This window comes from Flavobacterium franklandianum, from assembly GCF_007097365.1.
In the GTDB taxonomy this organism is placed as follows: domain Bacteria; phylum Bacteroidota; class Bacteroidia; order Flavobacteriales; family Flavobacteriaceae; genus Flavobacterium; species Flavobacterium franklandianum.
Map to the genome: position 1 here is coordinate 57,672 of NZ_VJZR01000008.1, position 103,701 is coordinate 161,372.

The following is a 103,701-nucleotide window of genomic DNA, read 5'->3' on the forward strand; positions in this document are numbered from 1 at the left end:
GTTCCCGTTATTGCCGATGGTGGAATTCGATACACAGGAGATATTCCAAAAGCAATTGCTGCAGGAGCTGATTGTGTGATGTTAGGGTCGCTTCTTGCTGGAACGATGGAATCTCCAGGAGAAACCATTATTTTCGAGGGTAGAAAATTCAAATCGTATCGTGGAATGGGTTCTGTTGAAGCCATGGAAGGTGGATCGAAAGACCGTTATTTCCAAGATGTGGAAGATGATGTGAAGAAATTAGTTCCCGAAGGAATTGTGGGTCGTGTGCCTTACAAAGGCGAATTGGAAGAAAGTATGCAACAATTCATCGGCGGACTTCGTGCCGGAATGGGCTATTGTGGTGCCAAAGATGTTCCAACATTGCAAGAAACAGGTCGTTTTGTTCGCATTACTTCTAGCGGAATTACCGAAAGTCATCCTCATAATGTGACGATTACCAAAGAAGCTCCGAATTATTCGAGATAAAATAAGACGAAAGTCTAAAATAAAAAAGGTGTAAGATTCAGTTCTTGCACCTTTTTTTTAGAAATATGATTATGAGCTATTTTGTCTCCCTCTCTTTCGTAGAGAGTCAGTGGGAGAATTAATCGTGAACCAAATCAGCCAATAATTTTTTATCACCTACAATCCAAAGGATATCGTCTTTTTCTAAAATAACATCCGATTCTGGGTTTAAGGTTCGGTTTCCTCTTTTTTCGATTCCCACAATCAGTCCTTTAGTGTTTTCACGTAGCCTCGATTCCTTAATGCTTTTTCCTATGAAAGTGTGGTTTTTCAATTCGATCTGGTTTAAGACAATATCAGGTTCTTTGATTTCTGGTGAAACATCGGTCTCATGTTGGTCTAAATATTTTTTAAATTCTTGTACTTGTATATCGGTTCCAATCACACAGACTTCGTCTCCAGGAAAAATTCGTTCGTTTCTTTGAGGAATATGAATCGTGATTTCACCTCTTTTGATGGATACAATATTAATACCTAAGAGCTCTCTAAGTTGTAAGTTCTTTAAAGATTCGCCTGCAATATTCGATTCGGTTACAATATCAAAAACCGCCATATGTCCATCCCAAGGGGTTAAATCGCTTCGGCTTCTTTTGGCTTTTGCAATTTCTCTTCCGTTTAAATTGGCCAGAAAATGATTTTCAATTTTATGGTACCGAATGTGGAGTTTCTTTTGGAAAATTAAATAAATGATGATGGCAATTATTAATGCAATCAAGGCAATTACTGGCGAAAAGAATATATTTAATAATAATCCAATGAAGAAAATAGACAATAGAATACGTACAAAAAATAACATAGTCAGCGGACCACGTGATTTTCGGTCGTGCATTAATTGTTCTACTTCAGCAATAGCAACTCTTCTAAAAGCGAGTGCCCACAAAAATGGAGCTATTATACTCAATGTAATCAAAGCACCAAGCGCATTTCCTAATTGATAATCATTAACCAAAGGCAATATATATCTTGAGGAAAGCAGAATTATGGCCAGAATTATTGCCACAAGTGCAATTACTTGAATTAAAAAAGCATTGATGACGGTTTGCCATAAACTGACAGTTCTTATAGCTTGCGTGCTGGCAGAATACCGTTCGATACGTTTGGTCCATTTCCGAGGTAATTTATGCGCTAAATATTCAGAAAAAGGGAGTGAATATTTAATCATAAACGGAGTTGTGAAAACTGTTACAGCCGATACCGCCACGACAATTGGATACAAGAAAGAACTTGTGGCGTTCAAAGTGACACCTAAAGTGGCTATGATAAATGAAAATTCCCCAATTTGAGACAAACTCATTCCAGTTCTGATGGAATCTTTCAAAGGTTGCCCCGACAGCAAAGCACCAAAAGTAGAACTGATGGATTGTCCAAAAATGGTAATAAACGAAAGTATTATGACTGGAATAGCATGTTCATACAAAGCAGCTGGGTCGATTAGCATCCCTACCGATACGAAAAAAACAGCACCAAATAAATCTTTTACAGGTTTTACCAAATGCTCAATGTGTTCCGCTTGAGTGGTTTCGGCAATGATAGAACCCATAATAAAAGCACCCAAAGCTGGTGAAAATCCCACATTGGCAGCAAGCCCAACCATTGTCAAACACAAGGCTAAGGAAATGATCAGCAACATTTCGTCAGTCAATAAATGTTTGGTTTTTTTGAGTACTGTTGGAATGATAAAAATACCGCCCAAAAACCAAATCACCAGAAAAAATAAAAGTTTCAAAACCGACATTAACAAATCCATTCCAGAAAACTGATTGCTCACTGCAATGGTTGATAATAAAACCATCATCAAAATGGCTAATATGTCCTGAACGATTAGCGAGCCAATTACAATTCCTGCAAATTTTTGTGTTTTTACGCCTAATTCATCAAAGGTTTTTAGAATTATTGTGGTCGATGAAATCGAAAGAATAACGCCTAAAAAAATACTATCTATTTTTCCCCAATCCATCCATTGACCTACAGAATAACCCAAAAGGCACATCACGACAATTTGTGTGCCTGCTGTGATAGAAGCGGTTCCGCCCACTTTCATCAATTTTTTGAAACTAAATTCTAAACCAAGGCTAAACAATAAAAAGATGACTCCAATCTCTGCCCAAACTTCTACGCTTTTAATTTCTTTTACCGAAGGAAAAAAATCGAAGTGGTTTCCAGCCAAAAAACCCGCAATCAAATAGCCTAAAACTAGTGGCTGTTTTAATTTTCGAAATATCAAAACGGCAATTCCAGCAGTCATCAAAATCAGTCCTAAATCGCTGATTAAGGGCTCTAAGTTATGAGAGGCTTCGGCTACTTTTTCTGCTGTACTCATAGGTCTTGTTTGTGTTTTATTCTGTTTTTGGTAAGATACAAAATATCTTTATTTGAAAAGTTAAACATTGTTGAAAAGCCTAATTATTGTCAGTTTTAAATAAATAATTACTTTTGAAACAGGTTTATTTATTCTATTTCAGGAGAAATCGATAATGGTTTGAAGATGTTTTTTATTTAAAATTATCCAAATTTGAGACAGTGTAAAACTTCATTTTGTTGTTTTTGATGTATTTACAAACATATTCTAATGTTTTATTTTCAGTTTGATAATCTCCAGTCACATTTTTTACGGTTTTATGACTATTCAGAATCAAAATTTTATTGTGCTTTTTGGCAAAATCCAATAATTTCAAAAGATGGGGGATATTAAAGTCATTGTGGGTATCATCGATACTAAAGCTGAAAATCAAATTAGAATGGCTAAAATAACAGCCTTGTTTATCAGCAATTTCTTCACGAAATGCTCTACCTCTGATTATTTTAAATTTTTTCAAAAGAGCAGCATCCAGTTTTTTTGTTCTTCCGCCATAGGGATAGGCAAAAGAACTTACTTTTAGTCCATAAAAATCCATCAAATACAACATCGGATTGATTTCCCGGTTCATGTACTCATTGATGGTATGAACACGGGTATAATCTGCGGCGTTTAGGTGATTTAAACCGTGACCAGCTATCTCGTGTCCTTCCTTTTGTAATTCAAGAAGTTTCTGGATCTGGTGATGTTTTAAGGTGTTTATTCTGCAAACAAAGAAAGTCCCTTTCCAACCGTATTTTTTTAATTCCTGATTCGTAGCAAACCATTCGTTTACATAAGCATCATCAAAAGACAAAATCACACCAGCTTTGTAGGCTTTTTTTATGGGTTTAGGGTTTTCCTTTTCACAAGAAAATAAGAGAAACAGAGTACAAAATAATGTGATTTTTAGAATGCAATTCTTCATTATTACTTTGTACTTTAAGAATGGTTTTTATTAAATCCCCAAGAAATTACTTGGCGTGATTTGCATCAATTCGGCTTTAATTTCAGGTGAAACATCTAAAGTTGCGATGAAATTATGAATGGCTTTTTTGTCAATAGCTTCATTGGTTCTTGTCAATCCTTTCAATGCTTCATACGGATTTGGATAGGCTTCACGACGCAAGATTGTTTGAATCGCTTCGGCAACAACTGCCCAGTTTTTCTCTAAATCTTCGTGGAATTTTGGTTCGTTCAACAATAGTTTGTTCAAGCCTTTCAACGTAGCTTCAAAAGCGATTAATGTGTGTCCTATTGGTACGCCAATATTTCTCAAAACCGTACTATCGGTCAAGTCGCGTTGCAATCTTGATAGTGGTAATTTAGCTGAAAGATGTTCGAAAATAGCATTGGCCATTCCTAAATTTCCTTCCGAATTTTCAAAATCTATCGGGTTTACTTTGTGTGGCATTGCCGATGATCCAATTTCTCCCGCTTTGATTTTTTGTTTGAAATATTCCATCGAAACGTAAGTCCAAATGTCTCTGTCTAAATCAATAATGATGGTGTTGATTCTTTTCAACGCATCGAAAAAAGCAGCAAAATGATCGTAATGTTCGATTTGTGTAGTCGGGAAGGAGTGGTGTAATCCAAGAATTTCTTCCACGAAAGTACCACCAAATTTTCTCCAATCAATTTGTGGATAAGCCACGTGATGGGCATTGTAATTTCCGGTTGCGCCACCAAATTTTGCTGCAAAAGGAATGTTAAACAACAAACGCATTTGCTCTTCTAGACGTTCTACAAAAACACCAATTTCTTTACCCAAACGTGTTGGCGAAGCCGGTTGTCCGTGAGTTCTGGCTAGCATTGGAATGTCACGCCATTCGATACTCAAATCTTTTAATTTTGAGGTCAAAGTGATTAGTGATGGCATATATACTTTCTCGAAAGCGTCTTTTGTCGAAAGTGGAATCGCTGTATTATTGATGTCTTGCGATGTTAATCCAAAGTGGATAAACTCTTTGTATTGTGATAAGCCTAATTTTTCGAAAGCATCTTTGATGAAATATTCTACCGCTTTTACATCGTGGTTGGTTACTTTTTCGGTTTCTTTTATCCAAAGTGCGTCTTCGGTAGAGAAGTTTTTATAGATGTTGCGTAAACTTTCGAATAGATTTGGGTTTACGGCTGCAAGTTGAGGTAAAGGAATTTCGCAAAGCGCAATAAAGTATTCAATTTCAACCAATACACGGTATTTGATTAAAGCTTCTTCTGAGAAAAATTTTGAAAGTGAACTTGTTTTGCTTCTGTATCTCCCGTCGATTGGCGATACGGCGTTTAATTCGTTTAGTGTAGTCATTGTTGTTGGTTTTTTAGAAAGCGCAAAAATAAGGAATAGTGTTCAGTATTCAGTGTTTAGTGTTCAGTTTTTTAATTTAAATTGATTTTGAAATTGCTATTGCCATTGAAATCGTTATTTCATTTTTTTAAGATCTTTTTGAATAATTTTCATTCCTTTTGAGCCTGTTGTAGCAATGATTTTGATGTCATTTGGCAAGTCATAAATGGGTACTGGTTTTGGGTCAATGTAAAACACTGGAATGCTTGGTTTGGCAAAATTCATTAAGCCTGCCGCGGGATAAACTTGTAGTGAAGTCCCAATAATAATAAGAATATCGGCTTTTTCGACAATAGTTACAGCTTCTTCCAAAGCGGGAACTTCCTCGCCAAACCAAACGATATGTGGGCGCAATTGGTTTCCTTTATCATCAATATCGCCTGAATTTAAATCGGTTTCCCAGTCTAGAATATAGTTTTGGTTTGCTGTACTTCTTACTTTTAACAGTTCACCGTGAAGATGCAGCACATTCGAACTTCCTGCTTTCGTGTGTAAATTATCTACGTTTTGGGTAATGATTGAAACTTCGAAATCCTTTTCTAATTCTGCTAAGATTTGATGTCCAAGATTGGGTTGAACCTCGTGTAATTGTTTGCGTCTTTGATTGTAAAAGTCAAGCACCAATTCAGGATTTTTTTGCCAACCCTCGGGCGTTGCCACATCCATCACATTATGACCTTCCCAAAGTCCGTCGGCATCACGAAATGTTTTGATTCCACTTTCGGCACTGATTCCTGCTCCAGTTAAAACGACTAGTTTCTTTTTCATGTTTTTTTTTTACCGCAGATGCGCAGATTTTTGGAATTATTTTTTAATAATCTGCGAACCGAACCATAGCGAATAGGCGAAGCAATCTGCGGTTATTTTTTTTCTTTTCTTTCAATTTTAAATTGGAAATAAAACTACTCTTTTTTAGTATTTTTACCAAAAATAATTATGCAATATGATTGACCTTGATTACCTTAATTTTCTCGAAAACATCCTGACCGAAAATAGAAAATCCAAGTTTTTGAAAGTATTAGAAAACAGAACCAAACATTTCACAATTGTAGTTGAAGATGTTTTCCAAATGCACAATTCCAGTGCGGTAATGCGCAGTTGCGAGGTTTTTGGCATTCAGGAATTGAACGTTATTGAAGAGCGTTACGGAAAAAGTATCGACAAGGAAATTGCGATGGGTGCGCAAAAATGGGTGGATATTAACAAATTTGACAATGTGACTCATTGTGTAGATGCTTTAAAAAACCAAGGCTATCAAATTATTGCCACAACACCACATGAAAATGATTGTTTGTTGGAAGATTTTGACATTTCGAAACCTAGTGCTTTGTTTTTTGGAACAGAACGCGATGGATTGTCAAATGAGGTTTTGCAAAAAGCTGATGGATTTCTTAAAATTCCGATGGCGGGTTTTACCGAAAGTTTGAATGTTTCTGTTTCGGCTGCGATAATTATTCAAAACTTGACCAACAGATTACGACAGTCAGAAATTGATTGGCATTTATCCCAAGAAGAAATTTTGGAAAAGCGTTTGGCTTGGGCCAAGAGCTCGATAAAAGACATTAAGCGAATTGAGTCAAGGTATTTTTCAGAATTATAAAAGTTGCTGTTATTTGGTCTATTTTTTATCGATAATCTACACGCTACTTGTAAATTAAAGAGTTTTTTGTCCTTTAAACGATTTTAATATTTTTAGTTAGCAATAGTTTATACGTTTGTAAAGAAATCATAAAAGAAATCATTTCATGAATACTAAAAATATTTTTACCATGTCTTATCGACAAGATTATTTTGATGGTTATTCAAATGGTCAAAATCCTTTTTTGCAGATAGATTGTAAAAAAAGCAGTGTTGCTTATATTTCTGGATTTAATTCGGGAAGAATGGATTATGAGGAAATGAATGAGCAAATTTCTAAGGGAATTCCTCAACGCATTGTTACGATCAAAGTTTTGGAAGAATTTCTTCTAGCGGGTCTTCTAGGATTAAGTATCGAGGATGCTGATAATTATTCACTCTTCCAACTCAATATTATTGCAAAATGGTATCAGAGTGGCATTGAGAAATACGATCCGAGCCATAGTACTTATCTTTTTGATTTTCTTGAGGATAACGGAATCCATGTTGATTAGTTTTTTAAATCAATAAATTCATTAATTACTTTTTCTGACTAAATTGTTAGAATTTATTTCCTTTTCAATATTTTATATTCTTCATAGCAAGAGCTAATAGCATCTAGTATTTGAAGGTCGTTAGCTGTTTTTACAAATGATTCGGAATAATTACAACGTTCAAGAATTTCGGCAATTTCTTTTTTGTCCACGCCCAAAAGTGCTGCAATTGTTTCTCGATCATATTTAGTTTCCAAAAGATTTCGAACGGTATCGTCTTTCTTCATTTCTTTCAGCCTTTTGAGTTCATAAGGTTTTTTGCCAAAGAAATTATAAAGGGCATCAGCAGGATTAAAGATGGAACCCATCACTTTTCCGAAAGCATTTGGCGAATATTCTCCGGCTTCATACCCTTCGGTCAGCCCTGAAATACTATAACGATAATTTTCTTTTACAGGAATCAATTTTGAATCCACTTCGATATAGCCTGTTAAGTTGTAACGCCCAACGATTACTTCCTCTAGCGCATAAGCTTTTTCGGTCAGTTGGATTTTGGTGGTTTTGGTTTTTACCCAGTCGTTGGTCACTTTAATTCTCAAGGATTGGAATCCTATTATAGTAATGTGAAGTGTATCATTTACGGAAACGGCTAGTTCAAAGTTGCCTTTTTCATCTGTAGTAGTTCCTCTTACTTTATTAATGTTGATGATATTTACATTGGGTAAAGGGAATTTAGTGTTGTCATTGATAATGGTCCCAGTAACGGTTTGGGCTGGTTCAATAACTTGTGCGAAAGTTGTTGAGGAGAGTATTAAAAAAAAGAAAACTACAAAATATTTCATAAACTGATTTAAAACTTTAAAAGTAATAAAACGGGATTAAATATTTTGTAGTTTCAGTATAATTATAAGAAAATTAACAAAATGAGTTAATTTTCAATTCCCAAATTCCCCTCTCCTTTGGAGAGGGGCTAGGGGTGAGGATTTAACTTCTTCTTGGTCTTTTTTCTCTTGGAGCATCACCAAAACTTTCAGAACGTCTTGCTGGTCTTTCTGAGGAACCGCCTTCACGTCTAGGAGCTTCTGAGGATCTAGGTGCTCTTTCAGAGTAGCCGCTAGTTCTTGGAGCTGCAGTACTTCTTGGTCCAAAACCACCTTCACGTGGAGCTGAACTTTTGTCGCTTCTAAATCCGCCACCAGAACCTTCACGTCTTGGAGCAAAACTTCCTTCTCTTCTTGGAGCTGAACTTCTTTCTCCACCTGAACGACTTCCGCCAAAACCACCTGAACTTCTTCCGTTGTGATCGCGTCTTCCGCCACCGTCGTTTTTAGAAATTTCAACATTGATACGACGACCTTCTAATTGTACGTTGTTCAATATTTCCATTACTTTATCTGTGTGTTCTGGGTCGGTGTTAAAGAAAGAGAAACCTTCTTTTACATCTACTTTGAAAACGTCATCACGACCTAAGTCTAATGTTTCTTTCAAGTAATCTTTCAATGACATCCAATCGAAATTATCTCTTGAACCAATGTTCACGAAATATCTTGTAGCTCCGCCATTGTTGTTTTCTCTTTGAGCTCCGTCTCTATCATCACGCTCACGTCTTTCTGAACCTGAAGCTTGATTTGAAATGTCCCTGTTTTTCTTGTAGTAAGCAATAAAACGGTTGAATTCTACCGATACCATTTTCTTGATTAGTTCTTCTTTCGACAATCCTTCAAGAACGCTGTTTATAGCTGGAAGGTAGTTGTCAATTTCGTGATCTACTTCGGTATCCTTAATTTTGTTGGCAAGGTGCAACAATTGGATTTCGCAGATTTCGATTCCAGAAGGAATTGTTTTTTCTTCGAATTTCTGTTTGATGATTCTTTCGATAGAAGAAATCTTGCGGATTTCACTTTTGGTTACAATAACGATAGAAGTTCCTAATTTCCCTGCACGACCGGTACGGCCGGAACGGTGATTGTAAGTTTCTATTTCGTCAGGTAATTGGTAGTTTACTACGTGAGTGATATTGTCAACGTCAATTCCACGAGCTGCAACGTCAGTAGCAACAAGCATTTGGATTTGGCGACCTCTAAAAGATTTCATTACACCGTCACGTTGTGCTTGAGATAAATCTCCGTGCAAAGCGGCAGCGCTATACCCATCTTCAATTAATTTTTCGGCAACAGCTTGTGTGTCACGTTTCGTTCTACAAAAAACTACCGAGAAAATGTCTGGATTGGCATCGGCCAATCTTTTCAAAGCTTCATAACGGTCACGGGCATTTACCAAGTAAAATTCGTGAGAAACCGTCGCTGAACCTGAGTTTTTCGCTCCTACAGTAATTTCTACTGGTTCACGCATAAATTGTTTTGCAATTCGTGCTACTTCTTGCGGCATTGTTGCCGAGAATAACCATGTGTTTTTTTCGTCAGGTGTTGTTGAAAGGATGTTTACGATATCTTCGTAGAAACCCATGTTCAACATTTCATCTGCTTCGTCAAGAATACAGTAATTAATCTGGGAAATGTTTACCAATCCCCTGTTAATCATGTCTTGCATTCTACCTGGAGTAGCCACAATAATTTGTGCGCCTCTTTTGATGTCCCTAGCTTGGTCAGTAATACTTGCACCACCGTAAACTGCAACTACATTGATACCTTTTTCGTATTTGGAGTAGTTTTTAATCTCGTTTGTAATCTGCAAACATAGTTCGCGGGTAGGTGATAAAATCAACGCCTGTGTATTTCTGTTGTTGGCATCAATTTTTTGGATGACTGGAAAACCGAAAGCTGCCGTTTTCCCTGTCCCTGTCTGAGCCAACGCAACTAAATCAATGTCTTGTTCCAATAATAGGGGAATCGCTTTCTCCTGTACTTCGGTCGGATTCTCAAATCCTAGATCGATAATCGCACGTTGTAGCGATTCACTCAATCCTAATTGTTCAAATTTGTTCATATGTATTTTTAAAATTTGCTGCAAAAGTACTGCTAATAAATGAGAAAATCTAATGCAAATTCCAGATTTAATATTTTATTGTTATTTGAAAATCAATTAGTTAGTTTTTTAGGAACGCTATAAGTTGCTCTGTTGCCTTGCCACGATGGCTGATTGTACCTTTTTCTTCGAGCGAAAGTTGTGCAAAAGTCATCTTATAACCTTCGGGTTTGAAGATGGGATCATAGCCAAAACCCTGATTTCCTGTTTTTTCTAAAGTAATTTCGCCTTTGGAAATTCCTGTAAAAAGATGCTGTTTCCCATTTAAATTCAATGCAATTACTGTTTTAAACTGAGCTTTTCTATTGTTTTCATTGGATAAAGATTCTAATAATTTATTCATATTGTCCTCAGAATTACGTTGTTCTCCTGCGTAGCGAGCTGAGAAAACGCCAGGTTCACCGTTTAACGCTTCGACTTCTAGTCCTGTGTCATCTGCAAAGCAATCGTAGCCGTATTTTTGGGTTACATAATCAGCTTTCATAATTGCGTTTTCTTCTATAGTATCAGCCGTTTCTGGAATTTCTTCAAAACAACCAATGCTTTCTAGACTTATAATTTCGATAGTTGAAGGAAGCATTTGTTGGACTTCAACTATTTTATTTTTGTTGTTTGTTGCAAATACGAGTTTCATATTTTTAGTTTTGATTCGATATAATGCAAAGATACACCGTTTTGAAAATGGTAATTTCATTTTTTGATTTTCATTTTTAGACTAGATATTACTTTCATCTCTATATCATAAGATTAAACTTATGATCTGTTGGTATTTTGGGTAGATAAACAGACTTGCTTTTAGGTTTTATATTTTTTGATTATTTTTGTACACTAACCAATATAATTATGTGATGAAAAAATTAAATATTTTATTTGCTTCGGTATTAATTCTTGCAACAGTATTCACCTCTTGCACCAAAGATATTAGTGGACCTGTAGATATGGATTATCTAGTAGGAAAATGGAATTTCAATAAATCAACTGCGTCATCTAGCGGTTTTACCATCCCTTACACAACTGATTATTTAAAAAATGAAGATGGATGTACTAAAGATTATGTCGAATTTATTGCTGGAGGTATTGTGAAATTTGGTGATTATAAACCAAATTGTGTATTTGAAGAAAAAATAGGGACTTGGTCTCAAAATGGAAATAGTATTATAATAAATGTGGTAGGTTCTAGTTTTAATGGCACTTTTGATGTTGCGAGCCTATCATCAATCGAGTTAATATTAAAAATTGACGGCAATTACAACGGAAAATCGGGTACTTTAAACTTATATTTTACGAAGTAATACTTTAGAAATTATCTGCTTCATAATATAATGTTAAAGTAATGAAAAGCAGTGTTTTGAATTAATTTTATTTGTACATTTGAGTGTAGTTTTGATTAATTACTTGAGCATATAATATCATAAATATTCTATATTAGAAAAAGTATCTCAATAGTCAGCTATACTGTTTACAGCATAAGTTAGATAATGATAAATCAAAACTTACAAATTGGAGGGCTATAAAAAGCCCTCCTTTTTTGTCCAAAATTTTCATGGAAAGAGTAGGTTTATTTATATTCTAATTTCAATTGTATCTGTTTTATTACAGTTTGAATTATTTCTAAAGCAGGCGAGTTAAATTGAAGTTAAAATATTGATTTTTATATTATTGTAAAAATTAAAATGTAAATTTGATTATGGTTTTGATTAATTACTTGTTTGCTTAATCACCGAAATATGGAAGATTATTTATTAATCAACTAAAGGGTAATTCGAAGTAAATAATTGTAAATCAAAATCAAAAAAAGGAGGACTGTAAAAGGCCTCCTTTTTTGTGTTATATAAACAGATCATTAACTATAACGTAACCTCACAAAAACGTGCTTGATTCCTTTTTTGTCTGATTCTCTTTCGTCAATTTCTAGAATGTCGGTTAAGGATTTAAGCATAGGAGTCAGTTTTGAAAAACCGTAATTTCTAGGGTCGAATTCTGGTTTTTTCTTCACAATGAGATTTCCCACATCACCAAGGAAGGCCCAGCCATCTTCATCGCCAATAGCATCTAGGGTATCTTCAATAAGTTCTATAGTTTGGCTGTCGATTTTGTTGGGTGTCGTCTCTTTTTCTGCAGGTTTTTTAGACTCTGCAACAGGAGCAGCAGTTTGTTTTGGAGACTTGCTTCGTCCGTTTGCTATTACTCGGGTCTTTTTGATGGCTCCGTCTAAAACTTCTATATAGATGAATCTATCGCAAGCAACAATAAACGAATTGGGCGTTTTCTTTTCGCCAATGCCAATGACTTTCATTCCAGATTCTCTTAATCGAATGGCCAGTCGCGTGAAATCGCTGTCGCTGGAAACGATACAAAAACCATCCACTTTATCAGAGTACAACAAATCCATTGCATCGATAATCATCGCCGAATCCGAAGAGTTTTTCCCAACGGTATAACTGTATTGTTGAATAGGAGTGATGGCGTGTTCCAATAAAACCGTTTTCCAACCGTTTGCATTTGGTTTTGTCCAATCGGCATAAATACGTTTTGTGGTTGGCGTTCCGTATTTGGCTATTTCTTCCATCATTCCTTTTACATTGCTGTAAGGAACATTGTCGGCATCAATAAGGACTGCGAGTTTTAATTCTTTGGTATCTTGTGACATATAAAAATAGTGTTCAGAACTCAGTAGTGAGTATTCAATTAATCAAATATACAAAGTTTATTGTAAAATCGAATGCCTAGCCCAGATAGAAATGGAAATCCTTTTTTTGAGAAAAGCTATTTTTTCCTGGTGTTGCAGAACGACTCCCGACGCTTCGGGAGAAGTTCCTGCAAGGCCTTGGAAAAAAGATTTTATTAAAAAAGATTGTAATGAACAGCTGGAAATTGCTCCAGATTTTTCCTATCGCCAAAATGACAATTATGATTTTTTTAAATATATTTATATTATGATAAGAAAGATTAAATAATTAATTTTGCAACTTCAAAAAAATATAATACTTCACTATATTATGGTAAAAGATTTATTCGAAAGAATTCAAAACAATAAAGGACCATTGGGAAAATGGGCTTCACAAGCAGAAGGTTATTTTGTGTTTCCAAAATTAGAAGGAGATTTAGGACCAAGAATGAAATTTCAAGGAAAAGAGGTTTTAAACTGGAGTTTGAACGATTATTTAGGTCTAGCCAATCATCCCGAAGTGCGAAAAGCCGATGCTGATGCAGCTATCGAGTTTGGTGCAGCTGCTCCAATGGGAGCGAGAATGATGTCAGGTCACACCAAATATCACGAACAATTAGAGCAAGAATTGGCTGCTTTTGTCATGAAAGAATCGGCTTATTTGTTGAATTTTGGGTACCAAGGAATGGTGTCTATTATTGATGCTTTGGTAACCAGAAACGATGTGATTGTTTACGATGTAGATGCTCACGCTTGTATTATTGACGGCGTTCGTTTGCATAGCGGAAAACGTTTTACGTACAAGCACAACGACATTGAAAGTATGGAGAAAAACCTGCAACGTGCTACTAAATTGGCAACGGAACAAGGAGGAGGAATTCTTTTTATTACCGAAGGTGTTTTCGGAATGCGAGGACAACAAGGAAAGTTGAAAGAGATTGTAGCGATGAAAGAAAAATACAATTTCCGTCTTTTGGTCGATGATGCACACGGTTTTGGAACCCTTGGGAAAACAGGTGCTGGAGCAGGTGAGGAGCAAGGTGTTCAGGATGAAATTGATGTTTACTTTTCTACTTTTGCCAAATCGATGGCGAATATTGGTGCTTTTGTGGCTGCCGACAAGGAAATTATTGATTATTTGAAATACAATTTGCGTTCACAAATGTTTGCCAAAGCGTTGCCGATGATTCAAACCATTGGTTCTTTGAAACGTTTGGAATTATTGCGTAATTCGTCTGAATTGAAAGATAAACTTTGGGAGAATGTAAATGCGTTGCAAGGTGGATTGAGAAGTAAAGGATTTAATATTGGAGATACCAATACTTGTGTAACACCAGTTTATCTTGAAGGAAGTGTCCCAGAAGCGATGGTAATGGTGAATGATTTAAGAGAAAACTATGGTATTTTCTTGTCAATCGTAATTTATCCTGTTATTCCAAAAGGAATGATTTTATTGCGTGTTATTCCTACTGCACCACACACATTAGACGATATTGACCAAACACTAACCGCTTTTGAAGCGATTCGTGAGAAATTAGTAAACGGTACTTATAAAGAAATTGCCAGCAGAACTAAAGTCGATTTGGACGCTTAGTTTCAGATTTCAGATTAAGAATGTTAAATATCTGTATACAAACGAAAACGCCTTGATTTCTCAAGGCGTTTTCATTTTTTTGTTAACTTCCATCTTCCATCTTCCATCTTCCAACTCTTCTCAAAGATTTTTAATAAACGTTTTTCTCTTACAGTGAATTCTTGGGTCGAAATTTTTCCATAAATTATGAATAGCATGATTCTCTTCTAATTCAGGAGTTCTAATGCAATTGACAATTCCTTTTTCAGTAAAAGTTCTAAAATATTCGTCAAAAAGAATAGCTGTAACACCTTTGTTTTGGTATTCAGGATGAACGCCTATCAAGTAGAAAACAACATCTTTGCTGTGTTTTCTGGCTTTGAGTAAATGATAAAATCCAAAAGGGAAAAGTTTGCCTTTGGCTTTCTGCAACGCTTCTGAAAAACTAGGCATTACGATGCTGAAAGCTACAATATCATTATTTTTATCCATCACAAATTTGATGTATTCTGGATTGATGAAACTGATGTATTTCTTCTTAAAATATTCTTTTTGAGCGTCGGTGATGGCCACAAACGAAGATAAATCAGCATATGAACTATTGAACAAATCAAACATTTTGTCGACTAATGGCATAATATCTTTTGTTTTGGTAAAGGTCAAACTCGTTAGTTCATATCGTTTTTTGATTAAGGCTTGTGCTTTTACAAAAAATTCCGGTTTCACATTCGAAAACGGAAAAATACTTTCGATATATTCTTTCTCTTTTACAAATCCGAGTTGCTCTAAATGTGTTGAAAAATAAGGGTGATTGTACCAAGTAATCATTGTTCCCATTTCGTCGAAACCTTCGGTGAGAACACCCACTTTGTCCAAGTTGGAGAAACCCATTGGGCCTTCGACGTGTTCCAAATTGTTTTTTCTTCCTAATTCATATGCTTTTTCCAATAACGCTTTGGTGACTTCAATATCGTCAATTACGTCGAACCAACCAAAACGCACTTTCTTTTTGTGTTGGTTATTGACTTCGCCCCAGTTGATAATAGCGGCTATTCTGCCTACAATTTGATTGTTTTTATAAGCCAAATAAAAATAGGCTTCGGCACTTTCGAAAGCAGGATTTTTGGTTCGGTCAAAACTTTCCAATTCATCGGCAATTATGGGTGGAACCCAATATTTGTTGTCTTTGTATAAGGAGAAAGGAAATTTGACGAACTCGGTCATTTCCTTTTTTGTAACGGCTTCTTTGATGGTAATCATTAGTAATTATTAGGTGTTGTAAATTTATCCTTTTTTAGTTTTTTTAGCTTTTCTTTTGGCTTTTTTATCTGAATCTCCGGTGTCCACTTTCATTCGTATTTCTTTGTAACCGGCATCATAACGCCAAGAAAATCCAATTCCACCATAAAGTATTGAAGGTGTATCTTTCAAACTGGTACTTATCGAAGCATCAATTTGCAAATCATCGTGAATCAGATATGCGGCTCCACCACGAACAATCGCGTCACTATAAAAATCACTCATATAACCTTGATTTTCGATAAAACCAGACCATTTTCGATTGAAACCTTTGGTTAGGGTAATGCCGTAACCATAACTCGGATAATCTGTTCCAATGTAATCGGCAATAATATTGGTCACAAAAACCCAAGTTCCGTCACCAAAATGATTTTGGGTTATCAATGCTATTTTTGGAGAAATGGCCGCATCTGGCGAAAAATAATAAGGATTGTCAGCGAGAGTAATATTCGCCCCAGCAAAAACTGAAACCGCAGGAATAAATTGATGCCAATTAAAGGAATGATTGGCTTTCCAACTGAACACATTGATGTTTTTTTCGTAGTTTTTGAATGGGTCGTAAATCAAATATTTTGCACCCAAAACGGTTTGTTTGAAAGCTGATTTCTCTGGATAAGCTATGGCTGGATTTAAATATTCATATTGGTATTGCAAATCGGCAATCAATTCTAGTTTTTCCATGAGCAATCCCCATCTTAGTGTCATATCAATACCAAATCCATTGGCATCATAATTCAGAATGCTATGATTTTCTTTGATGCCATAAATCCCAGATTCTACTTGAATAACCGATTTTCCAACGGCATAAGCCGACATGGTTTCGCCAGGCCTATTCGAATTGATTTGGTCAGTGTGTTGTCCATAATGAATCAAAGGGAACAAAAAAAATGTTGCAACGACAAGGTTTTTGATTTTGTACATATTATGTTATTTGGTTAAAAAGGGATAACGCATTTCAAATGTACTATATTTTATTATTTATTTAAGAATGATATTTTAATTTTGAACCATGGAATTGTTAATTTTGCCAAAAATTATTTAATTATGCAAGAAGCATCATTTTCAGGATTTATAAGGACTTTAATTTATATCATTGCTATTTACTATATTATAAAGTTTTTAGCTAGAATTTTTTTGCCAGTATTAGTTAAAAAAGTAGTTCAAAAAGCGGGAGAAAATTTCCAAAAACAGCAGCAACAAGCACAAGGAAATTCTTGGCAAAAAACCGCAAATAAGGATGAAATTATTATTGATACTGCCAATGCTAAAAAACCTCGCGAAACCAAAAAAGTAGGGGAATATGTTGATTACGAAGAAATAGATTAAATTTACCCAAAAGCATTAGACCAAACCATAAACCGATTCGATGAAGCAACTTCAAAAGTTATATCCGCACGCCCTTGTCCTACTTGGATTCGTATTAATTTCTCTTATTTATTTTTATCCAGTTTTACAAGGCAAACAAATTCTGCAATCGGATATTGCCCAATACACCGGAATGGCAAAGGAGCAAAACGACTTTAGAGCTTCAGATCATCAAGAACCTTTTTGGACCAATTCGGCTTTTGGAGGAATGCCAACCTATCAATTGGGAGCCAAATATCCGCACGATTATATTGGAATGCTAGATGATGCCATTCGGTTTTTGCCTCGTCCTGCCGATTATTTATTCTTGTATTTTCTTGGTTTTTACGGCTTGCTTTTGGTTTTGAAAGTAGATCCGCTCAAAGCATTTTTTGGGGCGCTAGCCTTTGGGTTTTCTACTTATTTGATAATAATTTTAGGTGTTGGTCATAATGCCAAAGCACACGCCATTGGGTATATGCCATTGGTTATTGCTGGTTTTATACTGGTTTTTCAAAAGAAATACATTTGGGGAGGATTGCTGACGATGTTTGCCGTTGCTTTGGAAATCAACGCCAATCACTTTCAAATGACCTATTATTTGTTGATTTTTTTGTTGGTACTTTCGGGGTATTTTATTTATTTGGCAATAAAAGAAAAAGAATTTAAACCTCTTTTTACTTCCTTCGGAGTTTTGGCAATAGCTGGAATTTTTGCCATTGGAGCCAATGCTACGAATTTATTGGCCACAGCCGAATATGCAAAATTTAGTACTCGTGGAAAAAGTGAATTGACTTTAAATCCAGATGGCTCAAAAATAACAGGAAACAGTGCTCTGTCACGTGAATACATCACCGAATACAGTTACGGAATTGCCGAAAGTTTCAATTTGATTGCGCCACGACTTTTTGGAGGTGGAAACAGCGAAAAATTGAATACAGATTCGAGTGTTTATAAATTTATGACGCAATATGGAGCATCTCCAGAAGAGGCTCAACAATTTACAGAAAACTATGGTTTTACTTATTGGGGGCAGCAACCTATAGTGGCAGCGCCGGCTTATATTGGAATTGTTGTTTTCTTTTTAGGTATTTTGGGATTGTATCATGACAACCGAAAAATTAAGTATGTTTTTCTTGCTGGAGCATTATTTTCCTTGGTGTTGTCTTGGGGTAAAAATTTATCTTCGGTTACCGATTTCTTTATAGATTTTGTTCCAATGTATGATAAGTTTAGAGCGGTTTCGTCCATACAAGTGATTTTGGAACTTTGTTTTCCAGTGCTGGCTATTATGGGTTTCCAATCATTTTTCACCCAAGACAAAGAAAAACAATGGCCAAGTTTATGGAAGGCATCAGCTACTGTATTTGGACTAATAATAGGATTATTTCTTCTCAGAAGTACTTTTGATTTTGTGGGTCAAATGGATTCTCAATTGTTGCAAATGTTCAGTCAAGGACAAGACAAAGCTTTTGGAACAGGATTTATAGACGCTTTAAAAGAAGACAGAAAAAGTTTGTATGCGGCAGATTTATTGCGTTCAGGATTCTTTATTTTGATTGCGGCTGGTGTTTTATGGTTGTTTCTCAAAAATAAATTAGCACAAAATACAACCATAATTCTTGTGGGATTAGTAATGGTTTTCGATTTGGTTCTAGTAGATAAAAATTATGTTGATGCCGATGGTTTTGTTAGCAAAAGAGAAGTAGAAGTTCCTTTTCAGGAAACGCCAGCCGATGTTCAGATTTTACAAGACAAGTCCCATTACAGAGTTTTTGAGGTGGATGGAAATCTTTCCAGCGCCAGATCCTCTTATTTTCATAAATCGATTGGGGGTTATAGTGCCGTAAAACCTCGAAGAATGCAACAATTATTTGATTATCAAATTGCCAAAAACAATATTGAGGTTTTGAATATGTTGAATGTAAAATACATTATTCAAACCGATTCAACGGGTGCTGCGTTTCCAGTTCAAAACCCGAATGCCAATGGAAATGCATGGTTTGTCAAAGAATTGAAAGCTGTTAATTCTGCTGATGCTGAGATTACCGCATTGGACAAGTTGGATTCTAAAAATGTGGCTGTATATAGCCCAGATGATACAGGACTGCTTATTTTAAAACGAATGCTTCTTAAAAATAAAAGCTTTGTAAAAGATTCTCTAGCATCAATTAAATTGGATTTTTATAAACCAAATCATTTAAATTATACATCAAATAATACTAATAATGGATTAGCAGTTTTTTCTGAGATGTATTATAGAAATGGTTGGAAAGTTACAATTGACGGTAAAACTGCTGGTATTTTTAGAGTAAATTACGTTTTGAGAGGAATGCAAATTCCAGCAGGAAAACATACTATAGAGTTCAAATTTGAACCTCAAGTTGTACAAACAGGAAGTATGATTACGCTTTTTAGTTTTATTGGAATGATGTTGTTATTAGTTGGAGGGATTTATGTTGAAAAGAAGAAAAGTTTAAACTTTAAATTTTAAACTTGAAACCAGAAAAACTCCTCATCATAACTTATTATTGGCCTCCAGCTGGTGGGCCAGGCGTTCAGCGTTGGTTAAAATTCGTGAAATATTTACCCGATTTTGGTGTTCAGCCCATTGTTTATATTCCGGAGAATCCTACGTATCCTATTGTGGATGAAAACTTGATAAAAGAAGTTTCAGACAAGGCTATTATTTTAAAACATAAAATCTTCGAACCCTATCAACTGGCTTCGTTTCTTTCGAAGAATAAAACCAAAAAAATGAATTCGGGGATTATTCCAAATCAAAGAAAACAATCTTTTTTAGATAAATTATTGCTGTGGATTCGGGGCAATTTATTTATTCCTGATGCCCGTGTTTTTTGGGTAAAACCTTCGGTGAAATTTCTCGAAAAATACATTGTCGATAATAATATAGACACCATTGTCACTTCGGGACCACCACACAGTTTGCATCTTATTGGACTGGAATTAAAGCAGAAATTGAATGTCAAATGGTTTGCTGATTTCCGTGATCCTTGGACAACTATTGGCTATCATAAATCCTTGAGATTGTCTAGTTTTGCTGCCAAGAAACACAAATCATTGGAACATCAAGTTCTAAATTCTGCTGACACAATTATTGTAACCAGCAACACTACAAAAACCGAGTTTCAAGCCATTACAACCAAACCAATTGCCGTAATCACGAATGGTTATGACACGGAAAATATTGCTAAAGAAGCTTTGGATACTAAATTTTCTTTGGCACACATTGGTTCTTTTCTTTCCGAAAGAAACCCAAAATTGCTCTGGGAAGTTTTAGTGGAATTGCTCCACGAAATTCCTGATTTTAAAATCCATTTAGAAATAAAATTAATAGGAGCAGTTAGTCAAGAGGTTTTAGAAACCATTTCTCAATTTGAATTGAATCCCTATTTGAATAATTTGGGATATGTTTCACATTCCGAGGCGATTGCGCATCAAAGGAAATCACAAGTTTTATTACTTATCGAAATTAATTCAGATGATACAAAAAGTATTATTCCAGGTAAATTGTTTGAATATATGGTTTCAGGAAGGCCCATTATTGCAATTGGACCAAATGGATCCGACTTTGCCGAAATTATTACCAATACAAACACAGGCGTATTCTTTGATTATTCCGAGAAAATGAAACTAAAAAGTGTACTTTTGGGCCATTATAATCAATTTTTGGAAGGAAAACTACAATCGAATGGAGTTGGTTTACAACAATATTCAAGAAAAAGTTTGACCGAAAAATTAGTAAAACTTCTAACTTCCAGCTTCTAACTTCTAATTTTTAAAATGGGAATAGTATTAAATCAGTCTTTTAAAAACACAATAATAACGTACATAGGTTTTGCGATTGGGGGGATTAACACCATTTATTTGTATCCCGTTTTACTTGGGGCAACTTATTATGGACTTTCAAATTTTATACTTTCATTTGCCAATGTAATCATGCCTATTTTTGCCATTGGAATGCAAAATACTTTGGTAAAATTCTATTCTCAGTGTAAAACTAGCGAGGAGCGTTCCCGTTTTTTATCGTTTACTGTCTTATTTCCTTTTGTAATAATAATACCATTTTTGTTACTTGGGTTGTTCTATTATGATGAAATTCTATTTTTCTTGTCCAAAAAAAATAAAATTGTAAAAAATTATATTTGGCTAATCCCTTTAATAGGTTTGTGCATGGCTTATTTTGAGATTTTTTATGCTTGGTTGAGAGTTCATATGCATTCGGTTTTTGGAAATTTTATTAAAGAAGTGGGTTTGCGTTCGGCCTCACTACTATTATTAATTTGTGTTTATTTTGGTTGGTTGAGTGTAGCTGGGTTTATTTATGCCACAGCAGTTGTGTATTTAATTGCTCTGATTGTAACTATGTTTTATGCTTTCAGTATTCAAAAACCAGTATTTCAGTTTACGATTCCAGGTAATGTAAAGGATGTATTGACTTATACTTTTTATATTATTTTGTCAGGAAGTGTGGCTAATTTATTGTTAGATGGGGATAAAATTATTCTCAATCAATATATGAATATTGAAAATATCGCTTTTTATTCGGTGGCTACATACATTGCTTTGGTAATTTCTGTTCCAAGTCGTGCAATGCATCAAATTGTGTATCCCATTACTGCAAAATTGATGCACGAAAATAAACATGATGAAATGGATAATCTGTACAAAAAAACATCAATTAATTTACAAGTGGTAGGGGGTTATGTAATGCTTGGGATTTTTGTGAATATTAATATGTTGTATGAAATAATTATTCAGGGAATCAAAGATCCCGCGGAAAAAGAATTATATCTTGGCAGTATAATGGTAGTTTTTATGATAGGATTGTCAAAATATTTTGACTTGATTTTAGGGAATAATAACGCCATAATTTTTAATACCAAATATTACCGAACCGTCTTGTTGTTAGGAGTTCTTTTGGTGATTATGACCATTGGATTGAATATGATTTTTATTCCAATTTATGGTATAATTGGCTCAGCATTTGCCACTTTATTATCAATAACTTTATATAGTTTGGCCAAATTGCTTTTTGTGGTAAAAAAGTTAGATTTGTATCCTTTTACCAAACAAACCTTGTATTCAATGGCTTTAACGCTTGTTTTGTTTGTTGCATTTTACTTTTGGGAGTTTCCTTTTAATCCTATTATTTCGATTGTACTAAAATCCGTGTTGTTGACAATCGCTTATGTTTATCTCAATTATCGTTTTGTTATTTCTATTGAAATCAACGAGGTAATGGATAAGTATTTGAAGAAGCTTAAAATTATGAAGTAGTTTGATTTCAATATAATAGGTTCTTTTTTATAAAGTAAAAAAAATAAACCATTAAGAAAATTAAGGTTCATTAATCATATAAATCTTAATTTTATTAATGGTTTAAAATATTATTCAAGAACTATTTTCTAATACAAAACTGGAAATTTTGAGGGGTTTACTTCATTCATCATAGCGTATATTTTTTCAAAAATATCTTCAATAGAGGGTTTCGAAAAATAATCACCATCCGTTCCGTAAGCAGGTCGATGTGCTTTGGCTGTCAAGGTTTGCGGCTTGCTATCCAAATAGTTATAGCCGTCTTGGTTTTCTATAATTTGTTGTAAAATATAGGCCGAAGCTCCGCCAGGAACATCTTCATCGATTATCAACAATCGATTTGTTTTGGCTATACTTTTCACAATATCGTGATTGACATCAAAAGGAAGCAAAGATTGGATATCAATTATTTCGCAATCGATACCAATTCCCATTAGTTCTTTTACGGCTGCTTCTACTAATCTCAAAGTAGAACCATAAGAAACCAAAGTAATATCAGCTCCTTCTTTTATAGTCTCAACCACACCAATTGGTGTTTTGAATTCACCATAATTCAACGGCATTTTTTCTTTCAATCGGTAACCATTGAGGCATTCTACCACAAGTGCTGGCTCGTCACATTGTAATAAAGTGTTATAAAATCCAGCGGCTTTGGTCATGTTTCTTGGGACTAATATATGAATTCCTCTTAGTGCATTTATCAGCATTCCCATTGGGGATCCTGAATGCCAAATTCCTTCTAATCGATGGCCACGAGTTCTAATGATAAGTGGTGCTTTTTGTTTGCCATTAGTTCGATATTGTAAAGTAGCCAAATCATCGCTCAAAATTTGAACACCATACAATAAATAATCTAAATATTGAATTTCTGCAATCGGACGAAGGCCTCGCAAAGCCATGCCAATTCCTTGACCGATTATCGAAGCTTCTCTGATGCCAACATCGGCAACACGGGTTTCTCCAAATTTTTCTTGTAATCCGACTAATCCTTGATTTACATCGCCAATGCTTCCTGCATCTTCACCAAAAATTAAAACTTCTGGGTGTTTTGAAAAAAGCACATTAAAATTATCACGCAAAATCATTCGGCCATCAGTATCTTCTTTGACGTTATCTTCGTATTCTGGTAAAACTTCTTTTACTGAAAACACATTCAAATTAGATTCTGAAAATAAATTCTTGCTGAATTTTGGTTGGTTTAAATCGAAGTAATTAGTAATCCAATTGGATAACTCAGGTTTTCCATTTTCATTGATTACTAATCGTAATGCTTTTCGAGCGGTGCTAAGAATTTCCTTTTTTAAGGGAGCTTTTATGTTGCTTAAATTCGTTTTAAGTTTAAGAATTTTATCGCTATTTTTGCTTGTAGGGGCGATTTTTTCTAACAATTGAACAAGCCTTTTTTGTTCCTCGATTATTGGATTAAGAAATGCATTCCAAGCTAGTTTTTTGGCTTCAAATACTTCTTTTTTAGTGATTAAGTCAATTTCTTCAATTTCTTCTGAGGAAGCAATATTAATGGCAATCATCCATAGTTTCATTTGTCGAATGCAGTCAAAATCTCTTTCCCATTGCAATCTGTTGGCATCTTTGTATCTTTCGTGCGAACCTGAACTAGAGTGGCCTTGTGGTTGTGTGAGTTGGGTTACGTGAATTAAAACTGGAACGTGATGTTCACGAGCTAAATCGGATGCTTTTTCATAGGTTTCAATCAAACTTGGATAATCCCAACCTTGTACTTTTAATATTTCGAAACCATTATGGTTTTCATCTCTTTGATATCCTTTCAAAATTTCCGAGATACTTTCTTTTGTGGTTTGGTGTTTTGCGTGAACAGAAATTCCGTATTCGTCATCCCAAACACTCAAAATAAGAGGTACTTGTAAAACTCCAGCGGCATTTATAGTTTCAAAAAATAAACCTTCTGATGTACTCGCATTTCCAATAGTTCCCCAAGAAATTTCATTTCCGCCTAACGAAAAATTTGATTTATCTGCAAGTTCTGGGATACTTCTGTAAATATTTGATGCTTGGGCAAGTCCGAGCATTCTTGGCATTTGCGAAGCTGTAGGAGAAATATCAGCACTAGAATTTTTTTGTTTTGTCAAATCTTTCCAGCTACCATCTTCATTGAGGCTGTGTGTTACAAAATGACCGCCCATTTGCCTTCCTGCTGACATAGGTTCTTGAGAAATATCAGTATGACCATAAAGTCCTGCAAAAAACTGTTGTGGAGTGAATTCGCCAATAGCCATCATAAAAGTTTGATCACGATAGTATCCTGAACGAAAATCACCGTCTTTAAAAAACTTTGCCATCGCTAGCTGAGGAACTTCTTTTCCGTCACCAAAAATGCCGAATTTAGCTTTGCCTGTTAATACTTCCTTACGTCCTAATAGGCTACATTCTCTGCTTGTTATGGCAATTTTGTAGTCTTTTAAAACTTCAGTTTTGAAGTCTTCAAAGGTTAGGGCAGAATTTATTTTCTCTTTTATCATAATGCAAGAAGTATAACTTTGGTGCAAATTTACTCAAAAACTAATTATTTTCATCATTCATTATAAGAAATAGAATTAAATTTTTTCTAAATAAAATTTGATAATAGTCGTTTTTGTTGTAAAATGTATATTTTTAATTAAATATCATTGATAATAATATAATTTTTAATTAATTTTTTTTAGTATTTTTATTCCACTAAAACCATTTTCTTGTAAATAGTTGGATAAATTTATCGGGATTCAGTGTTATGACAAATCGTATCTTTTCATTGTAATTGGGTTGCGAAATTTCCCATCCTTTATTGGAATAGATTGGAAAAAATAACTCGAAATAATCGGTCAAAAGATTTAATCGGATACCACTATCGAAGAGGAATTTTTCTTTTTGATTCGTATTTTTTACAACTCCAATATCGCCATACGCTTCTATCCAATTCCAAATAGAATAACTTCCGTTCAGAGTTGCAATCCATTGATTGGCATAAGAGGGCGTCAACTTCGATTTAAAACCACCTTCGGCTAATATAAACTCCTGACTTACAATGCCAGTTTCAGAAGATCTCCCTAGGTAAGCATAATCAAAAAGATAATCAGTTGGTCGGTCTAATGCAAAACTATAAAAATCCGAATTACTAGTGTTGTACGTAAAAGCTCCTGCGTACATTCGCAGATTAAGTTGGCGATTGTCTTCGAATAGTTTTCGATATTGTAATTCGGTAGAAATTTTACCAAATTCGCGTGAAAACTGAACGTCTCCTACAAAGCTGATATGATTTGTTAGCTCCGTTCTTGAGTTGATATATTTTGCATCAAAAACCGAATAATCCTGAAGTGAACTATCAATAACTATCTCACTTTTTTCTCGATTTATGATTACTTGTCGAAAAAGCAGTAGTTGTTTTCTATTGTCTCTATAATCATCATTTCGAAATTGCATCAAAACCATTGGGTTTATTTTTAAGTAGGTTGCATCTGGAGCATAATGAAAATAGTTGCCACTTATAGAATATCTTACGCTAAACAAACTATTGTCACGATAATCTTTATTCAACATGAAGATAGCTGAACCCGTTATCATGTTCGATTTTGTCGCAAAAGTAGGATTGATGTCATACACAAAAGGCCTGTTCAAAATAGCTCTGTTGTGGAATCGCATTCCCGGCGAAAGCCCGTCATATAAATTATAAGTGAGTATCGGAGCATAAATAATTTGATTGTAATAGGGATCTTCTAAATCCTTTATAAAAGTAAATTTAAAAGGTCGACTATTAGGAAAAAAACCTTCTAATTTTTTCCAATTATTTCTTAAATTGAATTCAGGAACTTCATTTTTATAATTGATAATGATCTTGTTGGCCTGATTTCTTTCTAAGGTGTAAATGCTGTCATTTTTTTGGGGTTCTAACCATTTTTTGAAAACAATTGTATCGTTTTTTATACCATAAATTGATATTGGTACAAAAGTATTCGTCTTGTTCTTCAACGAAAATGAAACACTATCTTTGGTTTTTGTCACATTAGAAAACTTGTAATCAATAATTTCTCTAGAATTAATAATAGTTTTAAAAAACCAATTAATATCTTTATTAGTACTCGATTTTATAATTGTTTCGAAATCATTTGCCCCACAAATCTTTTTAGTATTTAGGGCATTAAATTGCTGAATACTATTTGATACAGAACTGTTTCCAATAAAATTATCAAGATAGATTAAACTCAAACCAGCTCTATATTTACTGGCAATTTGCTCATTAAATTTTATCAAAGTATTTTTTGGCGAGCTTAGTGGTTGGTCTAAATTTTTTCGAGCCATAAGCAAATAAAAATAACTGTATTGCTCGTTGAAATCAATATTTAAAAGATGGAACCCTTTGAATAATTTAAAAGTAGATATGCGTCCAGTCATTTTTAATTCAGGGTAGTATTCGTCAATATATCGCATCATTGTATATACCTGAATGCCATCATAAATCCAGTTGTCTTTTCTGGGGTCTAACTTTAAATTATTTTTCAGATAATTGTTCAAATACGTTTTCAAAAATTTAATTTCAAAGAGAAATTCATCCTGAAACGGAACCAAAAAAGCAGGCATCTGATTTAGTCCATAGAAAGGATTTCGGTCGTAATCAGCTTGGGCAACGATAATTTTTTCGTAATGGGTTTTTCCAACTAAATTGTGAGTAAAATTGACCACTTTATCGATCGCAATAGCTTTTTGAATCTCATCAGCCTTATGCCCTCTGATATTAGTTAGAACCTCGACGGAGCTATTTTTGAAGTTGCGAAAACTAGATTTTGGTTCTAAAAAAATACTAAAATCGGTTCTGTTTTTTCCTTTCAATTTGTAAAAAGAAAAGCTTTCAAAAAGAGTAGTTTTCTCCTCATCCAAATCTGTAGTTAGCTCGAAATTTTTTGTAATTCTCAGAATAATATCAAAATCACAAACTGCATTTGCAATATCATCTAAATTTAAATTATTGTATTCAACAAAAGCATGATTTTCAAATCGCGCAGGGGTAAGAAACCAGTTTCTAAGATACATTCCACTTCTTTCTGTGTAACCATAATGAGTAAAATCATCAATAGGTACTTTTACAATGTAGTTAAGGTGTAAAACAATTTTTTGATTAGGAGCCAATTTTTTATCCAATTTAACTGTAACTAAATCTGGATTTTTTTCGGTTCTTTCCCAAGAAAGTTTTGATTTATTGGCTGTCGAAATATTTAAATTATTCGTACTACCGCGCTCTTTTTCAGCTGCCAAATGAAAACCTCTATAAAATTCGTCCGAAAATCGTTTTGCCAAAGGAGTTGTTTTAGAAGAATACGCATGGTTCCAATCATTCAAAACAATACTTGTCAAAGTATCTTCAGATTGATTAAAAAACTCGATTTCCTGTAAAACGGTCAACGTTTTTTGTTCCATATTCACCTCAACATCTATTCGTGAATGATGCTGACCATATTGTTTTGCCGAAGCAAAAAAGAAAAGGATAAAAAATATAATTTTATGAAATGATTTCAAAGTTTAGTTTTAAATTGAGATTTGGGTTTTTAAAATAATGCTTAGAAATTTGGCGATAAATCGTATTTTTTGTAGAATTTATCCAGTACTTCGACCACTTCATCTTCGTTATCCACAATTTTGAATAAATCCAAATCCGTAACATTAATGGTTTTTTCTTTTTCGACCATAACGGTTTTTATCCATTCTATTAAGCCAGACCAAAATTCAGAACCAACCAATATTATGGGGAATTTTCCAATTTTCTTTGTTTGGATTAACGTCATCGCTTCGAACATTTCGTCAAGAGTGCCAAAACCGCCCGGCATTACCACAAATCCTTGCGAATATTTCACGAACATTACTTTTCTAACAAAGAAATAATCGAAATTCAAGTTTTTGTCGTGATCAATGTAGGGATTAAAATGTTGCTCGAATGGCAATTCGATATTCAATCCCACCGAAATCCCGCCACCCAAATGCGCACCTTTGTTCCCCGCTTCCATAATGCCGGGACCACCACCAGTGATTACTCCATATCCTGCTTTGCTAATTTTATAAGCTATTTTTTCGGCCAATAAATAATATTTATCCTCTGGTTTGATTCGTGCCGATCCAAAAATAGTGACACAAGGACCTATCCGACCCATCGATTCATATCCGTTTACAAACTCAGACATAATCTTGAAAATCCCCCAACTATCATTGGTTCGAATCTCGTTCCAAGTTTTTCTTTTTAGTTTATCCTGAATAACTTTATCCTCATCGTTGTCAAAATCTTCTAGTCTCATTTTTGTGTTTTTTTGACTTTTATTATAGTTCCTTTTTCAAAGTCTAAAAATGGAGTTAATTATCTAAAGAAACCAGCATTTCAGACTTCTGTGCTAAAGTAATTCTTTTTTCAAAAAATGTGAAGCATTACTTTTTTATTTCTATCATTTCTTTTCTTTATAGGTTGTATTGTTTATTGGTTTAGTAACAGTGAAAAATGCAAGAAGACTGAAGGTGTTTGAACCTTAAATCTGGGAAATATTTTTGAGTTTACTACCTGAGATTTTTCAAGAGTATATTCAAAGCAAAATTTCAATTTTAACACCAAACAAACAAGAGATTGACCGCAGTTCCCAAAAAGCTTCTTGCTATTATTGAATTGTTATTAATTTTTGTTTTAAAAAAGCATTTTTTAAATATAATACTAATTATTAACAAAAATAGATATATTAATTCAAGTAATTATGTTGATATTGATTGTTTGTTTTCCTGAAATAGACATTGAAATGAATAAAGAATAAAAATACATTTTAAGCAGAATTATTTCTTATTTTTCTTGGATTGATGTTGTAATTAATTGTAAATTTGATAAAAAATTGACAATATTTACTTTTTGTTTTGCGACATATTCAAAATAATTGCTTTTTAGTGTTTATTTAATAAATTTAAGAGTGATTTAATTTTTGCATAAATGCTGATATTGAACATGATTTATATATATTATCAATAAATAAAAAATAACAATTTAAAAACAATACCCATGAAAAAAACAATCATTTATTTAGGAATTACTTTAATGGTTTTTTCTAGTTTGTCTTTTGCTTCCAATACTAATTTTATTGGTAATCAAAAAACACAAAATAACTTTAATGTATCTCCTGCTCCTTTAGTAGTAGCAATTAGTAAAGGGGAAATCGAAACAGTCAAAAAGTTTATTGAGGATGGCACAGATGTTGATAAAAAATTTAATGGAATGACTCCTCTAATGTATGCAGCTCGCTATAATAAAGTCGAAATTATAAAATATTTATTGCTAAAAGGAGCTGATCGTAACATTAAAGATAGTCAAGGATTTACTGCATTAAAACATGCTGAGCTATCTAATGCTTATGAAGCTATTACTTTTTTGAAATCATTATCAATTAAGGAACAAGTGAAAATTTCGTTTATTGATGACTCTGTTTTTTTGTATCCTGAACCAGTTTTATTTGTAAAATCTAGTAAAACAATCGATAGAATTATTGCTGAAAACGATAAAATAATTGAAAGTACAGATTCCGATGAAATACAGACTTTAAATTTCACTGAAATTAATAAAAAACCTGTTTTATAAAATAAGAGTAATTCTTAAGATGTCGTAGCATTATTTTAATTCGATTGTACTTATTATAAAATAGCGAATGGGCTTAGGGGAAGCCTCAATTTATCAATAAAAAAGCACCATTATGGGTTATATAATGATGCTTTTTTTATGTTATTTTTTTTCAATATTTAAACCAATTCCTTCTTCAAAAATTGTGCCGTATAGCTTTTCTTATTTTTGGCAACTTCTTCGGGAGTTCCTTTGGCAACGACTTCGCCACCGCCTTTTCCGCCTTCGGGACCAATGTCTATGATGTAATCGGCTAGTTTGATCACATCCATATTGTGTTCGATAATCAAAATCGTATTGCCTTTATCGACCAGTTTTTTTATCACCTCCATCAATACCCGAATGTCTTCGAAATGCAAGCCAGTGGTAGGTTCGTCCAATATATAAAACGTATTTCCAGTATCTTTTTTAGCTAATTCTCCAGCCAGTTTGATACGTTGTGCTTCACCACCAGAAAGTGTTGTACTTTGTTGTCCCAAGGTTATATAACCCAAACCAACATCTTGCAGGGTTTTGACCTTTCGATAAATCTTCGGAATCATTTCAAAGAAGGGAACAGCCTCGTCAATAGTCATATTCAAAATATCCGAAATGGATTTTCCTTTGTAACGAATCTCCAAAGTTTCTCTGTTGAAACGTTTCCCTTGACAGGTTTCACATTCTACATAAACATCGGGTAAGAAGTTCATTTCGATGGTTCGTACACCAGAACCTTCGCAGGTTTCACATCGTCCACCTTTTACGTTAAAACTAAAACGCCCTGCTTTATACCCCCGAATCATACTTTCAGAAGTCATCGTGAACAGGTTTCTAATTTCGGTAAAAACCTCGGTGTATGTGGCAGGATTCGAACGTGGTGTTCTTCCAATCGGGCTTTGGTCAATATCAATCACTTTGTCAATGAATTCCAAACCCTCAATTTTCTTATACGGTTTTGGTTTTTTGACACCATTAAAATAAAAGGCATTCAAAATAGGGTAGAGGGTTTCATTGATCAAAGTTGATTTCCCGCTTCCCGAAACTCCGGTTACACAAATCATTTTGCCCAAAGGCAATTCTATCGAAACATTTTTCAAATTGTTTCCTGTTGCACCCGTTAGTTTTAGGAAATTTCCGTTGCCTTCACGACGTTTTTTTGGAACTTCAATTTCCATTTCACCGTTCAAATAAGAAGCCGTCAAAGTATGGTCTTTCAAAATTTCGGCAGGAGTTCCTTTGCTGATGATTTCGCCACCGTGTTTTCCTGCTTTTGGACCAATATCAATCACATAATCGGCACGCAGAATCATATCTTTATCGTGTTCGACAACAATAACCGAGTTGCCTATATCACGCAATTGTTCCAAGGAATGAATCAATTTATCGTTGTCTCTTTGGTGCAAACCAATGCTTGGTTCATCCAGAATATACAGAACACCAACCAACTGCGAGCCAATTTGTGTCGCCAATCGAATGCGTTGTGCTTCTCCTCCAGAAAGTGATTTCGAGCTTCGGCTTAAAGCCAAATAATCCAAGCCAACGTTCATCAAGAAAGCCAATCGATCCTTGATTTCCTTAATAACTTCCGTTGCGATCGTCTTTTGTTTATTGGATAAATGGTTGTCCAAATCCAGAAACCAAGCCGTCACATCCGAAATATCCATATTGCACAATTCGGCAATATTCTTCTCATTGATTTTGAAAAACAAAGCTTCTTTTTTCAATCTGGAACCTTCGCAAACCGGACATTTGACTTCATCCATAAATTCCTTTGCCCAACGTTTTATTGTGGTCGAACCGCTTTCGTCGTGTTGGTTTTTGATGAAATGCGAAATCCCTTCAAACTCAATTTTGTAGTCTTTGGTTACGCCCAAAACTTTCGATTCGACCGAGAATTTTTCTTTTCCACCATTCAAAATCATTTCCATAGCTTCCTCGGATATTTTTTCAATAGCATCGGTCAATTTGAAATCAAATTTCTCACCAATGATTTCCAATTGCTTGAACATCCAGCTGCTTTTATATTCGCCCAAAGGAGCAAAACCACCTTTGTTTATTGATAATTTTGGATTTGGGATAATTTTCTTTATGTTGATTTCATTTACCGTTCCCAAACCTTTACAATGATCGCAAGCTCCTTTGGGTGAGTTGAACGAGAATAAATTAGGTTCCGGATTTTGATAGGAAATTCCGGTTGTCGGACACATTAAATTCCGACTGAAAAACCGAATTTCATCGGTATCTTGGTCTAAAATCATCAACACATTTTCGCCGTGATACATCGCTGTTTTGATGCTTTCGGTCAGGCGTTTTTCGTTATCTGGTGTGTTTTCGATAACCATTCTGTCTATCACGATTTCGATGTCGTGGGTTTTGTAACGGTCGAGTTTCATTCCTGTAGTGATGTCTTTGATATCGCCATTAATACGGACTTTTAGGAAACCTTGTTTGGCAATTTGCTGGAATAATTCGGCATAATGTCCTTTCCTAGCACGAATAACGGGAGCCAAAATATTGATACGTTTACCTGCAAAATCTTGGGTAATTAACTCTTTGATTTGCTCGTCATCATAGGAAACCATTTTTTCACCCGTATTGTAGCTATAAGCATCTGCGGCACGCGCAAAAAGCAAGCGTAGGAAGTCATAAATTTCGGTAATGGTTCCAACGGTCGAGCGTGGACTCTTGCTGGTCGTTTTCTGCTCGATGGCAATAACGGGCGAAAGCCCATCAATTTTATCCACATCAGGTCGTTCCAAACCACCCAAAAATTGTCTGGCATAAGCCGAAAAAGTTTCTACATAACGGCGTTGTCCTTCGGCATAAATCGTGTCGAAAGCCAAGGATGATTTTCCTGAACCCGAAAGTCCGGTAATCACGACCAGTTTCTCTCTTGGGATTTTTACATCTATATTTTTTAGATTGTGTACTCGCGCACCCAATACTTCAATGTTGTTATCGTTTTCTAGCATAAATTTTGGCAAAACGCAAAGTTACCATTTTGATTTATTCTTTCATTACAACAGCACGGAAGTTTATATTAAAATTACATATAAAATTGGACGCAGATACAGCCGATTAGCTATCGCGAAAACGCGGATAAAAACTGATGTATTTGTTTAACCAAGTTATGTTTTGAATATAAACTAATTGTAATCTTTGAATTAGATAAAATTTTTATATTTGAATAAAAAATAGAAAGATGAATATTTTAGGAATTGGCTCACGCATAAAACACCCAGAATTGGGACTTGGAGTTGTTACGAATGTAACTTCAAAGCATTATTGGGTTACTTTTATTGAAAGCGGATTGGAAACTATCGAAATTGATAGTGAATTTGACATTATTGAAGCTGTTGAGGGAGAAGTTGATTCGGTTAGTTTTCACGATGTAGAAAAATCTTTAAAAAATCTACTACAAAAATGGAGCGATGTTTCCCAAATAGTTCCCATCGCCGACAAATGGAAAGGTGGCAAAATCATTTTAGAACCAGGAACTGCCACGCAAAACAAGGAAGTTCTGATTGACACTTTTTTTCATAAAATCACGATGGTTCGCGATAGAATACGAGTGATGGAACAAAAGATTAATGCGAGCAATCTTGACGAAGCCGAGAAAATTGATTTGCAGCAATACATCACCAGAATTTACGGCAGTTTGACCACATTTAATGTGTTGTTCAAAAATTCGAATGATTATTTTGTAGGGGAAAAAACTAAATGATAAACACGCATCTTATTGATTATTCAGTTTAACGGTGTTTTTTTTATTATATTCCGCTTCGATTTCGTTTATTTCTTTAACAAGTCCTTTGTTTATCAATTGTTTCACACCACCTCTAGGAAAATAATCATAGGGAGCTGGATAAATTTCGTAAAATAGGGTATGTTGATTTTGTTCGTGAAATAGAATAACAGCATATCCTATAAACTTTTTAGATTTATTCATTTTTGTAAATTGATAAGCAATTACTTTATCATCATTCAAATACTTACCCTCTTTTAGTTTTTTTAAATACTTTTTACTTACTTCATCAATTATTAGTAATCGGTGTAATTTGTTTAGTTCCGGCGCATTTTGCCAAGCCTCTTTTGAAGAATTAACAGAATTTTCTATATCAGTAATGACATTGTAATAATTAGATTCTTGGATTAAATCAACACGTTTAACCTCAAGATTGTCTTTTGATATTTTACTGATTACTTCCTTTTTATCAATAGATTTGGAACACGACGCAATAATCAGTGTGACTAGTATGTAAAGATATTTTTTTATCATATTATAATTTTCAGGTTGAAAGATATAAATAAATTTTGATTGTAAGTTCGTGATGATTTTTTTAAAATGGTTTGCTTCAAGAAGCAAAACAATCTCGTATGCAACAAAACAGTCAATGGCAAGACCAAAATAGTTGAGATAACCACAAAAAAAACGCTAACTCAAAGCTAGCGTTTTCTTTGTCTATTTTCGATATAATTGGCAACAGCTTCTTTGGTAGTGTACCAATTCCGACCTTCTTTGTAAGCATCAATTTTTCCTGTTCGAGCCAATAAACTTACGTATTCTTGACCGTAAGGGCTGCTTGGCTCACTGACAATATCTGAAATTTTTTGAAAATCATTATCGTTGTCAGGCATCGCATTCAAATAAATATTTAAGCTGCGTTCCAAGGCTTGACACATCAAAAGCATTAGTTTTTGATAATTGCCATTATTGGCTTGATTGAGTGCTTCATAGTATTTTTTTCTATCATTTTTGAGAATAATAGCGGGTGGAAAACCACAACGCATCAACAATAAATTCATTGCCAGTCGAACTGTTCTACCATTACCATCAAAGAAAGGATGAATCCAAACCATTTTATGATGGAAAACCGCAGCCAATTCTATATCGTTCATTCCTAAAGGATTGGTATTAATAAAATCAATCAATTCATCCAGTAAATCCGAAACTTTATTGGCGTTAGGCGGAACAAAATTAGCGCCAGAAATACGAACACCACCATTGCGTAAACGTCCTGCAAAATCCTCTTCGATGGAACGTAAAACTAGGCTATGTAAAGAAAGAATGTCAATACTTCGCAAAACATAATCATCATTAATTATCGAAAATAAATAATCTATGGCTTTGTCGTGATTGTACGTTTCAAAATGTTCTCGCAAAGATTTTCCTTTTACTGTAATCCCTTCTTGAAGCACCATTTGAGTTTCTCGTAACGTTAAAGAATTCCCTTCGATACTATTCGAATTATAAGTCCATTCTATAGATAAACTTTCTCTAATTTTGTTCAAAGCGATGTTGGGCAAAGGTCTGCTGGCTTGCAAATCTTGCTTTTTTTTGTACAATCTCTCGAAGGTTGATTGAAACTCTGTTCTATATCCTAAATCTATTTTCCACATAACCCAACAAAATTACAATTAATATCGGATAAATACAATTTTTTTACTATCCGATATTAAAATTTTATTCTTTAAATCAATTTTTTTCAGAGTTTGTAATAAATTGTTTATATATTTGGAAGAGAATAAAATTGGAATATGAAATTTCAAAAGTTTGTAAATTTCAATTATTTTTTAGGTATCATTTTTTAAATTCTAATATAAAAAATAATAAAATGGCTCTATATAAAATTGAAAAAGATCTAACATATATTAAAGAGAATCCTTTTAAGTTAGAGAAAGAAATTCAAGAATTAACGGAACGTAATTTAAAAACTATATTGGGTTTGGATTTTGTAAAATCTGAGTTTTCTCTAAATAATTTTAGGATTGATACTTTAGCTTTTGATAAAGAAGCAAATGCTTTTGTAATTATTGAGTATAAAAGAGATAAAAATTTCAGTGTAATTGACCAAGGATATGCATATTTGTCTTTAATGTTAAATAATAAAGCTGATTTTATTTTAGAATTCAATGAAAATCTTGATAAAACCTTAAAAAGGAACGACGTTGATTGGTCACAATCAAGAGTTTTATTCATATCACCATCTTTTACAAATTATCAAAGAGAAGCTATAAATTTCAAAGATTTGCCAATTGAATTATGGGAAATTAAAAGATTTGAAAACAATACAGTTTCATTTGAGCACATCCAAAAAGCAGGTGCTCAAGAAAGTATTAAAACTATTTCTAAAACCGACATTACAATAGATAATGTTGCTAAAGAAATTAAAGTTTATACAGAGCAAGAACATTTAGACAATGTTTCTGAGGAGATTAAAGAACTTTATGATAAGTTAAAAAATGGAATATTAAATCTTGATAATCTAGAAGTAAAACCAAAGAAAAAATATATAGCTTTTGTCTCTGGTAGAAACGTGATTGATATTCATCCGCAAAAAAAAGCTTTGAAAATGTGGATTAATATGAACAAAGGAGAACTTGAAGACACAAAAGGTTTAACAAGAGATGTTTCAGCTACAGGGCATTGGGGAAATGGAGAGTATGAATTACAAATTGATTCAGATGATAATTTAGAATATATTCTAAGTCTAGTGAAACAGTCTATTAAAAAGAATAAAAAATAAGTTGAAAGGGTTAAATTTCGTGATAAAAGATGTCGGGTTTGTTAAGATAATTTAGTTCTTCAAAATGATTTTACCACAACTTCTCCCTCAAATATTTCCCATAACTCACATTCAAACCACCCTAAAACGGATACCCAATCGCAATATTGAATATCAGGTTTTCTTTTCTCCAAGAGCCATTTCCAAAATCAATGTCATCAATCACCCATCTTTGTCCCTCTGTCAAATAAGGCTTTCTTAGCGGAAATGCCAAATCGGTTCTCAAGATTAAAAAAGAAAAATCGAAACGCAATCCAGCACCAGCTCCAACGGCTATTTCCTTCATAAAATCTTTCGAAATTTCTGCTCCAGCTTTGTCTGGATCGGCATTCAAGAGCCAAATGTTTCCGGCATCTACAAATAAAGCACCTTTCATTAAACCATAAATTTTCGCTCGGTATTCGGTGTTGAATTCTAATTTTAAATCAGCCGATTGATCTGGCAAAAAGGAGTTAGAAGTTAGTGGTGCTTGGTAACTTCCAGGTCCGAGTGATCTTGCTCTAAAGGCACGAATACTATTGGTTCCACCCACGACAAATTGCTTGGTTGTAGGCAATGTAATCGAATTTCCATAGGCAAAACCGGCACCAAGAATGATTCGGCTTGCCAATTCACCTTCTTTTCCTAGTTTTAAATAATGCCTAAAATCTGCTTTTATTTTTACATATTGGCTAAACGGAACATCAAATATTTTTATGGTATCGCCTTGTTTTGCATTTGCTCCCTTCAATAAACCAGTGATATTTCCAGCCAAATCCACTTCTGTATTAAAATAGAAAGTATTTTTTTTACGTTTTTGCATCGTATTCGTGAAAGTATAGGAATAGGTTGGGCCAAAAATCAATTGTTTTTCGATTACTTTTCCCAAAGCAGCATCGGCATCAATATCCGCTTGATATTCTGCTGTAACATTATTCGGACTCACATAAGTAATATCGACAACATTCAATTGATGTTCTTTTCGGATATTGCTTTTCCAGATGTATCCAAACGATGTTTTAAAGGAATTCAAAGCGTAAAGTTGTGTCCTGTTTTGGTATTCATAGCGCACAGTAGCTTTGGTTCTTGGGACAAATTCTTGGTCACTTTCGATAGTAAAAGGTGTAATCAATCTTGGCCAAGTCAAACTCGTTTCTGTTCCCAGTTTATAAATATTTTGCCCTTTATTTTCGCCCGAAAGTTGAAAATCGGCTCCGCCAAATACGGAAACAGTCAGCAATTCTGCACCACGAAATACGTTTCGGTTGTTCCAGTTTACATTAATTTCAGAACCTGTAAATCCTGCTGAATTGGTTTTTCCTAACACTTCGACACGGATAAACTTTTTAGGCAAAAGCGTCAAATAATAATAAGCATCCAAAGTATTTTTCAAACTATCCGAAACCTTGAATTCATTTTTCACGAAGTTGAATGTGCCTAGATTTACAAAACGGTTCAAGGAAAGATTGTGATTTTTTCGGTTGTATAAATCCCCTTTTTTAAAATACAAAGCGCGGTCAAAAACTCTGGGTTTAAAAGTATTCGCTGAATCAATAATTGTGAAATCTTTATACTGAACAATATCCTCTTTTTTATAAGTAACGCTATCTTTTGAAATCGAAAAATTGGGATAGACTACAATCTTGTTTATTTTATAAGCAATGGCGGCTTTTTCGGGCGTTTCGTCTTTTATTTTTAATTTGATATTAACCTCATAATCTCCTTTGGTACTATCCACTTGAGCCAAAATATAATCGGGATTAAAATAATAATACCCTTTTTCCTTGAGTCTAGCATCGATGCGTTCTCGCTCGAGTTTTATCACTTCCAAATTATACGGTTCGCCTTCTTTGAGTAGAGTTAGGCGATTGGTTTGGGCTATTGCTTTTCCTAAATCAGAAGAATCTGCTGGAAATTGCACATTTTTTATTTTGTATTGTCTTTTGGGCCAAATGGTATATTCTGCCGTTGCTTTTTTGTTTTTGGCAGTCGAATCGGCGCTAACACGAGTTTTGAAATACCCTTTATTTTCCGTAAAATTTCTCAAAACAGCCACGTTATAATCTAAATCGACTTTGCTGAATAATACTGGCGCTTCACCCACTTTAGTCCTTAACCAATGGCGAATTCCTTTTTCTTTTTTTGGTTCGCCAGCCAAATTATAAATCAATAGTTTAGGACGTAATCCAAATATTTTTTTATTGGGTTTTGGTCGCAGTAAAGTTTCCAATTCGTTCTCTAATGCTTTCTTTTCTTTCTTTTTTAGGACTGAATCTTTGACGGTTACGGAACTTCCTGTAAACAATAAATCGCCATCGGGCAAATATTTAGTGTTGCTGCATCCAAAAGCAAAAAACAAGGATAATGCTATAAAATATTTTATATATTTAGTTTTCATAGTTTGTTATCTTTTTCTTGTTTTTTGAGCTTTACTTTTTCCTTGAGAACTTTTTCTTTCTCGATCATCGCTTTATCTGTCTCACTTCGATGATACAATTCTCGGAATTTATTGTAACTCATCGTAAGAATAAAGGCAACTCCAGTCTCGACAACCTGTCCGGCGATGGCCACCTGATATTCGTTTTTTCGATAGGCGCGAATCCTATAGCGACCGTCTTTTGTGAGTTGATAATCTAGCGCAACATCGCCTGCAATATTGGAAACATCTTCGTTCGCACGTTCTTGACCTTCCACACCAAAATTGCTTCCAACGGTTACTTTTATTCGATCATCAAATAGTTTTTTAGAAATGCCAACATTCAAATCGGTTCTATTTTGCAGCGTTCCAGAAGTATAATCTTCGGTTGATTCTAAATCAAATTCAAACTGGACTCCAGCAATTAAATCTCCAGCAAGATCATTCAATTGTTGCGAAAGAATTTTGCTCACACTTTGTCTAGCCAAGGATTCGGCATTGGTTCCGCCGCTTTCGCTGGCAAAAGGATTTTCGCCAATAAAACGATTCAACAATAAAAGGGCAAAAACTTGCTTGTTCAATTCGGCCGGTTCTTGTCGCAATTGTTCCAACTTGGTTTGAGAAGCCGAAACAATATCTGACGAAACTCCATAATTTCCATCAGGAAGAATAATGTCAAAGGTAATTTCGGGTTTCATTAATTCGCCATCCATTTTTAAAATAGCTTGAAACGGAATTTTCTGTTTGTAGGTGTTTTTAACGGTTGGACTTACAGTTCCTAACTGATTTCCAAGCAAATCAATTGGCGCAGTGTTCACTTTATAAATCGCCTTGATGTTCAAATTCGCCATTGTGGGTTCGCCATTCCAAACAATATAACTTCCTTTTTGAATGTCGAATTTTCGTCGAATCATATTGAAATTCATCTCATAAGCACCTTCCGAAAATTCATATTTACCGGTCAAAGTCGTTTTTCCGGATGGATCAATGCCTCCTGTAAGTTGGGCCTCGCCTTTAAGGTTCAGGTAATCTCCATTTCCTTTGTCGATAACCAAAGTAAGTTCGGCTTCATTATCAATCGAAATGGCAACACTAACATCCATACCGATTAAGGCGGATTGATTGAGTTTTTTCTCCATCGAAGCCGTTTGTTTCAGATACAAATCATCCTCATTTACAAACTCGACAATTCCTTCCCTGTCGGCGATGGAAGGATCGGATTGTGGTAAGACAATGGTGAATTTGGTTTCCTCTTTTATTTTAATAGTTCCTCCAACAATGGGATTATCAATAGTTCCTTGGATGTTTAATTTAGAGTCTAAAATTAAATCGCCATAAAACAAATCATTGTCGGTAGCTTTTGAGTGAATCGCTCTAAAGTCATTGGCAACAAGGGTTAGCCCGAAGTCAAAATTCCTGAAATCAGCTGATTTGATGGTTCCGCTTACGGTCAATTCATTGTTGTTTTCGTCGTATAAAGTAAATTTATCAAAGGCAATTATTTCATTCTCAAACTTGATTTTTTCATCCGTGATTTTAAAATAAGAGTTGAGTTCTGTGGTTCTGAAACCAGCATCATTAAAGTTTAATTCGCCATTTAATTTTGGTGCATCGGTATTTCCAGTAATCTTGAAATTCCCCGACAAATAGCCAGTTCCTTCCGTAATATGATCCATACTGAACCCTTGGATGCTTTTGATATTTAACTTTTTTAAATCTAAATTAAGGTCGAAAGAACCGTCGTTAATTTTATAGGCTCCAAAGAGATTTACGTCATTTCCTTCTCCGCTAAGCACAACATCGGCAGCCAATACATTAGTAGTTTTGTTGTCTACTTTTATAGCAATGTCGCCAACAGGTTCTCCTTTGAAAGTAAATTTATCTATTTTTAAATCCGAGGTAAATGTTGGGTTTGTCATCGCGTTTTCCACCAATGCGGAGCCGTTTATCAAACCTTGCATCAACAATTTGTCTTTTTTGACCATATTCAAAATCGTCTCAATTTTGAAGTTTACAAAATCAACCTTCAATGGCGCATTATTTTGATTGCCTAACGATTGAATTTTTAGTTCATTTCCAGAATGTTCCAAATAAAATTTATTGATGTAAAGCCTTTTATCGCTAAATTCAATTGCATTTTCGGTATTGATATTCCATTTGTCGTAATTGAGGACAAAATTTTTAGCATCAATTTTTAGTGTGTTTTTCGACTTGTCACGTAGCCATTCGCCGGCAATAAAATACTGTTGTTTCTTGCCTGTATCATTTACTTCAAGTGCATAAGTCACAATATTATTCTCAACTTTTCCGGATAAACTCGTAAATGGAATTTTAATTTCTCCGCTTTCGATAGTGGCGACGGAAACTTGATATTCCAAAGTGTTTCCTTTGGATTCTATATTTATTTTTCCATCGGAAATGGTGTTGTTGTCATACACAATTCTCGGAATCGTTCCTTTTACTTCCAATGAATCGGCAACATTATTATATTTTCCTGTAATGTGAATAGGTTCCAAACCTGTTAGTTTTGGAATCAATTTAAAAAGAATCGGATCGTTATCAACAGACAAATTAAAAGTTAATCTTTGTTCGTCTTGCGCTACATTGTTTTTTGGTTTTCCTAAATCTATATATTTCGACAATGACTTTTTGACGGCTGCTGCCAAAGTGGTCAGCTTGAATTTTCCATCAACTTCGGCTTTCAGAAATTGCGAATTTATCTTAATGTTATTTTTTTTAGTGTTGGCGAAAGCCACAATTTTGATGGAATCCAAAACTATCGGATCAGTTTCCTGCAAAATTTGGATATTCGAAAGGAAAACTTCGCCGTTTAAAAAATCAGGGTTACTATTGGCAATATCTGCATCGATATTTCCTCGCAATTTCATTGGACCGGCGTGAAGATTCAGTTTTTGAAGATCGGCAATATCCAGATTTAATTTTAATTTGACCGATGGATATTTGTCTTTCGCATTTCCGTTGGCAACCAAATCAAAGCTCAAATTCGGGTCTTTCATTGCAGATTTTAAATCAAATAATCCGTTTTTGATATTTCCTTTTAAGGCTAAATCGTGATACGTATATTTATTGAAAACTGCTTTTTGAACAATTCCATCCAATTCCGCCTGAGCCGTTTTTGGGTCTAATCCTTTGCCTTTTACTTTTGTTTTAATCGTAATTTTTCCTAATGAATCATTTTTTATGAAGCGGCCTAAATCAAAATCTAGCAAATACACTGTTGCTTCGTATTTCTCTTGATTTTTAATACGTTGATCAAACGAACCATCGATTTTGGCATTTCCAAAGTTGCTGTTTAAAGCCAAATTGGTCTTGAAATTCTGAACCGAACCTTTAAATTTCCCGCTCATATTAAACTGCGAAGGCAATTGAATAGTCTTTGGAATTGTTCCTGCCGGCACAAACGAAAGTGCGTCTTTGGCGGTGCTCGAAAATTTCTTTATGTCCAAATCGTAATACGCTTTTTGCACATCTGGAAGTCCTGTAATTTTTCCAGACATCGAAACTTGTGTGTTTCCAATGCCACTCATTTCAAAAAGCGGAATATTCAGGTTTTTTATTTTTCCGTTCAAACGGGTATTCAAATACAAAACCGCATTGGGATTGTTTTTAAACAGTTCTTCTTTTTGCAAATAGGGAGCAAACAGCAAAACATCCTTAAACCCAACTTTTGATTGATTTAAATTGGCGTTCAAACTAAGATTTTCAATGTTTTTTTGAATGGCAGCTATCGATGGATAAGCTACTTTAATATTATTTTGCAGCAGTGTTTGTGGTGTTTTTAAATACAAATTATTCAAATATGCATTTTTTGGACCATAGAAAAAATCCGTTTTGAAGGACTGAATTTGCAAACCACTTTTTTCAATTCCAGTAAGCGATTTTATGTTTCCAGAAATGGTATCATTCGAATAATATATTTTTTCAGCTTTAACATTAAATTTATCCAAATCGAGGTGACTGTAATCAATTCCTTTTGCGATGGGTTTTGATTGCATATCATCATACTTGAAAGCTATATTTTGCAAATCGACAGCGTTCAATTTTACTTTCCATCCAGTTTGTTTGATTGTTGTCGAATCTAAATTGGGTGTTATAAGTTGTTTGTCATTTACACCCAATCGTAAATTTCCTTTTAGATTTTTCAATTCAAAAGTATCAAAATCCAATAATTGTTTGTTCAAATCAATTTCGTTGACGGATAACTCCAAATTTCCTAAATTGATTCCCGAACCTAATTTGGAATCCTTGTTATCATAAGAAACATCTATTTTCGAAAAACTGATTTTGCCTAGCTTTAAACTGAAATCTTTTCTCTTCGAAATCGTATCCAAGGTTTTTATGGTCACTTCGGCAATTTTTTCAACAATATCCTGATTCAAAACTAATTTTAAACCATCCAAATTGATATTAGGGACATCAAAATCCATTTTGTCTAAATCAAACTTCTTGAATTTGGTGTCAAAGTGGACTAGTTGTACGCGAAGATCATTTTTGGAAAAATCATCCTTGAAACTAAAATTGACGTTTTCGAGATTGATATTTTCGACAGATACTTTAAAAGGCTTACTATTTGGATCTACTGGTTCTTTGGATTCAAAGGCCTTGATAATATAATCGAAATTGAAAACGCCGTCCTTGTTTCTGTAGATATTTGCTAAAGTATTTTGGAGAGAAACCGAATTAATTTCCAATTCACTGCTTAGGAGTTTAAATAAATCAATATCAGCTTCTAATCGTTTGCCAATTAATAAAGTATCTTTTTTTTGATCTTCAAAATAAAACCCTTCCAAAACAATTTCCTTTGGAAAATTAACGGCAATTCGGTCTAAAGAAACCCTGGTTTTGATTTTGTTTTGCAAATAAGAAACGGCTTTGTCTTTAGCATAATTTTGAACAGCGGGAATCTGAATTAAAACAACAAGAAGTAGTAAAAGCGCTATTATCCAAGCGACGCACCAAAGTAGCACTCGCAGTGTTTTTTTTAGAAGATGAATTAGTTTTAGATTCATACGCAAATAAAACACTTTTAGATTCCATCGGCAGTAATAGAATCGGAGGTCTTGTTCAACTTACAAAGTTGAAAAAAATACTACTTAATATTTTACATAATTACGCTTATTTATTGTAAAATTCAATGTTGTAACTGTGTTTTTCTTACTTTAAATGAATTGCAAAAAAAAAGACTTCAAATTCTTATAATTTCTCTTTTAAATATTTTGCTGTAACCGATTTTTTCATTTTTACGATATCTTCAGGAGTTCCTTCGGCGAGTAATTGGCCACCATTTTCGCCACCTTCGGGACCTAAATCGATAATCCAGTCGGCACATTTTATTAAATCCAAATTATGTTCAATCACCAATATCGAATGTCCTTTGTCAATCAGTGCCTCAAACGAAGCCAAGAGTTTTTTGATGTCGTGAAAATGCAATCCGGTTGTAGGTTCGTCAAAGACAAAAAGTGCTTTTTCTTTGGTAGCTCCTTTAACCAGGAACGAAGCCAGTTTGATACGTTGGGCTTCGCCGCCAGAAAGGGTAGAAGAAGATTGTCCCAATTGTACATAACCCAAACCAACATCTTGTAGCGGTTGCAATTTTTGGATGATTTTAGTCTGTTTGTTGGCGGTAAAAAAAGCAATAGAATCATCAACAGTCATCGTCAGAATATCGTGAATGTTCTTTCCGTCGAATGTGACTTCCAAAACTTCTTTTTTGAATCGTTTGCCGTTGCAGGTTTCACAATGCAATTGTACATCGGCCATAAAAACCATTTCGACATTGATTGTTCCTTCGCCTTTGCAGGTTTCGCAACGACCACCATCTACGTTAAACGAAAAATGTTTGGCTTGATATCCTCGAATTTTCGACAGCTTTTCTTTGGCAAACAATTCCCGAATATCATCATAGGCTTTGATATAAGTCACAGGATTCGAACGCGAACTTCTTCCAATCGGGTTTTGATCGACGTATTCGATATGCTGAATTTTGTGGTAATAGCCACGCATTTCGGTAAATTGTCCCGCTTTTTCGCCTACGCCATCCAACTTTTTCTGCATCGCGGGAAATAGGATTTTTTTGACCAAAGTACTTTTTCCGCTTCCTGAAACTCCGGTAATCACAGTCAAACATTCCAAAGGAAATTTGACGTCTATATTTTGTAAATTATTTTCTCTTGCGCCTAAAATTTCAATGTAATTGCTCCATTTTCGTCTAATTCGAGGTGTTTTTATTTCTAATTCTCCGTTGAGGTATTTTGCTGTTAAAGAAGTTGATTTCAAGATTTCGTCGAAAGTGCCTTGAGCGACCAATTCGCCACCAAAAGTTCCTGCTTCGGGACCAATATCTATAATCATATCGGCAGCTTTCATAATGTCTTCGTCGTGTTCGACCACGATAACGGTGTTTCCTAAATCACGCAAAGATTGCAAAACTTTGATTAAACGTTCGGTGTCTTTTGGGTGCAAACCAATACTTGGCTCATCTAAAATATACATCGAACCAACCAAACTACTTCCTAATGAAGTCGCCAAATTGATACGCTGTGATTCGCCGCCGGAAAGGGTTGCCGAGTTTCTATTTAAAGTCAAATAATCCAAACCAACTTCGGTCAAAAACGACAAGCGGTTGTTGATTTCCAATAATAATCGTTTGGCAATTTGTTTTTCATAAACATCCAAATCGATTTTTTCGAAAAAAGTGACCAAGTGTTTAATCGGTAAATCAACCAAATCTGAAACGGTTTTGGAATTGATTTTTACATAAGAAGCTTCAATTCGCAAGCGTTTTCCTTTGCAGGAATGACATTTGGTTTTTCCACGATAACGCGAAAGCATCACTCGATTTTGGATTTTATAATTTTTTTCTTCTAGTTCTTTGAAGAAGGCATTCAATCCTTGAAAATAGCTATTTCCTGTCCAAATTAAATCTTTTTGTGCATCGGAAAGTTCGAAAAAAGGTTTGTGGATAGGAAAATCAAACTTGTAAGCGTTGTTTACCAATTCGTCCCGAAACCAGCCCATACTTTCGCCACGCCAAGGATAAATGGCATTTTCAAAAACAGACAAAGAAGTATTTGGGATAACCAATTCTTCGTCAATCCCAATAATATTTCCGTAGCCTTCGCAAACCGGACAAGCACCATACGGATTGTTGAAACTGAACAAATGAACATTGGGTTCCAGAAAAGTAATGCCGTCCAATTCAAAATTATTACTGTACGAAAAACGTTTGTGTGTGTTTAATTCCTGTAAATGACAAATTCCTTTTCCTTCATAAAAAGCAGTTTGCACCGCATCGGCAAGGCGGTTGTAAAATTCCTCTTCGTCTTTTACAACAATTCTATCAATGATAAGTAAAATGTCTTTATTGTCTAAAATATGACCATCAATTTCATCTAGACGAACGGTTTCATTATTGACCAATATTCTCGAAAATCCCTGATTGAGCAAGGCTTTCAATTTGTCTTCCAAAGCTCGACCGTGTTCCAAATGAATAGGAGCGAGGAGCAACCATTTGCTGTCAATTCCTATGTTTTTCACGTCGGTAATGACATCCGAAACGGTATTTTTTTTAACTTCTTGTCCAGAAATGGGTGAAAAAGTTCGACCAACTCTGGCGAATAATAATTTGATATAATCGTAAATTTCGGTCGAAGTCCCAACGGTAGAGCGGGCATTGGTCGTATTGACTTTTTGCTCGATGGCAATGGCAGGTGCAATTCCTTTGATGTATTCTACCTTTGGTTTGTCTAATCTTCCAAGAAACTGTCTTGCATAAGAAGACAAACTTTCTACATAACGGCGTTGTCCTTCGGCATACAAAGTGTCGAAAGCTAAACTTGATTTTCCAGAGCCCGAAAGCCCGGTTATTACCACTAATTTGTTTCTAGGAATCGACACATCCACATTTTTTAGGTTGTGAACTTGTGCTCCTTTAATGATTATATTTTTCTTTGGATCTAATGTAGAAAGGTCAATTGACATACAAAAATGGAATTTTCACAAAAGTAATCATTTTTAAAATGAGAATTGGTATGGAAATAATCTCAAATTTTAAATTCTGAGGTTGTTTTTTAAAATTGAAATTGGATTAAAATTTCTGATTTTGGGGTTAATAAAACGGTTTTATCGATGAAAAAGTATGCGGTTGTTGAATTGATTTTTCTGTTTTCTGTTAATTTTATTATTTTTACTTGTGTTTTAATATAATTATTAGTTAAATTTGACCAATATTTATAACCACAAAAAACATTAGCCTATTTTATAGAATTACTTTTTAGAGAAAATTGCTCCAATTTTATTAAACTAAAATGTATTACTATGGCTGATATTCAACTTCCAGACGCTTTATTGGTAAAGAAATACGTTGATGGCGATGAAAATGCCTTGACCGTATTAATCAATAGACATCAATCCAAAATTTTTGGTTTTATTTATTCAAAAATATCTGATAGAGATATTTCGAATGATATTTTTCAAGACACATTTATTAAAGTTATTCGAACTTTAAAGTCAAAATCCTACAACGAAGAAGGTAAATTCCTACCTTGGGTAATGCGAATTGCTCACAATCTAATAATTGACCATTTTCGCAGAAACAAAAAAATGCCAATGTTCAGAGAAACAGAGGAATTTTCCATTTTTTCGATTATGTCTGATAATTCGCTTACCATAGAAAACAAGATAATTCAAGACCAAGTAGAAATTGACTTGCGAAAACTAATCGAGGAACTTCCAGCTGATCAAAAAGAAGTTTTGATTATGCGTATGTATCAAGATATGAGTTTCAAGGAAATCTCAGAATTGACAGGTGTTAGCATCAATACTGCTTTGGGAAGAATGCGTTACGCTTTGATGAATATGAGAAAAGTTATTGACAAACATCAAATAATTTTAACGAATTAATACTAAATTGTAAATTCTTGCGTTGTAATATTAAACAAATACTTTATTACAATATGGCAAAAATTTACTCTAAAAAATCATTAGTTACCAATTCAATGAAACCCAAAAAAGAGACTATTTCTTTTTTATTAAATTACTCAAAAGCGCTAAGCGTTCTAAATGTAAATAATAAATGTTTCGAAATTATAGCTAATTAATCAAACGTCCCGAAATTATCGGGACGTTTTTTTGTGGTATTCTGATAAAACTGATTTTTTTCCAACAGTTCGGGTAATGATATCTTTCTCTAAATCCCAACCTCTTGCTGGTGAATATTCCCGTCCGTACCAAATCATTTGAAGGTGTAAATCATTCCAAATTTCCTCTGGAAAAAGCCGTTTTGCATCTTTTTCAGTTTGCACGACATTTTTTCCGTTGGATAAATTCCATCGGTACATCAATCGATGAATGTGTGTATCCACTGGAAAAGCAGGAACGCCAAAGGCTTGCGACATTACCACACTAGCTGTTTTGTGACCTACAGCTGGTAATTCTTCTAAATATTCAAAACTTTGTGGCACTTCGCCACCGTGTTTATCAATCAAAATATGTGATAAACCGTGAATTCCTTTAGATTTCATTGGCGACAAGCCACAAGGACGAATGATTTCCTTGATTTCCTCAACACTCATTTTTATCATATCATACGGATTGTCAGCCTTCGCAAAAAGCAAAGGAGTGATTTGGTTCACCCGAACATCCGTGCATTGTGCCGAAAGCAAAACCGCTATCAACAGCGTGTAAGGATCCTTATGATTCAAAGGAATTGGAATCTCTGGATACAATTCTTTTAACGTATTTATAACAAATGTTACACGTTCTTGTTTGGTCATTTTTTGTTAAATTTGAATTGTAAAATTACTATAATTTTTATAATGTGCCTAATCCAGCTTTCCGTTTCAACTCCTCATTTTTGCAGCTTTTTTTCTAAGCAATAGCAAGAGCTTCCTTTGGTCGCTTTGCTATTTCAAGAAAAAATTAGCCACAAAAACTCCGGGGTTTCCACTGCAATCTGGGGCAAAAAGAACAATATCAATAACGATGGCAATATCAAATTCAACAACAATTTAAAACTTCTAACCTCTAACTTCTAATCTCTAACTTCAAATGACAACATTAAAAAAAGGCGACAAAGCTCCCAGTTTTTCAGGAATTGACCAAGACGGCCACGCTCACAAATTAGCCGATTATAAAGGAAAAAAATTAGTGGTTTTCTTTTATCCAAAAGCAAACACACCAGGTTGTACCGCCGAAGCTTGTGACTTGAGAGACAATTTCGAACGTTTTCAAGCCAATAATTATGCGCTTCTGGGAGTGAGTGCCGATGCTGCCAAAGCTCAAGCCAAGTTCAAAGAAAAATATGATTTTCCGTTTCCCTTATTGGCAGACGAAGATAAATCAGTTATTGAAGCTTTTGGAGTTTGGGGTCCCAAAAAGTTTATGGGACGTGAATACGATGGCATCCACAGAACCACCTTTGTCATTGACGAAAATGGAAACTTGGAAGACGTGATTTTAGATGTAAAAACGAAAGCTCATGCTGCACAGATTTTGAAGTAACACTAGTTCATAGGATATAAAAACACCAAGAAAATGTATTTTTCTTGGTGTTTTTGTTGTTTGTTCGTCAGATTGTGAAAAAACCTCTACAATCCTCCCAACAAATATACTAAAATACTTGTAAGAAAAATAAAGATTTTGTACATTTATAGGGGCAACACATCCAAGGAATATCTCACAATCAACTTTAGCTTAGCAGTCTAGAAGAAACCATCAGCCAAGACAATCCGGTTCGATTTATCGATGGATTTGTCAACAGTATCGATTTAGAAAAAATAGGATTTACTCCAAGAGTAGTAAAAGCTGAAGGTCGTCCGAGTTTTGATACCAAAGTTTTTCTAAAAATCTATCTATATGGCTATTTAAACGGCATTTGCAGTTCTCGAAAACTAGAAAAAGAAGCCTTTTTTACCCAAATTTCCGTGTTGTAAAATAGGTAATTTACACCGGATAGTGGTTTTTGATCACCGCGGTCCGCCAGCTTGGTATCTTGGCGATAGCCAAAGTTCCAATTTCTGTAAAAGCTAATTTAAGGGTAAGTTATTTTATGCCCAAAAGTGAAGGAAAACACCTAAAAACCAAGTTGACATTACTCCAAAAAAAAGAGGGCACTAAATCCTCTTACTATTCTCTCTCAAAACTTTAGGATAACTCCATAGTGTTGACGGCAGGTACTCCGGTTTCGTTCAACACGGGTTTCATTGTTCGTGCAGCGCACGCAACGAAACCCTAGCTGTTATCGGACGGTTATTTTTTTTTTAGTTCTAAATATCAATGATTATCTACTTAATAATGTTTTTAAATATATAGTGAAAATTAATGAGACTATTAACACTGAAACTCGAATTACATTTTTTATTATTATGTTTTGAAATTGCAATGAAGGAAAGATTGTGTCAGATGAATACAAAAATTGTTTTAGTTTTTTGTAATCAGATAAAATTAGAAATAAAAGTCCAAAAGTTAATATAACCGACTGTAACAAAGCTCCCAAATTCATTTTGTAAAATATATTTATCAATGTTAAATTAAGCATTAGTGAAAATAGTGTTAGTGAACCTACTAATACGGTTTTTCTATACAGAAGTAAAATTGATCCAAAAATTTGTATACTTGCGATTATTACACCAAACGTGTCTGAGTAACCAAAGTAAAACCAAGTTAGCCATTCTCCAGATTGCTGATTCATTGGAAGTATTGCAATTTCTGATGGAACTAAAAACTGAAGGCCAAATATTTTTTTCCATCCAAAACTTATCAAATTAATTGCAATCACAAATCTAACTAACGAATAAAGCAACCCAAATGTCTTATTGCTATCAATTTTTTGTTTATTTTCAAGTTTTTGCCAAATAATTGGAAATACTAACGATGTTAATAGTATTAATGCTACTAGTGGAAAAACTACTACTGGCGGAAACCAAATAATATTTCCACCATTACCGATTACTAAAATAAGCGCAGAAATTGTTAAACCAGAAATTAACGTGGTAACAATTTTTCTTGCAAATAAATTCTTTTTGTCAAAAACTAAATTTGTCATAAATCTTACATTTTAAATTATTAAAGTGCAAAATTGGAAATTTAAAAATTAGTAATGTTCCAAAGTGTAATTTGGAACATAATTTATTTAATATTTTGATTATTTAATTTTAAAAAATCCGTTGGCGAAATTCCAGCAATTTTTTTGAACGTCGTATTAAAAGTTGTCTTTGAATTAAATCCAGATTGATATGCAATTCCTACAATATTTAAATTTAAGTATTCGTCTGAAAGCAGTAATTTTTTTGCTTCGATGATTCTAAATTTATTTACATAATTATTGAAGTTTTGCTTATGTAATTCATTTATTACAAAAGAAATTTCATTTGGCGTTGTATCTAATTTATTTGCTAATTTAACTAAATTCAAATCATTTTCGAGATAAAATTTTTCGGTTTCCATTAGTATAATCAATTTATTATTCAAAACTGAGGTTTGCTCTTCTGATAACCTTTTTTGTCTATTTGGCTCGTTACTAGAAGTTACAATTTCATCCAATTTTTTAATTTCGTTTTCACCGTATTTGTAAACTTTATTTTGCCGCAATGCGAAATAGCCAACAAAAAAAATACTAAATAAGTATAGTAATGGTGTGTATGTTTTCAATAATGTTATATCAAAAAATATTAAGTTAAACCATATTACAATGATCAATAAGATTATAAGCAAAAAATAATTTAACCACTTAAGATTGATTTTTTCTGTTGATGATTCTACTTTACCAATATTCTCCGTATGTAATCGTAGGCGTAGAAAAGAAAGTGTCCAATAGAGAATTGCTTGTATTGGAAGAAGAAGTTGCAGAATTAAAAAAACAATTTTTTCAATTATTGGTTCAAATTCTAAATTTTTTCCAGTTAAAAAGTATGGTATTCTAAAAATTAAAATAATTAAAAAAGGCAGAAAAGAGTAGAGATGTAAACGATTAAATCTTTGTTCAAGCGAAGTAAAGCAAAAAATTGATATATACAGCAAAGGTGCAACCAAATATCTACTGATACCAATTAATTCAAAATAATACGGAAAGTGTACGTTAAAATTTTCGTAAACCAACGAAATTTCTAATATTGATAAACTTAAAAAAAATATAAATATACTAAGCCATCTATTTGCGTTTTTATTAATGTTTAAAGGATGATTATATAATAGAAAGCTTAAAAAGAAACCGCTACCAGCCGTTAAACTTGTTAGAATATTTATTTTCTCCATTTATGATATTTTATGTTCGGAATATGTGATTAACTGTCCGCTAACGTCAGATTGTGAAAAAACCTCTACAATCCTCCCAACAAATATACTAAAATACTTGTAAGAAAAATAAAGATTTTGTACATTTATAGGGGCAACACATCCAAGGAATATCTCACAATCAACTTTAGCTTAGCAGTCTAGAAGAAACCATCAGCCAAGACAATCCGGTTCGATTTATCGATGGATTTGTCAACAGTATCGATTTAGAAAAAATAGGATTTACTCCAAGAGTAGTAAAAGCTGAAGGTCGTCCGAGTTTTGATACCAAAGTTTTTCTAAAAATCTATCTATATGGCTATTTAAACGGCATTTGCAGTTCTCGAAAACTAGAAAAAGAAGCCTTTTTTACCCAAATTCCCGTGTTGTAAAATAGGTAATTTACACCGGATAGTGGTTTTTGATCACCGCGGTCCGCGAGCTTGGTATCTTGGCGATAGCCTAAGTTCCAATTTCTGTAAAAGCTAATTTAAGGGTAAGTTATTTTATGCCCAAAAGTGAAGGAAAACACCTAAAAACCAAGTTGACATTACTCCAAAAAAAAAGAGGACACTAAATCCTCTTACTATTCTCTCTCAAAACTTTAGGATAACTCCATAGTGTTGACGGCAGGCACTCCGGTTCCGTTCAACCAGAGTTTCATTGTTCGTGCTGCGCAAGCGACGAAACTCAAACTGTTGTACGCTGCTTTTTCTCTATTTGTTCGATGTGAATTTGTGTAAAACATATTCTGACTGGTCTGGCGAACCATTTGTTAGCTGCACGGTCGGATTTTTTCCTAAAGTATAAATAACAGAGCAAAAAGTGAACAGGTCTTTGTCACTTTGATAAGCGATACAAACAGGATATTTTTCACTGTCTTTGGAACTCAATGTTTCTTTTATCGTGTTGTCTGAAAAATCTTTATTGCTGATGTCAAGCCTATTTTTTATTGCTGTAAAACGAGTAACACTACCATAGCCATCAGTTTCTCCGGATAATATTTTTCTATTAAATTCTTTATACCAAGGCTTTATATCATCATTACTCATGGTGTGATTGGTATGATAAACAACCGACGGATTATTTGCAAGGGGTATAAAACGAACCACTTTATTTGCGGAAGCTTCAAAGTCATACACATTGTCGCCAGCGCCAATGATATAATTTTGTCCAGAGGCATGCTTCACTTTTTGTAAAAAATCTAGGGCACTTTTCTTGTCCTTTTTTAATAGTATTCCTCTAACCACGCAGGCAACTGGTAAACCGTCTGTACTTGCATTCAATTCCATTAGCGTATTAACAGTCACTCCAATTCCATTTGAATTCATCCCATTCATACCCACACAGCCTGCTGAGCTTAAGACATACTGCTCTGGCTCATTTTTGTAGGCTTTAATGTGCAGTAAAACCTGGCTTCCATTCATAAAAGACTCGGCATCTAAATTTTGAGCAATGTAAGTGGGGTTTGAACCCTTAGCGGCAACACCTAAGCCACTGCAATGGTTTGCTTCCTTGTTTTCGATTTTATCAAGATAAACCCAAAATTCGTCGGCCATTTGAAAGCAATAAACATCTTTAAAAGTTTGACCAGAACTTTCAGCAATTCCCTTTATTTCATCATATATTTCTGGTGTCCATTTTTTGATAGCGGGTTCAAAATTGGTACTATGGAAAAAATTGTCAATTAGGGTGTCGGCATTTTGCTTTGTGTTAGTTTCAATGTCTTTTTTCCACTTTTTGAATAGCTCAGCAATTTCAGTTTTCATTAATTTGCCGTGTTGTAAGCCTCGTTGATAACCGTTTCCTTGTAATTCAATAACAGGTACATTTTTGGGAGTGCCGATTTTGACTGCGGGTTGTTGTGAATATGAATTACACCATACTGTTAGCAGGAAAGCGGCAAAAAAATATCTTTTTAAATGTTTCATAATAGTTTTTATTTTATTTAAAGTTTAAGGTCGTTCGTAAAGTAGCATACAACGTCAGATTGTGAAAAAATTTCTACAATCCTTACAACAAATATACTAAAATACTTGTAAGAAAAATAAAGATTTTGTGTATTTAGTGATGCAACACATCCAAGGAATATCTCGCAATCAACTTTAGCTTAGCAGTCTAGAAGACACCATCAGCCAGGACAATCCGGTTCGATTTATCGATGCATTTGTTAACAGTATAGATTTAAAAAAAACAGGATTTACTCCAAGAGTAGTAAAAGCTGAAGGTCGTCTGAGTATTTATACCAAAGTTTTTCTAAAAATCTATCTATATGACTATTTAAAGGGCATTCGCAGTTCTCGAAGAATAGAAAAAGAAGCCTTTCTTACCCAAATGCACGTGTTATAAAACAGGTAATTTGCACCGGATAGCGGTTTTTGATCAGCGCGGTTCGCCAGCTTGGTATCTTGGCGATAGCCAAAGTTCCAATTTCTGTAAAAGCTAATTTAAGGGTAAGTTATTTTATGCCCAAAAGTGAAAGAAAACACTACAAAACGACTTTGGAATCACTCCAAAAAAAAAGAGGTTCGCTTACCTCTTGTATCTCTCTCTTAAATCTTTACGATAAGTGCATAGTGTTGACGGCAGGTACTCCGGTTCCGTTCAACAGGAGTTTCATTGTTCGTGCTGCGCACGCAACGAATCTCCAGCTGTTGGCGGCTGTTTTATTTTATTTTAATAAGTTTTGCACCATAAATAGTCATCGCATCTTCATATTTTTCATATACTTTTCTCGTGCGAAAATAAATTGTATCAAAAAGTTTATAAGTTTCTCCGTCCATTTCCACTTCTAATTCCAAACCATTATCTTTTATTATATATAGTTTACCGAATTTTAGTTTTGCTCTTCTATTTTGTCTTTTCTCTTTGGCCCATTACTAAGTTTTTTTTTATATAACTTGTCTTTTATTTTAATTACGCAATTTTCTGAAGTATATTGAGCTTCATATTCCATTCTGTATTTGCCTTCAAGTTTTATCTCTTGAGGTTTCTTCTGGGCGTTTACAAATGTTGAAAACAGTAATATAAAAAGCAGATGTTTCATTTTTATAGGGGTTTTAAAATTGCTGGTAACTTATATATATGTATGACAAAACCATACAAAGCCACCAAATTTTGGTAGATATGTATGACCTGCATCATATTTATTTTTCATATCAAATATATAAATAATAATTTTATTACAAATCATCAAATGGACTTTTGATGTAGAATTTATTTACGGCAAAATTGCGGTGTTTGTTTTGTTTTTTCACCGCAAAGGAGCAAGATGTTTTTTTGCGTAAGCTTGCCCAAAAAAAACTACCGCTTATCCTGAATAATTTCGGCCAATAATTTCTTGGCGCGAAGTAGTTTTATTTTGACGTTGCTTAGGGGTTCGTCAATTTTGTTAGCAATTTCCTGATAACTCATTTCCTGAAAATAACGCAGCTGTATTACTTCCTGATAATGTGGTTTGAGTTCTTTGATGAATTGCAGTAACTGCGAAAGATTTTGCTCGGTAATCAATTCATCTTCCGCCGATGGAGTAGTGTCGGCAATGTTGTAAGCTTGCTGGTCTTCGTCATCGGTGATTTCGATAAAAAGACTCGTTTTCTTTTTGCGTAATAAATCAATGTGGACATTTTTGGCAATAGCAATCAGCCAAGTATTGAACTGAAATTCAGGATTGTAAAGCGCAATTTTATCAAAAGCTTTAGAGAAAGTTTCAATGGTAATATCTTCGGCGTTGGTTTCGTTTTCGGTGCGTTTGAGCATAAAACCATAGACCTCATTCCAGTAATAATCCAATAGAAAAGTGAAGGCTACTTGATCGCCCTTTTTCGCTTTTTCTATCTGTAGATTTATTTCCAATGTACTGGTTTTGAAAAAAGATTGGTAATGAAGATATTCAATTGTGTGAAGATAAGAACTATTTCAATAATTGGAAACCAATACATCACATCTTTTTCTTTTAATTTTCCTGCCGAAAATCCTAAGGTGATCCAAGTGAATAAATAACGGAACCCTACCAAGCTTAAAACGATAATCCATTGGTACTGGAACGCCAATAAAACCAAGGATAAAATCAAAAATAACAACTGCGAAACATAAAAAAGTCCTAATTGAATTTTGTCAAAAGGTTTGTACAATTGTGCAGTAGAAACGTGCCTTCTTTTTTGTGTAAACCAATCTTTGAATTTTATTTTTGGCTCAGAAAAAGTGAAACTGTCTGGTGAATAGCAAATCGCTGTATTTTTTTTTGTTGCTACTTGGTTGATGAATAAATCATCATCTCCTGAACGAACCTGAATGTGACTAATAAAACCGTTTACATTGAAAAACTCGTCTTTTTTATAGGCCAAATTGCGACCAATTCCCATATATGGTTTTCCTATTTTTGCCCAAGAAAAGTATTGAACTGCGGTTAATAGTGTTTCAAAACGAATGATTTTGTTCAAGAAAGAATTGGCCACTTTTTCATACCCTCCGTACCCCAAAACGATTGTTTTTTGCATCGTAAATTGCGAACTCATAGTGGTAATCCAATCTTTTGAAGCAGGATAACAATCGGCATCCGTGAAAAGCAAATAGTCTTTTTTAGAAGCTTTTATGCCTAGGGTCAGCGCATATTTTTTGTTTCCCCAAAAGGCTTCGTTGTTTTTTACTTTTACCAATCTCACATTGGAATATTGTTTTTCGAATTCTTCAAAAATATCCAAAGTATTGTCACTCGAAGCATCATCAATCAAGATGATTTCATAATCGGGATACTCCTGTTCGGCAAGTAATGGTATATATTTCGCCACATTTTCGCCCTCATTTTTGGCGCAAACAATAACAGAAATAGAGATTCTTTTTGGATTTGATTTCTGAAGTTTGGCGAAAGCAAATTTTCCAAAAACAATCAGATAATAAGCAAGTTGAACGGCAATAACAACAATAAATAAGTATAAAGTAATGAGTAACATATAGGCTTGGCTTCTTTTAGAATGGGTACAAAGGTAATTATCAATTATCAATAAACCATCGATACACGGCAATTAGTTTCCGGATTATTTATTCAAAAGGTTATAAAGGTATTTGTGTAAGAGACAAAACATTTAAACCATTAAGAAAATTAAGATTTGCAGTGTTCTTAACCTCCTTAATTTCCTTAATAGTTTAAAAAAAATGTTCAAAACATTTACAGTAGAACTATTCAAAAATCTAAAATTTTGACCTTAAATTACGTTCACTTCAGCTTCTATATGAATTCCGAAAGTCTTATAAATTGTGTTTTGAATAGTTTTTGAAAGATCCAGAATTTCCTGCCCCGTTGCGTTACCATAATTTACTAATACTAAGGCTTGGTTCTTGTGAATTCCTGCATCACCAAAACGTTTTCCCTTGAAACCAGCTTGCTCTATGAGCCAACCCGCGGGAACTTTGACTTCGGTTTCAGAAATTTCATAGTATTTCATTTCTGGAAATTGCTGATGAATTTTCTCGAAATCAGATTTTAAAAGGATTGGGTTTTTAAAGAAACTGCCGCTATTTCCCAATTCTTTTGGGTCGGGTAATTTGCTTTGTCGAATGGCAATCACAGCATTGCTCACTTCTTTTAAAGTTGGATTTGTGATGTTGTTATTGGACAATTCACCACTAATGTCACCATACGAAATGTTGATTTTATGGTTGCGTTTCGTCAGTTTGAAAACCACCGAAGTAATAATGTATTGGTCTTTTGCTTCGTTTTTGAAAACACTTTCTCTGTAATCAAAATGACATTCTGCTTTGGTAAAGGTTCTCATTTCTAGATTTTCGATTGTCATTGCTTCGCAAGAATCGAAAGTGTCTTTGATTTCTGTGCCATAAGCACCAATGTTTTGTACTGGAGTCGTGCCCACATTCCCCGGAATTAAGGACATATTTTCCAATCCACCCAAGTTTTGATCGATGGTCCAAAGCACAAATTTGTGCCAGTTTTCGCCGGCTTGACTTTGGACCCAAACAAAATCGTCGTTTTTCTTGATGATTTTTTTGCCTTTCAAATCAACGTGAATCACCAATGCGTCAAGGTCTTGGGTCAAAAGCATATTGCTTCCTCCACCCAAAACAAACTTTTTTTTGGATTTGTTTTGTTCTAAAATGGTTCTTAATTCTGTGGTATTGTGAACAGCAACGAATTGTTTTGCTTTGGCTTCAATGCCAAAAGTATTGTAATTTTTTAAAGAAAAATTAGTTTGTATTTCCATAAAGGGAATGCGTTTTTGTTTGTTTATACAATAGTTCAATCAAATTTGATTTGCTCCCATTGTATAAATCAAAAAAGTCATCAATATTGTTTGAAATTTTTTTAACTTTTTCTAAATGTTCGTGATTTAGTCGATACACTTTTTCATTTTTATCAACAGCTATGTAATTTCCATTTTCCATATTCAAAATCGTATAGTAGAAATTATCATTACATTCAATTTCTATAGCATCTTCTATTTCTAATTGATTTAATTTGTCTTTTGATACGTTTTTCAGAATATCCCGAGCAATTTTTGTGTCTAGATTTTCAAAAGAAATTGGTTTTGTTTTAAGTTCACCAATTTGCATTTTAGTGTAATCATAGGTTTTGTGAAATTTTTCAGGTTTTTCTATTTCAATAAGCGACAGTAAGTTATCTCTAAAAAATAAAGTTATATCTTCATATTCTTTACGTTTTTTATTGAATACTTTCAGTCCATACAAATCGAAATTGTTTTTTTGCGATCGAAGAATTTCCTCATTAAAAGCACGTGACAAACATATTCCGCTAGGTTTTTTAGAAAATTGTATAGAATAAATTTTTGATGATAATTCTAACGCTTCCCTAATTTCTGGGAAATCAATCTTTAAAATTTCTGCAACATGGTGTTCAAAAATTTCAATTTGACTTTTTGTGGGTTTAAAATTGAATACACTCATTCGATTTTTTGTTAAATTAGGCAAACTTGGGTTAACAAAAATACGAATTAAAATTTATTAGTGTATGTTTTTTGCCAAATATACATCATAAATAGAGGCATAATGTAAGGAATCATCTTGGTTTCCCCTTTTTGTAAATTTTGTACGAGCTTTTTGACGTCAATATTTTCGAAATACGGCATCTTGAACAAATCACTTTTCGAAAAGGATTCCAGTTCTTCGATGAATCCGGGACTTTTGATTAAGTAATCTCCCCAAGGAACGCTCAATCCTACTTTTTTGAAATTCAGAATTTCTTCAGGCAAACGAGATGCCATCGCCGATTTCAAAATAAATTTCCATTTCTTGCCCGTAAAAAGCCATTTGTCTTCTAATGAACCTAATCCCGCAATGAGTCTTTGGTCTAAAAATGGTTCCCTACATTCGATAGAAGCTCCCATTGTGCAACGGTCATTTCGGTCGAGTAGCGAGCATAAATAAGTGTGCTGGTCGAAAAAAAGTGCTTGTCTTCTCAGATTATTGGGATACAATGATTTTGCGTCTGCTAAAATTTGATTTCTGTACTCATTTTTCGGAGGATTAGTAATCCCAAAAGTCATAGCAATGTCATTAGGATAAATATTGCAACTGTTATAAAGTACTAAATCATCCGGCTTATTTATTTGCGAATACCGAGCCAGTTTTTCGTATCGAGGTCTGGTTGTGAAATAATCCATATGACCAATTGTTGCAATTGTACTGAGCAATGAAGGGTATTTTAATGCTTTGTATCGCACGTAACCGCCCATCAATTCATCGGCACCTTCGCCGGAAAGCAACACTTTTACCGATGGTTTTGCCATTTGCGAAAGCGCCAAAATATGTGGTTCGCTCAAGTGCATAATAGGTTCGTCTTGAAAATAAGTGGAACTGACTAGCTTTTCGAAAAGAGCATTGTCTTCTAATTGCATCGTGTGAAATCCATAACCAAATTTATCCGACATCATTTTGGCCAAGTGTGATTCATTATGCTCTTTTTCTTTAAAACCAATGTTGAATGTTTGTATATCCTTGAAATTTTGGTGGTTTAGCGAAGCCAAAATCGAGGAGGAATCAAGTCCGCCACTCAATAAAACGCCCACAGGAACATCGCTCACCATTCGTAGTTTTATAGAATCGTCAAAAGTTTCTCGAAACCATTCTACTGGATTTTGTATTTTGGGTTGATTTTGGATTTCAGCTTTCAAATCCCACCATTTTTCATTGGTTGTTTTTCCGCTTTCGTGAATTGTCAAAATGTGTCCGGGAAGAATTTTTTTAATATTCTCATACAACGTATTTTCTCCAGCTACAAACCGGTTGAAAATATATTCTTCCATTCCGTCTTTCGCTATTTTTAGTGGAACTCCAGCTGTAAAAAGCGCTTTTTGTTCAGAAGCAAAATAGAAGGTTTCGTTGTAAAATGAATAATACAAAGGTTTCACACCCATTCTGTCACGAACAGCTATTAGTTTTCGTTCTTTTTTATCCCAAATCACAAAGGCAAACATTCCGTTGAGGCGATTTAGCATTTTCAAACCATGAAGTTGGAATAACTGTATTAAAACTTCCGTATCGGAACTGGTTTTGGGGTCAAATCCGTTGTTTTTCAGTTCGGGATAAAAGTCTTTGAAATTGTATATTTCGCCATTATAAACCATCACGTAACGACCGTCATCCGAAAAAAACGGTTGGTGTCCAGCCGCAGAAACATCTAAAATAGAAAGTCTTCGGTGGCCTAAACCAATATTTTTTTCGATAAATAACCCTTTGTCGTCGGGTCCGCGATGTTCGAGTGAATCACGCATTTTTTTCAAAAGGTGCTCGTCTATCTTTTTTTGTGTTTGCAAATGCAATATTCCATTAATTCCACACATAATTAATTGTTTTTTAATGTGTTAATTAATTCGTGATACTTGGTTGCAATAATTTTCATATTGGTTATGTAATTTGCATTATCTTCCACAAATTTTCTGTTTTTTAAAACGGCAGCGATTTGATAGTCCTTATTTTCGAATGCCCAAAGAAGTTCATTGGCTAGCATTTCAGTATCATCAATGGGTATCAATTGACCATTTTCGCGGTGTTTGATCCAACTTTGATTTCCTGGAATGTCGGTCACAACGGGGTAACAATTAGAAGCCATAGCTTCAAATAAAGACGCAGAAACGCCTTCAGTTATGGGCATACTGATATAAAAATTAGCTTGCTGTAACAGCTCTGGTATTTTTGTATTTGGAATTTGACCCGTAAAATTCACCTTGTTTTCTATATTCATTTTCGTTGCTAATTCTCTTAACTGCGGTAGCAATTTTCCATCTCCAACAATAGTCAATTCAAAATCAATTCCTCTTTGGTTTAAAATCCAAAAGGCTTTTAGAATTACATCGTGGCGGTATTCCGGCATTAGCGAACGAGTTACAATAGCCCTTAATTTTTCAGAGGAAGTGTTTTTAGTGTTTTTAAATTGCTTCAAATCAATTCCTTTTGGCAAAACCAACACCTTTTTCATATCGACATTGGCAACTCGCATCGAAACGGTCATTACAGGTCCCCAAGCGTGAATCAAGTCGGCTTTTTCGAAAGCGTAATTTTGGATAATTTTTTTGAGTGGCAACAAAAAGGATTTTTCGGGCCACAAATCGGTTCTGCCTTGTTGTGCAATCGCCACAGGTTTTACGCCCGATAATGCAGCAAGAAAACCGTAACTTGTGGTTCTTTCGGCAATGACCATATCGGGTTGCTGCAATTTTATCAGTTTCTTAATTTGGAAAAGTCCTGTACAATACTCTAAAATTCTAAAAGAACGGTTGAAAAAACTATGGTTTGGTGTTTTTAATTCCCAAGTGACAATTTCAAAATCGCCAAATTCTTTCAGACCATTCATCCACGTTATAGCGTCAGCTCTGTAAGTTTCTCCGAGAAAAAGTATTTTTTTTCTTTTTGCCATGTATTGTATTATTCTTCTGAGGTTAAGGCTCGATTGATAAAATCGTTCAGAGGTTTCAAGACAATTAATTTTTTGGTCATTTTGGATACAAAATCTTCATCGGTAACTTCATTAATGTCGAATTTCTGAGAAGTTTCGAAACTTTTTAATTTAAGGAATTCTATGGCAGGATGGTCTTTTTCGTATCCTCTGGGCGGATTTTTTAATAAGTTTTTTTCGTTTCTATCAAAATCAGTATACTCTTTTTTGAAACTTTTATTTTTGATAATTTCCTCTAAATCTTCGTAGAAATAAGCAATTTCTTTGCGCACTTTTTTCAAATCATCGGCTTCGGGACAGTAGAATCCTCCGGCAATGAAACTACCTGCTCGGGCAATGTGAACATAATAACCAGAACGGTTTTTTCCTTTCGCACCACTCGATAACCAAACGCCAATATGGTCTTTGTAAGGTGATTTGTCTTTCGAAAATCGGATGTCACGATTGATTCTAAAAGTACAATTTTTTATTTCAAGCATTTCAAGCGAAGGGTCGAGTGGTTTCATCGCATCCAGAAAATCACCAACTAATTGTTGATAGTCTTTTTTGAAAACTTCATAACGTTTTTTATTATCCAAAAACCAATCTCGATTGTTATTGGCTTTTAAATCATCAAGAAACTGTAAACTGTCTTTTGAAAGCATTTTTTAGATTATTGCAGTTGTTTTTTTAAATTTTCTTCACTAATAAAACCAGAATTTTTCCATTTCAATTCCTTGTTTTCATATAAAAGGAGGGCAGGTAGTTCCTCGATTTTCATTTCTTTTATCAAAGTTTTATTTTCATCTGCATCTAAACGGATGATAACCACTTTGTCTGCCATCTCTTTTTGCATTTTCAGGAGATAAGGAGCCATTTTTTTGCAAGGAGCACACCATTTGGCATAAAAATCAACTAATACTTTTTTATCTGTGTTTAATAATTCTGCATATTCATGTCTGGAAATTCCAATGATTTGATCGCTTGGTTTTGATAAACCAGTTGCATTCCATTTCATCATTCCGCCTTCTAGGTTGTAGATTTTTTTGAATCCTAATTCTTCTAATTTTGCTGCGGCTTTGGCGCTTCTTCCACCGCTTTTGCAATAGAGGAAAACGGGTTTTGATTTGTCTATTTTTTTAATATTTGTGGCAAAATCATTGCTAAGCCAATTTATGTTTATGGCATTGTCAATATGTTCCGAATCAAATTCTTCGGGAGTTCTTACGTCTAAAATCTGAGGTTTTGGAGTCTCCTTTATTTTTTTGGCGAAAGTCTCAGCGGCAATAGTTTCGATATTTTTCGTAGGTTGACTGTTGCAAGATAAAATCGTGCTAAATGTGAACAGAAAAACGAAAAGGGAACGAAACTTCATATTAGTTTGAATTTAATATTAAAGAGGCTAAAATAAGTAATTTCTTTCTCAGATTTTGAATCTAAAAGTTAAAATATTTGGAATTTACAGATTGAAAATTTTATACGTTTGATGGGTCGATTTGACAATTTTTTCTGTCCGTTCAGGATGTGTGTCCGAAATAAATAGCTGACCAAAAGTATCACTGTTTACCATTTCAACAATTTTGGCTACTCGGCTTTCGTCTAATTTGTCGAAAATGTCATCGAATAATAAAATGGGTTTCAAACCGCTTTGTGTTTTTAGAAATTCAAATTGTGCTAGCTTTAATGCAATCAAAAAAGATTTTTGTTGGCCTTGCGATCCAAATTTCTTAATAGGATAATTATCAATTTCAAATGATAAATCGTCCTTGTGAATTCCAACACTGGTATAATGCAAAGCCCTGTCTTTGTTGATATTTTCTTGTAAAAGTGTCAACAAATCATTTTCAAATAAATGACTTTCGTACACCAACTGAACCGTTTCCTGAGAATCCGTAATGCCTTGATGATGTGTATTGAAAATAGGAATGAATTGTTCGATAAAGTTTTTCCGTTTTTCAAAAATATATTTCCCAAAAGCGTCGAGTTGTTCATTATAAATAGAAAGTGTGTCGTTGTCGAAAACAAAATTCAATGCAAAATATTTCAACAATGCATTGCGTTGACTCATCACTTTTTGGTATTGAATGAGTTGTTTCAGGTATTGAGAATCCAATTGCGAAATAACGCTGTCCATAAATTTACGGCGTGTTTCGCTGCCCTCTACAATTAAATCTCGGTCGGCAGGAGAAATAATTACCAGAGGGATGAAGCCAACGTGTTCCGAAAATTTATCATAGATTTTTCCGTTGCGTTTCAATATTTTTTTCTGTCCTTTTTTGAGACTGCAAATGATTTGTTCGTTTCTATCGTTGATTTCAAATTCGCCATCGATGACAAAAAATTCTTCTCCGTGTTTGATATTTTGAACAGCTAGCGGATTGAAATAACTTTTTCCGTAAGACAAATGGTAAATTGCATCCAGAACATTGGTTTTTCCAATTCCGTTTTTGCCGACAAAACAATTTATTTTGCCCACAAATTCGAAATCTGCTTCCGAAAAATTTTTGTAATTGAATAATGAAATTTTTTTTAAATACATTTTGGGTCTTGCTGGAATAGAAAATTTAGCGCTTTAAGATGGTCTTTTAAGAGGGTGCAAATTATTGAAAAATATCGATAAAAATTACTTTTAGACATTTTCAAATGCTAAATATTTTTCAACCGCAAAGAAAGGAACACTTAAATAAAGGATAATGTAATTTTATTTAAATATAAACCCAATTTTTTTATGACGATACGAATAAAAATTTTATTTTTGCGGCTCACTAAATTAAAATTTAAATGGCTACTTATAATAAAAGAGGATATAAACCAGTAAAAGAAAAAGAAGTTAACGAAGTAACAGAAGATATCTCTGTATTAGAAAAAAATAGTACAACTGCTGAAGTTTTCTCTACATTGGATGCTACGGCATCAAAAACTGAAGATTTTGTAGCCAAAAATCAAAAAATTATTATTGGATTTGTTGGTGCTATTGCCATATTTACTGTTGGATATTTGGCCTATCAAAAATTTGTTGCTGCACCAAAACAAGATGAGGCCGCAACCGAAATGTTTGTTGCACAACAAAATTTTGACAAAGCAACTCAAGGAGTTGCTAGCGATTCGTTATATAAATTGTCATTGAATGGTTCTGAAGGTAAATTTGGATTTATAAAAATTGCGGACGAATATTCAGGAACAGATGCTGGAAATTTGGCTAATTATTATGCAGGTGTTGCGTATTTAAACACTGGAAAATATACTGAAGCGATTGAGTATTTAGGAAAATTCAAATCTGAAGATATGATTTTGGGTGCTATGGCACAAGGAGCAATAGGAGACGCATATTCTCAAAAAAATCAGCCAAAAGAAGCTTTAGAAAATTATGTAAAAGCAGCAGAATCTAATAAAAATGATTTTACCACGCCACGTTTCTTGTTGAAAGCAGGAAAAACAGCATTGGCTTTAGGAAATAAAGAAGAAGCGTTGAAATATTTTACCGATATTAAAGACAATTTTGATGCTTCTCCAGAAGCAGCTACAATTGATGTATTAATTGGATTAGCACAATAAATCCAGAGGGCAGTTTCCAGAGGACAGTTTTTCTGCAATCTGCAATCTGCAATCTGCAATCTTAAATAAGATGGCAACTATAAATAAAAATTTATCTGAATACGATAAAAACACAATCCCAGACGCGAAAAATTTTCGGTTTGGGATTGTTGTTTCAGAATGGAACGACACCATAACCGAAGGACTTTGCTTTGGAGCGGTTAAAGGGCTTTTAGAAAACGAAGTGCCATCGGAACACATCATTCGATGGAATGTTCCCGGGAGTTTTGAACTCATTTATGGGGCGAAAAAAATGTTGCAAACCCAGAATGTCGATGCTGTAATCGCCATTGGTTGTGTTATTCAGGGGGAAACCAAACATTTTGATTTTGTGTGCGAAGCGGTTTCACAAGGGATAAAAGACTTGAATGTAGAAACTGATATTCCAGTAATTTTTTGCGTTTTGACCGATAATACGATGCAACAATCCATTGATAGAAGCGGAGGAAAACACGGAAATAAAGGAACCGAAGCAGCTGTTGCCGCTATAAAAATGGCGTATTTGAGACATCAAGCCTCGTTTAATCACCATAAAAATCACCAGTTATTATCCACAGGACCTTTGCAAATCGAAGGTTTGACGATGATTGAAGAATAAAAGTAAATTTATAATTCTTAAAACCTATACTATTCTATTAATGGTATAGGTTTTTTGTTTTTTTATGATTTATTTAGGTAGTAATCCCAATAGAAAATCCTTAAATTTGTGAACTTTGGGTTTAAATCTTAAACCTTAAACTTTAAACCATTTTTTTAATGCCGAGTATTATTCAATTGCTTCCCGATCACGTTGCTAATCAAATTGCTGCTGGAGAAGTCGTTCAGCGACCTGCTTCGGTAGTCAAAGAATTGCTCGAAAATGCAGTAGATGCTGGTGCAAGCGATATCAAATTGATTATAAAAGACGCTGGGAAATCATTGGTTCAAGTGATCGATAACGGAAAAGGAATGAGCGTCACCGATGCACGTATGTGTTTTGAACGTCACGCCACTTCCAAAATTCGTCAAGCCGAAGATTTATTTTCATTGCATACCAAAGGGTTTCGTGGCGAAGCATTAGCATCGATTGCTGCCATTGCTCACGTTGAAATGAAAACCAAGCAAGATCAAGAAGAACTAGGAACTCATATCGTTATCGAAGGTAGTAAATTTGTGTCCCAAGATGTGGCCGTTTTACCAAAGGGAACTTCGTTTGGAGTCAAAAATTTGTTTTTTAATATACCAGCTCGTCGCAATTTTTTGAAGTCAGATACGGTGGAATACCGCCATATCATTGATGAATTTCAGAGAGTTGCATTGGCTCATCCCAAAATATATTTTACTTTTTTTCACAACGGAAGCGAAATGTTCAATTTGCCTCCATCGAGTTTGAGGCAACGCATAGTTAACGTTTTTTCGGGTAAAACCAATGAAAAGTTGGTTCCTGTTAATGAAGAAACGGAGATTGTAAACATACAAGGTTTTGTTTGCAAACCTGAATTTGCTAAAAAAAATCGGGGTGAGCAGTTCTTCTTTGTCAATGACCGGTTTATAAAAAGTGGGTATTTGCATCACGCTGTAATGGCTGCTTATGATGGTTTGCTCAAAGATGGCGCACAACCGAGTTATTTTATTTACCTTCAAGTGCCACCAAATACGATAGATATTAACATTCATCCCACTAAAACGGAGATTAAATTTGACGATGAGTCGGCTTTGTACGCTATTTTGCGAGCTTCGATAAAACACAGTTTAGGACAGTTTAATGTGGCGCCAGTTTTGGATTTTGAACGCGATGCCAATTTGGATACTCCCTATCATTACAAAGATTTAGAAGGAGCAACGCCTACAATTCAAGTGGATGGTAGTTTTAATCCTTTTTCGGAAGAGGAGAAACCCAACAAACATTTTACAAATACGAATTCCAGTTACAGGAGACCAGAGTCGACTTCAAATTGGGAAAGTTTGTATTTAGGTTTAAAACAGGATTCTGAGGAAATTGATACGATGACTTTCGAAAATGAAACTGTAACTTCTTCTTTATTCAACAATGATGAAGTAGAACAAGCGGTTCATAAAACCTACCAAATTCACAAAAAATATATCGTAAATCCAATAAAATCCGGAATGATAATTGTCGATCAACAACGTGCGCATCAACGTATTTTGTATGAACAATTTCTGACCAATATTACGGTTCATTTGGCCTCAAGCCAGCAGTTGTTGTTTCCCTTGCATTTGTATTTTTCGAATGATGAAATGCAGTTAATTTCCGAATTGAAACCTTCATTGACCAATACAGGTTTTGTTTTTGAAGAAACCAACGATGATAGCGTGGTCATTTCAGGATTACCTGTCAATGTTTCCGAAAGTGAAGCTTCGATAGTTTTGGAACAACTTTTGAGTGATTTGCATAACGGAATTCCCGAAAGTAGTTTTAGTCAGAATGATACCATTGCCAAATCGATGGCCCGAAGTTTGGCCGTAAAGACAGGAACTTATTTAACCGAAAAAGAACAGGAAAACTTGGTCAACGGACTTTTTGCTTGCAAAGATCCTAATGTTTCTCCATTTCAAAAACCAACTTTCATCACAATGCGTGTTGAAGATTTAGATAAAAAATTTGCACTATGATGAATATCACACCAGTTGTAAAACAACTATTAATAATTAATATTCTCTTTTTTATAGGTTCTTATTTTGTGCCAGTAGCCTATGATTTATTTGCTCTTTATTATCCTGAAAGTGACAATTTCAAAGGGTGGCAGCTAATCACTCACATGTTTATGCACGCGCCTTTCCCTAATGTGGCACATATATTATTCAATATGTTTGCGCTGTATTCCTTTGGAAGTGCATTGGAACATTTTTGGGGTGGAAAAAAATTCTTGTTTTTCTACATTTCTTGCGGACTAGGAGCTGCTTTGTTGCATACCGGAATGAATTATTACGAAATACATTCTCTATTATCCGATGTTGCTAGTTTAAAACTATCTTCTTCTGAAATTCATCTTTTATTGAATGCCGATTATAGTTCATTGTTTGACGAAAAAGGACAAATGATGGCAGGAGAAATTAACACTATTCTGGAAAAAGTGCATTGCACACAACAACAATTTAATACCATTGTACAAGCTTCGATGATTTCAAAAGTGCCTGTTCTTGGCGCTTCGGGAGCGGTTTATGGATTATTGGTTGCTTTTGCTTTTATGTTTCCTAATGCGGAGTTGGCGATGTTATTTATACCTATTCCAATAAAAGCCAAATATTTTGTACCGGGAATTTTAGCTATCGATTTGTTTTTAGGATTCAAAGGAAGTTCTATTTTTGGAGCAGGAAGTACAGGAATCGCCCATTTTGCACACGTTGGCGGAGCAATAACAGGTTTCTTGATGATGTGGTTTTGGAAGAAAAATCAGTTTAACAAAAACAGGTGGAATTAAATCCAGATAGCAGATTTCAGATAACAGATTCAAAAACTTCTAACTTCTAACTTCTAACTTCTAACTTCTAACCTCTAACCTCTAACTTAAAAATGGGCAGTATATTAGACGACTTAAAAATGCAGTATAAATTTGGTGGAATAACTCAAAGGTTAATCTATTTGAATATCGCTTGCTTCCTAGTTTCGTATGTGATTTTTGGATTGTTGCGATATGTAAACATCAATATCGATTTTCTTCACTATGTGAGTTTGTCCTCTAATCCAATGGATTTGTTGTGGAAACCTTGGTCATTCATTAGCTATGCTTTTTTTCATTCTGGCTTTTTTCACATTTTTTTCAATTTAATTATTTTGAATTTTTCCAGTCAGTTGTTTTTAACTTTTTTTAATCAGAAACAGTTATTGGGATTGTATATTTCATCAGCTATTTTTTCGGGTGTAGTTTTTGTTTTTTCCTTTTATTTAATGAATATTATTTCGCCACTTGTGGGTGCTTCGGGCGCTATTATGGCGATTTTGGTTGCTACAACAACTTATCAACCCTTGATGAATCTACGTTTGTTAATTATTGGTAATGTAAAGCTTTGGCATGTTACCGTTGTTATTCTTATAATTGATTTAATGCAAATTCAATCGGAGAATTCGGGAGGGCATATTGCTCATTTGGCTGGGGCTTTTTTTGGTTTCATTTTTATTAAATTACTCCAAAACGGAACCGATTTGAGTAAAATTGTTACAAACCTATTGGATTTTTTTGTTAATTTGTTCACGAAAAAGTCATCTACTCCTTTCAAAAAGGTACACAAAAATTACAAAAAACCTGCGGATAAGCCTGTTTTAAAGATTGTAACTAAGGATAAAACACAACAGCAAATCGATGAGATTTTAGATAAAATCAGTCGCTCTGGTTATGATTGTTTGACAAAAGAAGAAAAAGAATTTTTGTTTAAAGTAGGGAAATAAAATTGTTTCAGGTTTCAGGTTTAAAGTTGAGCAACTTGGAACTTGAAACTTGAAACTTGAAACTAAAATAATGAAAAACCTTTCGTGGTTTAATAAGCTAATGTTTTTTTTGAATATAGTCCTTACTGTATCGACTTTTCTTGCCTATCTTTTACCTTTTTTGGCTCCAAAATTATTCCCGCTTTTATCCGTTCTCACCTTGTTTATGCCTTTGTTTTTTATTTTGAATGGATTATTTTTCTTCTATTGGGGATTTCAATTCAAGAAGCGAATGATTTTATCTGGTTTGGTACTTTTGATGGGTATCACTTTTATTAATAAATTTTATAAATTTTCAGCTAAAGAATATCCCGAGGAAGAGAAAGATTTTACCGTAATGAGTTATAATGTACGTTTGCTGAATGTCTTCAAATGGCTTGATAGAGATGATGTTCCCGATGATATTTTAACTTTTATCAATGAAAAAAACCCTGATATTTTGTGCATTCAGGAGTTTTCTAATTCTGCAGAAATAGATTTGAAAGTGTATAGTCATAAATACATTTTGGTAGAAGGCAATCAAATTAAAACTGCTCAGGCTATTTTCTCTAAATTTCCTATAATCTATCAAGGAAATATTGTGTTTCCAAACTCCAATAATAATGTTATTTTTGCCGACATCAAAAAAGGAAAAGACATCATTAGAGTTTATAATATGCACCTAGAGTCTATAAAAATCACACCAGATATTACCGAAATTAACGACAAAAATATTGATGCTATTAATCAAAGTAAATCTCAAAAATTATTCAATAGAATAAGCAAAGCTTTTAAGCAACAACAGCAACAAGCGGAGATTATAAAAGAACATAAAAAGAATTGTTCATATCCAATTATTATTTGTGGCGATATGAATAACAGTGCGTTTTCATACGTATATCGAAATATTAAAGGTTCACTTAAAGATAGTTTTGAAGAAGCTGGTGTTGGTTTTGGAGCGACTTATAAGTTTCGTTATTATCCTGCCAGAATCGACTATATTTTTGCAGATGGAACGATGAAAGTCAAAAAATTTGAAAGTTTTTCTGATTTCGAGAATTCAGATCATTATCCAATTATGGCGAGACTTTCGATGGAATAGTGAAGATTGTGCCTTATTTGAGTTCTAACTTCTGACTTTTCAAATAATCCAAAGCGTATTTTCCTTCGTTGAATAGCAAATCCAAAACACTCAAATTGCTCAAAAATCCATGTTTGTCATCAAAAACTTGAGTATAGCTTTCGAATTGCGATTGGTCTTTTTTTCCGTCAACCAAAGCTCTGAAATCTAAAATAGCTGTTGAATCTAGTTCATGAAAATATTCTACTGTGGTCTCATAATCCAATTTCATTCGGAGACATTTTGTAACAAATTCCAAGGTTTCAAAATTTAAATCCATCAAAAATTGATGCTTTTTTTCGAAAATAGGGCGAATTTCATCTTCAAAAAACTCAAAGAATGGCGAAGTTCTATAGGCAGCTTCAAGTGATTTGAAATGCTGTTTTTGCCAATTGAAATCATTTTCGATTCTGATTTCTTTTGTTTTTTGGTGCGTTTCTTTCGAATGTTTTACTGGAATATTTAGCAATTGAATCCCGTTGGGACTGTAAATATAAGTTCTGTTGCGATTGGTTTGCTTTTGGAAATTATCTTCCATTTCAAATACAATTCTCTCAGATTGAGCCATTACAACGCAATGACTAATCGAAGGGAAATAGGAGGGATGTAGTAAAAGATTCATTTTTGTCATTTGTTTAATATGGTTTAATATTGTTTAAAATAGTGTAAAAGTTTAATCTCTTTTTGCATTAAACAACCTTAAACCTTTAAACAATGTTAAACTTTTAAACTTTATTCGCTTTTCTTTTTTTCCAAAAATACTCACCTACAAAAAAGGCAACTAGCGCAATCAAGAAAAATTGAAAATAAGATTGTGGCTGTCCATCACCACCTACGGTCGTGAATAAGCGTTCCCAACGAATTTTACCCAATCCTTTGCCATTAGTATCCCAACTCATCCAGATAAATACAGGTTTACCAACGATGTGATCTTCAGGAACAAAACCCCAGTAACGACTATCTTCTGAACGATGGCGATTGTCTCCCATCATCCAATAATAATTTTGTTTGAAAGTGTAAGATTGGGCAAGCTCTCCATTTATTTTAATGGTTTGACCATTGTTTTCTAAAGTGTTGCCTTCATAATTTACAATTATTCTTTTGTAAAGTGGTAAGTTTTGTTGGTTAAGTTGAACTGTTTTTCCTTGTTCAGGAATTGTAATTGGACCAAAATTATCGATTGTCCAATTGGTGTTGTGTGGAAAAATTGAGGTGTCGAAAGTTGCAGTTTTTTTAGCAATAAATCGGACTACAGAATCTATGGAAGTGTTTTTTCTCAATTCTGCGGCGGCTTTCAAAGTAAGATTGACATCGTTTTTGGCTTCGTAAACTTCTTGAGCATAAATACCTGAATTTTCAATGACTTTGGATGGAATTCCTGTAAAACTAGTCATTATAGTAAATGACTTGTCTTGGTTTTGGGAAGCATTCAAAATGTAAGGTTGAACAGCATTTATTTGTTCATCACTGTTTGGTTTCAAGATGTAAACTCTATTAAATTCGGTTGAACCGGTAGTCAATAAAACTTCGTTAGAAACTCCTTTTGCAGCGTAAACAGTATGTTCGTATTGTGATTTTGCTCTTTCTGGTAGCACTAAAGGTTTTCCGTCGATGAAAACAAAACCGTCTTTTATTTCTAAATTATCGCCTGGAGTACCTTGGCATCTTTTTACATAATTCGATTTTTTGTCAATGGGTTTTAGAACAGCTTTTCTACCTGATTTATCAAAAAATCGATAAACTGTGTCCGTTGGCCAATTGAAAACTACAATATCATTTTTAGCAATTTTCTGAAAAGAGGGCAATCTGAAATAAGGCAATTGTGGCCAGTTTAAATACGATTTCATTTTTGTTAATGGTATCGAATCGTGAACCATTGGCAAAGCCACTGAGGTCATTGGAACTCTGGCCCCATAATTCATTTTGCTAACAAACAAAAAGTCGCCAATCAATAATGATTTTTCTAACGATGAAGTCGGAATGGTGTAAGGTTGAATGAAATAGGTATGTACAAATGTAGCCACAATGATGGCAAAAAGTAACGAACTTACAGTATCAGCGGTTTTGTTTTCTGGGTTTAAACTTCTATCCGAAATGTAATTTAGGGATTGAGTATAATTGACATAATAAATGTAGAAACCCAAAGTTATAATTCCTAGAAATGTGTCTAAAGAAGATCGTTTTCCGAAACTTCTCAAGGTTTCTGTCCAAATTACTGGAAACATTATCAGGTTGATGATTGGAATGAAAAGCAAAAACGTCCACCAAGTGGGACGACCAATTATTTTCATCAAAATGATGGCATTATATACCGGAACGGCAGCTTCCCAACGTTTTCTACCGGCTGCTTCATAGATTTTCCAAGTTCCTAAAAAGTGAATTATTTGTACAATTAAGAAAAATACAAACCATTGATATGTTGTCATAATTATTTTGTTTAAAGTTTAAAGTTTAAGGTTGTTCTACTTGGAACTTTAAACCTTAAACCTGAAACAAGTTTATTTTAATTCTAATACATCTTTCATTGTAAATATTCCTTGCTTACCTACTATCCATTCGGCGGCGATAACTGCACCAAGAGCAAAACCATCACGATTGTGTGCGGTGTGTTTTATTTCGATAGTGTCAACAGCTGAATTGTAAGTTACAGTATGTGTTCCGGGAACATTTCCAGTTCTCACGGCTTCGATATGAATCTGATTTTCTTTTGCATCTTCTAACGTCCAACTCGTATAATCACTGTTTTCGATAACTGCTTTGGCCAATGAAATTGCGGTTCCGCTGGGAGCATCTAGTTTTTGAGTATGATGAATTTCTTCCATATCTACTGTATAGGAATTAAACTTCGACATCATTTTTGCCAAATATTCATTGAGTCCAAAAAAAAGATTGACACCCAAACTAAAATTTGAACTGGATATAAAAGCACCTTTCCTTTCTTCGCAAAGTGTTGCCATTTCTTCATAACGGTCTAGCCATCCTGTGGTTCCAGAAATCACAGGAACATTGGCATAAAAACAGTTTGTTATATTTTCGACAGCAACCGCTGGAATGCTGAAATCGATAGCAACATCGGCATTCGAAAGTCCTTCAAAGGTGTTGAATTCATCTTTTTTCAAAACAATTTCGTGACCTCTTTCCAGCGCAATTCGTTCAATGGTTTGACCCATTTTTCCATATCCTAAAAGTGCAATTTTCATTTGTTGTATAAATTTATTTTTTAATTCCCTTTTTAGGGGTTTGTTTCGCCAGTTCGCTTACGCTTGTGTGGAGGTTAAAAATTATAGTTAAATGTTAGTCCAACATTTGCCCTAGATGTTACATCATTCATATAAACATCGGGTCGTACTGTTAAGTTTTCATTTACATTAAATTGTATTAAAGCCGCATCAACATTAGCATCTACAATATTCAATACATAAAAACCAACCACAAACAAAGCAGATAAATCACGATTTCGTTGATAAAATTTCTGTGCAGATATTAATCTATCGTTGTCATAATAACTAAATTCATCGTCAGTGTAGCCTTCTAAACGTCGTTTGTAAGCATCTCTATATTGATGGTATTTTTGATTGCTGTCGATATAATAATACATGCTAACCCCAATTGCTCCATAAACAATAGGGATTTTCCAATATTTTTTGTTGTATGCCTGTCCTAAACCTGGGAGAATAGCCGAATAAAAAGCTGCTTTTGCTGGGGTTAAGGGATCAATATCTTTTGATTTCAAAGTATCTTTTGCAATCAGGGGTGCTACAGTTTTCGATTGTGAAAAAACAGCCGTGGTTCCTAATGTAAAAAGAAATAGAACTATGAAATAGATTTTATTCACTACCCTTTTATTAGTTTAATAATTCGGTTGAAATCTTCTTCAGAATGAAACGGGATAGTAATTTTTCCTTTGCCATTTCCAACTACTTTAACATCTACTTTAGTTCCAAAATAAGAATTGAAGGTCGTTTTTTGAGCCTCTTCAATTTCAAAAGATGTTGTTTTTGCTTTAGTTTCAGGTTTAGCTCCGCTCTGTTCGGCTTCGCCTCGGGTTGGTTTTAAGCTTTCTTGATAATTTTTGACCAATGTTTCTGTATCTCTAACTGATAGATTCTGGCTCACGATTTTTTGATAAATATCGGCTTGAATGTCTTGATCTTCGATGTTAATTATCGCTCGACCGTGACCCATACTGATAAAACCGTCTCGAATTCCGGTTTGGATAATGGGGTCTAATTTCAAAAGTCTTAAATAGTTGGCAATTGTAGAACGTTTTTTTCCCACACGTTCGCTCATTTGCTCTTGTGTCAACTGAATTTCGTCTATTAATCTTTGGTAGGAAAGTGCAATTTCTATGGGATCTAAATCGTGGCGTTGAATGTTTTCAACTAATGCCATAATCAAGGATTCGTTGTCGTTTGCAATTCGAATATAAGCAGGAACCGTTGTCAATCCAACTAAAGTGGAAGCCCGAAGACGTCGTTCTCCTGAAATTAATTGGTATTTATTAAAGTCTAATTTCCGAACAGTAATAGGCTGAATTACGCCTAATTCCTTGATGGAAGTTGCTAATTCTCGTAATGAATCTTCGTTGAAATTACTTCTTGGCTGAAACGGATTGATTTCTATCGCTTCAATTTCAAGCTCAATAATATTCCCTACAACTTTATCTGCATTTTTATCATTTACTGATTTTATATCGTTTTCAGGATCTTTCAATAATGCCGATAATCCTCTTCCTAAGGCTTGTTTTTTTAGTGCTTGTGCCATAAAATTATTTGCTATTTTTCTTTATAATTTCGTGAGCTAACTGTAGATAATTATTGGCTCCTTTGCTTGTAGCGTCATAGTTTATAATGCTTTCGCCAAAACTTGGAGCTTCGCTTAGTTTTACATTTCTTTGAATGATTGTTTCAAAAACCATATCATTAAAATGTTTCTGTACCTCTTCGACCACTTGATTGGATAAACGCAATCTGGAGTCAAACATGGTCAAAAGAAGACCTTCAATGTCTAAATCCGGATTGTGAATTTTTTGAATACTTTTTATGGTATTCAATAATTTTCCTAATCCTTCGAGTGCAAAATATTCGCATTGTATAGGAATTATTACGGAATCGGCCGCTGTTAAAGCATTTAAAGTAAGCAATCCTAGCGATGGAGCACAATCAATTATAATAAAATCGTACTCGTCTTTGATGCTTTCCAACGCTTTTTTGAGCATATATTCTCTGTCGGCTTTGTCAACCAATTCGATTTCAATCGCAACAAGGTCAATATGAGAAGGAATCACATCCACATTTGGAGCTGAACATTTCACGACAGCCTCATTTGGAGTATTGCTGTGTTCTATAATTTGATAGGTTCCAATTTCTACAGTATTGACATCAATCCCTAATCCAGAACTTGCATTGGCCTGAGGATCAGCATCTATTAACAACACTTTTTTTTCTAAAACACCTAGAGATGCTGCCAGATTTACTGAGGTTGTTGTCTTTCCAACACCACCTTTTTGATTAGCAATCGCAATGATTTTGCCCATTTATTTTTCTAAATTTTGAACGGTAAAAATACAATTTATTATGGTATCTGAAAATCTATTTTGTTAACATTTGTTACCGTTTGATTAGTAGTAAGTTTTTTGGAAATGATTCTTTGTAATTGCATAATTTTACAGTTGCGTTTTTTAAATTGGGTTGACCATAAAATTTAAATTCAGCTGTTGATATTCATTAGATTTAGCAATACATTTACCACAATAAATTTTATTCGCAACTTAGTAACTTATCATGACTTTTGCCATCATCACTCATGTGCCACATATCCTGGAGCAAAATCAGTGTTTTGCTTACGCACCCTATGTTCGCGAAATGAATGTTTGGGCAAAATATGCTAATAAATTACTTATTGTTGCCCCAAAATCCAATTCACTAAAAACATCCATTGACATCAGTTATGAGAAATTAAACATTGAATTTATAGCCATCAAAAGTTTTGATGTTTTGAGTGTAAAAGCAATTGTAAAGGCAATTATTAGTATTCCAAAAATCAGTTGGCAGATTTATTCCGTCATGCAAAAAGCGGATCATATTCATTTAAGATGTCCAGGAAATATTGGTTTAATAGGGAGTTTGGTTCAGGTTTTATTTCCTAACAAGCCCAAAACTGCTAAATATGCTGGAAATTGGGATCCAAAATCAAAACAACCTTTGACCTATCGTTTGCAAAAATGGATTTTGAGTTCCACTTTTTTGACCAGAAATATGCAGGTTTTGGTGTACGGCGAATGGGAAGGAAGTTCCAAAAATATCAAACCTTTTTTTACAGCTACTTATCAAGAAGCCGACAAATTACCAATAATGCAAAGAGATTTCAAAAGCCAAATTGGTTTTGTTTTTGTTGGTGCTTTGGTTTCGGGAAAACAACCTTTGTATGCCATTAGATTAGTTGAAATGTTGTATAAAAAAGGATACAATGTTGCATTAGAATTATACGGAGAAGGTATTGAGAGAAAAAGTTTGGAAGATTATATTAGTAAAAATAATTTGGATAATATTGTTTGGCTGAAAGGAAATCAAACTCAGGAAACGGTCAAAAAAGCTTACGAATCATGTCATTATGCTATTTTACCATCGGAAAGTGAAGGCTGGCCAAAAGCCATTGCCGAAGGCATGTTTTGGGGTTGTGTTCCTGTGGCAACCAAAGTTTCTTGCGTACCGTTTATGCTCGATTATGGTGACAGAGGCGTTTTGATAGCAATGGATTTGGAGAAAGATGTTCGTCAATTAGAAACCCTTTTGAAAGATGAAATTCTTTTTAAAAACATGAGCCAAAAAGCGAGTGATTGGTCTCGATATTATACTTTGGATGTTTTCGAAAAAGAGATTAAAAAATTGTTAGCGAGATGAGAATACTTCAAATTATAGATTCTCTTGAAGCAGGTGGAGCGGAGCGAATGGCGGTAAATTATGCCAACGCACTTGCCAATGAAATGGCGTTTTCAGGTTTAGTGATAAGTCGAAAAGAAGGCCCACTGTTGAATCAATTAAATAGCAATGTGTCGTATCTTTTTTTGAATAAGAAAAGCGTTATTGATATTCAATCAGTAATGAAATTGCGCAAATTTGTAATTCAGAATACCGTTGAAATTATTCATGCGCACAGTACTTCTTTTTTTCTTGCTTTTCTTTTGAAGTTGACCTATCCAACAGTAAAATTAATTTGGCACGATCATTATGGTGACAGCGAGTTTTTGTCCAAAAGACCTTCTTTAGCATTAAAATTTGTTCTTCCTTTTTTTAATGGAATTATTGCAGTGAACCAAAATCTTAAAAATTGGGCTGAACAGAAACTGCATTTCAAAAATGTTGTTTATTTGCCCAATTTTCCATCGGATGAAAATAATGCTTCAGAGCAAACCATTTTGCAAGGAATTCAAGGTAAACGAATAGTATCTTTAGCTAATTTTCGGGTTCAAAAAAATCATTTTTTATTGCTAGAAGTAGCCAAAAAAATAAAAATATCTCATCCTGAATGGACCTTTCATTTGGTAGGAAAAGATTTTGAAGATGAATATTCTAAGCAAATTAGGGCCTTAATATTAGACTTTAATTTGGAAGACATTGTTTTTGTTTACGGTTCCAGAAATGATATAAAAAACATTCTTGAACAATCTACAATAGGGATTTTAACTTCGCAATCTGAAGGTTTGCCTGTGGCTCTGTTAGAGTATGGTTTATATGAAAAGCCAGTTGTGGTAAGTAATGTGGGTGAAATTCCGTTAGTAATTCAAGATGGAATTAATGGGTTTTCGGTTGAAACAAATTCAGGACAATTGTTTTATGATTCATTAGTAAAATTAATAGAAAACGATTCTTTACGTCTTCATTTTGGAAAAGAGCTTCAAAAAACAATTGAAAAAAAATATTCCAAAAAAACAGTTTTAGATCAGTATTCAAATTGGATAGCGTTATGTATATGAAGTAGCCAATTTATAACCTATATTCGTTCAATGTGTCAGTAATATATAAGGTTTCTTTATTCTTAAATACGAAAAATCTAAAAAAAAGCCCAATAAGAAATCGAATAAACAATAAACACATCCTTTCAATTTCGTTCGCCAATAAATACTTGTCTTTAGTCGATTTTTTATTGATTTTATGGTATGTTTATGTAGATTTGTCCTAGTTGAATAGATTCAGTACAACCAAAAATGAATAAGAATAATAAAATACATTTTGAAGTTTCCGAGAGAAAAGTGTTGCTAAGGGTTTTTGATGTGACATTTGTTTTTGTAGCAATCTATCTTGTAGGTCATTCATTAGATTTGCAATATCTTGAATCGTCGGTTTCTAATTATTATTATGCGATAGCACTTGCACTCTATATTAATATTATTGGAACGGTTTTTGAAATTTATGATTTACAAGTGGCTAGCAATCAGTATCAGGTATTGAGAAGTGCAATTCTTACAGTATCAACAACTGTTTTGTTTTATTTGTTGACGCCAGTTTTTTCTGCTGAATTACCTTCAAACAGGTTTCAAATTTTAACATTCTATTTCACATTTCTTTTTACTTTGTTGATTTGGAGAACGTTTTATGTTAATTTTTTAGCCTCCAGTCGATTTGTACAAAATGTTCTTTTGGTGTGTAATCGGGAACAAGTCGAAGAATTAATTTTAGACTTAGAAAAATCAGATCCTCATTATAGAATTGTTGCCTATGTAAATTCTGATAGAAAAAAAAATGATGAATTTGAATATCATTATATACAACACATACATATAGACGATTTAGTTACGTTTGTGAATAAAAATAACTTATTTGAAATTGTTGTAGCTTCACAAAATACCGAAGATATTACTACCGATTTGTATTTACAATTGCTTCATTTATTAGAATCTGGAAATACGATTCGCGAATATACACAAGTATATGAAGCAAAAATGCAACGGATTCCGCTTCATTACATAACTAGAGATTTTTATAAATTTTTCCCTTTCAATCGCAGTAATAATAATCAATTATATTTGCTGAATGTGCGAATAATGGAAACGATAATTTCTATAATTGGATTGTTATTTGGCGTTTTATTGATCCCTATAATTGTTATTGGAAATGCTATTGGGAATCGAGGTAAATTATTTTACACTCAGGAACGAGTTGGCAAAAATGGACAAATATTCCAGATACTCAAGTTCAGGACTATGATTAATAATGCTGAGAAAGGGGGAGTTGTTTTTTCGAGTCCAAATGATAACCGTATAACTCCTTTTGGAAAATTCTTGCGAAAGACCAGGATTGATGAATTTCCACAATTTGTCAATATATTAAAAGGGGAAATGGCAGTTATTGGCCCACGACCAGAAAGACCTTTCTTTGTGAAAGAAATTGCCGAAATAATGCCCTTTTACGAAACTCGTCACGTAATAAAACCGGGACTTACTGGCTGGGCTCAAGTCAATTATTCTTACGGCGAATCTATGGATGATAGTTTGATTAAACTACAATATGATTTGTATTACATCAAGCATCGCAGTATTTTTTTAGATTTGAATATTGTTATTAAAACATTTAGTACTGTCTTGTTTTATAGGGGTCAATAATCAAATAACTATAGGTATTCGTTTGCTGTTTTTGAATGTTATTTTTGCCAATATAAATGCACTTGTTAGCACTAACGGTAGCGCAATTAGCAGATGGGCTTTATTTATCATAACTATCAAATAAACACCAATAAGTACCATATTAAAAACCGCTACATAGATAATCCATTTTTTGTTTTTTACCAATAAAAAGTAGAGCAAAACAAGCAATGTTGGATTAAATAGCAACACATTATAATTATTGGCCAGTTCTTGGTGATAAGAATAAAAGCCTACGGTAGCAAAGAATATTCCCAATAATCCCATTACTAAAAGATAAAAAATATCGATATATTTTTTGTTTAAAACTAGGATAAGCCCAAGAAAAACAAGGTAAGTATATATGTTATTCCACCAAGAACTAGGCGCTTGTTTTTTGAATTCTAACAGTATTTTGCTTTTCTTGCAAAGTAAATTATTATTGAATTGAGTTTGTTCTAAACTTTTGTGAAGTTCAAATGGCAAAAAGATATGATTGCTATATTGATCCACTTTAGTTCCAAAAATGATGCTTGTACCTAGTTTTTCATAAAAGAAATTGTCAAAATAAGGAAATAAAATACTTCTATAGGTTTTGTCAGTGTCCAGTTTCTTAGTGATTATTTGTGCTCCCAAAGTCCTGTTCAGGATGTCCACAACCATCGAGGTACAGTTTTTATCAATAAACTTATAAGTATAATAGCTTTCTCTTGACGCTAAAACAGCAGTTAAATTATCGAATAATTTTTGTTTATAAGCCAATGGAAGAATTAATTCCTGTTCGAAAACACTCCTTTGTTCATAAGTGTATTGACTCATAAAGTCCGAAAAAGTATTGGCTACGGCAAAATATTGCAAATCTCCTTTGGCAAATTTCGCTACAAAATTGGGAGTCCTAAAATCAAAAGCTCCGTAATTATAAACGACATCCAGATTGTTTTCTGAATCGGTAATTCTGATGGCGGTATGACCAAAAAGCGAATACGATTCGTTGCCCGTGTCGCAAGTAATAACGCTCGTACGAGCATCTTTGGATAAGATAATTGCTTGTCCAAAACTATTAAGTGTTCCAATTAGAAAGAGAAAAAGGAATATTTTTTTTAAGGAGGAGGAATTCATTTTTGAATGTGTTTAGTTTCTAAAAAATCCCAAATCTACTTTTACCGAAAAGATATTCGAATACAAGGCCGCACTTTGATTTCCTAAATTGGTCAAAGCATAATCTATTTGGATGCCTTTGTATTTGAATCCCAAACCAATATTTGGCTGAAAGCCTACTTTTTCGGTATTGTCAATTTGCTGTATGTTTTGAAAATTTCCCACGCCAGCTCTCAGGAAAACCAAGTCGGTATAGCCAAATTCAAAACCTAAAGCCGGGTCAATACTCACAAAATCGGTCGAAAGAATATCATTGGTTTTGGCAAACTGCATATTGATATTGGCTGCAGCTAAAATACTGTAATCATACCGAACAATAAACTTTTTGGACAATCCCAATTGTGCTTTTGGAGCCGTTATCTCTGTACTTTCAGGCAATTCCTGATTTTGACCAGGAATGGCATCGGCAATCTTTTTATACTCGGCTTCGTCAATGCTCCAAACATTATAAGTAGTAGTAATATCCCGAAGCATCAATCCAAATTTCCAATCATTTTTTTCGAATTGTAATCCAGCATCAAAGCCAAAACCCCAAGAACTGGCAAATTTACCTATTACTCTTCGAATTACTTTGGCATTTACGCCGTATTGAAAACCGGGAACTTGCAATTTTCGAGCATACGAAAAAGTAACGCCATAATCGGCTGTTGAAAATAGACTAATTCGATTGTAATCAATATTGCCTTGACTGTCGATTAATTCAGTCGTATTCAAGATGTCATCAACCCCAAAACGGATTAAAGAAATTCCCCAAGCACTATCGTCATCTATGGTGTTTGCATAAGCGATATAATCGTATTTGGCGATATTGGCAAAATAATTGGCGTGCATCAACGACATTTGATGATCTTCGAGATGAACCAATCCTGCGGGATTCCAATAGCCCGAATTCACGTCACTAGTACTGGCTGTCATAGCATTTGCCATTCCTAAAGCTGCGGCATCAACACCAATATTCATAAACTCGTTCGAATACTTTCTCACGGTTTGCGCATACGAACTGGCGCAAAGCAAAAAGAGGAGGAAGAATTGGCTTTTTTTCAACATAGATTTGTTTGCAGACCGGAGGACTGTTTAATTTTTTCCAAAAATATAATTTTTTAACGAGCTAATCTCTTTTTTAACAACCCATTCAGAATTGTGAAGCCCAAAAAAATAAATCTCTTTTAAAAAACGCACTTCTCATTCACTTATTATATTAAATTTGTGAACTTTGATAATCTAATTTATATAACAATGCAAATTAAAAAACACATTCCGAATACCATTACGTTGCTGAATCTTTTTTGTGGTTGTATTGCATTGGTTTTCGTATCTGAATTGAATTTTGAAATGGCTTTCTTTTTTGTGAGTCTTGGCATTTTTCTGGATTTTTTTGATGGTTTTTTTGCCAGATTATTTAAAGTTGCTGGTGAGTTGGGTTTGCAATTAGACTCTCTAGCAGATATGGTTACCAGCGGTGTTGTTCCAGGTTTTGTGATGTTTTGGTTATTAAAACAGGGGCAAGATCCCGCATCTGCAAATCAGATTATACCTTATTTAGGATTTATTATCACTTTGGGCTCGTGTTACCGATTGGCCAATTTTAACATTGATACGCGTCAAACCGATTCTTTTATTGGGTTGCCAACGCCTGCCAATGCCTTGTTTATTATGAGTTTGCCTTTAGTTTTGGAGTTTTCGGATTCCTTGGTTATGTTAGAAATTTTAACGAACCAATGGGTTTTGTTGACTATTACTTTATTTAGCGCTTTCATCCTCAATGCTGAAATTCCTTTGTTTTCCCTAAAAATAAAAGATTTTACTTTCAAGAAAAATGCACTTCAAATTGCCTTCTTGAGTTTGTGTGTTTTGTTGTTGATTTTCTTTCAGTATTTGGCCATTCCTTTGGTAATCATTACTTACGTTTTGTTGTCTATTATTAATAACAAATTTTTGAAAAAGTAGGTTATCTAATGAAACGGAAAATTAGCCGAAGTAAAACCACAATCCGACGAAAACCAAGAAAGAAAACTTCCTTTTTCACCGGAAAAGTTCGTAGTTATTCTATAATTGCTTTTTTTATCTTGCTGTTTCTTGGAGTAGGCTATCATTATCGAAATGGATTATTATATTATTTGGGTTTTAAATCCTATAAACTACAATATGAACAAGCCGAAGCCAAACGCATTTCGGATATTCGAAATTACCAAGTTTTAGAAAAACACCAAGGCAAGGCAATAGGTTTAGATCTATCAGAATATCAGGGAAAAATCGATTGGGATTTGGTCCAAAACATAGAAAATGATTATCCTATTGAGTTTGTTTTTATTCGTGCTACTGCAGGAAATGATAGAGAAGACGAGCAATTTGAAGAAAATTGGCTTGGCGCCAAAAAAAGAAAAATGATTCGTGGTGCTTATCATTATTATCGTCCCAACGAAAATTCATTGGAGCAAGCAAAACTTTTTATTAAAACAGTTCGGCTGAGAAAAGGCGATTTACCCCCTGTTTTAGATATAGAAAAACTCCCAAAAGGACAATCTTTGGACAGTTTGAAAATTGGTTTAAGGCGATGGTTGAAAGCTGTCGAAGCACATTATAAAGTAAAACCAATTATTTATACTGGCGAAAAATACTATGATGATTTCTTAAAAGAAGACTTCTCGGATTATCTTTTTTGGATTGCCAATTATAATTTTTATCGAGAGAAAATAGAAGCCGATTGGTTGTTCTGGCAATTCACCGAAAAAGCTTCCGTTTCAGGAATCAAAGGCAATGTTGATGTCAATATTTTTAATGGCGATGTCGAGCAGTTGCGGTATATTACGATGGAGTAAATTCAGATTTCAGATTTCAGATTTCAGATTTCAGATTTCAGATTTCAGATTTCAGATTTCAGATTTCAGATTTCAGATTAAGAATGATAAACATCTAGTATGAAATATGATTTTTATTCTGCGACCTGCGACCTGCCACCTGCCATCTGTTCAACTAAAACTCCAACTTCTTCTTTCTCAATTCGAAATTCTGACCTAAATACACCCGACGAACCATTTCATCTTCTACCAATTCTTCTGGTTTCCCTTCTTTCAAAATTCCACCTTCAAACATTAGATAGGTCTTGTCTGTAATTGCCAAAGTTTCTTGAACATTATGGTCGGTAATCAGGATTCCGATATTTTTATTTTTTAATTGCGCCACGATTCTCTGAATATCTTCAACGGCTACTGGGTCAACACCGGCAAAAGGTTCATCTAGTAGAATAAATTTTGGATCGGTAGCCAAACAACGAGCAATTTCGGTACGACGACGTTCGCCACCCGACAGTAAATCGCCGCGGTTGGTGCGAATATGTCCCAAACCAAACTCCTCTATCAAGCTTTCCATTTTGGCTTGTTGTTCTTCTTTAGTGTGTTTGGTCAGTTGCAAAACACTCAAAATATTGTCTTCGACACTAAGTTTTCTAAAAACAGAAGCTTCTTGAGCCAAGTATCCAATGCCTTGTTGGGCTCTTTTGTACATTGGAAATTCAGTAATGTCTAAATCGTCAAGATAAATATGACCCAAATTGGGTTTTACCAATCCTACAATCATATAAAAAGAGGTTGTTTTTCCAGCGCCATTGGGCCCCAAAAGCCCTACAATTTCGCCCTGATTTACTTCTACCGAAACGCCTTTTACAACACTTCGTCCTTTATATGTTTTAACTAGATTTTCGGCTCTTAACTTCATTTTTCTTTTTTTTATTCAAAATTCCAACTTCTAACTAAGTTGTTCATTTTTTATTTTTCTTTTATGAACTATAGAAGATATTATTACACTCAATTCAAAAATAATCAGCATCGGAATGGCAACAATCGTTTGGCTAACTACGTCGGGTGGAGTTACAATGGCAGCTACTATCAGTACAATGACAATAGCATATTTTCTATATTTCCTCAGAAACTCTGGAGTTACTAATCCCAGTTTTGTTAGAAAATATATAATTATTGGTAATTCAAAAAATAAGCCACCAGCAATAACCGATGTTTTAAACATTCCGATATAAGATTCCAAAGTAAATTGATTTTTAACCATTTCACTTACAGTGAATGTTGCGACAAAATTGACCGACATTGGAATAATCACAAAATAGCCAAAAAGCACCCCAGAAAAGAATAATAAAGAGGAAACAAAGATAAAAAATTTAGCATTTTTTTTCTCATTTACATATAAAGCAGGACTGATAAAGCTCCAAATTTGCCACAAGATATATGGAAAAGCGAGTATGAAACCTGCCAATAAACACATCCAAACAAACATATTTACTTGTCCTTCCATTAGCGTATTCTGGATGATAAAAGGCAATTCTTCGATACAAATACTTTCTCCAAAGTTTAATTGATGTGATAAATCACAAAATACACGATAGGTATAAAATGAGGGTCTTGTTGGGCCAAATATAATGGTGTCAAACAAAAAATCACTTACAAAATAGGTGAGGAATGCCATTATAATAATGGCTATTGTACTGCGAACTAATAACCATCTTAATTCTTCGAGGTGGTCTAAAAAAGACATTTCTTTAGATTGCTTTTTTCCCATTATACGATTCCTTCTTTTAAAATATCATGTAAATGGACTATTCCTATGTATTGGTCATTGTCTGCAACAATTAATTGAGTGATTGAAAAATCTTCTAAAATATTTAGCGCCTCAACGACCATTGTAGAAGATTGAATCATTTTTGGATTTTTTGTCATAATATCTTTGGCTGTCAAATGCGAAAAAGTATCATTTTCATTGAGCATTCTACGGATATCTCCATCAGTGATTACGCCAATTACTTTGTCGTTTTCGACAACCGCTGTGGCTCCAAGCCTTTTTTCTGAAATTTCAAAAATCACTTTTTTTATTGGAGCATCTGGACTTACCATTGGTTTCAATGAGTTTTCAGTTAAATCTTTTACCTGAAGCAAAAGTTTTTTGCCTAAAGAACCACCAGGATGGTATTTTGCAAAATCCTCACGACTAAAATTGCGCAAATTCATTAAGCATATTGCAAGAGCATCACCCATAACGAGTTGAGCCGTCGTGCTATTAGTTGGAGCTAGATTATGAGGACAGGATTCAGCATCGACTGTGGTATTCAAAACATAATTGGATTCATTTGCCAAAAACGAAGTCGTATTACCAGTCATTGCAATTAATAGATTGCCAAAACGCTTCAAAATTGGAACAAGAATTTTTATTTCTGGGCTATTACCACTTTTTGAGATACAAAGCAAAATATCATTGGGTTGAACCATTCCTAGATCACCATGAATTGCCTCTGAAGCATGTAAAAAAAGTGAAGGTGTTCCAGTCGAATTGAATGTGGCTACCATTTTTTGAGCAATAATCGCACTTTTTCCAATTCCTGTAACAATCAATCTGCCTTTGGAATTGAATAATATTTGCGTGGCATCTGCAAAGCTAATGTCTATGAAATCAATGAGTTTTGCAATAGACTCACTTTCAGAGAGAATGGTCTTTTTTGCCAAAATCAAAATATTTTCTTTTGTGTTCAAAATAGAATTTTTATAAAAATTTGTGAGTTCCAAAGAAATTAGTATCTTTATGAAACGCAAATTTAGATAAAATACCATTAATAAAGAATGAATTCAAACGAAATTGACATCCACAAAGAATTAAAGAAGTATTTTGGCTTCAGCCAATTCAAAGGTTTACAGGAACAAGTTATAAAAAGTATTCTCAATAAAGAAAACACTTTTGTAATTATGCCTACAGGCGGAGGTAAATCGCTTTGTTATCAATTACCAGCATTAGTTCAAGAAGGAACGGCTATTGTTGTTTCTCCTTTAATTGCTTTAATGAAGAATCAAGTTGATGCTATACGAAGTTTGTCTTCTGAAAATGGAGTAGCTCATGTTTTAAACTCTTCCCTTACAAAAACAGAAATTACTCAAGTCAAAAAAGATATTACTTCAGGTTTAACCAAGCTTTTGTATGTGGCTCCCGAATCTTTAACCAAGGAAGAATATGTAACGTTCCTTCAAACTGTCCCCATTTCCTTTGTAGCTATTGATGAAGCACATTGCATCTCAGAATGGGGACACGACTTTAGACCTGAATATCGAAATCTAAAACATATTATCAAGCAATTAGGCAGTGTTCCTATTATAGGACTTACCGCTACAGCTACGCCAAAAGTTCAGGAAGATATCTTGAAAAACTTGGATATGGTTGATGCAACAACTTACAAAGCTTCGTTTAACAGACCTAATTTGTATTATGAAGTGCGTACTAAAACTAAAAATATTGAATCGGATATTATTCGTTTCATAAAGTTGTATAAAGGAAAATCAGGAATTATTTATTGTTTAAGTCGCAAAAAAGTAGAAGCCATTGCCGAAGTTTTGCAAGTAAATGGAATTAGCGCTGTACCGTATCACGCCGGTTTAGATGCCAAAACTCGAGCTAAACATCAGGATATGTTTTTGATGGAAGATGTAGATGTTGTCGTGGCTACAATTGCTTTCGGTATGGGAATCGACAAACCCGATGTGCGTTTTGTGATTCACCACGATATTCCAAAATCATTAGAAAGTTATTACCAAGAAACGGGTCGTGCTGGTCGTGATGGTGGCGAAGGTCATTGTATGGCTTACTATTCATATAAAGATGTAGAAAAACTCGAAAAATTCTTATCAGGAAAACCGGTTGCCGAACAGGAAATTGGATTTGCGTTATTGCAGGAAGTAGTTGCTTATGCTGAGACCTCGATGTCAAGAAGAAAATTTCTTTTGCATTATTTCGGTGAAGAATTCGATAATGAAACCGGAGAAGGTGGCGATATGGATGACAATGTTCGCAATCCAAAAGTGAAGGTTGAAGCCCAAAAACAAGTGGTTAAATTACTCGAAGTCGTTCGTGACACCAAACATATTTATAAATCCAAAGAAGTGGTATTTACACTTATTGGTCGTGTAAATGCAGTGATAAAAGCGCATCGAACTGATATTCAATCATTTTTTGGTTCGGGTAAAGATCATGACGAAAAATATTGGATGGCATTATTGCGACAAGTATTAGTTGATGGATTATTATCTAAAGATATCGAAACGTATGGTGTGGTGAAAATCACGAAAAAAGGATTGGATTTTATAAAAAAACCAAATTCTTTTATGATGTCCGAAGATCACGAATACAACGAATCCGAAGATGAAGCTATCGTAACGGCTGCAAAAGGAACTGGCGTTGCCGATGAAGTTTTGATGGGAATGTTGCGTGACTTACGTAAAAAAGTAGCCAAAAAACTTGGTGTTCCTCCGTTTGTAGTTTTTCAAGACCCCTCACTCGAAGATATGGCTTTGAAATACCCAATTTCGATGGATGAGTTAATCAATACTCACGGAGTTGGAGAAGGAAAAGCCAAGAAATATGGCAAAGAATTTATAACCTTAATCAATCAATATGTTGAGGAGAATGATATTATTCGTCCCGAAGATTTAGTTGTAAAATCGACAGGAGCCAATTCAATAAATAAATTGTACATCATTCAAAACATTGACAGAAAATTACCACTCAGCGATATAGCGTCCGCCAAAGGTTTGACGATGGAGGCCTTGATCACCGAAATGGAACAGATAGTAAATTCTGGAACTAAATTAAATATCAAGTATTGGATTGACGAAATGCTAGACGATGACCAGCAAGAAGAAATTCACGACTATTTTATGGAATCCCATTCCGATAATATCGAAGAAGCACTCAAAGAATTTGACGGCGATTATGACATTGACGAATTGCGATTGATGCGAATTAAATTTATTAGCGAAGTGGCGAATTAAATTCAGATTTCAGATTTCAGATTTCAGATTTCAGATTTCAGATTTCAGATTTCAGATTTCAGATTAAGAAGGTTAAACATCTATATAAAAAAAACGAAAACGTCTTGACATTTCAGGGCATTTTCGTTTTTTTGCTAACTGCTAACTGCTAACTGCTAACTGCTAACTGCTAACTGCTAACTGCTAACTGGCAATCTGTTAACTAAAAAACTTCCCCACGATGCGGTTTCAAAGCATCTCGAACTTGAATCATTGTTTCATCGGTAACGACCATATAAGCAATCGCATACATTTCGTTAAGAACTTCAAAACCGGTAATATTGGGCGACAGTTTCTCGGCAATGATATATTCCTTCAAATGAATTTCGTGATGTTCGGCCGTTTTTGCTGAAGCAGGACCACGAAAATCCCATATTAGTTTTATTTGTCTGGACATTTTGAATGTTTTTAGACTGTAAAGTTACAAAGTCTAATTTGAAAAAAGCCGAATTTCAAAATTTGAAAATGGATTTTGTAATCATTAAGTAAAGTTCACTTCAAAGTACTATTTTTGCATTTCGTTATTGGATTCAAATAACTCAATCTACTGCAAAATGCCTCAAGATCTTCTCTTTCAAGTATCGCCAGAAATAGCTACAAACGAACTGTTGCTCAAACAACATATTTCCAAATTAATTCGGGTCGATTTCAAAGAAATCCAACATATTTCGATTCTGAAACGCTCGATTGATGCGCGCCAAAAAGCCGTGAAATTCAATTTGAAAGTCACTATTTATTTGGTTGGTGAGCCCATTCAAGAAGCTAAAATCGAACTTCCTGAATATAAAAATGTCGAAAACGCACAAGAAGTTATCGTTGTGGGCGCTGGTCCTGCGGGATTATTTGCCGCTTTGCAATTGATAGAATTGGGTTTAAAACCAATAGTAATCGAGCGTGGAAAAGACGTTCGAGGTCGTCGTAGGGATTTAAAAGCCATCAATGTGGATCATATTGTGGATGAAGATTCCAATTATTGTTTTGGCGAAGGCGGAGCAGGAACTTATTCGGATGGAAAATTATACACGCGATCCAAAAAACGAGGCGATGTAACACGAATTTTGGAGTTATTCGTCGCTTATGGAGCTTCACAAGATATTTTGGTCGATGCCCATCCGCATATTGGAACCAATAAATTACCACAAATCATTCAGGATATGCGGGAGAAAATTATCGAAATGGGAGGAAAAGTCCTTTTCGAAACCCGATTGACCGATATCCTCATCAAAAATAACGAAGTGCAAGGTATTGTGACCAAAAACGGAGACACGATTCTTGCCAACAAAATAATCCTAGCCACAGGACATTCTGCGCGAGATATTTTTGAATTATTAGATAGAAAACAAATTTTTATCGAAGCCAAAGCATTTGCCTTGGGCGTTCGAGCCGAGCATCCACAATCATTAATTGACAGTATTCAATACAGTTGCGATTATCGTGGGGAACATTTGCCACCATCACCTTATTCCATCGTGAAGCAAGTAGGAGGCAGGGGAATGTATTCTTTTTGTATGTGTCCCGGCGGCGTGATTGCGCCTTGTGCGACAAGTCCCGGCGAAGTAGTTACGAATGGTTGGTCACCATCCAAAAGAGATCAAGCTACTGCCAATTCTGGAATTGTTATCGAATTGAAACTCGAAGATTTCAAGCCGTTTGCCAAATTTGGTGCTTTGGCTGGAATGGAATTCCAAAAAAGTATCGAACAAAAGGCTTGGCATTTGGCGGGTCAGACCCAAAAAGTTCCTACCCAAAAAATGGTCGATTTTACCCAAAATAAAGTATCCTCTAATATCCCAAAAACGTCTTATGTTCCTGGAACGACTTCGGTAGAAATGGGCGAAGTTTTCCCCGGATTTCTTACCCAAATATTACGGGAAGGTTTTGTCGAATTTGGAAAATCAATGCGTGGTTTCTTGACCAATGAAGCCGTTCTTCACGCGCCAGAATCGAGAACTTCTTCGCCAGTGCGCATTCCCAGAGATTCAGAAACATTGGAACACCTTCAAATAAAAGGCTTGTATCCTTGTGGAGAAGGTGCAGGTTATGCCGGAGGAATTATCTCCGCTGCGATTGATGGCGAGAAATGTGCGTTGAAGATTGGGGAAATTTTAAAGCCGTAGGGACAGGTCACAACCTATCCGTACTGTCCGTACAGGATAGTAATAATAAATTATTTGTATGAAAAATAGAAAACGCAATCGAATGTTGGGTTATGATTATTCGCAAAATAATTTGTATTTCGTTACGATTTGCGTGCATAATAAAATATGTTGTTTTGGTGATGTAGGGACAGGTCGCGACCTGTCCCTACAAATCGATAATCAAAATGATATCGATAATCCAAATCATACAATTCGGAAAATGAATTTGAATGAATTTGGGGGAATTGCAGAGAATCAATGGGAATGGTTAGCAAATCAATATCCATATATTGTTTTGTATTCTTTTATTGTTATGCCCAATCACGTTCACGGAGTGATTGAAATTAATTCGGATTTAGTGATGGATAAATCAATAAAAATCAAGTCGTTATCTGAATTGATAGGAGCGTATAAAACCACATCTTCCAAACAAATTCATCTTTTGGGAAATAAAGAATTTGCTTGGCAACGTTCTTTTCACGATTATATCATTAGGGATGATGCAGCTTATGAAAGAATTTGTAATTATATTGAAACCAATCCTGAAAGATGGGAGAAAGATACTTTTCATGAGCAATAAAACATAATAGGCAACTAAGTATATTATCTGTTCAAAATACTAATGTTAAATAAAATCCTAAATCCTTTCCCGAAGTGTCGGGACTAAATCTTAAATAAATTATCTTTGCGCACCCGAACAGTCGGGAGAAAAAAGATTTATGAAATTTGATTTATTACAAAAAGATCCACATACCAAAGCCAGAGCAGGAAGTATTACTACGGATCACGGTGTTATTGAAACCCCAATTTTTATGCCTGTGGGCACCGTTGCTTCGGTAAAAGGAGTGCATCAACGCGAATTGAAAGACGATATTAATCCGGATATTATTCTCGGAAATACCTATCATTTATACTTACGTCCGCAAACTCAAATTCTTGAAAAAGCGGGAGGTTTGCACAAATTTATGAACTGGGACAGGAATATTCTGACCGATTCTGGTGGCTACCAAGTGTATTCGCTTTCGGCCAACCGGAAAATTAAGGAAGAAGGCGTAAAATTTAAATCGCATATCGACGGTTCCTACCATTTTTTCACACCCGAAAATGTGATGGAAATTCAACGTACCATTGGCGCTGACATTATTATGGCTTTCGACGAATGTACACCTTATCCTTGCGATTATCGCTATGCGCAAAAATCGATGAAAATGACGCATCGTTGGTTGGACAGATGCATCAATCATTTGGATAAATTACCTTTTAAATATGGTTATGAGCAAACTTTTTTCCCAATTGTTCAGGGAAGTACGTATAAAGATTTACGCCAACAATCGGCTGAATATATTGCTAATTCAGGTCAGCAAGGCAATGCTATTGGAGGACTTTCGGTAGGTGAACCTGCGGAAGAAATGTACGCGATGACCGAAGTGGTTTGTGAAATTCTTCCCGAAGACAAGCCTCGTTATTTGATGGGTGTGGGAACTCCAATCAATATTTTGGAGAATATTGCCTTAGGAATTGATATGTTCGATTGTGTGATGCCAACTAGAAATGCCAGAAACGGAATGTTGTTTACCGCAAACGGAACCATCAATATCAAAAACAAAAAATGGGAAGATGACTTCTCTCCAATAGACGAAATGGGTCATACTTTTGTGGATACAGAATATACAAAAGCGTATTTACGCCACTTGTTTGCAGCCAATGAGTACTTAGGAAAACAAATTGCTACGATACACAATCTTGGATTTTATATGTGGTTGGTTCGTGAGGCAAGAAAACATATCTTAGCAGGAGATTTTAGAACTTGGAAAGAAATGATGGTTCGTAATATGAGTCAGAGACTTTAAAAAAAGGTTTAAAGTTTCAGGTTTCGAGAGAACTTGAAACCTGAAACTTGAAACTTGAAACTTGAAACAAAATATATGTTAACTATAATAGACAAATACATCCTAAAAAAATACTTGACCACTTTTGGGGTGATGTTGGCTTTGTTTGCACCTATTGGAATTGTAATTGATGTATCGGAAAAGATCAATAAAATGATAGAAAACAAAATTCCATTCACGGAAATTTTGATTTACTATTATCATTTTACCATTTATTTCACCAATTTATTATTTCCGATATTTTTGTTTTTGTCGGTGATTTGGTTTACCTCAAAATTAGCCAATGATACTGAAATTATTGCTATTTTAAGTTCGGGGATATCGTTTACTAGATTTCTAAGGCCTTATATAATTGGTGCATCTATTATTTCTGTTTTTATTTTGTTAATGGGCTTTTTTATCGTTCCAAAGTCAAGCGAAGGATTTAATAATTTTAGATATACCTATCTCAGAGGCGATGGAAAAGAAGCTATGAGAGGCAAGAATACCGATGTTTTTCGACAAATTAGTAATGACGAATATATTTATGTCAATAGTTTTGATGTGGCATCGAAAACGGCTTATAATTTCACTTACGAAAAATTCACCAAAGACAAATTGGCTTATAAAATTTCGGCTTCAAGGATACAATGGAATCCTAAAAAGAAAAATTATACAATGTATGATTATGTCAAAAGAACCGTTGGAGGATTAGATGACAAACTTGAAAAAGCGGACAAAAAGGACGCGAAATTCAGTTTTGATTTAGAGGACATTACCCCAGTAGTTTACATCGCTGAAACCTTGAATCTTGGAAAATTGAACCAATTTATTGAGAAAGAAAAAAAGCGTGGTTCATCCAATATCAATGTGTATTTAGTGGTTTTGTATAAGAAATACAGTATTCCAGTATCGGCATTTATTCTTACTATTATTGCTGTTGCGGTTTCGTCAATGAAGCGAAGAGGCGGAATGGGATTGAGTTTAGCCATCGGGATAGCAGTAGCTTTTTCCTTTGTTTTTTTTGATAAAATCTTCGGAACATTGGCCGAAAAATCTAGTTTTCCACCCTTATTGGCCGTTTGGTTTCCGAATATCGTTTTCGGCATTTTGGCCATATTATTATTACGAAATGCAAAAAGGTAATTTAAAAAGTTATTTAAATCTTCATTTAATTGTATTTATTTGGGGTTTTACAGCCATATTAGGTGCCTTAATTTCTATTCAGGCAGATGCATTGGTCTGGTATAGAATGCTTTTAGCGTCTGTATTTTTATTCCTATTTATTCTCTTCAAAAAGGAATCTTTTCGAATTCCAATCAAAGAATTTTTCAAATTAATTTTTGTCGGATTACTGATTGCACTTCATTGGATCTTCTTTTTCGAGGCTATTCATGTTTCTAATGTATCCATAACTTTGGCAGTTTTTTCGTTAGGTGCCTTTTTTGCTTCTATTTTAGAACCTATTTTTTATGGTCGAAAAGTTCTTTGGTACGAAGTTTTTTTTGGACTTATAATTATTGCAGCATTGGGAATGATTTTGCAGGTCGAAATCAATTATCTTGAAGGAATTATGTATGCTTTGGCTTCGATAATTATTGGAGTACTATTTACTTTAATGAATGGAAAGCTAATCGAAAAACACGAACCTTCGGTAATAACCTTTTATGAATTTCTTGCTGGAGTCTTTTTTATTACGATTTACTTTTTATTCACCCATAAATTTAATGTCAATTTCTTTATTTTGACATCCAAGGATTGGATTTATCTGCTTATTTTGTCTTCGATTTGTACTGCTTATGCCTTTACAGCTTCAGTAAAAGTGATGCGAGTACTTTCGCCTTATACCATAATGCTAACCACTAGTTTAGAGCCTGTTTATGGTATTATTTTGGCTTTTTTTATCATTGGTGGAAAAGAAAAAATGAGTATGCCGTTTTATATTGGAGCATTTCTAATTGTCATTACGGTAATCCTAAACGGAGTTTTCAAGCATTATCTGTCAAATAGAAAATAATTTTTATAAAAGAGTTTAAGTGTCAAATTGTTAGTATTTAGATGCGAATTATACGTTTTTGATAATTATAAATTTTATATTTGCACTTCAAATCAAAACACAAACTAATATAACTAATGGAATATTTAGATTTTGAACTTCCAATAAAAGAGCTTGAAGATCAGTTAGATAAATGCCTTGTAATTGGGCAAGAATCTGCGGTTGATGTGACCAATACTTGCAAACAAATCAGCAAAAAACTAGAAGAAACCAAACGGAAAATTTATAAAAACCTTACGGCTTGGCAACGAGTACAATTGTCAAGACACCCCAATAGGCCCTACACTTTAGATCATGTAAGAGCACTTTGTGGTGATACGTTCCTTGAACTTCACGGTGATAGAGGGTTCAAGGATGATAAAGCAATGATTGGGGGTTTAGGAAAAATTTGTGGGCAATCTTTTATGATCATTGGCCAACAAAAAGGATACAATACTAAAACGCGTCAATATAGAAATTTTGGAATGGCCAATCCAGAAGGCTATAGAAAAGCGTTGCGATTGATGAAAATGGCAGAAAAATTTGGCATTCCAGTAGTCTCTTTTATTGATACTCCGGGAGCTTTTCCTGGTGTTGAAGCTGAAGAACGTGGACAAGGGGAAGCCATCGCCAGAAATATTTTCGAAATGGTTTGCTTAAAAGTGCCAATTATTGTGGTTATTGTTGGTGAAGGTGCCTCAGGTGGAGCACTTGGAATAGGTGTTGGAGATCGAGTTTATATGATGGAAAATACTTGGTATTCGGTTATTTCTCCAGAATCTTGTTCGTCTATTTTATGGAAGAGTTGGGATTACAAAGAACAAGCAGCCGAAGCTTTGAAACTGACTTCTTCGGATATGAAAAGACAAAAATTAGTCGATGATATTATACCAGAACCATTAGGTGGAGCACATTTTGATAGAGAAACTGCCTTTAAAACAGTGGAGCAATATATTATCAAAGGATTTAATGAATTGAAAGACTTATCAACACAAGAACTAGTCGCTCAAAGGATGGATAAATACAGTAAAATGGGTGAATTTAAAGAATAAATTCTTACAAAATCATCTTAAATCCGAAGCCTTATCGTTTCGGATTTTTTTTGGCTTATGAACAAATAAAGATTGTTTATTAACAATTATTTGTAATAACTCATTGGACTTCTTTTTTTAATTTTGCTTACTTTCGTTCTATGGAAAACGTTAAGAATATAAACCCAATTCGAACAGATAAAACTACTATAATAAACCTTGAAAAAGGAAAATTACCACCTCAAGTTATCGACCTAGAAGAGGCTGTGCTTGGTGCTATGATGATTGACAAAAAAGGGGTAGATGATGTAATAGACATTTTGCAACCCGACGCATTTTACAAAGAAGGCCATAAATATATTTTTGAAGCTATCGTTCAGTTGTTTACAGATACACAACCTATTGACTTATTAACAGTTTCGGCTCAGCTGCGCAAAAACGCAAAATTAGACTTGGCTGGAGGTGATTTGTACTTAATTCAGCTTACCCAAAAAATATCATCCTCTGCGCACATAGAATTTCACTCCAGAATCATTCTCCAGAAGTTTATTCAACGCAGTTTAATACGAATTTCATCGGATATTATCGAAGAATCCTATGATGAAACCACAGACGTATTCGATTTATTAGACAAAGCCGAATCTAAGTTGTACGAAGTAACTCAGGGAAATATAAAACGGAGTTCCGAAACTGCTCAAACATTAGTTTTACAAGCCAAAAAACGAATAGAAGAAATTGGAAACCAAAAAGGATTGAGTGGAGTAGAGACTGGTTTTACAAAATTGGATGCGATTACATCGGGTTGGCAACCTAGTGATTTAATTATTATTGCCGCTCGTCCGGGTATGGGAAAAACGGCTTTCGTACTTTCAATGGCTCGAAATATTGCTATAGATTCTGGACACGCTGTGGCATTATTTTCCTTAGAGATGTCTTCCGTACAGTTGATTACAAGGTTGATTTCGTCAGAAACAGGTTTGTCTTCAGAAAAACTTCGAACAGGAAAACTTGAACCTCACGAGTGGACTCAACTTAATACTAAAGTTAAAGATTTAGAAAAAGCACCTCTTTTTATTGATGATTCACCTTCACTTTCTATTTTTGATTTAAGAGCAAAAGCGAGACGTTTGGCTTCTCAACACGGAATTAGGATTATCATTGTCGATTATTTGCAATTGATGACTGCCGGCGGAAACGGAAAAGGTGGTGGTAATAGAGAGCAAGAAATATCAACCATTTCCCGAAATTTAAAAGCATTGGCAAAGGAATTGAATATTCCTGTGATTGCATTATCTCAGTTATCTCGTGCTGTTGAAACCCGTGGTTCTAGCAAAAGACCTTTGCTTTCCGACCTTCGTGAATCAGGTGCGATCGAGCAAGATGCCGATATTGTATCGTTTATTTACCGACCCGAATATTATAAAATTGACGAATGGGACGATGATGAACAAACACCATCGGCTGGACAAGCTGAATTTATAATTGCCAAACACCGTAATGGTTCTCTTGAAAACGTTCGTTTGAAATTTATTGGTCACCTCGGTAAATTTGATAATATTGAGGAATACGGAGGTAATTTTGATGATTTACCATCCAAAATGAATCACGACGATAATCCATTTCAAACCAAAAATCTCCCTTCTCCCAACGAAGCTTTTGGAAGTAATTTGAACGAGGAAGATGATGACGAGATGCCGTTTTAAAAAATAAATAAAAAATTACTTATTATCGACTTTTTACGCATTAGTATATTATTCGCTTATAATAAAAGAAATAAAGCAGCTAAGAATTACGCGAATGTGCACAAATTTTGACATTATGAATTTGTGATATTTTGTGAATTGAAAATCAGTGAATACTAATTAAATAAGATTCAATGAGCTAAATTCTTGGCTAAAAAAAAATAAAAGTGAATTGCCTGATGCTTTAGGTCAAATTAAAAACCATTATATTTGATACTTAATATTCTAAAAATGGTTTTCAAAAAGGTTTTTCTTGTTTTAATCCTGATTTCCTTTTCGGCAAAAGCTTCTTTTGTTTTATTGCCAATGGACGAAACCACGCAGCAAAATCATCTGAAAGCTTACGGAATTACGTATTGGTGCATTGAAAAAAAATACAAAGCCAGTTGGTTGCTCAATTATCGTGGAGGTTCTTTTTTATTAGCCGATGCTCCAGAAATACGGGAAGAATGTCAAATTCGAGGAGTAAGTTTCGAAGTCTTGAGCGATGCTGAAACAAATCAGATTTTAGCCGAAATAGCTAGTCCTTCACAAAATATGGAAGCGGTTGTACTCGAAAAAGCACCAAAAGTCGCGGTCTATACACCCAAAGGAAAGCAACCTTGGGACGATGCTGTTACTCTGGTTTTGACTTATGCCGAAATCCCGTTTACACCCATTTATGATGAAGAAGTTTTAGCCGACCAATTGATACTTTACGATTGGTTGCATTTACACCACGAGGATTTTACGGGACAATATGGAAAATTTTTTGGTTCCAACCGAAATTCACCCTGGTATATCGAACAAAAGAGAGAATCCGAAATTTTGGCCACCAAATTAGGTTATAAAAAAGTGTCTGAAGAAAAAGGAGCTGTTGCCAAAAAAATTAGGGATTTCGTAATTGGCGGCGGATTTATGTTTGCCATGTGTTCTGCTACCGATAGTTTTGATATTGCGTTAGCGGCCGATGGAGTTGATATTTGTGAACCCATGTTTGATGGCGATGCGAGCGAACCCAATTACCAATCCAAAATTAATTATGCGAATTCCTTTGCGTTCAAAGATTTTATTTTAGATCGGAAACCGGAACATTATGAGTTTTCGAATATTGATATGACCGAAAAGAGAGTCTTGATTCCGATGGAGAAAGATTACTTTACTTTGATGGAATTCTCGGCCAAATGGGATCCAATTCCGAGTATGTTGTGTCAAAATCATACCCAATTGGTAAAAGGATTTATGGGACAAACCACGGCTTTCGACCCGAATCTTATAAAATCGAATGTGTTGATTATGGGAAATTGTGAACTCAATCGCGAAGCGCGTTACATTCACGGCGAAAAAGGCAAAGGAATGTACACTTTTTTTGGAGGACACGATCCCGAAGATTATCAGCATCGAGTAGGTGATCCTGTTACAGTGCTTGATTTGCACCCCAATTCACCAGGCTATAGATTGATTTTGAATAATGTATTATTCCCTGCAGCGAGAAAGAAAAAACTCAAAACCTAATTCAATAAAAAAACACCTGAAAGGTTTCCAAAACCTTTCAGGTGTTTTTTTGTTATGTTGAATACGAAGTAAAAGGAATCGTTTATTGTCGCATAAATAGATTTAGAAATCCTTTTATTTATAAGCTTTCTTCTTGATTTAGGAAAATCAAAATACGACATTATATAAGTTTCACTACTTACTTATTATTTTCAATCACATAATTCAAAACTTTGGTCATCAAATGGACTCTGTCTTTGCCAGTTACATTGTGCTCGTGCATGGGATAAGCAAAAAAGTCCACCTGTTTTTCGGCTTCGATGAATTTTTTGAGTAAGGCCAAATTGTTTTGCATTACAACAGTATCGTCACTGGTTCCGTGAATTAAGAGCAATTTTCCTTTTAGATTTTTCACATAGTTCAAGGTGCTGGCTTCGTCAAACCCTTTTTGGTTTTCGGCTGGAGTATCCATATAACGTTCGCCATACATCACTTCATAATATTTCCAATCAGTAACGGGTCCGCCGGCAACACCCACTTTGAAAACATCGGGTTTTCGCAACATTATGGAAGTGGTCATAAATCCGCCAAAACTCCAACCGTGAATTGCCAATCGATTGGCATCAACATAAGGCAAAGATTTCAAATAGTCAACGCCTTCCATTTGGTCGTCGATTTCGTTGACTCCCAATCTTCCGTGAATCGCACTTTCGAACGCAAAACCACGATTATCCGAGCCACGATTGTCCAAAGTGAAGACTAAATAACCTTGTTCTGCCATCCAATACATCCAAAGATTGGCGCCGTCTAAATAGGAATTGGTGATCATTTGAGCGTGTGGTCCACCGTAAACATACACAAAAACGGGATATTTTTTGGTAGGATCGAAGTTGCTAGGCTTGATTAATCGAGTATATAAATCAGTGCTTCCATCGGCTGATTTAATGGTTTTGACCTCAGAAGTTCCCATTTGGTAATCAGTAAATTTAGTGCTGCTTTCCAAAAGCGTGGTGGCTTTCAAATTTTTGTTGTACATCAACGATTTTGAAGGAGTCGAATGATTGGAATATTCATCAAAAAAATAACTTCCGTCAAAATTGGGAATACAAGTATGAACGCCTTGCTCTTTAGTAATTAGGGTTTGCTTGCCATTTAAGTCAACTTTATAAGCCAACATATTGGTTGTATTTTCGCCTGTGGATTTAAAGTAAATTTCTGTTCCAGCAGCATTGCTTCCGATAATATCTCGTGAAGGGAATTTATTTTGAGTCAATTGTTTGATTAATTTCCCTTCGATAGTGTAATAATGCAAGTTGTTGAATCCGTCTTTTTCGCTGATCCAAACAAAATTATTGGAAGTAGTACTTGGAAAAAAAGCAGGAACTTCGGGTTCGACCCATTTATCGTTTTTCTCATTTAGAATAGTTCTGACGAAATTTCCAGTTTGGGCATCATAAACATTCAAAGACATATCGTTTTGACCGCGATTGAGTTCGGCAATCAAAACCTGTTTTTCGTCTGGAGTCCAAGAAAGATTAGTTAAATAATCATCTGAATTGCCTTTTGGCGAAATGAAAACTGTTTTTTTACTGGCCAAATTGTAAATTCCAACTCTTGGTTTTTCGCTTTTTTGACCAATCATAGGGTATTTGATATTGACTAATTTTCCTGGAGTTTCGTTGATGTCAAGCAAAGGATAATCGGCAACTTCGGTTTGGTCTTTTTGGTAAAAAGCTAAAAAGTTTGATTTTGGTGACCAGAAAATTCCATTACTAATTCCAAATTCACTTCTCGCAAAAAATTGACCCGAAACGATGGCTTCGTTAGATTCATTCGTTACCGTAATAATTTCATTATCGACATTGTAGAAATAGAGATTATTATTTTCAGTAAAAGCGAGGTTGCGTTTTTTTGTGTCAAAGGTTGGGTTTTTGCAAGTGGCTTTCTTTTCTTGCATCAATGTCCCTTTTTTTGAAGTAGTCAGGTAAGCATAATATTTTCCGTTTTCACTGACAAGTAGCGCATTAGAATCAATCCATTGAATGCCAAAAAAGTTTTTCAATTTTGTTCCTAAAGCTGTATTAATATCAGCTAAAGTTACGATTTCAGTAGTTTTAGAATCTATTCCTGAAGCAGCAACCATTTTGGTATAATTATTTGTATAATAAGTGTAACTAGTGGTGTTTGGAATCCACTGAAATCCTATTAGTTTATCGGCTCTAAACTGTCTGTTTTGTTCTAAAACACCTTGTTCGAGAGTTAGTTTTTTGGTTTGAGAAAAGGAGGTAATTGTAATAAAACAACATAGGGCTAGAATAGAAATTTTGTTCATATAAGTAGGTTTTTTTCGTAGGGAATAAATATACAAAAAGGATTGTATGAAATGATTGTAACAGTCTAATATTAGAAAGTTTTGCTACAGAAAACACTTTTTTTTCAATATTAATTTAAGGAAAATTCAAACCAAATGGGAATATGATCTGAAATCACTCTGGCTTCCTTTAGAGAATAGAAATTTTTGTAAAAAGGAAGAACTCCTGAATGGAGTCTAGTAATTTTCGAAACATTATAAAACATGTTGTCAAATTCAGAAGCGAGACAATTATCATTTTTACACTCTTTTTTCAAAGATGTTTTTTGATTGATAAGGATTGATTTGTACCCCATTTTCTTCAAAGGGTAAAAAACCGTATGCGATTGCGGACAGTTGAAATCACCCACAAAAATCAAATTCAGATTGGGGTATTCCTCAGGCAAGAATTTAAAATATTTGATCTCCGTTTCAGGCTGTCTGTTTTTGGTGATAGCGTGAAAATTAGCCACAGTGAATTGCTTGTTCTCATACTGAAACGTACAAAAATATGGTTCTCGGTCTATTTCTAAATGGTATTTTTTTTCGAGCCAAGCTTTTCCTATTTTCTTGATTTTACTCGTTTTCCATAGAAAAGCATATCGTTCCGTTTTATAAGCACTACTACTCGTTGGGTCACTGATGACATAATCCCATTTGCTTCCTTTCCGATTGAGTTCGTCGGCGAGTTTCGCCACAGCTTGCGCTCCACCATCACCCGCCACAACTTCCTGAATCGCCGCAATATCAAAATCTCTTAGCGTATTAGCTATGAAAGTGATTTCTTGATTTGATTTTGATTTCCCCAAGTTTTCTATGTTCCAAGAGAGGAGTTTGGTTTGGGAGAATAGGGTAGAGGAGGATAGTAAAAGGAAAAGAATGGAATAAAGGAATTTCATTTTTGGGGCTTGTATTTAAAACAATTTGGCTAAAGCCAATAGCATTATATTTATTATGCTTGTCCGTTTAGCTACCTATAATTCATTCCATCGATGATTAACTCCAGCAACGATTAGTCTTTCCATAGTTT

85 protein-coding genes and 3 pseudogenes (1 of these 88 cut by a window edge) are annotated in these 103,701 nt (G+C 34.3%); 40 read left to right on the forward strand and 48 right to left on the reverse strand.

Translation table 11 applies throughout. The annotated features are described in order from the left end of the window. Window positions 1-468, forward strand: partial view of an IMP dehydrogenase gene (gene guaB / locus FNW17_RS10240; protein ID WP_143390586.1) — the end only. 1,005 nt of this gene lie to the left of the window's left edge; 468 of the gene's 1,473 nt are visible here — the last part of the coding sequence; its start codon lies off the left edge, out of view; it ends in the stop codon at window positions 466-468. A gap of 118 nt (window positions 469-586) precedes the next feature. Here guaB and FNW17_RS10245 read toward each other — a convergent pair whose 3' ends face one another. The 4 genes from FNW17_RS10245 to FNW17_RS10260 form a co-directional block, all read right to left on the reverse strand. Beyond that, complete coding sequence (locus FNW17_RS10245; protein WP_143390585.1) at window positions 587-2,827, reverse strand: cation:proton antiporter domain-containing protein; 2,241 nt, start codon at window positions 2,825-2,827, stop codon at window positions 587-589. Between the two features lie 172 nt (window positions 2,828-2,999). Then, window positions 3,000-3,770: a polysaccharide deacetylase family protein gene (locus FNW17_RS10250; protein ID WP_144071581.1), complete on the reverse strand. Its 771-nt coding sequence runs from the start codon at window positions 3,768-3,770 to the stop codon at window positions 3,000-3,002. Between the two features lie 30 nt (window positions 3,771-3,800). After that, window positions 3,801-5,147, reverse strand: coding sequence for an adenylosuccinate lyase (purB, locus tag FNW17_RS10255; protein WP_143390583.1), 1,347 nt, complete (start codon window positions 5,145-5,147; stop codon window positions 3,801-3,803). 114 nt (window positions 5,148-5,261) lie between these two features. Further along, window positions 5,262-5,954, reverse strand: a complete 693-nt coding sequence (locus FNW17_RS10260; protein WP_144071582.1) for an SIR2 family NAD-dependent protein deacylase — start codon at window positions 5,952-5,954, stop codon at window positions 5,262-5,264. Window positions 5,955-6,129: 175 nt separating this feature from the next. Here FNW17_RS10260 and FNW17_RS10265 point away from each other — a divergent pair, with 175 nt between their 5' ends. Both FNW17_RS10265 and FNW17_RS10270 read left to right on the forward strand, forming a co-directional pair. Next, complete coding sequence (locus FNW17_RS10265; RefSeq protein ID WP_144071583.1) at window positions 6,130-6,786, forward strand: TrmH family RNA methyltransferase; 657 nt, start codon at window positions 6,130-6,132, stop codon at window positions 6,784-6,786. Window positions 6,787-6,955: 169 nt separating this feature from the next. Beyond that, window positions 6,956-7,318, forward strand: a complete 363-nt coding sequence (locus FNW17_RS10270) for a hypothetical protein (protein WP_144071584.1) — start codon at window positions 6,956-6,958, stop codon at window positions 7,316-7,318. 53 nt (window positions 7,319-7,371) lie between these two features. Here FNW17_RS10270 and FNW17_RS10275 read toward each other — a convergent pair whose 3' ends face one another. From FNW17_RS10275 to FNW17_RS10285, 3 genes are all read right to left on the reverse strand, one after another. Further along, the gene (locus tag FNW17_RS10275) at window positions 7,372-8,139 is read right to left on the reverse strand and encodes a carboxypeptidase-like regulatory domain-containing protein (RefSeq protein WP_144071585.1); all 768 of its coding nucleotides are present in this window, start codon (window positions 8,137-8,139) and stop codon (window positions 7,372-7,374) included. A gap of 142 nt (window positions 8,140-8,281) precedes the next feature. Next, window positions 8,282-10,243, reverse strand: coding sequence for a DEAD/DEAH box helicase (locus tag FNW17_RS10280; RefSeq protein ID WP_144071586.1), 1,962 nt, complete (start codon window positions 10,241-10,243; stop codon window positions 8,282-8,284). A gap of 100 nt (window positions 10,244-10,343) precedes the next feature. After that, window positions 10,344-10,916 carry a non-canonical purine NTP diphosphatase gene (locus FNW17_RS10285; RefSeq protein WP_144071587.1) on the reverse strand — a complete coding sequence of 191 codons (573 nt, stop codon included), beginning with the start codon at window positions 10,914-10,916 and terminating at the stop codon, window positions 10,344-10,346. A gap of 214 nt (window positions 10,917-11,130) precedes the next feature. On the opposite strand from FNW17_RS10285, the gene FNW17_RS10290 reads away from it, so the two are divergent. Beyond that, a complete protein-coding gene (locus FNW17_RS10290) occupies window positions 11,131-11,574 on the forward strand; it encodes a lipocalin family protein (RefSeq protein ID WP_143390576.1) in 444 nt (147 codons plus the stop codon). 551 nt (window positions 11,575-12,125) lie between these two features. Here FNW17_RS10290 and FNW17_RS10295 read toward each other — a convergent pair. Further along, window positions 12,126-12,932, reverse strand: coding sequence for an NYN domain-containing protein (locus tag FNW17_RS10295; protein ID WP_143390575.1), 807 nt, complete (start codon window positions 12,930-12,932; stop codon window positions 12,126-12,128). A 91-nt stretch (window positions 12,933-13,023) separates the two neighbouring features. Between FNW17_RS10295 and FNW17_RS10300 the strand changes: the two genes are divergently transcribed. Beyond that, the gene (locus FNW17_RS10300) at window positions 13,024-13,239 is read left to right on the forward strand and encodes a hypothetical protein (RefSeq protein WP_143390574.1); all 216 of its coding nucleotides are present in this window, start codon (window positions 13,024-13,026) and stop codon (window positions 13,237-13,239) included. 42 nt (window positions 13,240-13,281) lie between these two features. After that, window positions 13,282-14,544 carry an aminotransferase class I/II-fold pyridoxal phosphate-dependent enzyme gene (locus FNW17_RS10305; RefSeq protein ID WP_143390573.1) on the forward strand — a complete coding sequence of 421 codons (1,263 nt, stop codon included), beginning with the start codon at window positions 13,282-13,284 and terminating at the stop codon, window positions 14,542-14,544. 120 nt (window positions 14,545-14,664) lie between these two features. On the opposite strand, the gene FNW17_RS10310 is transcribed toward FNW17_RS10305, so the two are convergent. Then, window positions 14,665-15,783: a GNAT family N-acetyltransferase gene (locus FNW17_RS10310; RefSeq protein ID WP_144071588.1), complete on the reverse strand. Its 1,119-nt coding sequence runs from the start codon at window positions 15,781-15,783 to the stop codon at window positions 14,665-14,667. 24 nt (window positions 15,784-15,807) lie between these two features. Next, window positions 15,808-16,743: a transporter gene (locus FNW17_RS10315; protein ID WP_144071589.1), complete on the reverse strand. Its 936-nt coding sequence runs from the start codon at window positions 16,741-16,743 to the stop codon at window positions 15,808-15,810. Window positions 16,744-16,866: 123 nt separating this feature from the next. On the opposite strand from FNW17_RS10315, the gene FNW17_RS10320 reads away from it, so the two are divergent. From FNW17_RS10320 to FNW17_RS10335, 4 genes are read left to right on the forward strand one after another with little or no spacing between them, the layout of a single operon-like run. Then, window positions 16,867-17,148: a DUF4834 family protein gene (locus FNW17_RS10320; protein WP_143390570.1), complete on the forward strand. Its 282-nt coding sequence runs from the start codon at window positions 16,867-16,869 to the stop codon at window positions 17,146-17,148. Window positions 17,149-17,188: 40 nt separating this feature from the next. Next, entirely contained in the window at window positions 17,189-19,660 is a 2,472-nt protein-coding gene (locus tag FNW17_RS10325) for a YfhO family protein (protein ID WP_144071590.1), read from the forward strand. A gap of 2 nt (window positions 19,661-19,662) precedes the next feature. Continuing rightward, window positions 19,663-20,955, forward strand: coding sequence for a glycosyltransferase family 4 protein (locus FNW17_RS10330; RefSeq protein WP_144071591.1), 1,293 nt, complete (start codon window positions 19,663-19,665; stop codon window positions 20,953-20,955). A gap of 15 nt (window positions 20,956-20,970) precedes the next feature. Continuing rightward, window positions 20,971-22,467: an oligosaccharide flippase family protein gene (locus FNW17_RS10335; RefSeq protein ID WP_144071592.1), complete on the forward strand. Its 1,497-nt coding sequence runs from the start codon at window positions 20,971-20,973 to the stop codon at window positions 22,465-22,467. A 128-nt stretch (window positions 22,468-22,595) separates the two neighbouring features. Here the strand turns inward: FNW17_RS10335 and FNW17_RS10340 are convergent, their stop codons facing one another. The 3 genes from FNW17_RS10340 to FNW17_RS10350 all read right to left on the reverse strand — a co-directional run bounded on the left by FNW17_RS10340 (window position 22,596) and on the right by FNW17_RS10350 (window position 28,799). Further along, window positions 22,596-25,004, reverse strand: coding sequence for an alpha-ketoacid dehydrogenase subunit alpha/beta (locus FNW17_RS10340; RefSeq protein ID WP_144071593.1), 2,409 nt, complete (start codon window positions 25,002-25,004; stop codon window positions 22,596-22,598). Window positions 25,005-25,200: 196 nt separating this feature from the next. Continuing rightward, complete coding sequence (locus FNW17_RS10345; RefSeq protein WP_317129776.1) at window positions 25,201-28,029, reverse strand: gluzincin family metallopeptidase; 2,829 nt, start codon at window positions 28,027-28,029, stop codon at window positions 25,201-25,203. A 41-nt stretch (window positions 28,030-28,070) separates the two neighbouring features. Further along, on the reverse strand, window positions 28,071-28,799 hold the full coding sequence (locus tag FNW17_RS10350; protein ID WP_143390565.1) for an LOG family protein: 729 nt from the start codon (window positions 28,797-28,799) through the stop codon (window positions 28,071-28,073). Between the two features lie 740 nt (window positions 28,800-29,539). Here FNW17_RS10350 and FNW17_RS10355 point away from each other — a divergent pair. Beyond that, the gene (locus FNW17_RS10355; RefSeq protein ID WP_144071594.1) at window positions 29,540-30,112 is read left to right on the forward strand and encodes an ankyrin repeat domain-containing protein; all 573 of its coding nucleotides are present in this window, start codon (window positions 29,540-29,542) and stop codon (window positions 30,110-30,112) included. Window positions 30,113-30,270: 158 nt separating this feature from the next. Here the strand turns inward: FNW17_RS10355 and uvrA (FNW17_RS10360) are convergent, their stop codons facing one another. After that, entirely contained in the window at window positions 30,271-33,102 is a 2,832-nt protein-coding gene (gene uvrA, locus FNW17_RS10360; protein WP_144071595.1) for an excinuclease ABC subunit UvrA, read from the reverse strand. Between the two features lie 230 nt (window positions 33,103-33,332). On the opposite strand from uvrA (FNW17_RS10360), the gene FNW17_RS10365 reads away from it, so the two are divergent. Beyond that, window positions 33,333-33,854 (forward strand): hypothetical protein, encoded by a 522-nt coding sequence (locus tag FNW17_RS10365; RefSeq protein WP_144071596.1) that lies wholly within the window; start codon window positions 33,333-33,335, stop codon window positions 33,852-33,854. 12 nt (window positions 33,855-33,866) lie between these two features. Here the strand turns inward: FNW17_RS10365 and FNW17_RS10370 are convergent, their stop codons facing one another. Both FNW17_RS10370 and FNW17_RS10375 read right to left on the reverse strand, forming a co-directional pair. Further along, window positions 33,867-34,409, reverse strand: coding sequence for a hypothetical protein (locus FNW17_RS10370; protein ID WP_144071597.1), 543 nt, complete (start codon window positions 34,407-34,409; stop codon window positions 33,867-33,869). A gap of 167 nt (window positions 34,410-34,576) precedes the next feature. After that, a complete protein-coding gene (locus FNW17_RS10375) occupies window positions 34,577-35,530 on the reverse strand; it encodes a Fic family protein (protein ID WP_144071598.1) in 954 nt (317 codons plus the stop codon). A 215-nt stretch (window positions 35,531-35,745) separates the two neighbouring features. Here FNW17_RS10375 and FNW17_RS10380 point away from each other — a divergent pair, with 215 nt between their 5' ends. Then, window positions 35,746-36,657, forward strand: a complete 912-nt coding sequence (locus FNW17_RS10380) for a DUF5655 domain-containing protein (protein ID WP_143390559.1) — start codon at window positions 35,746-35,748, stop codon at window positions 36,655-36,657. A gap of 121 nt (window positions 36,658-36,778) precedes the next feature. Here FNW17_RS10380 and tamL read toward each other — a convergent pair whose 3' ends face one another. The 3 genes from tamL to uvrA (FNW17_RS10395) all read right to left on the reverse strand — a co-directional run bounded on the left by tamL (window position 36,779) and on the right by uvrA (FNW17_RS10395) (window position 47,092). Further along, window positions 36,779-39,073 (reverse strand): translocation and assembly module lipoprotein TamL, encoded by a 2,295-nt coding sequence (tamL, locus tag FNW17_RS10385; protein ID WP_144071599.1) that lies wholly within the window; start codon window positions 39,071-39,073, stop codon window positions 36,779-36,781. Beyond that, complete coding sequence (locus FNW17_RS10390; RefSeq protein ID WP_144071600.1) at window positions 39,070-44,121, reverse strand: translocation/assembly module TamB domain-containing protein; 5,052 nt, start codon at window positions 44,119-44,121, stop codon at window positions 39,070-39,072. The genes tamL and FNW17_RS10390 overlap by 4 nt, the downstream gene beginning before the upstream one ends. 184 nt (window positions 44,122-44,305) lie before the next feature. Further along, window positions 44,306-47,092, reverse strand: coding sequence for an excinuclease ABC subunit UvrA (uvrA, locus tag FNW17_RS10395; protein WP_144071601.1), 2,787 nt, complete (start codon window positions 47,090-47,092; stop codon window positions 44,306-44,308). Window positions 47,093-47,428: 336 nt separating this feature from the next. On the opposite strand from uvrA (FNW17_RS10395), the gene FNW17_RS10400 reads away from it, so the two are divergent. After that, complete coding sequence (locus tag FNW17_RS10400; protein ID WP_143390555.1) at window positions 47,429-48,013, forward strand: RNA polymerase sigma factor; 585 nt, start codon at window positions 47,429-47,431, stop codon at window positions 48,011-48,013. A 212-nt stretch (window positions 48,014-48,225) separates the two neighbouring features. On the opposite strand, the gene FNW17_RS10405 is transcribed toward FNW17_RS10400, so the two are convergent. Further along, on the reverse strand, window positions 48,226-48,885 hold the full coding sequence (locus tag FNW17_RS10405) for an endonuclease III domain-containing protein (protein ID WP_144071602.1): 660 nt from the start codon (window positions 48,883-48,885) through the stop codon (window positions 48,226-48,228). Window positions 48,886-49,159: 274 nt separating this feature from the next. Here FNW17_RS10405 and bcp point away from each other — a divergent pair, with 274 nt between their 5' ends. The 3 genes and pseudogenes from bcp to FNW17_RS16825 all read left to right on the forward strand — a co-directional run. Continuing rightward, on the forward strand, window positions 49,160-49,612 hold the full coding sequence (gene bcp, locus FNW17_RS10410; protein WP_144071603.1) for a thioredoxin-dependent thiol peroxidase: 453 nt from the start codon (window positions 49,160-49,162) through the stop codon (window positions 49,610-49,612). A 344-nt stretch (window positions 49,613-49,956) separates the two neighbouring features. Then, on the forward strand, window positions 49,957-50,043 hold the full coding sequence (locus FNW17_RS16535; protein WP_235893269.1) for a hypothetical protein: 87 nt from the start codon (window positions 49,957-49,959) through the stop codon (window positions 50,041-50,043). Beyond that, window positions 50,006-50,140: pseudogene (locus FNW17_RS16825) on the forward strand (IS91 family transposase); the annotation flags it as partial. The gene FNW17_RS16535 and the pseudogene FNW17_RS16825, both read left to right, overlap by 38 nt. A 250-nt stretch (window positions 50,141-50,390) precedes the next feature. On the opposite strand, the gene FNW17_RS10420 reads toward FNW17_RS16825, so the two are convergent. Together FNW17_RS10420 and FNW17_RS10425 are read right to left on the reverse strand one after the other, a co-directional pair. Further along, window positions 50,391-51,155 (reverse strand): hypothetical protein, encoded by a 765-nt coding sequence (locus FNW17_RS10420; RefSeq protein ID WP_144071604.1) that lies wholly within the window; start codon window positions 51,153-51,155, stop codon window positions 50,391-50,393. A gap of 83 nt (window positions 51,156-51,238) precedes the next feature. Then, a complete protein-coding gene (locus tag FNW17_RS10425; protein WP_144071605.1) occupies window positions 51,239-52,363 on the reverse strand; it encodes a helix-turn-helix domain-containing protein in 1,125 nt (374 codons plus the stop codon). A 323-nt stretch (window positions 52,364-52,686) separates the two neighbouring features. Between FNW17_RS10425 and FNW17_RS16540 the strand changes: the two genes are divergently transcribed. Next, window positions 52,687-52,773, forward strand: coding sequence for a hypothetical protein (locus tag FNW17_RS16540; RefSeq protein ID WP_235893270.1), 87 nt, complete (start codon window positions 52,687-52,689; stop codon window positions 52,771-52,773). Further along, a pseudogene (locus FNW17_RS16830) lies at window positions 52,736-52,870 on the forward strand (IS91 family transposase); the annotation flags it as partial. The gene FNW17_RS16540 and the pseudogene FNW17_RS16830, both read left to right, overlap by 38 nt. A 227-nt stretch (window positions 52,871-53,097) precedes the next feature. On the opposite strand, the gene FNW17_RS10435 reads toward FNW17_RS16830, so the two are convergent. Next, window positions 53,098-54,312, reverse strand: coding sequence for a C45 family autoproteolytic acyltransferase/hydolase (locus tag FNW17_RS10435; RefSeq protein ID WP_144071606.1), 1,215 nt, complete (start codon window positions 54,310-54,312; stop codon window positions 53,098-53,100). A gap of 380 nt (window positions 54,313-54,692) precedes the next feature. Between FNW17_RS10435 and FNW17_RS16835 the strand changes: the two are divergent. Next, window positions 54,693-54,827, forward strand: a pseudogene (locus FNW17_RS16835) (IS91 family transposase); the annotation flags it as partial. 220 nt (window positions 54,828-55,047) lie between these two features. Here FNW17_RS16835 and FNW17_RS16665 read toward each other — a convergent pair. The 11 genes from FNW17_RS16665 to recF form a co-directional block, all read right to left on the reverse strand. Continuing rightward, window positions 55,048-55,182 carry a hypothetical protein gene (locus FNW17_RS16665; RefSeq protein ID WP_262710852.1) on the reverse strand — a complete coding sequence of 45 codons (135 nt, stop codon included), beginning with the start codon at window positions 55,180-55,182 and terminating at the stop codon, window positions 55,048-55,050. Window positions 55,183-55,217: 35 nt separating this feature from the next. After that, the gene (locus FNW17_RS10445) at window positions 55,218-55,427 is read right to left on the reverse strand and encodes a hypothetical protein (RefSeq protein WP_144071607.1); all 210 of its coding nucleotides are present in this window, start codon (window positions 55,425-55,427) and stop codon (window positions 55,218-55,220) included. Between the two features lie 257 nt (window positions 55,428-55,684). After that, window positions 55,685-56,236 carry an RNA polymerase sigma factor gene (locus FNW17_RS10450; protein ID WP_143390548.1) on the reverse strand — a complete coding sequence of 184 codons (552 nt, stop codon included), beginning with the start codon at window positions 56,234-56,236 and terminating at the stop codon, window positions 55,685-55,687. Continuing rightward, complete coding sequence (locus FNW17_RS10455) at window positions 56,227-57,333, reverse strand: glycosyltransferase (RefSeq protein WP_144071608.1); 1,107 nt, start codon at window positions 57,331-57,333, stop codon at window positions 56,227-56,229. Before FNW17_RS10455 ends, FNW17_RS10450 begins: the two co-directional genes overlap by 10 nt. A 252-nt stretch (window positions 57,334-57,585) precedes the next feature. Then, entirely contained in the window at window positions 57,586-58,599 is a 1,014-nt protein-coding gene (gene murB, locus FNW17_RS10460; RefSeq protein ID WP_144071609.1) for a UDP-N-acetylmuramate dehydrogenase, read from the reverse strand. Next, on the reverse strand, window positions 58,583-59,299 hold the full coding sequence (locus FNW17_RS10465; RefSeq protein WP_143390545.1) for a hypothetical protein: 717 nt from the start codon (window positions 59,297-59,299) through the stop codon (window positions 58,583-58,585). The genes murB and FNW17_RS10465 overlap by 17 nt, the downstream gene beginning before the upstream one ends. 47 nt (window positions 59,300-59,346) lie before the next feature. Continuing rightward, window positions 59,347-61,194, reverse strand: coding sequence for an asparagine synthase (glutamine-hydrolyzing) (gene asnB / locus FNW17_RS10470; RefSeq protein ID WP_144071610.1), 1,848 nt, complete (start codon window positions 61,192-61,194; stop codon window positions 59,347-59,349). Window positions 61,195-61,196: 2 nt separating this feature from the next. Beyond that, entirely contained in the window at window positions 61,197-62,267 is a 1,071-nt protein-coding gene (locus FNW17_RS10475) for a glycosyltransferase family 4 protein (RefSeq protein WP_144071611.1), read from the reverse strand. Window positions 62,268-62,275: 8 nt separating this feature from the next. Then, entirely contained in the window at window positions 62,276-62,950 is a 675-nt protein-coding gene (locus FNW17_RS10480) for a DUF2461 domain-containing protein (RefSeq protein WP_143390542.1), read from the reverse strand. A gap of 8 nt (window positions 62,951-62,958) precedes the next feature. Next, window positions 62,959-63,660, reverse strand: coding sequence for a rhodanese-like domain-containing protein (locus tag FNW17_RS10485; RefSeq protein WP_144071612.1), 702 nt, complete (start codon window positions 63,658-63,660; stop codon window positions 62,959-62,961). 84 nt (window positions 63,661-63,744) lie between these two features. Continuing rightward, the gene (gene recF / locus FNW17_RS10490; protein WP_143390540.1) at window positions 63,745-64,824 is read right to left on the reverse strand and encodes a DNA replication/repair protein RecF; all 1,080 of its coding nucleotides are present in this window, start codon (window positions 64,822-64,824) and stop codon (window positions 63,745-63,747) included. 242 nt (window positions 64,825-65,066) lie between these two features. On the opposite strand from recF, the gene FNW17_RS10495 reads away from it, so the two are divergent. The 6 genes from FNW17_RS10495 (at window position 65,067) to FNW17_RS10520 (ending at window position 71,386) form a co-directional block, all read left to right on the forward strand. Beyond that, complete coding sequence (locus tag FNW17_RS10495) at window positions 65,067-65,840, forward strand: tetratricopeptide repeat protein (protein ID WP_144071613.1); 774 nt, start codon at window positions 65,067-65,069, stop codon at window positions 65,838-65,840. Between the two features lie 70 nt (window positions 65,841-65,910). Then, window positions 65,911-66,477, forward strand: a complete 567-nt coding sequence (ribH, locus tag FNW17_RS10500; RefSeq protein WP_143390538.1) for a 6,7-dimethyl-8-ribityllumazine synthase — start codon at window positions 65,911-65,913, stop codon at window positions 66,475-66,477. 158 nt (window positions 66,478-66,635) lie between these two features. Beyond that, window positions 66,636-68,492 (forward strand): DNA mismatch repair endonuclease MutL, encoded by a 1,857-nt coding sequence (mutL, locus tag FNW17_RS10505; protein ID WP_144071614.1) that lies wholly within the window; start codon window positions 66,636-66,638, stop codon window positions 68,490-68,492. After that, window positions 68,489-69,301 (forward strand): rhomboid family intramembrane serine protease, encoded by an 813-nt coding sequence (locus FNW17_RS10510; RefSeq protein WP_143390536.1) that lies wholly within the window; start codon window positions 68,489-68,491, stop codon window positions 69,299-69,301. Before mutL ends, FNW17_RS10510 begins: the two co-directional genes overlap by 4 nt. A gap of 92 nt (window positions 69,302-69,393) precedes the next feature. Beyond that, window positions 69,394-70,266, forward strand: a complete 873-nt coding sequence (locus tag FNW17_RS10515; RefSeq protein WP_235893266.1) for a rhomboid family intramembrane serine protease — start codon at window positions 69,394-69,396, stop codon at window positions 70,264-70,266. A 70-nt stretch (window positions 70,267-70,336) separates the two neighbouring features. Beyond that, entirely contained in the window at window positions 70,337-71,386 is a 1,050-nt protein-coding gene (locus tag FNW17_RS10520; protein ID WP_143390535.1) for an endonuclease/exonuclease/phosphatase family protein, read from the forward strand. A 13-nt stretch (window positions 71,387-71,399) separates the two neighbouring features. On the opposite strand, the gene FNW17_RS10525 is transcribed toward FNW17_RS10520, so the two are convergent. The 6 genes from FNW17_RS10525 to FNW17_RS10550 all read right to left on the reverse strand — a co-directional run bounded on the left by FNW17_RS10525 (window position 71,400) and on the right by FNW17_RS10550 (window position 76,940). Further along, window positions 71,400-72,026: a WbqC family protein gene (locus tag FNW17_RS10525; RefSeq protein WP_143390534.1), complete on the reverse strand. Its 627-nt coding sequence runs from the start codon at window positions 72,024-72,026 to the stop codon at window positions 71,400-71,402. A gap of 103 nt (window positions 72,027-72,129) precedes the next feature. Then, window positions 72,130-73,830: a signal peptidase I gene (gene lepB, locus FNW17_RS10530; RefSeq protein ID WP_143390533.1), complete on the reverse strand. Its 1,701-nt coding sequence runs from the start codon at window positions 73,828-73,830 to the stop codon at window positions 72,130-72,132. Window positions 73,831-73,902: 72 nt separating this feature from the next. Continuing rightward, on the reverse strand, window positions 73,903-74,604 hold the full coding sequence (dapB, locus tag FNW17_RS10535; protein ID WP_143390532.1) for a 4-hydroxy-tetrahydrodipicolinate reductase: 702 nt from the start codon (window positions 74,602-74,604) through the stop codon (window positions 73,903-73,905). A 74-nt stretch (window positions 74,605-74,678) separates the two neighbouring features. Continuing rightward, window positions 74,679-75,239, reverse strand: coding sequence for a DUF5683 domain-containing protein (locus FNW17_RS10540; protein ID WP_143390531.1), 561 nt, complete (start codon window positions 75,237-75,239; stop codon window positions 74,679-74,681). After that, window positions 75,239-76,168, reverse strand: a complete 930-nt coding sequence (locus tag FNW17_RS10545) for a ParB/RepB/Spo0J family partition protein (protein WP_143390530.1) — start codon at window positions 76,166-76,168, stop codon at window positions 75,239-75,241. Before FNW17_RS10545 ends, FNW17_RS10540 begins: the two co-directional genes overlap by 1 nt. 4 nt (window positions 76,169-76,172) lie before the next feature. After that, window positions 76,173-76,940 (reverse strand): ParA family protein, encoded by a 768-nt coding sequence (locus FNW17_RS10550; RefSeq protein ID WP_144071615.1) that lies wholly within the window; start codon window positions 76,938-76,940, stop codon window positions 76,173-76,175. Window positions 76,941-77,187: 247 nt separating this feature from the next. Here FNW17_RS10550 and FNW17_RS10555 point away from each other — a divergent pair, with 247 nt between their 5' ends. The 3 genes from FNW17_RS10555 to FNW17_RS10565 all read left to right on the forward strand — a co-directional run bounded on the left by FNW17_RS10555 (window position 77,188) and on the right by FNW17_RS10565 (window position 81,005). Then, the gene (locus tag FNW17_RS10555; protein ID WP_144071616.1) at window positions 77,188-78,306 is read left to right on the forward strand and encodes a glycosyltransferase family 4 protein; all 1,119 of its coding nucleotides are present in this window, start codon (window positions 77,188-77,190) and stop codon (window positions 78,304-78,306) included. Continuing rightward, the gene (locus FNW17_RS10560; protein WP_144071617.1) at window positions 78,303-79,379 is read left to right on the forward strand and encodes a glycosyltransferase family 4 protein; all 1,077 of its coding nucleotides are present in this window, start codon (window positions 78,303-78,305) and stop codon (window positions 79,377-79,379) included. Before FNW17_RS10555 ends, FNW17_RS10560 begins: the two co-directional genes overlap by 4 nt. A gap of 231 nt (window positions 79,380-79,610) precedes the next feature. Next, window positions 79,611-81,005 (forward strand): exopolysaccharide biosynthesis polyprenyl glycosylphosphotransferase, encoded by a 1,395-nt coding sequence (locus FNW17_RS10565; RefSeq protein WP_144071618.1) that lies wholly within the window; start codon window positions 79,611-79,613, stop codon window positions 81,003-81,005. Here the strand turns inward: FNW17_RS10565 and FNW17_RS10570 are convergent, their stop codons facing one another. Then, the gene (locus FNW17_RS10570) at window positions 81,006-82,142 is read right to left on the reverse strand and encodes a lipoprotein N-acyltransferase Lnb domain-containing protein (protein WP_144071619.1); all 1,137 of its coding nucleotides are present in this window, start codon (window positions 82,140-82,142) and stop codon (window positions 81,006-81,008) included. It lies immediately after the preceding gene. A gap of 12 nt (window positions 82,143-82,154) precedes the next feature. Continuing rightward, a complete protein-coding gene (locus FNW17_RS10575; protein WP_449404055.1) occupies window positions 82,155-83,225 on the reverse strand; it encodes a putative type IX sorting system protein PorV2 in 1,071 nt (356 codons plus the stop codon). Between the two features lie 192 nt (window positions 83,226-83,417). Between FNW17_RS10575 and FNW17_RS10580 the strand changes: the two genes are divergently transcribed. Beyond that, the gene (locus FNW17_RS10580; RefSeq protein ID WP_143390524.1) at window positions 83,418-84,128 is read left to right on the forward strand and encodes a CDP-alcohol phosphatidyltransferase family protein; all 711 of its coding nucleotides are present in this window, start codon (window positions 83,418-83,420) and stop codon (window positions 84,126-84,128) included. Window positions 84,129-84,136: 8 nt separating this feature from the next. Next, complete coding sequence (locus FNW17_RS10585; RefSeq protein ID WP_144071620.1) at window positions 84,137-85,000, forward strand: glycoside hydrolase family 25 protein; 864 nt, start codon at window positions 84,137-84,139, stop codon at window positions 84,998-85,000. 154 nt (window positions 85,001-85,154) lie between these two features. Here FNW17_RS10585 and lptB read toward each other — a convergent pair whose 3' ends face one another. Genes lptB through FNW17_RS10600 form a run of 3 tightly spaced genes read right to left on the reverse strand, consistent with a single transcriptional unit; the run spans window position 85,155 to window position 87,712 of the window. Then, window positions 85,155-85,895 (reverse strand): LPS export ABC transporter ATP-binding protein, encoded by a 741-nt coding sequence (lptB, locus tag FNW17_RS10590; RefSeq protein ID WP_143390521.1) that lies wholly within the window; start codon window positions 85,893-85,895, stop codon window positions 85,155-85,157. Window positions 85,896-85,925: 30 nt separating this feature from the next. Further along, window positions 85,926-86,747, reverse strand: a complete 822-nt coding sequence (gene tatC / locus FNW17_RS10595) for a twin-arginine translocase subunit TatC (protein ID WP_144071621.1) — start codon at window positions 86,745-86,747, stop codon at window positions 85,926-85,928. Beyond that, window positions 86,747-87,712: a KpsF/GutQ family sugar-phosphate isomerase gene (locus tag FNW17_RS10600; protein ID WP_185965295.1), complete on the reverse strand. Its 966-nt coding sequence runs from the start codon at window positions 87,710-87,712 to the stop codon at window positions 86,747-86,749. Before FNW17_RS10600 ends, tatC begins: the two co-directional genes overlap by 1 nt. A gap of 87 nt (window positions 87,713-87,799) precedes the next feature. On the opposite strand from FNW17_RS10600, the gene FNW17_RS10605 reads away from it, so the two are divergent. Beyond that, on the forward strand, window positions 87,800-89,995 hold the full coding sequence (locus FNW17_RS10605; protein WP_144071622.1) for a RecQ family ATP-dependent DNA helicase: 2,196 nt from the start codon (window positions 87,800-87,802) through the stop codon (window positions 89,993-89,995). A gap of 202 nt (window positions 89,996-90,197) precedes the next feature. Here the strand turns inward: FNW17_RS10605 and FNW17_RS10610 are convergent, their stop codons facing one another. Further along, window positions 90,198-90,431, reverse strand: a complete 234-nt coding sequence (locus FNW17_RS10610) for a hypothetical protein (protein ID WP_143390518.1) — start codon at window positions 90,429-90,431, stop codon at window positions 90,198-90,200. A 157-nt stretch (window positions 90,432-90,588) separates the two neighbouring features. Here FNW17_RS10610 and FNW17_RS10615 point away from each other — a divergent pair, with 157 nt between their 5' ends. The 8 genes from FNW17_RS10615 (at window position 90,589) to FNW17_RS10650 (ending at window position 100,342) form a co-directional block, all read left to right on the forward strand. Continuing rightward, on the forward strand, window positions 90,589-92,151 hold the full coding sequence (locus tag FNW17_RS10615) for an NAD(P)/FAD-dependent oxidoreductase (protein ID WP_143390517.1): 1,563 nt from the start codon (window positions 90,589-90,591) through the stop codon (window positions 92,149-92,151). A gap of 58 nt (window positions 92,152-92,209) precedes the next feature. Continuing rightward, window positions 92,210-92,752 carry a transposase gene (locus FNW17_RS10620; protein WP_143390516.1) on the forward strand — a complete coding sequence of 181 codons (543 nt, stop codon included), beginning with the start codon at window positions 92,210-92,212 and terminating at the stop codon, window positions 92,750-92,752. Window positions 92,753-92,891: 139 nt separating this feature from the next. Continuing rightward, the gene (gene tgt / locus FNW17_RS10625) at window positions 92,892-94,022 is read left to right on the forward strand and encodes a tRNA guanosine(34) transglycosylase Tgt (protein WP_143390515.1); all 1,131 of its coding nucleotides are present in this window, start codon (window positions 92,892-92,894) and stop codon (window positions 94,020-94,022) included. A 75-nt stretch (window positions 94,023-94,097) separates the two neighbouring features. Further along, window positions 94,098-95,186, forward strand: a complete 1,089-nt coding sequence (locus FNW17_RS10630; protein ID WP_143390514.1) for an LptF/LptG family permease — start codon at window positions 94,098-94,100, stop codon at window positions 95,184-95,186. Beyond that, the gene (locus FNW17_RS10635; RefSeq protein WP_143390513.1) at window positions 95,173-96,057 is read left to right on the forward strand and encodes a DMT family transporter; all 885 of its coding nucleotides are present in this window, start codon (window positions 95,173-95,175) and stop codon (window positions 96,055-96,057) included. The genes FNW17_RS10630 and FNW17_RS10635 overlap by 14 nt, the downstream gene beginning before the upstream one ends. Window positions 96,058-96,173: 116 nt before the next feature. Continuing rightward, a complete protein-coding gene (locus tag FNW17_RS10640) occupies window positions 96,174-97,127 on the forward strand; it encodes an acetyl-CoA carboxylase carboxyltransferase subunit alpha (RefSeq protein ID WP_126563196.1) in 954 nt (317 codons plus the stop codon). A gap of 140 nt (window positions 97,128-97,267) precedes the next feature. Beyond that, window positions 97,268-98,809, forward strand: a complete 1,542-nt coding sequence (dnaB, locus tag FNW17_RS10645; RefSeq protein WP_143390512.1) for a replicative DNA helicase — start codon at window positions 97,268-97,270, stop codon at window positions 98,807-98,809. Window positions 98,810-99,079: 270 nt separating this feature from the next. Further along, on the forward strand, window positions 99,080-100,342 hold the full coding sequence (locus FNW17_RS10650; RefSeq protein WP_143390511.1) for an asparagine synthetase B: 1,263 nt from the start codon (window positions 99,080-99,082) through the stop codon (window positions 100,340-100,342). A gap of 178 nt (window positions 100,343-100,520) precedes the next feature. Here the strand turns inward: FNW17_RS10650 and FNW17_RS10655 are convergent, their stop codons facing one another. Both FNW17_RS10655 and FNW17_RS10660 read right to left on the reverse strand, forming a co-directional pair. Then, window positions 100,521-102,653, reverse strand: coding sequence for a S9 family peptidase (locus FNW17_RS10655; protein ID WP_144071623.1), 2,133 nt, complete (start codon window positions 102,651-102,653; stop codon window positions 100,521-100,523). A 110-nt stretch (window positions 102,654-102,763) separates the two neighbouring features. Next, window positions 102,764-103,570 carry an endonuclease/exonuclease/phosphatase family protein gene (locus tag FNW17_RS10660; protein WP_144071624.1) on the reverse strand — a complete coding sequence of 269 codons (807 nt, stop codon included), beginning with the start codon at window positions 103,568-103,570 and terminating at the stop codon, window positions 102,764-102,766. Window positions 103,571-103,701: the final 131 nt, after the last annotated feature.

What these genes read in the sequence shown, in the direction of transcription:
- FNW17_RS10290 (WP_143390576.1), top strand. Translation starts at nt 11,131, where the DNA reads ATGAAAAAATTAAATATTTTATTTGCTTCGGTATTAATTCTTGCAACA.
- FNW17_RS10610 (WP_143390518.1), bottom strand. Translation starts at nt 90,431, where the DNA reads ATGTCCAGACAAATAAAACTAATATGGGATTTTCGTGGTCCTGCTTCA.
- FNW17_RS10570 (WP_144071619.1), bottom strand. Translation starts at nt 82,142, where the DNA reads ATGAATTCCTCCTCCTTAAAAAAAATATTCCTTTTTCTCTTTCTAATT.
- FNW17_RS10445 (WP_144071607.1), bottom strand. Translation starts at nt 55,427, where the DNA reads ATGAAACATCTGCTTTTTATATTACTGTTTTCAACATTTGTAAACGCC.
- FNW17_RS10310 (WP_144071588.1), bottom strand. Translation starts at nt 15,783, where the DNA reads ATGATTACCATCAAAGAAGCCGTTACAAAAAAGGAAATGACCGAGTTC.
- FNW17_RS10455 (WP_144071608.1), bottom strand. Translation starts at nt 57,333, where the DNA reads ATGTTACTCATTACTTTATACTTATTTATTGTTGTTATTGCCGTTCAA.
- FNW17_RS10655 (WP_144071623.1), bottom strand. Translation starts at nt 102,653, where the DNA reads ATGAACAAAATTTCTATTCTAGCCCTATGTTGTTTTATTACAATTACC.
- FNW17_RS10280 (WP_144071586.1), bottom strand. Translation starts at nt 10,243, where the DNA reads ATGAACAAATTTGAACAATTAGGATTGAGTGAATCGCTACAACGTGCG.
- uvrA (WP_144071595.1), bottom strand. Translation starts at nt 33,102, where the DNA reads ATGCTAGAAAACGATAACAACATTGAAGTATTGGGTGCGCGAGTACAC.
- mutL (WP_144071614.1), top strand. Translation starts at nt 66,636, where the DNA reads ATGCCGAGTATTATTCAATTGCTTCCCGATCACGTTGCTAATCAAATT.
- FNW17_RS10565 (WP_144071618.1), top strand. Translation starts at nt 79,611, where the DNA reads ATGAATAAGAATAATAAAATACATTTTGAAGTTTCCGAGAGAAAAGTG.
- FNW17_RS10355 (WP_144071594.1), top strand. Translation starts at nt 29,540, where the DNA reads ATGAAAAAAACAATCATTTATTTAGGAATTACTTTAATGGTTTTTTCT.
- FNW17_RS10650 (WP_143390511.1), top strand. Translation starts at nt 99,080, where the DNA reads ATGGTTTTCAAAAAGGTTTTTCTTGTTTTAATCCTGATTTCCTTTTCG.
- FNW17_RS10400 (WP_143390555.1), top strand. Translation starts at nt 47,429, where the DNA reads ATGGCTGATATTCAACTTCCAGACGCTTTATTGGTAAAGAAATACGTT.
- lepB (WP_143390533.1), bottom strand. Translation starts at nt 73,830, where the DNA reads ATGACAACATATCAATGGTTTGTATTTTTCTTAATTGTACAAATAATT.
- FNW17_RS10260 (WP_144071582.1), bottom strand. Translation starts at nt 5,954, where the DNA reads ATGAAAAAGAAACTAGTCGTTTTAACTGGAGCAGGAATCAGTGCCGAA.
- FNW17_RS10435 (WP_144071606.1), bottom strand. Translation starts at nt 54,312, where the DNA reads ATGAAACATTTAAAAAGATATTTTTTTGCCGCTTTCCTGCTAACAGTA.
- FNW17_RS10560 (WP_144071617.1), top strand. Translation starts at nt 78,303, where the DNA reads ATGAGAATACTTCAAATTATAGATTCTCTTGAAGCAGGTGGAGCGGAG.
- FNW17_RS10545 (WP_143390530.1), bottom strand. Translation starts at nt 76,168, where the DNA reads ATGGCACAAGCACTAAAAAAACAAGCCTTAGGAAGAGGATTATCGGCA.
- FNW17_RS10295 (WP_143390575.1), bottom strand. Translation starts at nt 12,932, where the DNA reads ATGTCACAAGATACCAAAGAATTAAAACTCGCAGTCCTTATTGATGCC.
- FNW17_RS10300 (WP_143390574.1), top strand. Translation starts at nt 13,024, where the DNA reads ATGGAAATCCTTTTTTTGAGAAAAGCTATTTTTTCCTGGTGTTGCAGA.
- FNW17_RS10580 (WP_143390524.1), top strand. Translation starts at nt 83,418, where the DNA reads ATGCAAATTAAAAAACACATTCCGAATACCATTACGTTGCTGAATCTT.
- FNW17_RS10350 (WP_143390565.1), bottom strand. Translation starts at nt 28,799, where the DNA reads ATGAGACTAGAAGATTTTGACAACGATGAGGATAAAGTTATTCAGGAT.
- FNW17_RS10550 (WP_144071615.1), bottom strand. Translation starts at nt 76,940, where the DNA reads ATGGGCAAAATCATTGCGATTGCTAATCAAAAAGGTGGTGTTGGAAAG.
- FNW17_RS10380 (WP_143390559.1), top strand. Translation starts at nt 35,746, where the DNA reads ATGGCTCTATATAAAATTGAAAAAGATCTAACATATATTAAAGAGAAT.
- FNW17_RS10615 (WP_143390517.1), top strand. Translation starts at nt 90,589, where the DNA reads ATGCCTCAAGATCTTCTCTTTCAAGTATCGCCAGAAATAGCTACAAAC.
- FNW17_RS10480 (WP_143390542.1), bottom strand. Translation starts at nt 62,950, where the DNA reads ATGCTTTCAAAAGACAGTTTACAGTTTCTTGATGATTTAAAAGCCAAT.
- recF (WP_143390540.1), bottom strand. Translation starts at nt 64,824, where the DNA reads ATGTATTTAAAAAAAATTTCATTATTCAATTACAAAAATTTTTCGGAA.
- ribH (WP_143390538.1), top strand. Translation starts at nt 65,911, where the DNA reads ATGGCAACTATAAATAAAAATTTATCTGAATACGATAAAAACACAATC.
- FNW17_RS10325 (WP_144071590.1), top strand. Translation starts at nt 17,189, where the DNA reads ATGAAGCAACTTCAAAAGTTATATCCGCACGCCCTTGTCCTACTTGGA.
- FNW17_RS10485 (WP_144071612.1), bottom strand. Translation starts at nt 63,660, where the DNA reads ATGAAGTTTCGTTCCCTTTTCGTTTTTCTGTTCACATTTAGCACGATT.
- FNW17_RS10525 (WP_143390534.1), bottom strand. Translation starts at nt 72,026, where the DNA reads ATGAATCTTTTACTACATCCCTCCTATTTCCCTTCGATTAGTCATTGC.
- FNW17_RS10660 (WP_144071624.1), bottom strand. Translation starts at nt 103,570, where the DNA reads ATGAAATTCCTTTATTCCATTCTTTTCCTTTTACTATCCTCCTCTACC.
- FNW17_RS10585 (WP_144071620.1), top strand. Translation starts at nt 84,137, where the DNA reads ATGAAACGGAAAATTAGCCGAAGTAAAACCACAATCCGACGAAAACCA.
- FNW17_RS10620 (WP_143390516.1), top strand. Translation starts at nt 92,210, where the DNA reads ATGAAAAATAGAAAACGCAATCGAATGTTGGGTTATGATTATTCGCAA.
- asnB (WP_144071610.1), bottom strand. Translation starts at nt 61,194, where the DNA reads ATGTGTGGAATTAATGGAATATTGCATTTGCAAACACAAAAAAAGATA.
- bcp (WP_144071603.1), top strand. Translation starts at nt 49,160, where the DNA reads ATGACAACATTAAAAAAAGGCGACAAAGCTCCCAGTTTTTCAGGAATT.
- FNW17_RS10305 (WP_143390573.1), top strand. Translation starts at nt 13,282, where the DNA reads ATGGTAAAAGATTTATTCGAAAGAATTCAAAACAATAAAGGACCATTG.
- FNW17_RS10555 (WP_144071616.1), top strand. Translation starts at nt 77,188, where the DNA reads ATGACTTTTGCCATCATCACTCATGTGCCACATATCCTGGAGCAAAAT.
- FNW17_RS10315 (WP_144071589.1), bottom strand. Translation starts at nt 16,743, where the DNA reads ATGTACAAAATCAAAAACCTTGTCGTTGCAACATTTTTTTTGTTCCCT.
- uvrA (WP_144071601.1), bottom strand. Translation starts at nt 47,092, where the DNA reads ATGTCAATTGACCTTTCTACATTAGATCCAAAGAAAAATATAATCATT.
- purB (WP_143390583.1), bottom strand. Translation starts at nt 5,147, where the DNA reads ATGACTACACTAAACGAATTAAACGCCGTATCGCCAATCGACGGGAGA.
- FNW17_RS10630 (WP_143390514.1), top strand. Translation starts at nt 94,098, where the DNA reads ATGTTAACTATAATAGACAAATACATCCTAAAAAAATACTTGACCACT.
- FNW17_RS10425 (WP_144071605.1), bottom strand. Translation starts at nt 52,363, where the DNA reads ATGGAGAAAATAAATATTCTAACAAGTTTAACGGCTGGTAGCGGTTTC.
- FNW17_RS10515 (WP_235893266.1), top strand. Translation starts at nt 69,394, where the DNA reads ATGGGCAGTATATTAGACGACTTAAAAATGCAGTATAAATTTGGTGGA.
- FNW17_RS10510 (WP_143390536.1), top strand. Translation starts at nt 68,489, where the DNA reads ATGATGAATATCACACCAGTTGTAAAACAACTATTAATAATTAATATT.
- FNW17_RS10605 (WP_144071622.1), top strand. Translation starts at nt 87,800, where the DNA reads ATGAATTCAAACGAAATTGACATCCACAAAGAATTAAAGAAGTATTTT.
- FNW17_RS10245 (WP_143390585.1), bottom strand. Translation starts at nt 2,827, where the DNA reads ATGAGTACAGCAGAAAAAGTAGCCGAAGCCTCTCATAACTTAGAGCCC.
- FNW17_RS10250 (WP_144071581.1), bottom strand. Translation starts at nt 3,770, where the DNA reads ATGAAGAATTGCATTCTAAAAATCACATTATTTTGTACTCTGTTTCTC.
- tgt (WP_143390515.1), top strand. Translation starts at nt 92,892, where the DNA reads ATGAAATTTGATTTATTACAAAAAGATCCACATACCAAAGCCAGAGCA.
- FNW17_RS10475 (WP_144071611.1), bottom strand. Translation starts at nt 62,267, where the DNA reads ATGGCAAAAAGAAAAAAAATACTTTTTCTCGGAGAAACTTACAGAGCT.
- FNW17_RS10275 (WP_144071585.1), bottom strand. Translation starts at nt 8,139, where the DNA reads ATGAAATATTTTGTAGTTTTCTTTTTTTTAATACTCTCCTCAACAACT.
- FNW17_RS10640 (WP_126563196.1), top strand. Translation starts at nt 96,174, where the DNA reads ATGGAATATTTAGATTTTGAACTTCCAATAAAAGAGCTTGAAGATCAG.
- FNW17_RS10465 (WP_143390545.1), bottom strand. Translation starts at nt 59,299, where the DNA reads ATGAGTGTATTCAATTTTAAACCCACAAAAAGTCAAATTGAAATTTTT.
- dapB (WP_143390532.1), bottom strand. Translation starts at nt 74,604, where the DNA reads ATGAAAATTGCACTTTTAGGATATGGAAAAATGGGTCAAACCATTGAA.
- FNW17_RS10370 (WP_144071597.1), bottom strand. Translation starts at nt 34,409, where the DNA reads ATGATAAAAAAATATCTTTACATACTAGTCACACTGATTATTGCGTCG.
- FNW17_RS10420 (WP_144071604.1), bottom strand. Translation starts at nt 51,155, where the DNA reads ATGACAAATTTAGTTTTTGACAAAAAGAATTTATTTGCAAGAAAAATT.
- FNW17_RS10635 (WP_143390513.1), top strand. Translation starts at nt 95,173, where the DNA reads ATGCAAAAAGGTAATTTAAAAAGTTATTTAAATCTTCATTTAATTGTA.
- FNW17_RS10320 (WP_143390570.1), top strand. Translation starts at nt 16,867, where the DNA reads ATGCAAGAAGCATCATTTTCAGGATTTATAAGGACTTTAATTTATATC.
- FNW17_RS10495 (WP_144071613.1), top strand. Translation starts at nt 65,067, where the DNA reads ATGGCTACTTATAATAAAAGAGGATATAAACCAGTAAAAGAAAAAGAA.
- lptB (WP_143390521.1), bottom strand. Translation starts at nt 85,895, where the DNA reads ATGAAGTTAAGAGCCGAAAATCTAGTTAAAACATATAAAGGACGAAGT.
- tamL (WP_144071599.1), bottom strand. Translation starts at nt 39,073, where the DNA reads ATGAAAACTAAATATATAAAATATTTTATAGCATTATCCTTGTTTTTT.
- murB (WP_144071609.1), bottom strand. Translation starts at nt 58,599, where the DNA reads ATGGAAATACAAACTAATTTTTCTTTAAAAAATTACAATACTTTTGGC.
- FNW17_RS10270 (WP_144071584.1), top strand. Translation starts at nt 6,956, where the DNA reads ATGTCTTATCGACAAGATTATTTTGATGGTTATTCAAATGGTCAAAAT.
- FNW17_RS10340 (WP_144071593.1), bottom strand. Translation starts at nt 25,004, where the DNA reads ATGATAAAAGAGAAAATAAATTCTGCCCTAACCTTTGAAGACTTCAAA.
- FNW17_RS10390 (WP_144071600.1), bottom strand. Translation starts at nt 44,121, where the DNA reads ATGAATCTAAAACTAATTCATCTTCTAAAAAAAACACTGCGAGTGCTA.
- FNW17_RS10335 (WP_144071592.1), top strand. Translation starts at nt 20,971, where the DNA reads ATGGGAATAGTATTAAATCAGTCTTTTAAAAACACAATAATAACGTAC.
- FNW17_RS10365 (WP_144071596.1), top strand. Translation starts at nt 33,333, where the DNA reads ATGAATATTTTAGGAATTGGCTCACGCATAAAACACCCAGAATTGGGA.
- FNW17_RS10405 (WP_144071602.1), bottom strand. Translation starts at nt 48,885, where the DNA reads ATGACCAAACAAGAACGTGTAACATTTGTTATAAATACGTTAAAAGAA.
- FNW17_RS10265 (WP_144071583.1), top strand. Translation starts at nt 6,130, where the DNA reads ATGATTGACCTTGATTACCTTAATTTTCTCGAAAACATCCTGACCGAA.
- dnaB (WP_143390512.1), top strand. Translation starts at nt 97,268, where the DNA reads ATGGAAAACGTTAAGAATATAAACCCAATTCGAACAGATAAAACTACT.
- FNW17_RS10285 (WP_144071587.1), bottom strand. Translation starts at nt 10,916, where the DNA reads ATGAAACTCGTATTTGCAACAAACAACAAAAATAAAATAGTTGAAGTC.
- FNW17_RS10520 (WP_143390535.1), top strand. Translation starts at nt 70,337, where the DNA reads ATGAAAAACCTTTCGTGGTTTAATAAGCTAATGTTTTTTTTGAATATA.
- FNW17_RS10375 (WP_144071598.1), bottom strand. Translation starts at nt 35,530, where the DNA reads ATGTGGAAAATAGATTTAGGATATAGAACAGAGTTTCAATCAACCTTC.
- tatC (WP_144071621.1), bottom strand. Translation starts at nt 86,747, where the DNA reads ATGGGAAAAAAGCAATCTAAAGAAATGTCTTTTTTAGACCACCTCGAA.